This window comes from Flavobacterium sp. NRK1 (assembly GCF_024054175.1).
Lineage (GTDB): Bacteria > Bacteroidota > Bacteroidia > Flavobacteriales > Flavobacteriaceae > Flavobacterium.
The window spans coordinates 1021040-1136382 of the sequence record NZ_JAMXLA010000001.1; the positions used below are offsets into that span (position 1 = coordinate 1021040).

A 115343-nucleotide genomic window follows, 5' to 3' on the forward strand; every position below is an offset into this window, starting at 1 on the left:
ATGAACCGTTACAGGCTTTAATATTCGATTCTGTATATAACCCGTTCCGTGGTATTGAGGTTATATTCAGGGTTATAAACGGTGCAATTACCAAAGGCCAGAAAATTAAATTTATGGCTACAGGCAAAGAATATTTTGCCGACGAAATTGGTACGCTTAAACTAAATCAGGTACCTAAAACAACAGTTAGCGCAGGTGATGTTGGCTACCTTATATCGGGTATTAAAGAAGCACGTGAGGTAAAAGTGGGTGATACTATTACCGATGCCAAAACGCCTACCACAAACATGATTGCCGGTTTTGAAAACGTAAAACCAATGGTATTTGCAGGTATTTATCCTGTAGATACTGAAGATTACGAAGAACTGCGTAACTCTATGGAGAAATTACAGCTTAATGATGCTTCGCTTGTGTTTACGGCAGAAAGCTCTGCGGCACTTGGTTTTGGTTTCCGTTGCGGCTTCTTGGGAATGCTGCACATGGAAATTATTCAGGAGCGCCTTGAGCGCGAGTTTGACATGACAGTTATTACTACTGTACCCAACGTGTCTTACCTTGCCTACACCAAAAAAGAGCCTACAAAACCAATTGTAGTAAACAACCCGTCTGACTTACCGGAGCCTTCTAAACTTGATCACGTAGAAGAGCCTTATATTAAAGCTACCATAATTACAAAGTCTGACTTTGTTGGTAACGTAATGAGTCTTTGTATTGAAAAACGTGGTTTGATTACAAACCAGACGTATCTTACCACAGAACGTGTAGAGCTTAACTTTGATATGCCGCTTGCCGAGATCGTATTCGATTTTTATGACAGGCTTAAAACGGTATCTAAAGGATATGCTTCATTTGACTACACTCCTATCGGCATGCGCACATCAAAACTTGTTAGACTTGACGTTTTGCTTAACGGACAGCCCGTAGATGCATTGTCTGCGCTTATCCACGAAGACAACGCCTACAACATTGGTAAAAAAATGTGTGAGAAGCTGAAAGAACTTATACCACGCCAGCAGTTTGATATTCCTATTCAGGCAGCTATCGGGGTTAAAGTAATTTCGCGTGAAACTGTTAAGGCACTTCGTAAAGACGTTACCGCAAAATGTTACGGTGGGGATATTTCCCGTAAGCGTAAACTTCTTGAAAAACAGAAGAAAGGTAAAAAACGTATGCGTCAGGTAGGTAATGTAGAGATTCCGCAGGAAGCATTTATGGCGGTATTGAAACTGAATGACTAGATATCAGTATTGAGAATTGAGATAGTAGAACCCGGTACTTATGTGTCGGGTTTTTTTGTTATTTAAAATAAAGCAAGCCCCTCATAGTAAGCCCTCACAGAAATCCGATTAAGATTTTCTTAACTTTTAAATTAACAAATATATTTATATTTGTATTTTAAATAAATTCTTTATGAAGAAAGACGGACAGATTATTATAATCGAAGATGACAAGGAAGATGGGGAAATACTAAAAGAAGTAATTGACGATCTGGGATACAATAATGAGGTTATAATACTGCCTGACAGCACACTTGTAATGGAATTTTTGCAGAAACCTGAAATCACGCCCTTTCTTATATTTTCAGACATCAATATGCCAAAAATGAGCGGTTACGAATTGCGTGACCTGGTACTTGCAGACCCTAACCTGCATGATAAAACAGTTCCTTATATCTTTTTTAGCACGGCAAGCGACCCCGATACTATAAAAACTGCTTATAAAAAAGCGGCTCAGGGCTTCTTTACCAAAATTACCGATTATAACGAGTACAAAGACGTGATAAAAAAAATAATTGAATACTGGAAAGCTGCTAAAGTGCCTGATAAAGAATAATCAGTAACCAAATGTAACATGAATCCCTCACTTGAGGGATTTTTTATGTTATAGAAAGGCTAATATTCTCCCGTATAATCACGATTCGCAATACATTTGCAGTTGGAAAAACTGCTATCATGAAAAAGACCGGACAGATTATTATTATTGATGATGATGAAGACGACAGGCTGATATTTGAAGAGATACTTAAAAGCCTGAATCTGCCAAACGAAATTATACTTTTAAGCGACAGTACCGAAGTTATCCCCTTTTTGCAACAGGAACATATTAAGCCTTTTATGGTAATATCTGATATTAATATGCCTAAAATGAACGGTTTTGAACTTCGTGATGAAATACTGAAAGATGAAATGCTTACCGAAAAAACCCTTCCCTTTATATTTTTTACTACCGTGGGAAGCGGCTATACTGTAGAAGAAGCTTTTAAACGCTCCATACATGGGTACTTTCATAAAACAAGCGATATGCAGCGCCTCACGGAAACATTAAAGGAAATTGTAGATTACTGGTGTGATGCCGTAGTGCCTGAGATAGAGTAAGTATTGCTTACTGCTTTATAAACTTCTAAATCGTACCTTTGCAGCTTTGTAATTGAGCAATTAAGAATTTAGAAGAAATGATAGAAGATAAAAACCAGCAACGTACAAGTCTTTCCGCACTTGGCGAATTCGGACTTATAGGACACCTTACCAAAAATATTGAAACAAGTCAGCCTTCTACCCTGAAAGGGATAGGCGACGATGGCGCTGTACTTGATTTTAAAGATAAGAAAGTAGTAGTTTCTACCGACCTGCTTGTTGAAGGCGTACACTTTGACCTTGCCTACATGCCGCTTAAACACTTAGGCTATAAAGCAGTTGTTGTAAATGTAAGCGATATATGCGCCATGAATGCTACCCCAACCCAAATTACAATATCTATTGCGGTATCTAACCGGTTTCCGGTTGAAGCACTTGATGAACTGTATGACGGTATGAAACATGCTGCTAAAATTTATGGTGTAGATATTATAGGCGGCGATACTACCTCATCTCAAAAAGGAATGATTCTGAGCATTACAGCCATTGGTGAAGCAAATGCTGAAGAAATTACTTATCGTAATGGTGCATCAAATACCGACCTGCTTGTTGTTACCGGAGATGTTGGTGCAGCCTATATGGGCCTACAGGTTTTAGAACGTGAAAAGCAGGTATTTGAGGTAAACCCAAACAACCAGCCTGATTTAGACGCTTATAGCTACTTAATAGAACGCCAGCTTAAACCGGAAGCCCGTAAAGATGTAAAAGAGCTTTTAAAGGCCCTTGAAATACAGCCTACGGCTATGATCGATATTTCCGACGGATTATCTTCAGAGATTATACACCTTTGCAAAAATTCGGGAATTGGCTGTAACCTATATGAAGAGAAGATTCCGGTTGATCCTCAGCTTATAAATGTATGTGAAGAATTCAATATAGATATCACTACAGTAGCTCTTAATGGTGGCGAGGACTACGAACTGTTGTTCACCATTAAAATGGAAGACTTTGACAAGATAAAAGGCAATCCTAACTTTACTGTTATAGGCCACATGACACAGGAAAGCGAAGGCATACACCTTATTACCCGTGCCAATACTAAAATTCCGCTTAAAGCACGGGGATGGAACGCACTTAATGAAGAAGAATAAATATTTTAAAGTCCGGCATTAATTAAATAGCCGGATTTTTTTATAAATACAACCTGCTAATAATGAAAATATTATTTTTTATCTTAGATAAAACTTTAGCTCGTTATTAAAACTATGCAGATGAAAAAAATTACTTTATTATTAGTACTCATTCTCATTAATATATCCGCCTGTGCTCAGGAAGGGGAAATTGCAGATATACAGAAGAATTACGACGTATTTACTATAGAGCAAACACCCGATATACTGAAAACTAACGATTTTTCCTTTGCATCAGTACTTTTTAAGCCTGGCTACAATAAAAATTTCACAGATTTATATTTACAGGTATCTGAAAAATATCCACCTGGAAATTTTTCCCCGGGAAAATTTGAAAAACACCCTGTATCTTATCTTATAAACACATACAGTGATACTGCCAATGATTATATCAATGGATTTTCTTTGGGCAAATGGAATAATAATAAAGGCTTTGAACTGAATATAAGTTTAGGAGGCAAATGTGGTCTTTAGAAGTAAGCATATAAAACTAAAGGCTCCTAATAGGAGCCTTTAGTTTTTATTACATCTTCATTAACCAGTTCCTTACCGAAACTGCCTCATTTATTATATTTCTAAGTTCAGATATTTTAACCCTGTCCTGTTGCATTGTATCGCGGTGGCGAATGGTTACCGTCTGGTCTTCCAGTGTCTGATGATCTACGGTTATACAGAAAGGAGTACCAAGAGCATCCTGTCTTCTGTAACGGCGGCCTACAGCATCTTTTTCATCATAAGCTACATTGAAGTCCCATTTAAGCTCATCAATGATCTCTCTTGCAACATCAGGAAGTCCGTCTTTTTTAACCAATGGCAATACTGCAGCTTTAGTAGGTGCTAATACTGCCGGAAGGCTAAGTACTGTACGTACAGAACCGTCTTCAAGGGTTTCTTCTTTTAATGAATTAGAGAATACCGCCAGGAACATCCTGTCTAATCCCACAGAAGTTTCTACTACATATGGCGTGTAATTCTGGTTCAGTTCGGTATCAAAATACTGTAATTTTTTACCCGAAAACTGTTCATGCGCTTTAAGGTCAAAGTCAGTTCTTGAGTGAATTCCTTCAAGCTCTTTAAAGCCGAAAGGAAAGTTAAACTCAATATCGGCAGCAGCATTAGCATAATGTGCTAATTTTTCATGGTCATGGAAACGGTAGTTTTCTTTACCAAGCCCTAACGACAGGTGCCATTTCAGCCTTGTTTCTTTCCAGTACTCATAGTATTTCATTTCTTCGCCCGGGCGAACAAAGAATTGCATTTCCATCTGTTCAAACTCACGCATACGGAAGATGAACTGTCTTGCAACGATCTCATTACGGAAAGCCTTACCTGTTTGCGCAATACCAAAAGGTATCTTCATACGGCCTGTTTTCTGTACGTTAAGAAAGTTTACAAATATACCTTGTGCTGTTTCCGGACGCAGATATAAATCCATAGCATTGGCTGCTTCGGCACCAAGTTTGGTACCAAACATAAGGTTAAACTGGCGAACCTCTGTCCAGTTTTTAGAACCGGTTTCCGGATCGGCAATTTCAAGCTCTTCTATAAGGGCTTTTACGTCGGCAAGGTTTTCTGTTTCCAGCGAACGTGCCATACGCTCAAGTATTTCTTTTTTCTTAGCAAGGTATTCTACAACACGGGTGTTGGTAGTAATAAACTCCTGTTCGTTAAAAGCATCGCCAAAACGAACTCTTGCTTTTTCTATTTCTTTCTGGGCTTTCTGGTTTATCTTTTCAGCATAATCCTCAATAAGCACATCGGCCCTATATCTTTTTTTAGAATCTTTATTATCAATCAAAGGGTCATTAAAGGCATCTACGTGCCCCGATGCCTTCCATGTTGTAGGATGCATAAAAATTGCGGCATCTATACCCACAATATTTTCGTGCATCTGCACCATAGATTTCCACCAGTATTCCCTGATATTCTTTTTCAGCTCTGCACCATTTTGTGCATAATCGTAAACAGCGCTGAGTCCATCATATATTTCGCTCGACGGAAAAATAAATCCGTACTCCTTTGCATGCGAAATAACATTTTTAAATATATCTTCTTGTTTTGCCATAGTGGTGCAAAAATATAAAAAGCAGTTGTATATATAGACGCATTGCAATTAGAAAATAACCGAAAAACGTTTTTGTTAAAAAAAGTACGAAAATCGACACATTATTAATAAATATCATAACATTCTCTTAAAACACTTGCTCAATAGGAAAACAATTACAATTTTGTTATTTTAGCAATCCCTAAATTAACCACCTATATGTTTGTAGCTTTACTAAACCTGCTATTTCCGGCAGTATGTTCGGGCTGCAAAGGCACATTGCTTGAAAGCGAGCGCCTTATATGCACCCACTGCCGGCACGATATGCCTTTTACCCAGCACTATTTAAATGAAAATAACGAAACTGCACAAAAATTCAGAGGGCGTATTCCGGTTGAACATGCATCGTCAGTATTGTATTTTAATAAAGACGGTATAGTTCAGGAGCTTATACATAACCTTAAATACCGTGGAAAAGAAGAGATTGGCGCTATAATAGGAGAATGGTATGTGCATGACCTTAAAAATGTGGAAGCCCTGAAATCGGTGACTGACATAGTACCTGTGCCCCTGCATATAAAAAGATTTTATAAAAGGGGTTATAACCAAATTACAAGTTTTGGCTTAACCCTTGCCGACGGACTTGGGAAAACCTTTAACAATACCCTGCTTAAACGGTCTACTTTTGCAAAAACACAGACAAATAAAAACCGCGCGGACAGAGCTGAAATTATAGGTAATGCCTTTGAAATAAATGCTACACAAGCCGATAACGGAAAGCATTTTTTAATTGTTGACGATGTAATTACTACCGGAGCTACACTGGAGGCCTGCGCAAAGGCACTGCTTAAAATTCCCGATGCAAAAGTTAGTATAATTACTATAGCTTATGCACAGTAAAATAAGTGTTTCCTTCTTAGTTCGGCGTGCTTTAAACCGGGGATGCAACATTTTTTAAAAACATTTCGTTTACAGGGAATATAATTGTTATTTTGTGCAGTCAAACAATACAATATGCTGAAAAATAGAATTCTCCTGTATATACTGTTTACCACAGCTCTTTTTGCGTCCTGCGCAAAAAGAGGTGCTATTACCGGAGGGCCAAAAGATACTATTCCGCCCCATATTATTAGCAGTTCGCCCCAAAACATGAGCACGCAGTTTAAAGGCAGCGAAATTCGTATAAATTTTAATGAATACATTAAAATTAAAGACATTAATAAGCAGCTTATTATTTCGCCGCCAATGGACACGCAGCCCTATATAACACCTATGGGTAGTGCCAGCAAATTCATAAATATAAAAATTAAAGATACCCTTAAAGAAAACACTACTTACAGCTTTAATTTTGGACAAAGCATTACCGATAATAATGAGGGAAATCCGTATTCCCAGTTTAAATTTGTATTTTCTACAGGAACATATATTGACTCGCTTACGCTTAACGGCAGGATAAAAGATGCTTACTCTAACAAAACCGATAACTTTGTTACTGTTGCCCTATACGAAGCTGACGAAACCTTTAACGATTCTACTATCTACAAACAGCGCCCGCGCTATGTTACCAATACGCTGGACAGCATGGTACAGTTTTCGCTTCAAAACCTTAAAGAGGGCAAATACCACCTTATAGCACTTAAAGATGCCAATAACAATTATAAATTTGATCCTAAAAGTGATAAAATAGGCTTTCTTAACCAGACTATTGACGTGCCTAACGATACCATTTACCAACTGGAACTGTTTCAGGAAAAAAGGCCTTATAAACCCCGCAAACCTGTGCAGGTTAACTCCAACAGGCTATATGCAGGCTATGAGGGCGATTACCGCGGGATGAAAGTAGTAGTAAAAAACGGTGAAGGAACTGAAGTTATACCTACCCTTACAACAAAAGTAAAAGATAAGGACTCGCTGCAGGTATGGCTGCCAAGAAAAATAACTGCCGATTCGCTTAAAGTTACAGTTTCCAATAAAGATTCTATTAAAGATTTTACTGTGAAGTTCAAGGAAATGAAAACAGCCGACTCGCTTAAAATAGATGCGCTTCAAAAAGGAGGGCTGCATTTCAGGGAAAAATTTACACTTTCGTCACTAACGCCGCTGATTAGTATAGACAGCAGCAAAATAAGCCTTATAGATAAAGATTCGCTTGCTCTAAAATACACCCTGAAATATGATGATTTAAAGCAGGAACTGGTATTTGACTTTGAAAAGAAAGAAGAACAGAAATATACTTTTACCTTACTGCCCGGAGCCTTAAAAGACTTTTATGAGAAGGAAAATGATACGTTAAGTTATAAACTTGCTACAAAAACCTATATTGACTATGGCAACCTGAGGCTAACGCTGCAAAATGCAAAACGATTTCCTATTATGGTGGAGGTTATAGGGAGCGGTGGCAAAGTAGAAGCCTTTTATTATACCGAAGGTGAAACCAAAATAAATTTTGACAATTTAGTGCCCGACAAATATACGCTGCGTGTATATTATGATGATAATAAAAACAGGCAGTGGGACACCGGAAGCTATATGGATAAAATACAGCCTGAAGAGGTTATTTATATGCCTAAAACCATTGATGTAAGGGCAAACTGGGATCCTGAAGAAACTTTTGACATTAAAGGTGGAGGGTAAAACTATCCCTGTCATTTAAAAAGCCCAGTTTTTTACGGGTTTCCAGCATACTATCCTTATCAAGTTTTATAGTAAATACATCTTCATTAACTGATGGCATAACGGCATATGCCCCAAGGCAGTCAAACACTTGTGAATGTCCGGGATAAGCATGCCCGTTGTTATCGTTTCCAACACGGTTCACTCCGGCTACATAACACATATTTTCTATAGCGCGGGCTTTTAGTAAAGTATCCCACGCAGCCACACGAAGAGATGGCCAGTTGGCAACATAAAGCATTAAGTCGATATCTTCTGTATTACGCGAAAAAACCGGAAACCTGAGGTCATAACACACTAACGGACAAATTTTCCAGCCACGGTAGTTTATAATAAGCCTTTCGGTACCTGCCGTATAGGCTTTATCTTCTCCGGCAAGTGAAAACAAATGGCGTTTATTATAGGTCTTTATTTCGCCATCCGGCAGAATAAAAAACAGCCTGTTGTAATAGTTTCCATTTTCTTCTATTACCAGGCTTCCTGTAACAGCACAATCTTTTTTGGCAGCCATTTTCTTCATCCATTGTACTGTTTCGCCATTCTTAGTTTCGGCAACGCCTTCCGGTTTCATGGTAAAACCGGTAGCAAACATTTCAGGCAGCATTATAATATCTGTATCTTCTTCAATACTATTTATAAGTTTTTCAAAATTGTTACGATTAGCTTCCGGGTTTTCCCATTCAAGAGAAGTTTGTAAAAGTGATATTTTCATGAGAGATGGTTATATCTTAAAAGTACAAAAAAAGATTTCTTGCGATGTAACTACTTTTCCCTCATTTGGAATCGTTTGATGGTTAAATTTTAATAATACCGTAATTCTAACCAACCCGGCTTTCAGCCACCCCTCCAAAGGAGGGGAAATATCAAGTGTAAGATTTATTACTAAAGTATAAAAACACGAAAGCCGGGCACAACCCCGGCTTTCTAACTAACCTAAAACTCTAAACAATTTATATTGAAAATCTATTCAATTAACGTAAATGAGGCCTTTAAATGCTCTACCATAACTTCAAACTCCCCTGTTTCCAGTATCGTTTTTCCGTCACGGCCTATATAGCTAAGGTCGGCAGGAGTAATTTCAAACCATACGGTTTTACTTTCTCCCGGCTTAAGTTCAATTTTTTCAAATCGGCGCAGGCGTTTTACATCAGGTGTAACGCTGCTTGCATATACATCGCTTGTAAATAAATGCACTACTTCTTTTCCGGTTACTTTACCGGTATTGGTAACTGTCACACTAACTTTTAGGTTATTTCCCTTTTTAAGCTGCGTCTTATCTATAGTTAAATTACTATAGCCAAAAGTGGTATAACTAAGTCCGTCGCCAAACAAAAATTGCGGGTTATAGTCTGCCTCATAGTTATAAACACCTTCAGCTTTCTTTTGTTCTTCAGATGGTTTATGTATGTATGATATAGTAGCATTAGGAAAACGCGGATAGGTATAAGGCAGTTTACCCGATGGGTTTACATCTCCAAATAATATATCGGCAAGGGCATCCCCGCCAAAGTTACCCGGCAGGTATGTCTGCACTATTGCATTCATCTGCTGTTCAAAACGGCTTATTATTCTTGGCCTTCCCTCATTAAGAATAAGCACTATAGGCTTACCTGTAGCAGAAAGTTTTTTAGCAAGTTCTGTTTGTAGTTCAGAAAGGTACAGATCATTAAGATCTCCCGGTTTTTCGGTATAAGTATTTTCGCCAAGGCAGAGTAAAATAACATCGCTGTTTTTAGCAGCAACTATAGCCTCGTCCATTTTATCAGCAAACTCATCATAATAATGACCGTCCATTTTGTAGCTCACACCAGGCACATAGGTAACGTTAGCTTTTCCGATCTCGTTTTGTACCGCTTCAAGAATAGTGTTGTATTGTCCGGCAAACTCTTCTACCTTTTCGCCCTGCCAAGAGTACGTCCATGCACCGTTAAGCGTGCGCATACTGTTGGCATTTGGTCCGGTTATTAAAACTTTAGTCGTTTTTTTTAACGGAAGAATATTACCCTCATTTTTTAATAAAGTGATAGCTTCTGCCGCCATATCATACGATGCTTTTTCAAACTCTTTACTACCAAATTCAGGGTAGTCTTTAGGGTTTGTATTCGGTTTATCAAAAAGGTTCAGTGCATACTTTACTTTTAGTATCCTGCGAACGGCATCATCTATTCTTTCCTGCTTTACTTTGCCTTCTTTTACAAGCTGTATAAGGTTATCACAAAAAACTTCATACTTATATGGCACCATAGACATATCTATACCTGCATTAATGGCAAGCATTACAGCTTCTTTATCCGTAGCTGCTACCCTGTCGCGCCTGTGCAGATTTTCTATATCTGCCCAGTCTGTTACAACAAGTCCTTTAAAGCCTAACTCTTCTTTAAGCAGTTTGGTAAGAATAGTGTAATTGGCATGCACCGGAACCCCGTTGATTATGCCCGAATTTATCATTATAGTATGTGCTCCAGCATCTATCGCCGCCTTAAAAGCCGGTAGATGGTATTCGCGTAATGCGTCTTCAGATATATAAGAAGGCGTACGGTCTTTACCCGATGCTGTTGCATGGTAACCTAAAAAGTGTTTAAGGCTGGCAGCTACTTTTTCAGGGTTGCCTATATTATTGTCTTTACCTTCTAAACCGTTTATCATAGCAACGCCAAGTACCGAAGCCAAGTAAGGATCTTCTCCAAACGATTCCCACATACGTGAAAAACGCGGATCCATCCCTAAATCAAGCACCGGCCCAAAATTCCAAGGAATATTGCTTGCACGGGTTTCGTAGGCTGTTATGGCTGCCCCTTTTTCTACCAATTGCGGATTGCGGGCTGCTGCCTGCGCTATCTGCTGCGGAAACATTGTAGCTCCGGCAGTATAGGTAGCACCATGAATTTCATCCACGCCATAAATAACCGGGATTTTATGAGCATTAAGTTGGATAGATGTTTTTTGGATTTCGCTTATAATTTCAAACCATTTTTTAGTGGTAAGTGCCCGGTTATTGGCGGTATTTAATACCGACCCGATATGATAATCGCCAAGGGCTTTTTTCATTTCGGCCGGATCTAGTGTTAAGGGTTCAAAACTTGAGTACCTGTCTTTGCCTTTGCCTATTACGTCAAGCGTAATCTGTGTCATCTGCCCTACTTTTTCCTCAAGCGTCATTTTAGTTAAAAGCGTTTCAACTTTTTTATCAGTATCAGTCTGCTTTTGCTGTGCACTGGCAGTTGCAAATGTTACTCCAACAATTACTAAGGCAATATGTTTTAAAGTAATCCTCATTATAATACAAGGGTACTAACAGCACCTGCTTTTAGTGTTATTGTAACTGATTTGCTGCCATCATTTACATCTATGGTTTTATCGGCTTTAGATGTGTTCTGAATAATAGCCACCGTATTTCCGGCAGGTGTTTTGTAAGCCACATTCGGCAGGCCATCTATTATATTAGATTCTACTCTCACCGAACCAGGACGTACAAATTTTGAGGCATGTGCTATAATATAATAAGCAGGTTCACGTGTTACTTTATCACCGGTAATAGTCACAGCACCAAGACAACGATCACATCCACCTCTATCAGTATGCGGATCCTGATTTTCATCGGCAGCAAGATTCCATTCCAATACGGTTTTACACCAGTTACGCGGTGCCCCTATTATAAGATTTTCTATATGCCAGTTAAGCTCTTTTGCAAAATCACCAGGTGCACCAACCCATTGCTCTGTAAAATACAGGTTCTTATCAGGATGTGCTTCATGTACAGAGGAAACAGCATCTATTTGTCCGCCATAAAGGTGAAAAGCAGCACCGTCTATATATTTTGCAGCTTCTTTATCATTAAGAATAGTGATAGGATAATCCGGTCTGTCGGCATTATGATCGTAAACTATTATTTTAGTTTTTATACCATTCTTTTTAAACTCAGGCCCCAAATGATCGCGTACAAATACCTTTTGGTCTTCGGCAGGCATTAAAAGGCTTGGATTATTACCCGGGTGAAGCGGCTCATTTTGCACCGTAAGCGCATCTATAGTAATGCCGTTCTTTTTCATTTCCTGAATATACTTCACAAGGTACTTAGCATATGCAGTATAATATTCAGGTTTAAGACTGCCACCGCGCGTATCTCCGTTAGTTTTCATCCAAACAGGAGGCGACCAGGGCGATCCTAATATTTTTATTGATGGGTTTATTTTAAGTATTTCTTGCAATACAGGTATTAAATACAGCTTATCATAACCAAGATCAAACTTTTCCAGATTTACATCGGTTTGACCTTCAGGCATATCATCATACGAAAATACTTTCTCGTCAAGATCACTTGCACCTACACTTATCCTTATATAGCTTGAGCCCAGATCATTTACTCCCGTACCATATATTTCCTGTAAAAACTTAGCTCTTGCCGGAGCGCTCATTTTTGAAATGTGCATAGCGCTTCCCCCGCTAAGAGTATAGCCAAATCCATCCATTTCCTGATATGTTTTATCAGTATTAATGGTTAGCTGAATATTGTTATTGTTTTTTGATTGATTTGATGATGTAATGTCCTGTTTTTGCAATAAAACAGATTTATCTGGCATTGTAACCCACAATTCTGAGGCAGTATTGCTGATTGTTTTTGTAGTTCCGCAACCTGTTACCATAGCTGATAAAACTACAGACATTACAATTCCGCATAATAGATTTTTCTTTTTCTTAAGCATGGTAATCCTTTGATACAGTATAAACTGTACCCAAAATTTTTATTTATAATTCAATTTTTATTATGGCTTACTGCCATACAAAGGTTGCAACAGCATTAGGCTCTACAGTATAATTAAGCTTTGTAGTGCCCACTTTTACTGAGAATTTTCTCGATGTTTCTGATTCATTAAGCACAACAAGCACTTTAGAACCGTCTGTATTTATAAAGGCTACATTTCTAAGGCTAAGCGAATTATCAAAATTGGTAGAATTTACTCTTTTAGCCCCCGGCCTTACAAACTTTGAAAAATGTGCCAGTGTATAGTACTCCACATTCTTTGTTACTGCTCCCGATGCGTTTATAGTAACCACGCCACGGCAATCTGCGCACCCACCATTGGTAGGGCCGCTATTGCTGTTAAGCGCAAGGTTCCATAATAATACGTTTTTAGACCAGTTACGTGTAGTACCTATAAAAATAGTTCCTGTATTCCATTTAAGGTTACTGGCAAAATCCGGGCTCCACGCACCACCCGATACCTCTGTAAAATAAAGGTTCTTATTAGGGAAAGCGGCATGTACCTGATTCATAGCACTTACATCGCCTGCATAGGCATGAAAAGCAGAACCATCTACATATTGGGCCGCATCTGCATCATTTAATATTTCTATAGGGTATTGAGGCACATCAAAATTATGATCGTAAGCGATAATTTTAGTTGATAGCCCTGCTGCCTGTAATTTAGGCCCCAGACTAGTTTTTATGAATTCTGCCTGTTCTGCAGCCGTCATTTTCATAGTTGGGTAACCTGTGGTTTCATGCAGCGGTTCATTTTGCGGAGTAACAGCATTTATACTAATGCCATGTGCCGCATACGCATTAATGTACTTTACAAAATAGTTTCCGTAAGCATTATACCATTCCGGTTTAAGGCTTCCTCCGTTCATGCTTGCAGTTGTTTTCATCCATGCAGGAGCACTCCATGGGCTGCCAAGTATTTTTATACCCGGTGCATACGCCTGTATAGCCTGCAATACAGGTATAACATCCGTTTCGTCCGGTGCTATAGAAAAATTATCAAGGTTAGCATCGGTACTTCCGGAAGGAACATCATCATAGCTAAAATTGCCAAGCGAGAAATCTGAAGCACCAATAGTAAGGCGTAAATAACTAAGACCTATACCCGTTTCAGGACTAAAAAGGTCTTTTAGCAATGCTTCCTTTTGGGCAGGTGCCATAGCATTAATAACATTTGCCGAAGAACCTGTTAATGCAGCACCAAAGCCTTCAATTTCCTGATACTGCTGCGCAAAATCAACAGAAATTGAAGGATCGGTAGTTGCATCATTATCATATATAGACGCACCTGTATTTTGTTTGCTTAAAAGTTTGGTCATATCTCCGTTGGTAACCCAAACATCAGCAGTGCCTATAACATTGCCAACACCTGTTTCGGATGCAGGCGGAGCAGAATTGCCCGATCCGTCTTCACTTCCTGAGCAGGAAAAGAATAATGCAGCCAGACTTATATAAACAAACGTTTTTTTCATGGTGTGCCTTATATTTTATTAATTGTAACCCTGGTTTTGCACAAGATTAGGATTTCTGTTCAGCTCTCTTTGAGGGATAGGCAGGAATATTTCATATTCTTTCATATCATAGTTAACAGGGTTTCCTGTTCTAAGATCAATATCCTGAACGGCATTCATAGTTTCGACAGCCACGTTGTTTCTAACAAGGTCATCCCAACGATGTGCCTCCTGAGCAAGTTCAAGTCTTCTTTCTTTAAGTATAGCTGCTTTCATCAAATCCTGAGATCCTCTTACTTCAGCAGTTAAAACCGGAAGGTTAACCCTTGTCCTAATTCTATCCACTTCATCAGCAGCAGGTCCCGGCTGACCGGTTGCATTAAGCGCCTCAGCTTTAAGAAGGATAATATCTGCTAAACGAAGCAGGTAAATATGGTCAGAACTTTGCCACCCCATTGCATTTTTCCATTTGTATGCAAAAGGTATAGAGCTTCCTACTTCGTTACCCCAGTACTCATCCGCCCACGGTGCATTTTCAAAAAGGATGGTAGCGTTTTTACGAATATTATCACCTTCAGCATCATAAGCATTTACAAGATCGTGAGAAGGTGTAACAAATTTTCTCCACGTGTCACCACTTACAGATGGTGGCAAATGCATTTGCGGTCCCCAAGTACCTTCATTTCCACCAAGATATTGTACTTCCAATATAGATTCAATATTGTTATAATGAGATCCATCAAATAAATCTGAATAACTACCCATAAGATTATAACCAGCAGGACTGTTTAAAACAAGATTAGCGTAGTTTACAACTTCACCCCAGTTGGGTACAGGCTGCTGCGCGTAAGCCTTAGCAAGAAGTGCATAAGCAGCACCTTTAGTTGCCCGTGCTTTATTAACAGAGGCATCTCCTCCGTAATCATTAGGAAGTTCATCTACTGCTAATTTAAGTTCAGAGATTATCATATCATATGTTTCCTGCTCTGTACTACGAGGCACTCTTATTGTTGTCGGATCAACAGATTTAACTGACTCCATAACCAATGGTACACCGCCAAAAAGCCTTGCAAGTGTATAATAATGGTAAGCTCTTAAAAAGCGTGCTTCACCAAGTATTTGTGTACGTCTTTCTTCAGTAATAAGCCTTTCAACTTTAGGGGTATATTCCAGCACTACATTGGCTTTTGCTATTGCATTATAAATAGCAGACCAAGCATTGTAAATTCTATCATTTGTAGGCTCTACATTAATAGCATCTAATTGAAAAATCATTGGATTATCACCCCCTGCATAATGGTTGTCAGAACGAACATCTGAAAACAGTACATGATCCCATACATAGTAATCATTACCCTGAAAAGACTCATAAACACCTATAAGTGCCGCCTCAATCTGATCTCCTGTCTGGTAAGAGTTCTGAGCAATACCATCAGAAATAGGCTCAGCATCTAAATTATCATCACATGATGCAAGCATTAAAGATGCAAGCACCAAAGCTGATATCGTTTTTATATTTAAAATTTTCATAATCATTTTTTATTTATAATGAAGCTCTTATACCAAATATAATATTCCTTGTTTGAGGATATGTACCGTAGTCTATACCGCCTACGCGAGTATTATTACCATAAGAGTTAACCTCTGGATCAAAACCTGAATAATTGGTGATAGTAAACAGGTTTTCTCCTGTGGCATATAATTTAAGAGCACTTAAACCAATTCTGCTTAAGACGTCTTTAGAAAAATCATAACCAAGTGTTATAGCTTTTAACCTTATATAAGATCCATCTTCAACATAATGAGACGATATTCTTGAGTTAGCAATATTACCGTCCGTACTTACTCTTGGCACATCAGTAATATCACCCGGATTTTGCCATCTTCTAAGCACTGTAGTAGTTTGATTTCTTGAATCGATCATACTTTCAGTATCAAAACGGGTTGCGTTTAAGATGTCGTTACCCTGAGATCCCTGAAAAAATAAGTTCAAGCTTACATTTTTATAGCTAAAATTATTAGTTATACCGTAAATAAAGTCAGGGGTTGCATTACCAATGTTCTTCTTATCCTCTTCTGTAGGATTAAAAGTTGAAGAACCATCCTTTGCAATGTAAAATACATTACCTGTGTCAGGATCTACTCCACCCCATTGGTAACCATAAAACTGACCTAAAGGTTTACCTTCCTGTATTAGTACTGCATCACCACGGCCTGCAATACCTCCATCATTAATTTCTGTACCTACAAGATTAGTTACTTTATTTCTGTTGAACGAAATATTAAGGTCTGTATTCCATTTAAAATCTCCATCAAAGTTTACCGTACTTAACTGGAACTCCAAACCTTTATTTTCTATAGACCCTGCATTTTGTAAAGCAGAATCAAAACCTGAAGTTCTTGGAATTGGTACATTAAGTAATAAATCCTGACTTGTTTTTCTATAAGCATCCGCGCTAAAACGAATTCTGTTTTTGAAAAGTGCAATATCAATACCTATATTAGTTTGCTCTGAAGCTTCCCATTTCAAATCTCTATTTTCAATTCTTCCAGGGTAATTACCCGGCTGAATAGTTCCCCCAATTGGATAATTTGTACCTGGCACAACATTTTGAAGCCATCCGTATCTTGTAATATCGTCATTACCAACCAGACCCCATCCTGCTCTAATCTTTATTTCATTGATAGACTCAACACTTTTAAGAAACTCTTCATTTGAAATTCTCCATCCTGCAGAAACTGAAGGGAAATAACCCCACTTGTTGTTCGGACCAAAATTATTTGAACCATCTGCTCTAAAGTTTGCTGTTAAAAGGTATTTATCATCAAAAGAATAGTTAATTCTTGATATAAAAGAAGAATTATATTTCTCTGACTTTGAAGCATTAGCCGTCGCTATGGTAGAACCTGCATTAGGTGTAGTAACACCGTCACCAGCAAAGCCTCTTGTTTCAAGATTAGAATCTTCCCATAATGATTTTTGATAAACAGTACCTACAACTGCTTCTATAGAGTTCTTATCAGCATTAAGTTTATAATTCAATGTGTTTTCATACATATAGTAATTATATCGGTTAGTATTGTAACGGCTAATACCTTTCATAGCTCTACCATAACTTGTTCTGTAAGGATCAAGGAAATAATCAGTAGCAGCATCGCTATGATCTATAGAAAGGGCAGTTCTAAAAGTAAGTCCTTTTAAAAGCTTTAATTCACCATATACATTACCAAATACACGTTGATTTCTATATCCTCTTTGAGATCCGTCCGTATTAGATAATGGATTTTCCCAATTCTGGAATGGGTTACTTGTAAAGGTTCCATCTGCATTATAAACACCAATATTTTGTGGTGTGTTTAAAACACCTAAAATAACACCACCATTACCAACACCTGAATTATCAGTAACATCAACATCTTTATAATCAATATAATTAAGATTTGTACCTACTTTTAACCAGTCAGTTACTTCCTGAGAAAGGTTGACTTTAAATGTTTTTCTTCCCATATCAGAGCTTCTTACAGCACCTTCCTGATTAACAACACCACCACTTAAATAGTAAGATGTTTTGTTACTCTTTCCTGATAAGGAAACCTGGTGACTGTTAGAAAAACCGGTTCTGAAAACTTTATCCTGCCAGTTTGTATCATTGTTGTACTGATCCCAAAAACCAGGAGATGTACCAAGACCTCTTTCCATTTGCAGTTCTTTATACTGCTGTGCATTTAAAACGTCCAGTTTTTTCCAAAAAGACTGAAACCCTACATAAGTTTCGTAAGTAAGAATTGGCTTTTCTGATTTACCTTGCTTAGTTGTAATAATAACAACACCATTGCTACCCTGAGAACCATATATAGCTGCAGAAGAAGCATCTTTAAGTATTGAAATAGATTCGATGTCAGCAGGGTTAAGCGAACGGGTGTCCGATGTAATTACACCATCTATAACATAGATAGGATCACTGCCAGCTGTAATTGAACTTGTACCACGTACACGTACACTAAAACCACCTCCGGGCTTACCGCCATTAGATGTTACCTGTACACCGGCAGTCTGTCCCTGTAAAAGGCTGCTTACCTGGTTATTTACACGGTTTTCAAATTTCTTTCCATCTACAACTGCAACCGCACCTGTAATATCCTGTTTTTTTTGTGCACCATAACCTACTACTACAACTTCCTGAAGTAGTTGGGCATCTTCTTTAAGTTTAATTGTCATTGTGCCGGAAGTGGCAGTAACTTCCTGTGTGGCAAATCCTATATAGGAAAAAACCAAAACATCGCCTTCTTTAGCATTAATGGTAAAATTACCATCAATATCGGTAGAGGCATTGGCATTAGATCCCTTTACCAGGATATTTACGCCTGGTAAGGTCATACCTGTCCCTGCATCTGTAACAGTACCTTTTACCTGAGCAAAAGTGACTGCAGAAAAGCAGAGAAACATTAAAATTAAGTAGTTCTTAAATCGCATAAGATTTTGTTGGGTTAGGGTTAATTTTAAACTTTTGAAAACCATTAAGTTGTAGCAATTTCGCATTTCACAATGTGCCAAATTGAGAATAAGTTAAATTTTAAACAACCGAAATCGTTTTCGACTCAAAATTTAGTGTTGCCAAATTATAGATATGAATTCTAAGAAAAATAAATACCAGTACACTTTGCTTACTCCATTTAAAAAAAACGTACTCTCAAACTATTACTTTTTTTTTGCAATGTATTGTATAGCAAAAAATTATATAATAAAAAAATGAGTAGCTTTGTACGCCTGAAATGATAATTTACGGTATAAAAAGGTATAATTTACATCGTTTGAGTTAATTTTACGTCTTAACACGCACTTAATAAAGATTTAACAAACCGCATGAAAAAACGCTTTATCTATATTTTCTCACTTATTTTAATACATTCTTCTATTTTTGCCCAAAACGGCGTTACCGACAACTTAAAACTTTCAGGAAAAATAACACAGTACAGTAGAAATGATTTTAATGCCGATCCGCAATTCTGGGCTATTTGTGAAGATAATAACGGTACTATTTTTTTTGGCAATAATGATGGAGTAATCATTTTTGACGGTGAGCACTGGCAAAAACTCAACCTGCCCAATAATTCATCTGTCAGGAGTCTCGTAATTGATGATAAAGGAATTATATATGCCGGAGGATATAATGAGATTGGTACTATTCAAAAAAATGATTCCGGCAAATATTTCTATAAATCACTTATGGAGGAGTTGCAGCTAGAAGGTAAAAACATAGAAAACATATGGGCTATACATGCTTTAGGCAATAAAATATTATGCCGCTCTTTTAATGAGCTTATTATAATTACTAATAAAACGGCAACCCATATCCCTGCAAATACATCGTTTATCTACTCCAACTTAATTGGCAAAGATTATTATATACAGGATTCTAATTATGGTATTTTAAAACTTAATGCAGGCAGTGCCGAACCCTCAATGGTTTTTACGCGTGAAAAATATAATAATGAGGAAATAGTATCTATACTGCCCGGCAATGAGTCAGGCTCGGTAATGATAATTACTAAACAGGGTAATATATATGGCGGAAACGCTGCTTCGGGCACTTTACAACTATTAAATAATGTGTTTAATCACAGTCAGCGAGATTATGTTTCATCAGCTATAAAATACGCGAACGGAGATGTGTTTATTGGCACGTTAAGCTCAAAGATCATAATGGCTAACAGTAACGGTAAAATAATTGAAAGCCCCGCCATTTTTCAAAATCTTCAGGATGCTGTCATACACAGATTATATACCGCAAGCGATGGAAATATATGGGTATTGCAAAATAATGGCCTTGCCTATATAGATTTTATGTCCCCCTACACCTATCTCTTTAATAAAGCTTCAGTATATGATGTGCTGACTTATAATAATTACATTTATCTGGCTACTAACCAGGGTGTTTATTATTCTTATTTCAACGGTAAAAACCCTTCATCCATTCATGATTTTAAAAAAGTAGAAAATCTGCATGGCCAGGCATGGTCTGTTCAGCAGCTAAAAGGCGATATTATTGTGGGCCATGACAATGGTCTGTTCAGGATTGATAATGGCAATGCCGTTAAAATTGGCAATGTTACAGGCTTCTGGAAAGTTACTCCAATAAAAAATAAGCCCGATCTCTATCTTGCATCACATTATAACGGACTTTATTTACTGGAAAATAAAGAAGGAGAATGGATACTGCATGAAAAACTTAGTGGCTTTGACGAATCTGCGAGAGATATAATGCCGGCCGATGAGCCATACAGCTACTGGGTGTGCCATGGTTATAAGGGTGTATTCAGAATACGTATAAACCCATCTTACACACGTATCAGCTCTGTAGATCATTACACAAACAAAAACGGATTAGAATCGGCTTTTAATGTTAATGTAACCCGTTGGAACAACGAAATTGTTTTTACTACAAATACAGGTATATACCGCTATAGCCAGCAGCAAAACAAATTTTTACCGCATACACTGCTAAATAGTATACTGGATCCTGAAAAAAATACCCGTAAGCTTATACAGCGCAATGATAAAACATGGTTTGTTCAGGATGACGAGGCAGGCTATTTTTATACTGCCGAAAAAAAGCCTGAACTGCATAAAGACCTTTTTCTTAATTTAAAAGGTAGTTTTAACCGTGGTATGGAAAGTATAACCACACTATCGGGCAATAATGTACTTTTCGGCACTACAAACGGGTTATTTCTCTATACCATTGCCAAACCCGGCACCAGTGCGGGCGTTGCTACCGTATTAACACAAATATCATATTCCAAAGATCAGGAATCCAGCCTCCTGCCATTGATCAACAGAAAAGGCGATGCCGAAGTACTGCCCAATCAAACCGATATTCTGCGTTTTGAATTTGCAGCCCCTAAAATGACCCACGGTACAGAAGTGCAATACAGCTATATGTTAGAAAATGTAGACAACAACTGGTCTGCATGGCAAAACATACCTTATAAAGAATATACCCATTTAAGGCCCGGGAACTATACTTTCAAGGTAAGAAGCCGAAATACCGCAGGCCTTATAGGAAATGAAACATCTTATCAGTTTACTATTCTTCCAAAATGGTATCAAACAAACCTTGCGTTTGCATTATACATAATTATAGCCTTATTATTGATTATAGCCATCGTGCGGTACATTAAACGCAGAATTGAACGGGAGCATGAAAAGACAAAAACAGAGGCTTTAAAAGCAAAAAAACTGTTAGAGCTGGAATTGGAGCAGCTAAAATTGCAAAGAGATAAAGAGCAGATAAATAAAGACAGGATACATTTACAGGAAGAGGTACTTAATAACAGTAAAGAACTTGCCAACTATACCATGCTGCTTATAAAAAAGAAAGACATTTTTAATGAATTGACTTCCGACTTAAAAGAGCTTAAAGATTATGTAAAAAATGATGATTCACGCAAAAAACTGCTCCAGATTTTCCAGAAGCTGAACCAGCATAAAATAGGTGAAGAATATCTGGAGGTTTTTGATGTGAATTTTGAAAAAGTACACCACAACTTTTTTGAAGAACTTAAAAAACTAAACCCTTCTCTTACTAAAAGAGAATTAAGGCTGTGTGCCTTCGTAAAAATGAACCTTACCAATAAAGAAATATCGCCTCTCCTTAGCATTTCGCTGCGTGGTGTAGAAAACGCCCGTTACCGTATTCGTAAGAAGCTGGAGGTAGCCCATGAAGACAATTTTGTCTCCTTTTTAGAAGGCATTGCTAAAGAGGCAGATATGCAATTATAAAAAAGCCGGTAAAAACCGGCTCTGTATTATTCAATCATTACATAAGACTTTACAACTGCGTTTGTTCGGGCATCTGTAAAATCTACATAATAGTTAGCGTCCTGCGTACCATCACCTTTCATGTTATAAATTCCATTAAAAAAGCCATCCAGCAATTTAACATCCAAGTATTTACTAAAAAAAGTATAATTTGCTTTTACCCAGGGCATCTGGTCAGGTTCTACAGCACAACAACAACATGTTTTTGCCTTTTCAAAAGCAAGATGATCTTCAGGAGCAATTACTACAACAATACGGTCTCCCTCATTTGTAAAAGTCTTGTTTTCAGTAGAAAATGTTTTTTGGGTCTGGGGCGTATCAAAAGTCACCTCTTTGTAATCAGAAGTTAAAACTCCCGTTAGCATCACTGTTCCCAACACCGTAAAAAGCACAATTTTTGACATAAATAAGTATTTTAAGTTTGAATGCAATTATACATAAAATAAATTAAATGTAAATTAAAGGCTACAAAAAAGCCTCTGAAATTTCAGAGGCTTTCTATATAGATATCTATTATATTATTTCAGGCTTGCAAAAAGATATTCCCTGTTCATACGGGCAATGTTTTCGAGAGAAATGCCTTTAGGGCATTCTACTTCACAAGCACCTGTATTAGTACAGTTACCAAATCCTTCTTCATCCATCTGTCTTACCATGTTAAGCACACGTTCTGTCGCTTCAACTTTACCTTGCGGTAACAAAGCATATTGAGAAACTTTTGCACCAACAAACAACATAGCAGAACCATTTTTACAGCTTGCTACACAAGCACCACAGCCAATACACGCGGCAGCCTCAAAAGACCTGTCTGCATCATGCTTAGGCACAGGAATAGCGTTAGCATCCATAGTGCGCCCTGATGTATTTACAGAAACGAAACCACCTGCCTGCTGAATCCTGTCAAAAGCAGTACGGTCAACAATAAGGTCTTTAATTACGGGGAAAGCTTTACTTCTCCAAGGCTCAACATAAATAGTATCGCCATCTTTAAACATCCTCATGTGAAGCTGACATGTTGTTACCTTAGTATCAGGTCCGTGGGCACGCCCGTTAATATAAAGCGAGCACATACCGCAAATACCTTCACGGCAGTCGTGGTCAAATGCTACAGGCTCTTGTCGTTCGTTAATAAGCTGCTCATTTAACTGATCCAGCATCTCAAGGAATGAACTGTCAGTAGAAACGTTATCCAGCTTGTATGTTTCTATTTTACCTTTAGTTTTAGCATCTTTCTGACGCCATATTTTAAGGTTTATATTTATATTTTTATTAGAAGCCATTTCTGTTGAATTTTATTTGTAGTTCCTTGCGGCAATTTTAATGTACTCATAGTTAAGAACTTCTTTATGAAGTTTTTCAGCATTAATATCGTCTCCGCCATATTCCCAGGCACCTACGAAATTAAAGTTTACATCATCACGAAGCGTTTCACCTTCAGCATCCTGATACTCTTCCCTGAAGTGGCCTCCGGCAGATTCTTTACGTTGAAGCGCATCCATTGCCATAAGTTGTCCAAGTTCCATAAAGTCAGCAACACGAAGCGCTTTTTCAAGCTCTGTATTAAGTTCATTAGCAGAACCCGGTACAAATACATCCCTGTGGAATTCAGCTCTTAATGCATCAATTTCAGCGATAGCTTCAGTTAAGCCTTTCTCATCACGTGCCATACCAACTTTATTCCACATAATGTGGCCCAGTTTTTTATGGAAATGATCTACCGATTTCGTACCGTTGTTGTTTATGAAAGCATCAATTTGAGATCTCACATTATTTTCTGCTTCAACAAATTCAGGAAGGTCTGTAGAGATCTTACCTGTACGGATATCGTTGGCAAGATAATCAGATACTGTATAAGGCAGTACAAAGTAACCATCAGCAAGTCCCTGCATTAGTGCAGATGCTCCAAGACGGTTAGCACCGTGGTCAGAGAAGTTGGCTTCTCCTGCTACGAAACAGCCCGGTATGGTACTCTGTAAATTATAATCAACCCATACACCACCCATAGTATAGTGAACTGCAGGGTATATTTTCATTGGCGTTTCATACGGATTTTCATCTGTAATCTTTTGGTACATCTGGAAAAGGTTACCATATTTCTCCTCTATCCATGCTTTACCAAGTTTAATAACCTCTTCATCCGAAGGATTGTGATTACCCTGTGCAAAAGCCGTTTGTTTACCTTTACTTATGATCTCTGAAGAGAAATCAAGATAAACACCTTCGTTAGTTGCGTTAGCTTCTATACCAAAACCTGCATCACAACGCTCTTTTGCTGCCCTCGATGCCACGTCACGTGGTACAAGGTTACCAAAAGCAGGATATCTTCTTTCAAGGAAATAATCCCTGTCTTCTTCAGCAATTTGTGTAGGCTTTAATTTTCCTGCACGAATCGCTTCAGCATCTTCTATTTTTTTAGGAACCCAAATACGGCCTGAGTTACGCAGCGATTCAGACATCAGGGTAAGCTTAGACTGGTTTTCACCATGAACAGGAATACACGTTGGGTGTATCTGTACGAAACATGGGTTAGCAAAATAAGCTCCTTTTTTATGTATTTTCCATGCAGAAGTTACGTTACTGCCCATAGCATTTGTTGAAAGGAAATAAACGTTACCATAACCACCCGAAGCAATAATTACTGCGTGCGCAGAGTGTCTTTCAATCTCCCCTGTTATAAGGTTACGTGCAATAATTCCACGTGCTTTTCCATCTACTTTAACAATGTCAAGCATCTCGTGGCGGTTGTACATTTGTACACGGCCAAGGCCGATTTGTCTTGAAAGCGCAGAGTAAGCTCCTAATAAAAGCTGCTGGCCTGTTTGCCCCGCAGCATAAAAAGTACGCTGTACCTGTACACCACCAAATGAACGGTTATCAAGCATTCCGCCGTAATCCCGTGCAAAAGGAACACCCTGAGACACACACTGGTCAATAATATTTCCGGAAACTTCAGCAAGACGGTGAACATTAGCTTCACGCGCTCTGTAGTCACCACCTTTTATAGTATCATAAAACAGCCTGTAAACACTGTCACCATCATTCTGATAATTTTTTGCAGCATTAATACCACCCTGTGCAGCAATAGAGTGTGCACGGCGTGGAGAATCCTGAAAGCAAAATGCTTTTACATTGTATCCCATTTCGCCAAGGGATGCTGCAGCCGACGCTCCTGCAAGGCCGGTACCTACAACAATTACATCAATCTTAGGTCTGTTGTTTGGGGCAACCAGTTTTAAATGGTCTTTGTATTTAGTCCATTTTTCTGATATAGGCCCTTCTGGTATCTTAGAATCTAACATAGTTACTGATGTTGATTATTTTATAAAAAAGTGAATATATATAGGAATGATAGCAAACAATAGCGGAACTATAATTGCAAAAGCTTTCCCGAAATTTTTGATAAACCCGTTATATTTTGGATTGTTAACACCCAAAGACTGGAATGCACTGCCAAAACCATGGTAAAGGTGGAAACCAAGTACTATCATTGATATAGCATAAAGTATGGTATATACAAGGCCAAGTTTAGCATCTTTAAAGAAAGCTACTGTAATCTTGTAAAGGTCTTTATAACCTTCTTTTATCTTCACATTAGCGGTTGCATCATAAAACTCAGTTCTGTTTTTAATAACAGCTGCACCCTGAAGAACCTGTGCTTTTGGTAAGTATCCACCGTCTGTAGTAAGATAGAATTCCTGAGGCATGCCGCCGGCATTGATCATTACTGTCTGTAAAGGCATATTTTTATCAAAATGCATTCTGGCCCAAAAACTCACCATGTGCGTTACAATAAAAATAAGGATAATTGTTCCTAAAACAGCCATGTTTCTTGAAGCCCAGATAGTATTTTTCTCCGGCTTGTTCATAACATATTTTACAGGCCTTGCTTTTTGGTTTTGTATTGCCAGTAAAATACCATCTATTGCGTGAAACAGAATAGAAATGTAAGTAAGATAAGACAACACCTTGATAGCCGGGTTTGTTGTCATAAACAATGCATACTGGTTAAAGTGCAGTGCTGCATTTTCACCTGTTGAAAGCAATTGAAGGTTACCAAGTAAGTGCCCGATTAAAAACAGGCAGAGAAATAAACCTGTCAGAGCCATCCAGTATTTCTTAGCAAGGGACGACTTTAATAGTGCAGATTTTGCCATAGTATTTGATTAAAAGATAAGGTTTTTAAAAAATCAAACAAAAATAAGGCGAAAACCAATTAACTACAACCTTTGCGAGTAATTTATAATGAGTATAAAGTGTATTTTAGTGAATTATTTTTAGTGTAAAAAAACAATTAAAAAAGTTTTATACTAAAAAGCCTAAAAATGTGCAGAATAAATCAATTTTCGCTAACTAACCGCCGTACAAAATTTAATATGTTTTTGTTACGTCTTCATCTACAACCAGTATAAAATCGGCAAGATTAAGATACTCTTTTTCAGGTTTATCAATATCTTTTTGCGAAACTGTTGCTATACTAACAATTTTTATACCCGGTTTTGCCTTTTTAAGATACCAGTTTATACCCTCAAAATTCTCACTGTGATACGTACCGTTGTAATGTACAAAAACAATATCTGGTTTTAAATGCTGTGCGATAAAATAAGCCATAGTAGCATCTTTAAGGGCTTGTGCTTTTGGCAGGTTATCGCCGCCGTGGCCACCACTCATTTCCAGCATTTTTACATACCCCGGCAAAGCAGCATCATACGCTATAGGCAGTGGGGCAATCCATTTTTTTTCTTCAGCAGAAAGTCCATCTAATGATTCAAAACCACCTTTATAAACTTTGCTGGCATAACGTCTTGGCACATTGGTAGCTATAAAGTCAAAATGTTTTCCCTTAGCAAAATCTACTAATGGTTTATAGTCTGTCTTATAATTGTTCCACAGGCGGGCGGTACTATCAAAAGCTGTTTGGCTGATCTCCCCTTTCAGGTATTGATCGAGTTCTTTTTGGTTATCTGCTTCAATCATTTCTGCGCCAAGCACAAGGTCTTTCTTTTCAGCAAGGTCTTTTGTAAGTTCAAGCTCAAGCCAGTGCACAACCGAATTATCATGATGTTCTCCAAACAATACTACATCGGTTGCTGTGGCAGCCTTAACCAGTTTTTTGTATGATGTTGCCGTACCATATTTATCAAAAAGCTTATACGGCATCTTGTCCTGCGCGTGTATCCCTGCAAAAACTGCAAAAGCAGCTATAAAAGCATATAATTTCATTAAAAGTAAATTTGTGTATCCTCCAACAAAAATAGCCATTATAAACCGCCCTGTAATTACACATTTAAAAAAATTACGGCTTTAATTTTTACAAATTAGCAAAAATGAAACCTCAACTATTTTTATTGCTGTTTATATGCCCGTCTGTTAGTATTTTTAACCCATAAACAATGAATAATGACTACCGGAATTGACGCAATTGCCTTTGATATTGCAAAACTGCACTTACCTATAAAAACACTGGCCGAAGCCCGAAATATTGATCCCGAAAAACTTGAAAAAGGCCTCGGATTACTAAAAATGACACTGCCTGACGCACATCAGGATGCTGTGGTATTTGGCGCCAACGCCCTTACAAAACTAATTACCCAAAACAACATAAACCCCGCAGAAATTGCCCGCATATACGTAGGTACTGAAAGCGGTATTGACAGCAGCAAGCCTATAGGTTCTTTTTTAACGGCATTAATGGAGCAAAAGTTTGGCGAAGGCACTTTTAGCGAATGCGACACGGTAGATTTTACTTTTGCCTGCATAGGCGGAGTAGATGCACTACAAAACTGCCTTGATTACATAAAACTCAATCCAAATAAAAAAGCCATTGTTATAACTACCGATATTGCCAAATACGATCTTGAATCTACCGGAGAATATACTCAGGGCGCAGGTGCGCTTGCCATACTGGTAACGGCAAATCCGCGTATTATAGCCATTAGCAGCGAATGGACAGTAAGCACAAAGGGCGTGTTCGATTTCTTTAAACCTTACCGCACGCTATCTAAACAGTCAATTACGAACAATGAGGACAACGAACCATGGTTTGGCAACCTTGAAGCAGAAATAGAAATACATAAAGACCAGCCGGTGTTTGACGGGCAGTACTCTAACCAATGCTACACCGACCGTACCCGCGAAGCGTATTTCCGATTTAAAAAAGCAACTAACACTACCGGATCATTATACAATACATGGGAAAGTATTATTATGCACCTGCCCTATGCCTATCAGGGACGAAGGATGTTCTCTGAAATTTTTGCGCTGGATGCAGATACTCCACTACTAACAGGTAATGAAGATATAGCCGATTATCAAACGAAAGTGAAAGAAATAGCAAAGTCTGATGATTACCGCACTTTTGTAAATCAAAAAATGCAGCCTGCCGAACCAGCATCATCTTTAATCGGCAACCTATATACAGGCTCTGTATTTATGGGGCTGCTGTCGGCATTAAGCCATTTTGCAAAAGCCGATACCGACCTCAACGGTAAGAAATTCGGATTTCTTGCTTACGGAAGCGGATCGAAATCGAAAGTTTTTGAAGGCACATTGCAAACAGGCTGGAAAGAAGCAGCCATTAAAGCACAACTATTTGAAACCCTGGCCGAAAGTCAGGAAATAGGTTTTGACACCTACCTTAAACTACACAAAAAAGAACAGCGATATAGTCTTTTAGCGCCATCCGGCGAATGGGCACTGGACAGGATAGAGAAAGAAATTCCTAATTTAATGGGTGCAAGGCATTATAAGTGGGTGGAGTAGTTAGTCTTCAATAAAATCATCTTCATTAAATGGAGCAATAACTGCTTTGCCATCTTTTATTCTAACATCATAGTAGTCACAAATATCACTTTCCGTTTTACAAAGATAAATTATCAACGGAATGATTCCTTTTTTTGTCTGAACGTTAATCATGGCAGACTGAAGCAACATTCTTTTATACTCCTCAGGACGTGTAGAGACTTTAAACATTTCCTTTTTGAGTGTAATTGTATCTTTTGTTGATTGACTAATAAGATGAATTAACATTTCTCTATAATTATAAACACCTTTATTATCATAAATATCACTCGTCGGCTGCGCATAAGTTATATTATTAGTATACTCAAAAGCAACATCTATCGTGTCGATATCTATTACAGTCAATCCCACTTTAGTAAAGGTTGCTTTTTCTGGCTCAAAAACAACCTTTTGAAACACGTATTTTTCAGTAACCTCTTTTTTCTCAGATGTCTTAATTTTAACATCGCTTTTATCATTCTTTCCGACTTCCTTATTACACGAAATCATAAACATCAATAGCATAAACAAGCAAATGTTTTTCATTTTCTACTTATTATTTAAGTTTACAAATATAATTACATTTTCTTTCAAAATTATTCTCCGCATAAGTTGCAGAGAATAACCTTCTTTTTCTCCATATCTCAAATTTTAAGACGCTATTTCCCAATAATCTTAGTACTTTTGGTATCCTGAATAAAAACTTTATATCATGAAATACCATCAGATAGACCGTAACCTGTTCATTAAAAACCGTAAAAAGTTTATGGCAGAAATGAAACCTAAAAGCGTTGCGGTATTTAACTCTAACGACATTTACCCAATAAGCGCAGATAGTACAATACCTTTTCAGCAGCACCGCGATATATTTTACCTGAGCGGTGCCGATCAGGAAGAAACCATACTGCTGCTTTGCCCGGATGCTCCGTATGAGCACCTGCGCGAAATACTTTTTGTTCGCGAAACCAACGAGCATATTGCTATTTGGGAAGGCGAAAAACTGACTAAAGAACGTGCTACCGAAGTTTCGGGCATTAAAAATATACAGTGGCTTCAGGATTTTGAAAAAATACTTTTCGAAGTAATGACCTACTGCGACACTATATATATTAATACTAACGAACATTACCGTTCGTCGGTACAAACGCAAACGCGTGAAGACCGTTTTATTAAATGGTGGAAAGAAAAATACCCTGCACACCAGGTAGCAAAAAGCAACCCGATACTGCAAAGGCTCCGTTCTGTTAAGGAAAGTGAAGAAATTGACCTGATGCAAAAAGCCTGCGATATTACCGAGAAAGGTTTCCGCCGTATTCTTGGTTTTGTTAAACCGGGTGTTATGGAATATGAAATTGAGGCAGAACTGCTTCATGAGTTTGTGCGTAACCGTTCGAAAGGGTTTGCATACGGACCTATTATTGCTTCGGGTAACAATGCTAACGTATTACATTATGTAGAAAACAACCAGCAATGTAAAGATGGCGACCTTATTTTGTTTGACGTAGCAGCAGAATATGCTAACTACTCCAGCGACCTTAGCCGTACCATACCTGTAAACGGGCGTTATACAAAAAGACAAAAAGAAGTTTACAATGCAGTACTCCGCGTAAAAAATGAAGCTACCAAAATGCTTGTTCCGGGTACGCTTTGGAAACAATACCACGTTGAAGTAGGTAAACTAATGACATCGGAACTGCTTGGGCTTGGACTTATTGACAAAGCTGATGTTCAGAACGAAAACCCTGACTGGCCGGCATACAAAAAATATTTTATGCACGGTACGTCGCACCATTTAGGACTTGATACTCATGATTACGGGTTATTATCTGAACCTATGAAAGCCAACATGGTATTTACTGTAGAACCGGGAATTTATATTCCTGCCGAAGGTTTTGGTATCCGTCTTGAAGATGATGTTGTTATACAGGCATCGGGTGAGCCATTTAACCTTATGCGCAACATACCTATTGAAGCAGACGAGATAGAGAGCCTGATGAATCAATAGCTTCGTGTTATTGGATTTTGGGTTGCTTACTCATTCCTTACAAACGTTCTCGGTCATTGCGAACGCAGCGAGGCAATCTAGATCTCATTGACATACAAAACGGCTTACTATTGTGAGCCGTTTTTTGTTTTTGTTGGCATAATAATTAATAGGTATGCTGTATTTTTGCACCAAATAATCCCAATACGTCATTGCGAATGCAGCGCAGCGGAGTGTGGCAATCTTTTCTGATTGCTTCGTCGTTCCTCCCCGCAATGACTAAAAAAAACCGGACTTGAAAAACCTTAACTACAAAAATATCAATATCGCCTATTCCGATACCGGAAAAGGCACCGCAATAGTATTACTGCATGGCTTTTTAGAAAGTGCTGTAATGTGGGATTTTTTTGTTGCCGAATACAGCAAAAAGTACAGGGTTATAACTATAGACCTTTTAGGGCATGGGCAAACCGAATGCCTGGGCTATGTACACACTATGGAAGATATGGCAGATGCCGTACATGCCGTATTGCATGAACTTCGCATACGTAAAGCTATATTTATGGGGCATTCTATGGGTGGTTATGTGGCTTTGGCATTTGCCGAGCTATATCCTGATATGATTAAAGGTATTGTATTACAAAACTCTACCTCGCGTGCCGATAGCGACGAGCGCAAAAAGAATCGCGACCGCGCTATAAAAGCCGTAAAACAAAACTACACTGCTTTTGTACGCATGAGTATAGCCAATTTGTTTAGTGAAGAAAACCGCGACCGCCTTGCCGACGATATTGAAGCACTGCGCGAACAGGCTGTAAAAACTCCGCTTCAGGGTATCGTTGCTGCATTGGAAGGCATGAAGGTACGCAACGATCGTGAGGTGATATTGCATTTTTCGCCCTACCCTATTATGCTTGTTTTAGGCAGGCACGACCAAAGCCTTATATACAGCGAACAAGCAGACCAGGTAGAAAACACCGATGTTAAGCTTGTAAGCTATCCGTACGGGCACATGAGCCATATTGAAAACCGCGATGAGCTTTTAGCGGAAACACTTGCGTTTTTTAAGACGTGTTAATTTAATTTACAGTTTACAATAAGGCGGCTATCATGCAAAATTTCGCACCTCATCATCTCACTGCATATCTTATGACAAATAAAAAAAGGGCACCTATTATTGGTACCCGTTCCTATATATAATCAAACAATTATATCTTATTTTTCAAGAGCATAGCGTCTTGCTACTTCTTCCCAGTTTATAACACTAAAGAAAGCCTCAATATAATCAGGCCTTCTGTTTTGGTAGTTTAGGTAGTAGGCATGTTCCCAAACGTCAAGTCCAAGAATCGGTGTACCACCGCATCCAACTTCCGGCATTAGCGGGTTGTCCTGGTTAGGTGTAGCGCAAATTTCAAGCTTACCGCCTTTTTGCACACAAAGCCAGGCCCATCCTGAACCGAACTGAGTTGCAGCAGCTTTAGCAAATTTCGCTTTAAATTCAGCAAAAGAACCAAAAGCTTTATCTATAGCTTCTTCAAGCTCACCTGTAGGCTCGCCTCCTCCTTTAGGAGAAAGTATAGTCCAGAAAAGGTTATGGTTATAAAAACCTCCACCATTATTTCTAACAGCAGCGTTAGACATATCAAGGTTAATAAGTATGTTTTCTATAGTTTTGCCTTCAAGGTCTGTACCGTCAATGGCAGCATTTAGGTTGGTAGTATATGCATTATGATGCTTTGTATGGTGTATTTCCATAGTTTTAGCATCAATATGTGGTTCTAGAGCGTCATATGCATAAGGAAGTTTTGGTAATTCAAAAGCCATAATATCCGTAATTTAAAAGATTAATATTAATTTTAAATCCAAATTTACAGATTTTAAGGTTTATAATAAATAAGATTTTGTTATAATTTCCCTTATTAAAATTTAAAACATTCATTATAAGTGCATAAAACTGCTTTTTCTATTTATAACGCATCGGCCGGTTCGGGCAAAACCTACACTCTTGTAAAAGAATACCTGCGCATACTGCTACAAAGTACTACCGATGATGCCTACCGAAAAATACTTGCCATAACTTTTACCAACAAAGCAGTGCAGGAAATGAAGGGCCGTATTATAATGAACCTTTCCGATTTTTCTAAAGACGATCCCGGTGACAGGGCGTTAAGCCTCATGAAAGTGCTTTCTGCTGAAACGGGCTTATCCATCGCTACCATACAGGACAAGTCTAAGGCTATTATTAAAAACATCATTCATAACTATGCTTCGTTCGATATTTCTACCATAGACCGTTTTACCCATAAAGTTATCCGTGCTTTTGCACACGATCTTAACCTTTCGGTATCTTTTGATGTTTCTCTGGAAACCGACAGCCTGTTGCAGGAAGCTGTAGATGCCATTATTGCCAAAGCAGGGGAAAATGATGTGCTTACCGCATTACTGGTAGATTTTTCGTTAGATAAAACCGACAACGACAAAAGCTGGGATGTTACCTATGAACTTTTTGAAACCGGAAAGTTACTTATTGATGAAAATAATCGTAACGAACTGCATCAGTTTAAGGACAAAACCATAGAAGAGTTTTTGTTTATAAAGGAGAAGCTAAAAGAATCTGTTGCAAGCCTGGAAGCCGAAAGTGTAGCACTTGCTAACGAAATGCTTACCATAATAGAAAACAAAGGCATAGATACTAAGTCGTTTTCACGGGGTACTTTCCCTAACCATATAGGTTACATTCGAGACGGGGCACTTTTAAGCAGCCATAAAAAATTTTATGAACCGGATGATGTACAGATAAACAAAACCGCAAAAGACCGAGAACTTATAGAAAGCGTTTTACCGGAGTTACTGGCACTGCTGCAAAAAGCATATAAGACCTACGAAAAGAAAAACTTTTATCAGGCTTTCTTAAAAAACATAACTCCGCTTTCATTGCTCAACTCTATTGGGCAGGAACTGGAGCGCATTCAAAAAGAGCAAAACGTGCTCTCTATATCAGAGTTTAATGCTATTATCCATAAAGAGATTCAAAACCAGCCTGCACCTTTTATATATGAGCGGCTTGGCGAACGCTACCGCCACTTTTTTATAGATGAGTTTCAGGACACATCGCAAATGCAGTGGAACAATCTTATTCCATTAATTGACAATGCACTGTCTTCGGAAGATTTGCTGGGCGACAGAGGTACACTAATGGTGGTAGGCGACCCAAAACAATCTATTTACCGTTGGCGGGGTGGTAAAGCAGAACAATTTATTGCATTAGGCAAAGAACATAATCCGTTCTCTAACCCCGACAAAGAAATATTAAATCTTGTTACTAACTACAGGAGCTATTCTCAGGTAATAGATTTTAATAACGAATTTTTCAATGTGCTTTCGCAGGAGTTTTTAAATGAAGATTACCGCGATATGTATGCTGCCAGCAATCAGGAAACCAATAATAAACAGGGTGGCTATGTAAACATATCTTTTTTACCTGAAATTGCTGCCGATACCGAAGAAGAAACCGACAAGGACACACTGTACCTTGAAGCTACACTATCAGCTATTAATAAAGCAGTAGCTAACGGCTTTCACTACAGGGATATCGTTTTGCTTACCCGAAAACGTAATCCAGGCGTACTGTTGGCAAATTATCTTACCGAACAGGATATACCCATACTATCGTCTGAAACACTGCTTATAGAAAACGCTACCGAGGTAAAGCTTATAATTAACCTACTGCGCTACCTGAAAAGCAATGAGAATATAGAAGCAAAGGCGCACTTTTTATATTTTGCAGCCACAACCCAAAGTAATATTGCTATTCACGACTTTATTGCCGAAGGCATGGCACAGCCAACCGAAGAGCATCTTGAAAACTGGCTGGCATTGCACAATATAAATATATCGTTCAAAAATTGCCGTAAACGCTCTTTATATGAAGCCGTTGAAACTATAATTGATGCTTTTATAAAAGAAAAGTCCAATCAGAGTTATGTGCAGTACTTTCTTGACCTTGTGCTGGAACGCGATATGAGAACGCAATCGGGTATTGCAGATTTTCTGGAATACTGGGACAAGAATGGCTCCCGCTTCAGCATACCATCACCGGAAGGCAATGATGCTGTAAGGATAATGACCATCCATAAATCTAAAGGACTTGAATTTCCGGTAGTTATATTTCCATTTGCCGAAGAAGACTACAGCCGGTCACCACGCAGCAAAATGTGGCTGGAGCTTGACGACACAACATTTGAATTTCAAAAAGCACTTGTTGACAGTAACAAAGAGGTATCACAATATGGCGAAAAAGCTTCAGAACTGTATTTAATAAAATCGCAGGAAGAATTGCTGGATAATATTAATATATTATATGTAGCTCTTACCCGTGCCGAAGAACAGCTATACATTATATCTAACAGGAATTTTACAAGCAAAGGTGAACTAACTAATAATATGTCGTCTTACTTTATAAAATACCTAATGCAAAAACAACTGTTTGACAACAGAATTAACCAGTATGAGTTTGGCGATCCTAAAAAAGTATCACCGGAGGATGATTACCAGGATAAACAACAAAGTATAAAAGTAGTAGGCGAAAGATTCAGCCCGCGTGGAGTTAAAATCGCACAGCGTGAATCACTCATGTGGGGTACAACCCGTTTAAAGGCTATAGAGTTTGGTAATGTAATGCACGAAATACTGTCGTTTATAAAAACAGAGCACGATATACCTTTAGCTTTGGTGAAAGCCATAGAAGACGGACTTATTGTACGAAGCCAGCAGCATGAAGTAGAAAAGACATTAAAAGACATTATATTTCACCCTGAACTCCGAATCTTTTTTGAAGAAGGCAACATCATATATAATGAACAGAGTATTATTCGGCATGAGATGCAAACCATTAAGCCTGATAGGGTAGCTGTAAAAAACAACACGGCACTATTACTTGATTACAAAACAGGAATACATCAGCAAAAATATGCTGCCCAGCTTACCTCCTACCAGACAGCTTTGGAAGAAATGGGATTAATGGTGCTTAAAAAAACACTCGTATATATAGGTGATAATATAAATGTGGTAAATTTGCCATGATTTTAGATCGCTACAATAACGATTTCGCAATTATCAGTAAAACAACAAACCCATAATAAAAATGTACGGAAAGATAAAAGAACACCTGACCGCTGAACTGGAAACCATAAAAGAAAATGGCCTCTATAAAAAAGAACGTATTATAGCTTCGCCACAAGGTGCAGAGATAACTCTTGATTCAGGCCAGAAAGTATTAAACTTCTGCGCTAACAATTACCTGGGGCTATCATCGCACCCGGAAGTAATACAGGCTGCTAAAGATGCGCTTGACACACATGGCTTTGGTATGTCGTCTGTTCGTTTCATTTGCGGAACTCAGGATATACACAAAGAACTTGAAAAAGCCGTTGCCGATTTTTACGGTACAGAAGACACTATATTATATGCAGCCGCTTTTGATGCTAATGGCGGAGTATTTGAACCATTGCTTGGCGAAGAAGACTGTATTATATCAGATAGCCTTAACCATGCCTCAATTATAGATGGTGTGCGACTTTGTAAAGCAGCACGCTACCGATACACTAACAATAACATGGCAGAACTTGAAGAGCAGCTTATAAAAGCTACCGAAGCAGGGCACCGCTTTAAGCTTATTGTTACAGATGGTGTTTTCTCTATGGACGGACTTGTAGCTCCTCTTGATAAAATATGTGACCTTGCCGACAAGTACGATGCTATGGTTATGGTTGATGAATGCCACGCAGCAGGTTTTATAGGCGCAAACGGTAAAGGTACGCTGGAAGCAAAAGGCGTTATGGGCAGAGTGGATATTATTACAGGTACATTCGGTAAAGCGCTTGGCGGAGCTATGGGCGGCTATACAACTGCAAAAAAAGAAATAATAGAAATACTTAGACAACGTTCAAGACCATACCTTTTTTCTAACTCACTTGCACCATCAATTGTAGGAGCATCATTAAAAGTTTTTGAGCTTCTTAAAAAGGATACTTCACTTAGAGATAAACTAGAGTGGAATACAAATTATTTTAAAGAAGGAATGAAAAAAGCAGGTTTCGACATTATAGACGGCGATTCAGCTATAGTTCCTGTTATGCTTTATGATGCCAAATTATCGCAAATTATGGCAGATGAATTACTTAAAAAGGGTATATATGTTATCGGATTCTTCTTCCCAGTGGTGCCAAAAGACAAGGCAAGGATAAGAGTACAGCTTTCTGCAGCCCATACCAAGGAACATTTAGATCACGCAATTGCCTCATTTTCAGAGGTTGGCAAGTCGTTAACTATAATTTAACGACATTTTAGCCATTAACGTAAGATAAATTTTAATAAAACGTTTTGCTGTTCAATTTTAACAGAGTAAATTTGTCTTCATATAACCTTTGTAATTAAATAAAGTATGAAACATCTTAACAAATTATTCGTTGCTGCACTTATGGCTCTGAGCTTGAACGCGCAGGCGCAGGACGAAGACAATCCATGGGCCATCGGCTTTGGTGTGAATGCAGTACATACTCGTTTTGGAGCTGCTTCTACATTTGAAGACAAATTCACGAAATTTTTCGCTACAGACGAGTGGAATGTTTTACCATCTGTATCTTACATTAACGTGTCAAGATATGTAGGAAGCAATTTCTCAATTGGTTTAACAGGATCGGTTAACAAAATCGATAAAATAATTTACAACAACCCTCAGGCAGAAGGTGTTTTGTTGAGAAATGCTGATGACCTTACTTATTACGGAGCAGACGCTGTTATTAAATACAGCATTATGCCAAAGAGCTGGTTTAACCCATTTGTTCACATAGGTGGAGGTTACACTTGGTTAGATGATAAAGGTAACGGAACTGTAAATGGTGGTATCGGCTTTAACTTCTGGTTTACTGAAAATGTTGGTCTTACAGTACAATCTACTTACAAACATACATTTGAAGATCAGACTGAAGCTAATGTTCCTAGACATATGCAGCACTTTGCAGGTCTTACTTTCAAATTTGGAGGAAAAGATACTGACAAAGATGGTATATATGACAAAGATGATGCTTGTCCTGAAATTCCAGGTTTAGAGCAATTCCAGGGATGTCCTGACACTGACGGTGACGGTATTCCTGATAAAGATGATGCTTGTCCTGAAACAGCAGGTCTTGCTCAGTTCCAGGGATGTCCTGATACTGACGGTGACGGTATAGCTGATAAAGATGATGCTTGTCCTGAAATTGCTGGTCCTGCTAGCCTACAAGGCTGTCCTGATACAGATGGTGACGGTATCGCTGACAAAAATGATAAATGTCCGGATGTTAAAGGTCCTAAAGAAAATGGCGGTTGTCCATGGCCTGATACTGACGGAGACGGTGTACTAGATAAAGACGATCTTTGTCCGGATGTTAAAGGTACTTCTGCTAACCGTGGATGTCCTGAAGTAACTGAAGAAGTTATCAAAAAATTAAATGAGTATGCAAGAACAATCCTGTTCAACAGCGGTAAATCTACATTTAAAGAAGAAACTTACCCGGTACTTCAAAACATGAATGCAATATTTAAAGAGTATCCAAATTCAAGATTCATCATTGAAGGACACACTGACAGTGATGGTAGCAACGCTCTTAACCAAACGCTTTCTGAAAACAGAGCAGCTGCAGTTAAAGCTTACTTAGTTGAAAATGGTATTTCTGCTGACAGACTTATGTCTAAAGGTTTTGGTGAAACTATGCCAATAGCTTCTAACAAAACTGCTAAAGGTAAAGCTCAAAACAGAAGGGTTGAAGTTAAACTTATCAAAGACTAAGTAAACTTCCCAAAATAAATAAGTAACGCCTCCGAAAAATCGGAGGCGTTTTTTTATTTTTATACCATGGCAAACCAAACCTTTCTTGACAAATTAAGCTCGCAATTAATAAAAGATTATGGCACTGCACTTGCTGATGCCACAGTTGTATTACCTAATAAAAGAGCCCGCATATTTTTACTTGAAGCCCTTAAAAAGCAACTTAGTGAAACAGTATTTGCTCCTAAAATAATAAGCATTGAAGATTTTGTTCAAAATGTAGCCGGCATTCGTTCTATAGATACCATAGAGCTGCTTTTTGAATTCTATAACATTTATATTGACCTCACACCTAAGGAAAAACAGCAGCCCTTTGAAACATTTGCCAACTGGGCTAAAACATTATTACAGGATTTTAATGAAATAGACCGTTATTTGCTTAACCCCGGATATGTACTTAATTATCTTGAAAACATACAGGAAATTGAACATTGGGCGGTGGATGCAGATAAGCGCACTACCATGATAGAAAACTATCTGGAATTCTGGAAGCTGCTGCCGCAATATTATACTACACTTTATACTCATTTATTAAATAAAGGAGCGGGTTATCAGGGATTAATTTATCGTGAGGCAGTAAATAACATTAATCATTTCTCTAATTCTTTTACAAAAGGGCAAATGGTTTTTGCCGGATTTAACGCCCTTAATGCTGCAGAAGAGAAAATAATACAGCACCTGCTTTCTCTAGGTCAGGCAAAAATATACTGGGATATTGATTATGCTTTTTTAAATGACCCTTACCACGACGCCGGCCTCTTTATAAGACGTTTTAAAAAAGAATGGAAACAATACTCGCATCAGCCTTTTGAATGGATTACAGATGAGTTTAGCCTCCCGAAGAATATCAACATTATTGGCACACCAAAAACTGTTGGACAGGCAAAAACTGCAGGGAGGCTTATTGAACAATTCACTACAGAAGACCATAGCCTTGATAAAACCGCATTGGTACTGGGAGAAGAAAGTATGCTTATTCCGCTGCTTTACAGCCTGCCTAAAAGCGTTGGGGCGCTTAATATAACAATGGGGTACAGCAGCCGGAATAATCCGGCACAGCTATTAATACAAAAGCTTTTTAAGCTGCATACTAATGCTATTAACCGAAACGAAAAAAGCTATACCCTTTACTATAAAGAAGTGCTGGATATATTAACACATCCGTTAGTAGAGCCCTATGCTGGTGCCAATGAACTTATAGAAGCTATCAACAAAAATAACTTTACTTTCTTTTCACACAGCAGGTTATATGATCTTCATACCAATGCATCTGCGTTTTTCAGGCTGCTTTTTGATAAATGGGATGAGAATGCCGGTAGTATTTTACTGCGCCTATCAGATATACTTATTGTACTGAAAGAATTTATGAATAATGACGATGAGGAAGATAAGATAACCAAAGCATTTTTATACTCTATTTTTAAAGTAATAAATAAGCTTATAAATTATTATGAGTCGCATCCGCAAATGGATAGTATTGCCGTGCTTTACACCATTTATAAACAGGTTATAGATCTTGCGGAAGTATCATTTGAAGGTGAACCTCTTTCCGGTTTGCAAATAATGGGCGTACTTGAAAGCCGTGTGCTGGACTTTGAAAATGTGATTATCACGTCTATGAACGAAGGTAAATTTCCTGCGGGCAAAACACAAAATTCATTTATACCTTACGATGTTAAACGCGAACTTGGGCTACCTACTTATAAGGAAAAAGATGCTATATACAGCTATCACTTTTATCATTTGCTGATGCGCGCTAAAAATGTGTATTTATTATACAACACTGAAAGTGAAGGGCTTGATGCCGGCGAACGCAGCCGCTTTTTAACCCAGCTCGAAATTGAAAAAAAACCACTCCATACATTAAAAACTGAAGTCTACAATGCTGTTCTTCCACCTAAGGCTTATGAACCGATGGCAGTACCCAAAACTGAAAAAGTTATGGAAAGGCTAAAAGAAATAGCCACTATAAAAGGTTTTTCGCCTTCAGCATTAACAGGATACATACGCAATCCAATACAATTCTATTACCAAAGGGTACTGCGCATAAGTGAAACAGACGAAGTAGAAGAAAGCATTGCACTTAATACATTAGGTACAATTATACACGGGGCGCTTGAAAACCTGTATAAACCCTATATTAATAAATTTCTTGCCGTACATAATATAGACAGCATGACAACTATGGCTGATGATGAAGTTATGCTGCAGTTTAAAGAAGTATATAAAGAGGGTGAAATTAAAAAAGGCCGTAATCTGCTTGCTTTTGAAGTTGCCAAACGTAATGTACACAACTTCTTAAAACAGGAAAAATTAAGGCTGAACGAGGGAGATACTGTAAAAATACTTGCACTTGAAGAAAAATTTACCCGCATACTGGAAGATGAAAGACTGCCCTATCCGGTAGTTATCTCAGGGAATATAGACCGTGTTGAGCTTCGTAATGACACTATACGGATTATAGATTATAAAACAGGCAAAGTAGAAAAGAGCAATCTTATTTTAAAAACATGGGATGGACTTACAGCAGATGTAAAAAATGAAAAGATAATTCAGCTGCTTACTTATGCTTTTATGTATGAGCCGCACAACAACGCCCAAAAAATACATGCAGGTATAATATCATTCAAGAATATGAAAAATGGTTTTATGAACTTTAATTTTAAAGATGCCATAGACAAAACAGTCCCAATGCTTGATCATATAGATGCGGAAATGCTTGAAAACTTTAAAACAGAACTTATCAGCCTAATTAACGAGATATTGAATCCTGAAACAGCTTTTGAAGAAAAATAAGGTGCTCTTATAAGTTATTTAATTTTTAAATATCGGAATAAACAGAACTTTTAAAATAAAAAAGGGAAAACATGAATGTTTTCCCTTTTTTTGCCCCCAAAAATACCGTAAAAATTAATTTACTAATGCTATTTTCTTATGGTAAACTTATGGTCTTATTGAGTACTATACAATAGTTTTAGACCAAATGCATACATTATCGATAAAAGGCAATCTTTATCGATGAAGTGCATTTTTTAACATTTAATATATAAATAAATTATAATTTTTGTAAGAGATATAATATTGTATGAGGAAGATATAAAATAAGAAAGGGAAAACGTTTCCGTTTTCCCTTTCTCTGCCCCCAAAAATACTGTAAAAATTAATTTTACTAATGCTATTTTCTGGTGCGAATATATAACGTTTACTGCGGTTTTACAAAATTTTCCGACAAACTGCACCAAAACCCGTTAATACGCTTATTTAGTAAGCTCTTGCATCATTACCCTCATAAAAATTAATAAAAGCACGGTTTACTACGCGGTTACCGCCCGGTGTAGGATAATCTCCTGTAAAATACCAGTCGCCAAGGTTTTTAGGACATGCTTTATGTAAATTTTCCACGCTCTGGAAAATAATCTTAACCTCAGCATTAATACCTTCAGAACTTAACATCTGGGCAATCTTATCTGATATTTCCTGATCTGTAAACTGAGCATAAAATTCAGTTACATAATTAACAACCTCTGCATCCGGAAGGTTTTCCTGAGCTTTACATTTTTTATAAACATCTTCTACTATGTGCTCCAAACCTCTTTCTTTAAGCAGTTCGTGTGCTGCTTGAAAAGCAATTAGCCCTTCAAGTTTTGCCATATCGATACCATAACAGTCAGGATATCTGATTTGAGGAGCAGATGATACTACTACAATACGTTTAGGGCTAAGCCTGTCCATCATTTTAAGAATGCTCTTTTTAAGGGTAGTACCCCTTACAATAGAGTCATCTATAATAACAAGGTTATCTTCGGGCTTAATAACGCCATAGGTAACATCATACACATGGGCCACAAGATCATCACGGCTGCTGTCTTCAGTAATAAAGGTACGCAGCTTAGCATCTTTAATAGCAATCTTCTCGGTACGTATTTTTACTTTAAGAAGCTCTTCAAGCGTAGCCTCGGTAAGTGTATTTCTGTGTTCAAGAATATGTTTGTTCTTGCGCTGGTTAAGAAAATCCTGTGCTGCCTCGACCATACCAAAGAATGAAGTTTCGGCAGTATTAGGTATATATGAAAAAACAGCGTTATCAGTATCATTTTCAATAGCTTCAAGCACCTGAGGCAATACTAATCTGCCCAGTTCTTTACGCTCTTCATATATTTCAGCATCGCTGCCTCTTGAAAAATAGATCCTTTCAAAAGAACATGCTTTTTTAGGCAGTGCAGGAATGATCTCTTCTACAGCTACTTTACCACTTTTTTTAATGATAATAGCATGGCCTGGGTCAAGTTCTTTTACATCTTCAAAAGGAACATTGAAAACAGTTTGTATTACCGGCCTTTCAGATGCTACAACAGCAATTTCATCATCCTGATAATAGTATGCCGGGCGAATACCTGCCGGATCGCGGAAAACAAAACTGTCTCCGTGTCCAATAAGGCCTGCCATTGCATAACCGCCATCCCATTGTTTAGACGCGCGTTTCAGTATTTTGGCAATGTTTAGCCTTTCAGATATTATTGCCGATGCTTCCTGTTTTGAATAACCTTCAGTTTTGCACTCCTGGTATAAGTCTGCCACTTCCCCATCAAGAAAATGACCTATTTTTTCCATAACCGTTACCGTATCTGCAAGTTCTTTAGGATGCTGTCCAAGCTCTACAAGACTGTCAAAAAGCTGCTTAACATTAGTCATGTTAAAGTTACCCGCTACAATAAGGTTGCGGTGCATCCAGTTATTCTGGCGAAGAAACGGGTGAACACTTTCTATACTATTTTTACCAAATGTTCCATAACGCACGTGCCCAAGATACACTTCTCCCAGATAAGGAAGATGTTCTTTTTGCAATGCAACGCTCTGGTTGTATTCAGGATGTTCTGTAAGCTCTTCATTAATCCTTTCATTAATCTGCTTGAACACATCCTGTATAGGCTGCTGCTGATTAGAGCGCACCCTGCTGATGTATCTTTGCCCGGGCTCAACATCAAGTTTAATACTTGCAAAACCTGCACCATCCTGCCCGCGGTTGTGCTGCTTTTCCATAAGCAGGTACATTTTCTGAATACCGTAAAAAGCAGTACCGTATTTTTCTTTGTAGTATTCTAATGGCTTTAATAATCTTAACAGCGCAATACCGCATTCATGTTTTAAAGCGTCACTCATAATAGTGTGTTGTGTGTAGTTGTTTTTTGTATTCCTATTAAAAAAAGCCCGCAATTGGGCTTAGAGTTCTGTTATTCGTTTTCAAGCGCAATATCAAACTGCGTTAAAGCCTTAAATTGTTGCAGGCGATCCAGCACCTCTTGTTTTTCGAGACGCAGCATTCGGTTAGGGCCAAACTCCTCTACGCAAAATGATGCCATGTTAGAGCCGTATATAATTGCATTTTTAAGGTTTTTAAAAGATATGTTTTCACTTTGTGCAATATATCCTGCAAAGCCGCCTGCAAAAGTATCGCCTGCCCCCGTAGGGTCAAACACCTCTTCCAGTGGAAGGGCAGGTGCAAAAAATACCTGTTTATCGTGAAACAGCAATGCACCGTGTTCTCCTTTTTTAATAACCACAAACTCAGGGCCCATTGCCTGTATTTTTGCAGCTGCTTTTACCAGCGAATATTCGCCTGTAAGCTGTCTTGCCTCTTCATCATTAACTGTAATAACATCTACCCTTTTAATTACCTCCATCAATTCGGGTAAAGCACAGTCCATCCAAAAGTTCATAGTGTCAAGCACCACAAGCTTAGGAGTAGCCGTTAGCTGATCAAGCACGCTTATCTGCACCAGTGGGTGCAGGTTGCCCAGCATAACCACATCGGCATCTTTAAAATTATCCGGAACCTTTGGCTGAAAATCTGCCAGGGTATTAAGTTCTGTAACAAGAGTATCGCGGGAATTCAGATCGTTATGGTAGCGTCCGCTCCAAAAAAAAGTTTTACCTCCTTTTACAACTTCAAGGGCAGAGATATCTATGTTTCTTTCTGTAAAAAGATCAAGATACTCCTGAGGAAAATCATCGCCAACTACCGATACAATGGCCGACCTGACTTTAAAGAATGATGCCGAAAAACCTATGTACATGGCAGCCCCACCAAGAATTTTACCGGTTTTGCCAAAAGGTGTTTCTATGGCATCAAAAGCCACTGTTCCTACAATCAGTAATTTGTTCATAAATGCAATGAAATTTAAAGGTGCAAAGATACTCTATATCTTCAATACATACAAAAAATTGGTTATCAAATTCACTTATGCTATTATATACAAAATCAATGCTTTACAAACCATATATTACTATAACGTTATTAATTTACAGGTGTAAATTATATTTTTATTAGCAATAATTCAACACCTATTAAAAAATATTAAAATATTGCTAACAAATTATAAATTGCATGGAAATATTTATACATTTACCCTGTAATAACCCTATGACTTACCCCCATATGTCTGTAAAATGCCCCTTTTACATGAAAATATTCCCATCAGAAAAATTAATGCTAAAAACATCTTTATCAAGAGCTAAAGTTTTAGAAAGGCTGCACCGCCGCACAATATCACCAGACGGACTGAGTGCTGATTTTGAAAACAGCCTTTTTGAAGGCCATGTTTCGCAGGACTCTTTTTTAATAAGAAGCTCTGTAACCGAAAATAAAATGTTTCTGCCTGAAATTCAGGGAAAGCTAAATGAAAGCCCTAATGGTACAGAGATTACAGTTATGATGAAACATACAGACAGCATATCTAAATTTATGATGCTCTGGATGGCGGGCGTTACCCTGGGCATAATTGTAATTGTAATGGCAGGCTTTTTTGCCGGAGGGTCTAAAACAGCAATACTAATACCCAGCATTATACTGGGCACAGGTATAGGCTTTATAAATGCGGGTTTTAACAGTGAAAGCAAAAAAGCAAAAGAAAAACTTACCAGAATTTTAGACGCCGAAATAAAGTGGTAAATAAAATTTAAGGCATATAGTTATTGCATTGCTATAACAGCTTTTGCCCTTCTGCTTCATAATAAGCATCTACATTTAAATTGGGCTGTGCTGATGCCATAACTGCCAATTGGTCGCAGCGTTCGTTTTGCGGGTGGTTGTTATGCCCCTTTATCCATTTAAAATCTACTTTATGTTTGCGATACACAACAAGAAAACGTTTCCATAGGTCGGAATTTTTCTTGTCTTTGTAGCCTTTCTTTTCCCAGCCGAAAACCCATCCTTTTACAACCGAGTCGACCACATATTTAGAATCGCTTACCACAAGCACGGCAGTATTGGGTTTAGAAAGTTTTTCCAGGCCTACAATTACCGCCAGCAGCTCCATACGATTATTAGTTGTAAGTCGGAAACCTTCATAAAATTCTTTACGGTAGCCGGTGCCTACCTGTTCCATTACAACACCGTAACCTCCCGGGCCCGGATTTCCTTTGGCAGCGCCATCTGTATATATATGTACGGTGTGCATGTTTATTGGTAGATTTGGTTATTTAGTGCTTTAAAGGTCAGAATGTTTAAACAAATCAACCATTAAGTATCTCCTCAATCACCCTCGGAAAATGTTCATGTTCTAGCGCTAGTACTTTTAGCGCCACTTCTTCGGCACTAAGGCATTCCTCTACTGCTACAGCATGCTGATAAATAATATTACCCTCGTCATAATTATCATTTACATAATGTATGGTTATACCGCTTTTTTTGTCTTTATTTTCAAGCACGGCACGGTGCACATGCATGCCATACATACCTTTTCCGCCATACTTAGGCAGTAGTGCCGGATGTATATTTATTACTTTATGAGGGTAGGCAGCAATAATATCTGAAGGGAATTTTAATAAAAATCCTGCCAGCACAATAATATCAGGGGCAATCTGATTAATACTTTGAAGTACTTTTCCTTCATTTAGCTCTTCACGTTTAAAAATAAATACAGGAATATCATAGTTTTTTGCGCGCTCTATTACACCCGCAGTTTTGTTATTTGTAAACACCCCAGCTACAGTATAACCCTGCTTCTCGTCGAAATACTGCATTATCTGCTCTGCATTAGAGCCCCCACCCGAAGCAAAAAGCACTATTTTTTTCATTTTTTGGAAAGTATTTTACGGTATTGAAAAAAGAATAATATCCTGCAAAATAACGGCCTTTTAGCAACATTCTAAAATTAATTTTTTAAATTAGTGCTACATTTTTTGGCGAAAATGCTGTTTTAAAATAAAGTTTTTTATTTTTGCCATTCAATTTAAATTCTAAAATTAAAGATTATGTCAGACATTGCATCAAGAGTAAAAGCGATTATCGTAGACAAATTAGGTGTTGACGAAAACGAAGTTGTAACAGAAGCTAGCTTCACAAATGATCTAGGAGCGGATTCATTAGACACTGTTGAGCTTATTATGGAGTTTGAAAAAGAATTTGACATTCAGATTCCGGACGATCAGGCAGAAAATATTTCTACTGTTGGTCAGGCGATTTCTTACATCGAAGAGGCAAAAAAATAATAAATATTCAACATCCATGTAGTTACTCATTACATGGATGTTATTATTTATTGGGACAATTAAGGCCAAAATACCTAAAAAAATGAGAACCTCTTAAAGACAGGGCGTTTTCATAAAAAAATATCACCAATGCCCATGTTTTCTTATTATTTTTATAGAGACGCATGGGTATTGTTCTATAAATTTGAAACTATAAAATTGACCTTATGAAATTAAGAAGAGTTGTAGTAACAGGACTGGGTGCACTTACACCGATAGGAAACAACGTTGAGGAATACTGGAACGGACTTGTTAACGGTGTTAGCGGAGCAGCCCCTATTACTTATTTTGACACGACTAACTTCAAGACCAAGTTTGCCTGTGAGGTAAAAAATTTCAACGTTGAAGATTTTATAGACCGTAAAGAAGCAAGGAAAATGGACAAATATGCCCAGTATGCCCTTGTTGCTACGGATGAAGCAGTAAAAGATGCTAATTTTGACTTTGACGCTTTAGATAAAGACAGGGCAGGTGTTATTTGGGGATCAGGTATTGGCGGACTTGAAACTTTCCAGGAGGAAGTTATCAACTGGGCTAAAGGACCTGGCGTACCTAAATTTAATCCTTTCTTTATACCTAAAATGATTGCCGATATTGCAGGCGGCCATATTTCTATTAAATATGGTTTAAGAGGCCCTAACTTTACAACGGTTTCTGCCTGTGCATCATCTACAAATGCATTAATAGATGCCTTTAACTACATTCGCCTGGGCCATGCAGATGTCATGGTAACCGGTGGTAGCGAGGCAGCGGTAACCATTGCCGGTATGGGCGGGTTTAACGCTATGCATGCGCTTTCTACAAGAAACGACGACCCTAAAACCGCTTCAAGGCCTATGGATAAAGACCGTGAGGGCTTTGTACTGGGTGAAGGCGCAGGTGCGCTTATACTGGAAGAGTATGACCACGCTGTGGCTAGAGGCGCAAAAATATACTGCGAAATAGGCGGCGGCGGTATGAGTGCCGATGCACACCATATTACTGCTCCTCACCCTGAAGGGCTGGGCGCGCGCAACGTTATGATTAACTGCCTTAGGGATGCAGGCTTAAAACCTGAAGATGTAGATGGTGTAAATATGCACGGTACATCTACCCCTCTGGGAGATATTGCAGAATCTAAAGCTATCATGGAAGTTTTTGGTGAGCATGCCTACACGCTTAACCTTAACTCTACAAAATCTATGACCGGACACCTTCTTGGTGCTGCAGGAGCCATAGAAACCATAGCTTCTATATTATCTATCAAATACGGCATAGTACCGCCAACCATCAATCATTTTACTGATGATGAAAATATAGACCCTAAGCTTAACTTTACTTTTAATAAGGCCCAGAAAAGGGATATGAAAGTTGTTATGAGCAATACATTTGGGTTTGGCGGACACAACGCATGTGTGCTGGTTAAAAAACTAGAACTTTAATATACCACTATGGGTATCATTAAAAAAATATTTTCAAAGAATACCCGTCTTTCTCCGGAAGACGGGATTTTTTTTGATGAACTCAACAAGATACTTGGCTTTCAGCCTATAGATATTACCCACTATCGCAGGGCATTTACACACAGGTCATCTAACAAGACCGACGAAAACGGGCATCCTGTAAATTATGAAAGGCTTGAATTTCTGGGCGATGCTATGCTGGGCTCTGTAATTGCCGCCCATCTTTTTAATGAAGTACCTACCGGAGACGAAGGGTACCTTACCAAAATGCGCTCTAAAATAGTGAGCCGGGAGCATCTTAATGAGCTTGGCCGCGACCTTAACCTTATAAAATGGGTAGAGAGCAAAGTATCTACACAGCATTTTGGCGAAAATATACACGGTAATCTTTTTGAGGCACTTATTGGCGCTATATACCTGGATCGCGGCTTTATTTGGTGCGAAAAGTTTATACATAAAAAAGTAATAATTCCTTATGTAGATATTGCCAAGCTTGAAGGCAAGGTAATAAGCTACAAAAGCCTGGTTATAGAGTGGTGCCAAAAGGAAAAAAAGACTTTTCAGTATGAAATTTATGAAGATAACGGAACCGAAGGCCAGAAACATTTTGCAGTAAAGCTAAAGATAGACGGCAGGATAGTTGCACGTGCCCGGGCCACTTCTAAAAAGAAAGCAGAAGAAAAAGCATCGCAACGTGCGTTTTTTGCATTTCAGGAAAAAATTAACAAAAAATAAGGCAACTTATCAGTAAACTAAAACGTTTTCGTAGATAAAATAGCAGAAACTTAATCATATACGCTATTTTTTCTTAACATTAAATAGTATATTTACAGGCTTATTTTTGAGTTTAATATGGCTATTCACAAATTATTGATTGACGATTTTGTAACGATCGATTATGGATTGATTGCCATACATTCTTCCCTTGAAGACCACAGGCTTGCCTATTTTATGAACAGGGAATTATCTATACTGCTTGAAAAAAGCCCAAACGACATATGGGTTACCATTAACGAAGGGGAAAGCTGTTTTTCGAGATTTATTTTTGAAGACCCCGGCAACGACTGTGCATGGAACCTGATACAAAACAGGAACAGGATAACAACCATGCAGAGCAATACCATCACTTCTTTATTTGAAGACACAGGCCTGTCAATTGAGACAAGCGTTTTTTTAATGCCCGAACTTAAGACCGTGGATTATGTTCTTAAAATAGAAAACATGCCCGCTCTTTTTGATAAAGATGAAGTTGTTGAAAAATTGCTTACCATTAAACAGGTTGCAACAGCATATAGTATTGACCACAAAAAACTGAAATCTAAGAACAATTTAATTTTTTAAAAGAATGCCGACAAGAAAAAAAACTAAAATTGTAGCCACATTAGGACCTGCATGCAGTACAAGGGAAGTGCTGAAAGATATGATTGATGCAGGTGTAAACGTATTCAGGATCAATTTTTCTCATGCCGATTATACCGATGTTAAAGAACGTATAGACATGATTAGAAGCCTGAATAAAGAGTTTGGCTACAACACTTCTATATTAGCCGACTTACAAGGCCCTAAACTGCGTGTTGGAGTAATGAAGGAGGATGTTATTGTAAACACAGGTGATATTATTACTTTTCAGACTGCTGAGGATGTACCAGGCTCTGCAGAGAGAGTTTACATGAACTACAAAGAATTTCCAAATGATGTAAACCCGGGCGAAAGAATACTTCTTGACGATGGCAAACTGATGTTTGAAGTTCTTGAAACAAACCGCAGGGATGAAGTTAAAACTATAGTTATACAGGGCGGCCCTTTAAAATCTAAAAAAGGTGTAAACCTTCCAAATACCAAAGTATCACTTCCTGCCCTTACACAAAAAGATATAAGAGATGCTATTTTTGCGTGTAAAGAAAAGGTTGACTGGATTGCACTTTCTTTTGTTCGTACACCAAAAGACCTTGAAGAACTTCAGGACCTTATCAGCGAGCATTCTGAACATAAAATTCCTATCATAGCTAAAATAGAAAAGCCTGAAGGCGTTGAGAACATAGATAAGATTGTTGCTTTTTGTGACGGACTTATGGTTGCCCGTGGCGACCTTGGAGTGGAAATTCCTGCACAGGAAGTGCCGCTTATACAGAAGAAACTTATAAACCGTGCTAAAACGGCACGTATTCCTGTAATTGTTGCTACCCAGATGATGGAAACTATGATTACAAGCCTTACCCCTACACGTGCCGAAGTAAACGACGTGGCAAACTCTGTAATGGACGGTGCCGATGCCGTAATGCTTTCCGGAGAAACATCTGTAGGTAACTACCCTGTTCAGGTTATTGAGAAAATGACACAGATTATTGAAGCTGTTGAAGATTCTCCGCTTATTCAGGTTCCGCAAAATACCCCGCAGGTGCGCACAAAACGTTTTATAACTAAAACCATATGCCACCATGCCGCACAAATGGCAAATGTAATTAAGGCAAAAGGTATCTGTACGCTAACAAACAGTGGTTATACTGCTTTCCAGATCTCTGCATGGAGGCCAAGTGCACATATATTGGTGTTTACATCAAATAAAACAATACTTACCCAGCTTAACCTTCTTTGGGGTGTTAATGCATTTTACTACGATAAATTTACAAGTACAGATGAAACCGTAGAAGATGTTAACCAAATGGCTAAAGACAAAGGCTTTGTTGAAAAAGGTGATTTTCTTATCAATCTTGCTGCAATGCCTGTTGTAGATAAAGGTATGGTAAACACGCTGAGGGTATCTGAAATTGAATAACAGCTTTCTTTCCAAAAAAGAATATCCAAAAAAAGCCGTCCTGTAAAGGATGGCTTTTTTAGTTATCAGTAATACTTCCCCCCTCCTCTGGAGGGGTGGCTGAAAGCCGGGGTGGTCAGTTTTTTAAATCTAAGCAAACAACAACATTTTTAAAACTAAAAAAGGCTAAGCTGTTCTCCTTTTGTACCATCAAAGTAATGGGTTGCCAACTCCGGCAAAGGCTCTTTGTCTGCAAAAAACTTCTGCCTCGCAATTTTAAAAGTAGTATGAATCATATCGGCAATATTGCCCTCGCCGATACGACGCTTAAACACCTGTTTTTCGCCAAGCTTACCGCCGTGCATAGAACTTATCTGGTGCAGTACTTTATCTTTACGGTCAGGGTAATGTTCTTCAAGCCATTCTTTAAAAACAGGCTCTACCGTATCATTAAGGCGCACTAAGGTATAACCAAAACCCCTTGCTCCCATTTCGGCAATAGTTTTAACTGTAGGCAATATTTCGGGTGTATTAAGCCCCGGTATCATAGGAGCAACCATTACATGTGTAGGTATGCCTTCATTAGAAAGCGTTTGCAGCGCTTTTAACTTTGTATTGACAGATGATGTCCTGGGCTCGAGTTTACGCCTTAGATCTTCATTTATGGTAGGGATACTTAAAGATACCGTTACAAGATTTTTTTCGGCAAGTTTTACCAGTATATCCAGATCGCGGGTTATAAGTGCATTTTTGGTAAGCACATGCACAGGATGCCTGTAGTCAAGGCAGGTTTGCAGCAATGCCCTTGTAATTTTAAGTTTGCGTTCTACCGGCTGGTAACAATCGGTATTGCCCGACATAAGTATCGGTTCAGGCTTGTAGCCCCTTTTCTGAAAGAATTTTTCCAGCAGTTGCGGCGCATTTTTTTTAGCCATTATAATACGCTCAAAATCTACCCCTGCACTATATCCCCAATACTCGTGTGTTGGGCGTGCAAAACAGTATGCACAGCCATGCTCACAACCCTGATAGGGATTCATAGAATAGGCCATTGAAAGATCGGGGCTTTTTACAGTATTAACTATAGTTTTAGGAAATACCTCGAGTACTTTGGTTTTGGCAATTTCCTCCTCATAATCATCCTGATATATAGACGTTTCGTAACGGTTTTTAATAAAATGATTATGAATATTAGCAACTGCGCCCTGCCCTTTTATGTTTTCCTTTTCCATGTTTACCTCCTCTTTTAACCTGTAGCAAATTAGGAAAACGGCATGTGTTTTTGTGTTAAACTGCTTTAAAGGTTATCAACAAAAATGCTATGCCCACAAAATAAAGGGGCTGGCGTATATAAAAAAAATAATGCGCACTTCCCGTTAGTCGATTAACAGGAATTACGCATTAAATCCAATAGTAAATTTTAAGATGCGGTAGCTATGCCCTGCATACCAAAATTTCTTCTCTGGTAATCAAGATCGGCCTGAAGTGCCAGCATGGCTTCTTCCTGATCTTTAATTCTTTCAATATAGTCATAAAGCTGTTCTTTGAGCAATTTTTTGCTTTTCAGCTTTTCAAATTCAGAATCGGCATATTCAATACTTGCTTTTTCTTTAAGCAGTTCAATATATTCTGCGTAAGTTATATCGCTATCAGGAAAAGCTGCATAAGACCATGCATGATTTTCATTTACCAGGTCTTCAAACTCTGCCTGCAACTGCATTTCCTTTTTTTTGTTTTTTTCAAGCTGAGAGATAATGGTTTTCCTCGCAACTAAAGCTCCCGGCAGCATATTTTTGTCAATAAGAAAGAAAAAAACCGCCATAAGAAGCCCGATAGTCAATAATAGTGCATTCATTTTCAGGGGGAGTAAATTAAATTATTAAAACAAAATTATTCTTTATGAGTTTGATTTATTGCTCTAAACTATTCAATTTTTTTATAATTAAATCAAACTTCCTTATACTGTACGAAAAAATCGTTGAACAGCATGTTTTATCGAAAATATGCCGTTTATAAGTTATATTTATAACGTACAAATTCGCAAAATATTGATTTACAGTATTGTATAATTTTACTTTTAACATATTTAACGTTTTATTTGTAATCAATTATAAAATACAGCCGTTTTATTTTTTATGTTTTATGTTAATAATGCAACCAAAATAAACGTTTTATACTGTTGATAAAAACGGAAAGGCCGCACATTGCTGTACGACCCCTTCCCCAAATCTTTATGAAAATTTATTTTATCGCATCATTGCGAAATGACCTTTATATTCTTTACCATTTTTACGTGTTATAACAAACCAGTAGTCTGTTGCAGGCTGTTGTATGCCATTATAAGTACCGTCCCATCCGGAAGAGCTGCCTTTAAAAGAAGCCATTATTCTTCCATACCTGTCTATAATAGTAATAACCATATCCTGGGTAAACCATGCATTTTCTATCTGCCACTTATCATGAACCCCATCACCATTAGGCGTAAAATATCTTGGATACATTAATAACAATACTTCATCCTGAGCCATGCCGCATCCGGCTTTATCATTTACGGTTACTGTATATTGCCCCGGTTTCAGATCTTCAAACAATGGGCTGTCCTGATATTCCGTACCATTTATTGAATATTCGTAATCTCCTGCCGAATCAGTGATTACTTCTATGGAGTTATTATTATCTGTCCAGTCTTTTATGTCTATCTTTTTTATGACCGGCTTTTGCGACTGGTTTACTATGATGGTTTTAACAGCATCGCAAGTAATAGATCCTGTAACTTTAGTAACTCTTAAACTATATTCACCCGGTTTGTTTACACTTTTAAGATTGCCGCCTGCTTCTGTTTTACCATTATAAGTCCATTCATAGCTGTCAAATCCTTCAGGTGCCTCAATAACAATGTAGCTGTCTTCACAAAAACTATAGTTATCGTCCATATCTAAAACCGGTGCAGGCACTATTATAATAGTAAACGATGTTACTGCGTAGCAGTCACTATTATTGCGCGATACCCTTGCATAAATAATATCACCATTTGCCGCAGGATAATTTATGGGCAATGCATTGGTGCCAGCCTCTGCATCCTCCTGTGTAGTATGATAACTTACCGAAAACAATGCGGCAGACTGTGTGCCTAAAACAGCAGGGCTTTGGGCTGCAACATCAATAATAGCCGTACCATCAGAATCCCCACATGTTAATATATCTTCAGGCTTATTTGCAACAGGTGCTTTTACTACGGTAATCTGTTTAGAAAAAAAGCGGGTTTCTTTGCCATTTTTTGCCTTCGCTTTTACGGTATAAATTCCCGTAGCCGCATAGGTATGCACTGCAATTGCGCTGGCAGACTGATTGCCATCACCAAAATCCCATATAATGCTATCTGCATCAAGGGTACCTAAAGCCATAAAAGAAACTTCGGTATCCTTACAATCATTTTCTGCATCAATATCTAAAAGGTAAAAAGGCGAAACAACAAAGTTAGGCAGCCCTACAAATGTTTTTTTTCCGCCAAGATCAATTGTATCAAGGGCAAAGTTACATCCTGCACCTTCAATATTAGGATTGTTGATAACAGACAGCGCGCCTGTAAGATACTTGTTTACAAGGTAAATTTTTGAATCGGGCCCAAGTTTTATTGAGCTTGCAACATTTATTGTACCTACCGATGTTTGCGTAGCAGCAATATCTGCAGCTGTTATATTATACTGAAAAACATTATCATTGCTTGTTGCATACAGCAGTTTGCTGTTTGGCGAAAATTCTACCCCATAACACTTTGCAGGCGATTTTATAACAACAGCATTGCTTACAATACCAGTCTGGTTATTAAACTCAAAAAGTTCTACATTAAGCATACCGTTTGCCGATGCCAGATGTTTACCATTGGGTGAAATACTCATCCAGCCTGCATAATGCCCAGAATTATCGGCTCCTTCTATGCTGCTGCCTGCATTGCTTATTACCGGTGTAGCACTAACGCCAAATGCTGTTACCAGATAGCTGTAAAAAGCATCATTACCCCATCCATGAGTTGTAACCCATATATCTTTACCGTTTGAATGATAAACAGCAGTAATTTTTTCTGTAACCGGTGTTATAAGCGGAATGTTTGCCGCTACTACATCTCCTTTACCATTATCTGCGGTCATATCTACTTCAGAGTATGTTAAGCCATTAGGCCCTCCCGCATCATCTGCCGCAAAAATATAATACGTTGTTGATGAGCCGGGCTTAGGAACTATTATTGCCGACTGTGTGGTACTCTGATCTCCTAACAGACCCGTTCCGTGCGGCATTTTCAAATTATTCCTGTTCCATACATCAACACCGTTTGTATAAAAAAGCAGCACACCGTTTTCATCCGATATTGCCGAGCTGCCTTCCATAGTATTCATTGTACTGCTTGTTACAGCAACAGGCCTGCCCGTGCTAAAGTTTAAAGCAGCCGTTCGGCCAAAGTACCAGTTGTTGTCCTGCTGTGCGCTTACAGTAATAGCCAAAAGGCTTATAAAGCAGCACAGCCATTGTGCTTGTTTCATTATTAAATTTGGAGCAGTTGTTAAAAACGGTATTTAAAGGTGCTTTAGCTATTAAAGTCTTATTACCCTGTTACCGCCGTCAACTGCCGGATGCTTACATACAATCTCTCCCCATCCGGATCAAATCGGCATGCCTTATCACACCGATACCAGATTAAATTATCTGCTTATAATATTCTCTTATAGCTGCATTATATGCTGTTTATACCGGGGAATAATACAAAACGCGCAGCACACATACGTGTTAATAATGCTGTCAGTTTTAAAAATAATATGCATGCCTAATTTTTATTAGCTGAAAAGATGCCATGCATATAGATCATTCAATAGCTCTAACGACTTGAAAGTCACGCTTTAAATAAACCAGAGGCAAAATTATTTATTTTTTAAATAATAACCGTAATAATTTGAAAGATATTTTTAAATATTTTTGCATTACGCCGATTTAATGTGCTTTTAATCGATTAAATACGGAAATATTAGGCTGATTTTTACAAAAAGGAACAAATGTTGTAGTAAAATATTTAATTTTTAAATATTAGTAAGATAAAGTTTACGGTTAACAATTTTAGCAGAGAATTGTAAGGCTGATGTTAAGGAGATTTATCCTGTTAATAAAAATAACCGCCCGGACAGAAGCCCAAACGGTTACCAGAAATATAATTATAGTACACAAAACTAAACGGAACACAATTATATATTGTCGCTAAACCATAAATTATGTGAATAGTTTTTAGATTAGATGACAAATAATGTGTAAGGTTGCGTTAAACATTTGAAAGAAAAGTAGTATTTAGAATTTGATGGATTTTGTCGAGAATTTGTAAGATTTCAATAAAAAAATATTGCTTTTTACTTAAAAACCAAACTGCATTTTTAAGCTGCTGCTAAAAACAGGATGATCAAGTGTATCCTGAATTGTAATATCAATTTCCATAGCGTCGGGATTACCGGAAGGAGAAACCTTAACTTCCTCATAATTAAACCTGCTTTTGCCTTTTACGTTTTTTGTGAGTTCAGTATCATTCACAAAACAAAATACATAGGTACTGTCTACCGTATATTTGTCTAATGCTTCTCCTGTACCCACATAGGTATAAATACCACCATTAGCAGACACATGCTCTATTTCACCGCTCTCCTTCAGACTGTATAACTTTTCAGCGTTAATGTGATCTGCAGTATGCTTATCCATAATATAAAATGCAGATGATGAATTGTTGGAAATAGTTAGTTTTTGAGATTTACTACAGCTAACTGTTACAATCAGCAGTAATCCCAACATAATTTTAGTTGTTTTTTGCATTGGTTTTTTATGTTTCAGTAAAAATAAAAAAAACGCCCGATACAAAATTGTACCGGGCAATTTTACTCAAAAAGAAACTCCACACATACTTTAAACAGTTTGGTTTAAAATTTCCCTACCCTGTAATAAAAGAAAGCTCCCCGATGCAAAAAACACCGGGGAGCAAACATAAAACAAACAATTAATCTAAAATAATCTGGAAAGATTTCCCAAACTATGCTGTTAGCGCCATCCGCCGCCTAATGCTTTATATAAATTTATTACGGCAAGATATTGCCTGTAATGATTATCAACTAAATTCAGCTGGCTATTTAGCGCATTATCTTTTGCTGTAAGTACTTCAAGATAGTTAACCAGGCCATAATCTAACAATTCATCTGAATAGTCAGCAGCTTTGGTAAGCGCATCTACCTGTTTTTCCCTTATGGTAAGCTTTTTTGTTTCGTTGTTATAATTTGCAAGAGCATCGCTTACCTCTTTACTTGCAGTTATAAGTGCCTGTTCAAATTTTACAAGCGCCTGTTCATTCTGGGCTTTGGCAATTTCATAACGGGTACGAATCTGCCTTCCGTTAAACAAAGGCTGTGTAAGCCCCGTAACAATATTAGCAAACAATGAGTTGGTATTTATCCAGTCGCTAAGCTCAATACTCTGTAAACCACCTGTAGCAGTTATTCTAAACTGAGGATAAAAATTGCTTCGTGCTACATTAGTAAGCTCAAAAGCATTTACAAAACCATACTCAGCCGCCACAACATCCGGGCGGTTTCTAAGCAGCTGCGTAGAAACTCCAAGGCTGATATTTGGGTTAAGCGTTTGCTGTGCAAGTGTGCCGCGCTCTAATTTTTTAGCAGGTTCGCCAAGTAATATGCTAAGTGAATTTTCAACCAGTATAATATTGTTTTTAAGATCTTCAATTATAAGCTCAGTTGCATACTTTTGAGCTTCGGTTTGCTTTACACCCACTTCATTAACGCTTCCCGCGTCTTTAAGTGCAATAATTGCCTCAACGCTTTCACCACGGTTAACAAGTGTCTTCTCGGCAATTTCCAGCTGTGCATCCAGCGATAATAATTGATAATAATTACTGGCAATACCTGTTATAACCTGCGTTTTTACCGCCTGGTTAGCGGCAAGCGTTTGCATATATGATGCGGCATAAGCACGCTTGTTACTGCGTATTTTGCCCCATATATCGGCTTCCCAGGCAAAAGAACCTGTTAACTGATACTGGTCTAAGTTAGTAGAACCGCCAGTCTGGCTTACAATTCGCCCTATCTGGCTGTTTTTACTCTGTTCAATATGTGTCCAGTCGGCACCAAGGCTAAGCGTAGGAAAATATCCTGCCTTGCCCTGTTTAAGGCTGGCTTCGGCAGCAACAATATTCTGCATTGCTACCCTTATATCAAAATTATTCTGAAGCCCTTTGTTTATGTATTCCTGTAATTTCGGATCGGTAAACATATTCTGCCATGATATATCTGCCATAGAAATCGTATCCTGCGATACAATTTCTGTTCTGTACAGGTTCTCGGCTTTTATGTCGGGCCTTTTATATTCTTTTGCGGCAAAGCATCCCTGCAGCAAAACACCTGCTGCCACCGCTATTGCCAGTCTATATGTTATCTTTATAAGTTTCATGGTTTTCCCGGTTTTTATGCTTCGTTATTTTCTTGGTTTTCTACCGGTAATGGTTTAGATGATATTCTTTCCTGCAGTCCCTGGAATATTACAAATAATATAGGAATAACAAATACACCGAATACTGTACCTATAAGCATACCACCTACAGCACCCATACCAATAGACCTGTTACCTACAGCACCTACACCGCTTGCAAGCGCTAACGGCATTAAACCGAACACAAATGCAAACGAGGTCATTAATATTGGTCTTAAACGTGCTTTGGCTCCTTCTTTAGCCGATTCTATCAGGCTCATGCCATGTCGGCGACGCTGTATTGCAAACTCTACAATAAGAATGGCATTTTTGGCGAGGAGGCCTATAAGCATGATCAGGGCTACCTGAAAGTAAATGTTATTTTCCAGCCCGGCAAGTTTAACAAAACCAATAGCCCCTGCAATACCTACCGGTAACGATAACAGTACTGCCAATGGCACTATGTAGCTTTCGTACTGGGCACTTAGCAGGAAGTAAACAAATATTAAGCTTAAAAGGAAAACTCCCGCCGCCTGGCTGCCCGCTATAATTTCCTCACGTGTCATACCCGAAAATTCGTAGCTATAGGTTTTAGGCAGGTGCTGTGCGGCAACTTCCTGAATAGCTTTAATAGCATCTCCTGAGCTGTATCCCGGATTTGCCTTACCGTTAACGTTTACCGCTTTCAGCATGTTAAAACGCGCTACAGCTTCAGGCCCGTATATCTTTTTAAAATCTACAAACTGGCTTATGGCAACCATTTGGTTGTTGGCATTTCTAACGTATATTTTATCTATAGATCGTTCGTCGGCACGTTCATCCGGCTCAGCCTGTATCATTACACGAAACTGTTTACCAAATCGATTAAAATCGGTAGTATATAAACCACCATAATAACCCTGCATGGTATTAAAAATATCGCTTACAGACACACCTGCATCTTTAGCCCTTTCCACATTAATATCCATTTGATACTGCGGGAATCCCGGGTTAAAATTGGTCATGGCATACTGTACTTCCGGCCTTTTAGAAAGCTCTGCAAGAAACTCATTGCTCACTTTACTTACGGTAGCCCAGTCGTCATCGCCCTTATCCTGTATCTTAAATTCAAAACCATCTGCAGAACCAAATCCCTGTACACTTGGCGGGGTAAAGAATAACATTCTTGCATCTTTAAAGGCTGCTGTGCGTCCAAATAATTCACCTACAATAGCATCTACGCTCTGGTTGGCTTCTTTTCTTTCTTTCCAGTCTTTAAGCTTAATAACGGTAAATGCATATGATGCTCCGTTAATCCTGTTTAAAAGGCTGAAACCTACAATGTTCATCCTTGCTTCTACCATTGGCATAGTTTGCAGCAATGAGTCAAGCTGTTTTACGGCAGCATCGGTTTTTTCAAGGGTTGTACCCGGCGGCATGGTAATATCTGCCATAATAATTCCCCTGTCTTCGTTAGGTATAAACCCGGAAGGTGTGGTAGTGAAAAGTAAATAGGTGATTCCGCAGAAAATCAAAAGCCCTAATACTGTTATCCATTTTTTTCGGGCAAGGAAGCCTAACGACTTAACATATTTCCTGTTCATAGCATCAAAGCCGCTATTAAATGCTATAAAGAAACGGTCTTTAATGTTTTTCTTTTTGTGTTCGTGCTCTTCATCATGCGGTTTAAGCAACAGCGCACAAAGTGCAGGACTCAGCGTTAAGGCATTTACTGCCGAAATTAAGATAGCTACTGCAAGTGTAATGGCAAACTGCTGATAAAATACCCCCGATGGTCCTTTAAGGAATGATACCGGAATAAATACCGCCGCCATTACAAGCGTAATAGATACAATGGCTCCTGTAATTTCGCTCATGGCAGAAAGTGTGGCATTTTTGGCCGATTTTTCCCCTTCATCCAGTTTGGCGTGCACGGCTTCTACTACCACAATGGCATCATCTACCACAATACCAATAGCAAGCACAAGTGCAAACAGGGTTAAAAGGTTAATAGAGAATCCGAATATCTGCAGGAAGAAAAACGTACCAATAATAGCAACCGGAACCGCAATGGCAGGTACCAGTGTAGAACGTACATCCTGAAGGAAAAGGAATACTACTATAAATACCAGTATAAAAGCTTCTACCAGTGTAGATATTACTTTGTGGATAGAGGCATCAAGGAACGTTTTAGTATTAAACGGTACAACATAATCTATACCTTCAGGAAAGTCAGCTTTGCTTTCCTGTAAGATAGCCATTACCTCATCAATAATATCATTTGCGTTTGAGCCTGACGTCTGGAATATACCAATAGCCACACCTTCATTACCCATACCATAGTTGTTAGAACCATAGTTAAAGGCTCCAAGTTCTACTTTGGCTACATCCTTAAGGTGTAAAAAGTTTCCGTTTCCGGTAGCTTTTACTACTATATCTTCATAATCTTCTACTTTACTAAGGCGCCCTTTATATTTAATTACATATTCATAAACGCCCGAAGCATTTTCACCAAATTTACCCGGCGCAGCCTCAACATTCTGCTCCTGTAATGCTGCCTGTATATCTTTCGGCGAAAGGTTATATGCTGCCATTTTCTCAGGGTCTATCCATATACGCATTGAGTAATCTTTGGCACCAAATACGTTTACCTGCCCTACTCCTTTTACACGCTGAAGCCTTGGCACAAGGTTAATTTTGGCAAAGTTTTGCACATATGTACCATTATATTCTTTGTTTGTACTGAAAAGCGAAACAAACATAAGGGCACTGGTCTGGCTTTTAAGGGTGGTAACCCCTGTTTGAATAACAGCCTGCGGTAATTTGCTTGTAGCACGCGATACCCTGTTCTGCACGTTTACCGCAGCAATATCGGGGTTTACACCAAGTTCAAAAAACACGCTTATGTTGGCAGTACCATCATTAGCCGCGCTGGATGTCATATAGGTCATACCTTCAACACCGTTTATTTCTTCCTCAAGCGGAATAACAACGCTGTTAAGTACAGTTTCGGCATTAGCCCCTGTATAGGTAGCTGTTACCTGAACCGTAGGCGGGGCAATTTCCGGGTACTGCTCCACAGGCAATGAAAGCAAACCCAGAATCCCCAAAATGGTTAATAGTATCGAAATTACAGTACTCAGTACCGGCCTTTCTATAAAAGTTTTTAGCATTTGTGTTATTTTTTGGTAACGGTTGTTGTAGTTGTTTTAGCAGCACTTACGCTATCTGCAGCAGCTGGGGCAGCTTCTTCTTTTTTAGGCTGGGGCACTATAGCCATACCGTCTTTAAGTTTGGTAACGCCCTCTACCACTATAACTTCACCTTCTTCAAGGCCGCTCTCTACAATAAAGTTAAGCCCTGATGTGGTTTTAACGTTTATAATTTTAGATTTTACAGTGTTGTCTTTATTAACAACATATACCATTTGTTTGCCCTGCATATCAAACACAGCATTTTGAGGTACTACTAATGCATCTTCAAAAGTTATAGGCAGCCTTACAGTACCTTTGCTTCCGCTTCTAAGTATTGCTTCAGGGTTTTTAAACTCTGCCCTGAACTGGCTTGTACCGGTAGTTTCGTTAACAAGTCCTGTTACCGTTACCAGTCGCCCTTTCTCTTCATAAACACTGCCATCAGCAAGCAATAAACTTACATCGGGTGTGTTTTTTAGTTTTTCCTGTAGTGTAGCACCTTTAAATTCGCGGCTAAAGCTTATCATCTGCTTATCATTCATAGAAAAGTAAGCACGCATAACGCGTGTGTCAGACACTGTGGTAAGCGGCATTTCGCTGGTAGCGCTGGCAAGGGCACCTTCTTTATAAGGAAGGCTTCCTATAACACCATCTACCGGAGATGTAATAGTTCCGTAATTTATATTGGCAGCTACAGCACTATATGATGCTTTTGCCTGGGCAAGTTTTGCTTTTGCAGTTTCAAGCTGTACGTTAGATATAATCTTACGGTCTACAAGCGGTTTAAGCCTGTCTACCTCTACCTGCGCTGCACTAACATTGGCTTTTGCAGCAGCAGCATCCTGATTAAGGGTTTGGGTTTCCAGTTTAAAAAGCAGCTGGCCTTTGCGCACCATCTGGCCTTCGTCAACATATATTTTCTGGATAAAACCATTAACTTTTGGACGGATCTCTACATTTTGCTGGCCTTCAAGGTTAGCAGTGTATTCTTCATAAATAGTTGCATCCTGCCTGGCAATGGTCTGCACAGCAAAAGGCATTGGTCCCGGGGCAGGAGCCTGCTCTTGTTTTTTACCGCATGAAGCAACTATAAGCAAGGCAGCTATGGCTCCTATAAAAGACTTGTTTTTCATTTGTGTCTGGATTTACTGTTCGTTTTATTGTGGATGATTTATATTGGATCGTTGTTTTCTATCTGCTTAAAATCGGCTATACTTTTTAGTATCAAAGCTTCCATATCAAACATATGCTGTTTGTATATTTTTATTTTATCAAGATCAGATTTACCCATTGGGCAGGAAATTGTTTTCTCCCTGTAGGCATGCATCTTATCAATAATCTTCTTCTCAGCATCGATCATTTTAAGGTAATTGTCAAATCTTTCGCTAAAAGGTGTGCATTTATAATATTTTTTTCGGTCTCCCGGAAGGGTATAATAACTAATCTTACCTATTTTAAGTAACAGGTTAAGGTTTGTAGAAACCGAACTTTTACTGGCACCCATACGTTCCACAAGGTCCTCAAAAGAGATTTTATTTCCGCATGAATCCAGTATAAGGGTTGCTAATATTCGCGACCCCAGGGGTGGAAGATGATGTGCATCCTGAAAATAAACGCCAAACAGCTCCACCAATTCATCCCGCTCTTTCCTGATATCTGACATTTGATTTACAAATTTTGCGCAAATGTACAACTTAGTTCGGTAATTACCGAACTAAACGAACTCAATTTTTACCGGGAATAAAAATACCTCCCTGATAAACGATGAAAAAATGAATGATTAGTAACTGATAAACAACAAATTAAAATTACCTCAATTACTTAATAAATTGTAATCCGGGCAACTGAAATTAACAATATTTTAATATTTAAAAGGCAGAAATAATGTGGTCAGTTATCAATTTTGCGTGTACACGGCTGTTTTCTATAAACCATTTATGGGTTTCCATTCCGCCGCAAACCACCCCTGCAAGATAAAGGCCCGGCACATTGGTTTCCATAGTTTCTGGGTTATAGGCAGGTGTACAGTTAATTCCATCGTTTATATGTACTCCGCTTTTCTTTAAAAACTCAATATCGGGCCTGTAACCGGTAAGTGCCAGTACAAAATCGGCCTCAATAAGAATTTCACCATCAGAGGTATTAAGTACAACCTCATTTTCGGTGATCTGGGTAATTTCCGAATAAAAATAAGCCTTTATACTGCCTTCGGCAATACGGTTCTCAATATCGGGCTTAACCCAGTATTTTACGCGGTTGTTTATTTCACCTTTTCTAATAACCATAGTAACATCTGCACCTTTGCGGTAGCACTCCAAAGCAGCATCTACCGATGAATTATTAGCACCTATAACCACAATTTTGCGGAAGGCATATTCATGGGCTTCTTTATAATAATGCCGAACATGCGGCAGGTTTTCACCCGGAACATCCATATATACCGGAATGTCATAAAACCCTGTAGCAATAACTACATTTTTAGACACATACTCTCCCTTAGAACTGGTAAGCACAAACAAGCCGTTATCTTTTTTGTTTACAGCCTCTACCCTTTCAAACAATTTTATATTGAGGTTAAAATGCTTATGAATATTGCGGTAATATTCCAGCGCTTCCTGCCTGCCCGGTTTAGGTGCAATGCAGCTAAAAGGCACACCGCCTATCTCTAAACGTTCGGCAGTAGAAAAAAACGTCATATATAAAGGATAGTTAAACAGGCTGTTAACCAATGAGCCTTTTTCAATTATCAGGTACTTAAGCCCCTTATTTTGCGCTTCAATAGCACAGGCCATACCTATAGGTCCGCCGCCAATAATTATAAGGTCGTAGGTTATTTGTTCCATAAGGTATAAGGGTTATTGCTAAGGTAAGCGTTATAGTAGCGTTCATCTCCTGTAACTTCTTCGCCCAGCCAAAGTGGTTTTTCAAAAACTTCATTTTCATCGGCAAGCTCTACTTCGGCTATTATAAGCCCGGCATTATCACCAAAAAATTCATCTACTTCAAAAATATGGCTGCCCACTTTTACTTCATACCTAATTTTATCTATACTGCCTTTTTCACAAATCGCAAGCAGCTTTTCGGCATCGGCAAGCGTAATTTCTTTTTCCCATTCCATACGGCTGGTACCACTGTCATTGCTCCTGCCCTTTACCGTAATAAAGCCCTGGTTACCTTTTGTGCGGACACGAACAGTTCTGTCCGGATTAGAGTTCAGGTAGCCCTGTGCAATACGTTTTTGTGTAACCGCCTCATTTTTATAGGCATCGGTAAGCACAAGGAATTTACGTTCGATCTCGATCATGTTTTTTGGAAATAACAGCCAAGTTAAGGAATTAAAGGCAGAGATTTACTATATATTTTAGTTTAAGAATGCACTTATACCATCGCTATCACAATCAAATACTAAATTTTTTGCCCTATGATAATTATAGGGCAATGATTTGTATTTTTACATCTCATTTTCCCCGGCACACCACATGAAGTTTAAGAAAAATAAAGCCCGTATTACCATTACAGAGTTTTTTGCCATCAATTTTGATGAGAAGAACCTGTGGGAATATAAAGCGCAGGATACCGACCTGCTTGCCGAGCTTGTAAACATTATCCGCCCGCGAAATCTTAAAACAATACTGTCTATAGATCTGGGCGAACTTTTAAAAGAGCTTAAAGAAAATGAACAGTACCGCATAGGGCTTGCAAAATACCTGAAAGGACTGCTTAAAAACAAAAAATTCAGTAAAATACTTACTGATGCCGGTATTCTTACTGATGCCGACTTTATTTTTGAGGTGAAAAAACGGCTGTTTGCAAAGCTGATACCCGATCAGCCTGAAAAAGATACTTTGGAGTATCTGCTTAATCAGGTGTTTTATGTAAAAACCGATCCGGTATGGATTGCCAAAATACCTCCGCAGCAAATAGAGCAGTTGTTTGAACTGCTTACCTTCAGCCCTATTTATACTACTACCAAAAACGGAAGCCCGCTTGCCGAACTGCTTTTTGCGCTTGAAGTTATTATTCACCGTATTGCAGGCCGTGCGCTGGAAACCGAAGTGATACAAATGGTACCCGAGTATGAAAACCTTGAGAGCCCATTTTTGGCTTACCAGAAAGAATTTGCGCTTATTGCCGAAAAACTGCTTGAAGAACGCCGCAATTTTATAACACCTGATGACCTGGGCTATAAACAGCTTATAATTTTGCACCGCCAGTGTACCGATTATGTAAAAACCGCATTTAAAAACAGTGAAAAATACGGTATATCGCTTAGGGTAAACCAAAGCCTGCTGCGCATAAGGCAGCAGCTTGAGCGCCTAAACACACTTTTACCGCTACTTATTATAAACTCTCCCGAAGAGGCTAAAAAAAATACTATTACACTTGCTAAAGACCTTATTGCTTATAATTGTGATAAGAATAACGTGCGCAAACTTATAAATGAAAGTACCGAACTGATATCATACGAAGTAACCCAGCATACTGCACGCACCGGAGAGCATTATATTACCCGCGACCGTAAAGAATATTTTAAAATGTTCTGGACAGCTTCGGGAGGTGGTTTTATAGTAGCAATATTATGTATTATAAAGGTATTTTTATCTAAAATGGATACCAGCGCCTTTGGCCATGCCTTTTTTTACAGCCTTAATTACTCGCTGGGCTTTATTGCCATTTATGTACTGGGCTTTACGCTTGCTACCAAACAGCCCGCCATGACAGCGTCGGCACTGGTTAGCGCACTGGAGGCCGATAAAAAGAAAACCAATGTGCCTGACGGCGAAAAACACAAAACATTTGCCGAACTCTTTGCAAGGGTATTCCGCTCGCAGTTTATAGCGTTTGTGGGTAACGTAGTAGTTGCCTTCCCCGTTGCTTTGCTTGGTATATGGCTTATAGATATTACTTTTGATTATAACCTGGCGCTTACTAAATGGTACCATCTTATACGCGATCTTAGCCCTATTCACTCGCTGGCTATAGTGCATGCTGCCATTGCTGGCGTATTTTTATTTCTTTCAGGTATTATAGCGGGTGCAGTAGCCAACCGCGATAAGCATCAGCACATTTATTACCGCATACAGGAACATCCTTTGTTAAAACTCAGCTTAGGGCGTGTGCGCACAAAAAAACTGGCTGAATTGTATGAAAAAAAATGGGCAGGCATAATGTCTAACCTTTGGTTTGGTGTATTTATGGGCAGTACGGCATCTATAGGTATATTTTTAGGGCTTGATATAGATATACGCCACATTACGTTTGCCAGCGGCAACCTTGCACTTGGTCTTTATGGTGCCAACTGGAACGTATCAGAAAGTATGCTGTTCTGGGGAATTTTTGGTGTAGGTATTATAGGGCTGGTAAACTTTTCTGTAAGTTTCGGGCTTTCTACAGCACTGGCATTCCGTTCACGCAACATTCCGCTTTCAGAAATGAGGCTTATAGCCCGCTCTATCTGGAAGCATTTTAAGCGCAAACCCATGTCGTTCTTCTTTCCTAATTTCAGGCAGTCCTCACGCTCGTTAAAAAACAATTAGCAGTTATTTGCTAATTTGAGCCAATTCATCTCCTGTTACCATAATATTTTTATACGGATTGTTGGCAAGCCAAAGCATTGCCTTAGCTATACGCTCTGCCTTAATACTTTTAAACTTAGCAGCATTGCCAAACAATAAAGGATTGATCAGCCACATAAATCCTTGTGCCATTTTTTCCATAACGTGGCTTTCCTTTCTGGCTGCAACAATTAATGAAGGCTGCAAAATATGGGTTTTTGCAATACCCTTGCTTAACACTGCATTTTGCATTTCGCCTTTGGTCTTACTGTAAAATATACCGCTCTTTGCATCTGCACCAATGGCAGATATTACTATAAAAGTTTTTATATCACTAGCTTTGGCAAGCTTTGCTGCAGCTACAGGAATGCCATAATCAATTTTATGGTAGGTTTCTTTATCGGGCGTTTTGGCCTTGGTGGTTCCTATACAGCAAAAAACCTCATTGGCAATAAAAGCCTCATTATAGTTTTCAAGCTCAAACAGGTCTATAATATATTCCTTTATTTTAGGGTGTGTTACCTTACTTTTATGCCTGGAGAATAGTATTACGGTGTCATATCGCTCATCGGCAAGCAGTAGTTTAAGCAACTCGCTGCCCACAGCCCCGCTTGCGCCTAAAAGTATTGCAGATTTTTTCATGGTAGTTGGATTTGCTATGGAAGGTACTTAAAAAAACCATTGCAACCATGCTCATTAACAATCTGTTATAGATATTTAAAAAAGATTACAATTAACATATAACACCCTATAAATCGCAATATACTTTTAAGCCTTTTATTTAATTTTACAGCATGGAACTCACTGCCCCATTCCGCAAAATAATTCATGTAGATATGGATGCCTTTTATGCATCTGTAGAACAGCTTGATAACCCCGAACTGCGGGGCAGGGCCGTTGCTGTGGGTGGCGGCGAAAGCAGGGGTGTTGTAGCTGCTGCAAGCTATGAAGCGCGCAAATTTGGAGTGCGGAGTGCTATGAGCGGATTTTTAGCTAAGAAAAAATGTCCGCATCTTATTTTTGTACGCCCAAGGTTTGACCGTTACCGTGAGGTATCCAACAAAATACGCGAAATATTTCTGGATTATACCGACCTGGTAGAACCGCTTTCTCTGGATGAAGCCTACCTTGATGTTACCAATAACAAAAAAGGCAACCCTAGTGCTACCATGATTGCCCGCGAAATACGCCAGCGCATACTGGAAACTACAGGGCTTACTGCTTCGGCAGGCATTTCTATAAATAAATTTATTGCCAAAGTAGCGAGCGACTACAATAAGCCTAACGGACAGAAAACTGTAAACCCTGACGAGGTTTTGGAGTTTTTGGAAAATCTGGCGATTGGCAAATTTTATGGTGTAGGTAAGGTTACCGAAGAAAAAATGTATCAGCTTGGTATTTTTACGGGGGCCGACTTAAAGCAGAAATCGGAAGAATACCTTACAGAACATTTTGGCAAATCGGGAGCCTATTATTATCATGTGGTGCGTGGCATACACAATGGGCAGGTAAAGCCCGACAGGCTTATAAAATCGGTAGGTACAGAGCATACTTTTTTTGAAAACCTGGTATCGGAAGTTTTTATGCTCGAAAAACTGGAAGATATTGCCAACGAACTGGAACGCCGCCTTAAAAAGAAAAAAATAGCCGGTAAAACCGTTACCCTGAAAATTAAATACAGTGATTTTACTGTGCAGACACGGAGTAAGACACTCCCCTATTTTATATCGGACAAAAGCCTGATAATGGAAACCGTAAAAGAACTTTTATATCAGGAAAAACCCAAAGACTCGGTAAGGCTGCTGGGTATTACACTGGGTAACCTAAACACCGAGGAATCAGGTGTTAAAAAGCCTGTGGTAGTACAGCTAAAGTTTGATTTTTAAATATCCCTATTTTCATTCTGCTGCAAATAAAAAAGGCCATCCTGTGCGGATAGCCTTAGTATTATATAGTGCAGGAAATTAATCTCTGCTTGATAGTTTAGCAAACAGCCTTAAAAACTCTACATAAAGCCATACAAGGGTAACCATTAGTCCCATTGCACCAAACCACTCCATGTATTTAGGCAAGCGGCGTTGCGCGCCTTTTTCGATCATATCAAAATCAAGGAAAAGGTTAAGCGCAGCAATTACAATTACAAATACGCTAATACCTATACTTGTCCATGATGAATTGGTTATAGAATCTGCAGGCACAAAACTTGTAAACATAGACAATAGCCATGTTATAACGTAATATGTAGCAAAAGCAAGCGTAGCTGCAATTACTACCGATCTGAATTGTTCTGTAACTTTTACAATTCTAAACCTGTATAATACAAAACATACTACAAAGGTTACAAACGTAGCAGATACAGCCTGTAAAGCTACACCCGGATACATAGTATTAATCACTAACGATATACCACCAATAAATAAACCCTCAAAAAGCGCATAAGCAGGTGCAAGGTAACGCGAAAGCTCCGGTTTAAATGCAGATACAAGTACCGAGATAAAGCCCAGTATTGCTCCTGTTATCATTAACGGGTATGGGTTAGAACCCTGTACTGTCATATACCAAACGGTAAATGCTCCGGTTAACAGCAGCAGTAAAAGTATAAAGCTCTTGTTTACAGCACCGTTAATTGTCATGGTACTGTTATAATCAACAAGCACATTACCTTCGGCATCATGCACCGAAGTACCTTTAGCAAAAGATTTACTGTTTAAAAAAGGATTTTTAGATTTAAATTCCATTACGGTTATGTTTTTTAGTAGTCCAAATATATAAAAATTATTATTGTTCATGCAAAGCACGTGCCATAGTACAGCCAATAAATAATATTGATTACGTGAGTTATTTTGCTATTTCAAGCAAAACTTTTAATTCGCCGTGATGCTTATTGTCGGTTATCTGCATAAAGGCTTTTTTAGAAAGGTCTATATCTTTACCTGCCGAAAACGGCCCTCTGTCGTTTATTACAACTACTACCGATTTGTTGTTTGCAAGATTAGTTACCTTAACCTTAGTACCAAATGGCAGTTTTTTGTGGGCAGCGGTTAGTTTATTGTTGCTGAATTTTTCACCGCTTGCGGTGCGTTTCCCATTAAATTTATCGGCATAATAACAGGCTGTGGCCTTTTTATCGTAAGATGTAAAAGCCCCTTTAGACGACGAACAGCCCACAAGGGCTGTAAGTAGTAATAATAGTATAATGCGTTTCATTATTCTGCCGGATCTATAATTTCTATCTTAACCTTAAAACTGCCTGAGCCTTTTTTAGAAGCAATTTCCATAAATGCCGTTTTGGTAAGGTCTATTTCGAGTTTTTTGCTAAATGGACCGCGATCATTTACTTTAACATCAACAAATTTTCCGTTTTTCTCGTTTGTTACCCTTACCATAGTACCAAAAGGCAGTTTCATGTGGGCAGCAGTATATTTAGAATTATGAAAACGCTCGCCACTGGTTGTTTTTCTGCCGTTAAATTTATCGGCATAATAGGTAGCAAGCACATTTTGTTTGTACAGCGTTAGCTTAGGTTCTGTAGTATTTGCAGAATCTGTAACAGCAACCGCCGCAATTTTTTCAGTTTTTTTAGCAACGGGAACAGTAACTGTAGTACCCGATGTAAAGCCCGTTATTATTAGTAACACTAACGAAACACTAAAAACAATAATACTATTCTTCATAATATATAATTTTCTGTTGTTTAACAAATAACATGCCGTAAGACACCAAAAGCCCAAAAGGGCTTTATTTTGAGGTTAGCTTAACCACTGGCTCCACGGAATTCTGCTTAAAAGCAATATGAGGCCTATGATATAAAAAATGCCTATTTTTTTAAACTTTACACTGCTGTCTGCTGCCCTTTTGTGGGAAGACCAGCCTACTGTAATAAGTATAATGGCTATAAGGTTAATGGTTGGATGTTCAACCACCATTTTACGTAACTCTGCATTCTTCATTACTCCGCCCATACCCAATTGTTTGGCTGTTTCCATATAAGGCGAAACAAAAAGCAGTATTAAACCAAATACAAACTGAAGATGCGTAAAAATAAGTGCAATTAAGGCTATCTGCCTGTCTTTAGACAAAAAAGCTCTTTTAGCCGAAAGGCCTAAAAATGCGTTAGCCGCTGCAAGCAGCAATAATACTAATACGGCAAATGCCCAGTATGAATGCAGGTCAAGTATACCTCTATACATAATTAAGTTTTATTTAGGAAACGCAAATATAACCAATTACCCTATAAATTCTACATTAAAAAATTGGTTAATTATTTGTTAACCCTTTTTTAGAACCTGTCTAAGAAGCAATTACTGCGTTAAACCGCAAAAAGTAAAGCTGTTGCACAGGAAATAGCAGTAATAAAAAAACCTCCTGAAAATTACTCTCCGGAGGCTTTGAAATATAGTAACTCTCTAATTAATTAAACGACACATCATCTATACCTACAACTGTAGAATATATATCATCAGACACATCTGTTGCTATAAAAATTACATAAACCGGCCCGCTTATGCTGCCAAAGTTAATCTGTTTATTAGTCCAGCCTGTAAAGCCGGCGTAGTCATCACCCTGGTCAGGCATTCCCGGAAAGCCGTTACATTGCGTAACATTTTCGCCTATTATGTTTACACTGGTTACAAATTCGGCATGGGCTCCGTTTTGACCTACCACTACAGCCATAAATGAATCGTCAAACTCGCTGCCTACATATTCAAGAAACTCGGCAGAAAGGAAGTTATAATTAAATGTCAGTGATGATACAGTGCTGTCAAACGGCCCCATTATCATTGCACTCGACGTTCCTCCAATAGCATCACCCGAAGAGATTAGCTGGTTGCCCGAAGTAATTGCTGCAAAAGAAGATCCTGCAAAAGGGGACATACAGCCCTGTTCTCCTGTAAGCACATTACCATCTCCTATAAATACAAGTCCGTTAGTCCCGTCTTCAAAACCGCCGTTACCATCAACATCACCTCCCGGTTCCGAGAAAGTTGTATATTGGTATTCAGCCTCATTTACAAGTGGCTGTCCGCCATCATCCTGAATACCGCCCGTAAGTGTTACAATTACTTCTGCATTGTTTTTAAATACTTTTTCCGGTGTAAAAGTAAGTATAGCATACCCGTTAGCTGCCTCATTAACAGAAATCGTTCCTTTAACCTGGCTGCCGTTTACCTTAACTATAAAAGTATCTTCGTTGATTGACGACAGCAGCAGCTTATCGTTAAAAAAGAAAAGTACCGGAGTATAAGCCGGGTATTGCTGCCCTGACACTGAAGGAATTGCCTGCGCTATTTCCAGAGGTTCGGCATCTTCAAAATCGGTAACTGTTGTTACACCTGCGTTTCCGTTATTTACAACAGTATAAAAATCGGTGCTTTCTACAGGTTTGCTGTCATCGTTGTTAGAACAGCCTGCAAATATAAATGCAGCCATAAGGCCCGAAGCATAAATAATTTTTTTCATTGTTTAGATTTTGGTTGGTTATAATGTTTACGTTTAAGTTATCTCTGTACAGATAACTCAATAACAGATAAACTTGTCATTACCCTACCCCGATAATGAATGTATTAAACAAAATTAATTATTCAGAAACCATGAAACCATACCTAACAATGGGGATTTTTACGTTACAAAACTTTCAGCGACTTATCAGACAAGACGAAAGTGACTGTAAAAACAAAACCCCGAAGATTGCTCTTCGGGGCTGTATAAGTTAACCATAAATTAACGACTATTTGCCTAAAAACTTCTCTAATAAGAAGGTGGTAGAGCTATCGTGTGTTTTTATTGTTCCTGTGTTTATTTCGTCAAGAATAGAGTTTGCCAGTTGTTTGCCAAGTTCTACTCCCCATTGGTCATAACTAAAAATATTCCAGATAACACCCTGAACAAATATTTTGTGCTCATATAGAGCTACAAGAGAACCTAAGGTTTCCGGAGTAAGCTTATTTATCAATAAAGTATTGGTTGGCTTATTACCGTTAAATATTTTAAACGGACGCAGGTAATCAGCCTTATCTGCCTTTACACCCTGCTTGTCAAACTCTGCCTGTACCTGTTCTGCCGTTTTACCGTTAAGTAAAGCTTCGGTCTGGGCAAAAAAGTTAGACATCAGCTTATCATGATGATCTTTATTACCATGAAGCGGATGTATATAACCAATAAAATCGGTAGGAATAAGTTTTGTACCCTGATGTATCAACTGGAAGAAAGCATGCTGCGAGTTAGTACCCGGCTCACCCCAAATAATAGTGCCCGTTTGGTAATTTACAGGTTTTCCGTCACGGCCTACACTTTTACCATTACTCTCCATAATACCCTGCTGCAGGTAAGGCGCAAGTTTTTGAAGGTATTGTGTATAAGGTATAAGCGCTTCACTTTCGGCGCCAAAAAAGTTATTGTACCAAATGCTAAGCAATGCCAGTACTACCGGAATATTTTTCTCATGCGGCGCAGTACGGAAATGTTCGTCCATTTCGTGTGCACCTTTCAGCAATTTGTCAAAATTTTCAAAGCCTACAGCCAGTGCAATGGTTAGGCCTACCGCACTCCATAAAGAAAAACGTCCGCCAACCCAGTCCCACATCGGGAAAATATTATCTTCGGCAATACCAAACGCTGTTACTTTTTGTATGTTTGTAGAAACCGCCACAAAATGCTTGGCTACATCTTCCTGTTTAGCATGTTTAAGAAACCATTCCCTAACCGTTTCGGCATTGGTAAGAGTTTCCTGTGTTGTAAAAGTTTTAGATGCAATTACAAACAAAGTAGTTTCAGGATTTAGCCCTTTAAGGCTTTCCATTACATGGTCTCCATCTACATTTGAAATGAAACGCACGTTAAGCTGGTTCTTGTAAAATTTAAGCGATTCTACAACCATAGCAGGGCCAAGGTCGCTGCCGCCAATACCTATATTTACTACATCGGTAAAAGCCTTACCTGTATATCCTTTTTTGTTTTCGCTTATTATGGCATCACAAAACTGCTTCATTTTGTTTTTAACCGAATAGATCTCTGGCATTACATTAACGCCGTCTGCTTTAATATCGGCATTTTGCGGTGCACGAAGTGCAGTATGAAGCACAGCCCTGCCTTCGGTACGGTTTATAGCTTCTCCGCCAAAGTAAGCATCAACTGCACCCTTAAGGTTTACCTGAGTTGCAAGATCCTGCAGCAGCTGTAATGTTTTTTCGTTTATTATATTCTTAGAATAATCTACTGTAAAGTCATTCCACTGAATATTAAATTTTGCTGTCCTGCCTTTATCGGCAGCAAACATATCCTTCATAGATGCGTTTTGCATCTCCGAAAAATGCTGTGTCAGCTCCTGCCAGGCGGCAGTACCGGACGGATTAATGTTTTCTAGTGCCATTGGTAATGTGAATTTATTTTGAGAATTTGATGTTCGATATACTGTCCAGCTCTTTTTTAAGCGGAGCTATATAAGCCATGTAACGCGGCTTGTCTTTTGAATTCATAGGTTCAGAACTTGGCAGTTTTTGCTTTAGGGCATCTACCTGTACACCGTTTTTCCAGAAACGGTAGCACACATGAGGCCCAGTTGCCAGACCAGTACTGCCTACTTTTCCTATAATATCACCTTGAGACACTCTTTGCCCTTTTCTTACCAGTATTTTAGACATGTGCAGGTACTGAGTGCTGTAGGTGCTGTTATGCCTTATTTTAACGTAGTTACCATTACCGGCAGTATATCCGGCGCGCTCTACAACACCATTTGCGGTGCTCATAATAGGTGTTCCGGTAGGTGCGGCATAATCTGTACCGTTATGTGCCTTCCAGCGTCCCTGCACAGGGTGAAAACGCCTTGGGGAAAAACGTGAGCTTATACGGCTAAACTTAAGGGGTGCTTTAAGAAACATGCTTTTAAGCACTTTCCCTTCTTCATCATAATAATCTACCCTGCGGGCGTTAGGATCTTTTTTAAACGGAAAGGCATAAATACGGTTTCCTTTATATTCAAAGTAAGATGATTCTATACTTTCAAGCCCGGCATATTTAGTGCCGTCTATATATTTTTCATTTACGGCAACGGCAAACTTGTCGCCTTTTTGAATTTTAAAGAAGTCAATAGACCATGCATACACCTCGCTCAGCTCATGTGCAAGTGCAGGAGAAGCCCCTGCCTCAGATAAAGTTTCCGATAATGAACCTTCAATTTCAGCACAAATAAGCCTTCGCTTAATGGTTATAGGCCTGGTTTTTTTATACGCCTTTGCTATAGAGTCACGCAGATCTACTACATAGTAGCTGGTAGCATCGGGCTGATAAACAAATAACTGTAGTTTGTTAAGGCTGTCTTTTTGTTTTAGTAAAGTATAGGGCTTGCCTATTCTTATATCCCTAAGCGCAAAAGAATCCCTTATTTTTTCTGTAATTGCATGAATTTGTGCAGCATCATACCCTTCTTTACCTAATATTCCGCCAAAGGTGTCGCCACGCTGTATAGTATCGTGCACTACTTTAAAATTATTCAGCACAAAGCCAAATTCTTTTACAATAGATTCTTTTTTTACAACAGCTTTGTCAGTCTCTCCGGTTTTTTCGTCTTTTTTACACCCAATTAAGGTAAATAATAGTAGTATGAAGCTTAGGTATTTCAAAATTGTGTAGTGTTCTTTTATCGGTTATACATTTTCACCCCAGGTTCTTAACTCTTCTTCAGACCATAACTCAGGGAAAAATATCCTGCGCTGGTACTTAGGGTGCATGTATTTTTTCCAGTCGCTGCCCCCGGTTGCTTCCTGTGGGCCGTCCTGGCTTTCAATGTATTTTTTTGCCGCGTTAAGGTGCCCCATAACCCACGTAACGTTTACCGTATAGTCATAATGGCGCATTGCTTTAACCAGCATTGGGTCTGCCTGGCTTTCGGCAGGCAGTTGTTTAAATTTCTGCCAGATGTTAATAGTATTATACTCTTCCATCCAGCGAAGGAATTCACCTTTATATTTGGCTTCAAATGCTTTTAGCAGATATGATTTTTCACCCGTTTTATGATCTTTCCCCGCTGCCTGCCAATACAGGTGCTCAAGTGCATGCTCATATGGCGTGTTACGGTCGATTGTAGCGCGAAAACGGTAATCTATAAGATTAATAAGATCTGTAGAAGCAAACTCTATAAGCCTGTATTGCGCACTCTGAAATCCGCTTGCAGGAGTAAGCGTATTACGGAATTTCATGTACTGCTCTACTTCCATACCATCGCCCATAATATCAAACGAAGTGGTAAGCATATCAAAGTAGCGGCTTATGCGCATCAGCCTTTCTGTAAAAAACGGCGTAGTTGGTGCTTCATTATGGCAAAGCTGTTCAATTTCCCACAATATCATTTTAAACAACAGCTCGTTAACCTGGTGGTACATAATAAATACCATTTCGTCGGGCAGCGTTGTTCTTTGTATTTGCAGGTTAAGCAGTGCATCTGTTTGTATATAGTCCCAATACGTTATTGGCTTAGACCAAAGCAGGCCTTCAAGATGGGTTTCTGTTTTTTGGTTTATAGCTTTGAACTTCTCTTCAAGCTGTTCAATTTTTTCCTGTATCGGGGTTGTAATCTCCATTGTTACTATTTTGCTTTTACTTTAAGCGTATGTGCTAATCCTTTAAATTCATCAAGGTCTGCCTTAAGCGAACCTACCGCCAGGCTTGCTTTAATTCTGAGCGGAATTTTGTTATCATCATCTGATATCCAAACCGTTAAGCTTTCTTCTTCTTTAAATACACGGCCTGCCAGCACCAGCGGCCTGAATACCATTGCAGAAACGGTTCCAAATTTAGTTCTTAAATCTTCCCTGCCAATAAATTTCAGCTTAAATTTTATTACCTCATCATCAAAAAACATATCCGCGCTTATAGATTCGCCTATATTCATCTTATCTACCTTTGGGTGGTTCCTCAGGTAATAAAATATAGACACCACATCCTGCACATCTTCTGTTACCGATATTGTTTTCTGGCTTTTACGTTTATAGTCTTTTACCAGAACTGTATTGTTGTTCTGGTTAAAAAATCCTTCCTGGTTTTTGGTATATCCGCCTTCGTCTATTTTCCTGACATATTGATAAGGCTTGCCTGTAATTTTGTCAAAATAGCTTTCATAAGTATCATCTACTTTAAAAAAGAACTTCGTCATTCCGGTTGTATAACCGTTTCCTATCACATGATATACTTTTTTGCCCTCTTTTACCGCATCTTTAATCTCCAGGGTTGCATATCCGGCATTTACCACGCCATAATGTATCCTGAATTTAAAATATTCGCCCACATTAAATGAGCTTTGGGAAAAAACATTAAAAGCACTAAAAAACATTAAAAACGCAATCATTTTCTTCATATTAGTTTTTCTTTTTTGGTGTTTAGAGCCAATAAATGCAATTTCTGTTCCAAAAATAAGAAAACAAAAAAACCCAGTCAAACAATGACCGGGTTTTTATGCTATTAACCAACCAAAAAACTATAAATTATGAAAAATTTACCTTGCTAAATCAGAGGTCTATGAATACCTCCTTTTTTGCGAGTGCAAAGGTATATAGTTTCATTGCAAATTTGTTTGTTAAAATTTCACTTTAACACTAATTCTTCAAAAAACAAGCTTTTATGTGGTGTAAAATTATATTATCTGTAAAATTGAGACGTTTTTATAATGTACCTCTCAACTCCTGTTCTCTTTCAATAGACTCAAACAGTGCTTTAAAGTTACCTGCGCCAAAGCCTCTTGCACCCATTCGCTGAATTATCTCATAAAAAAGTGTCGGCCTGTCTTCAACCGGCTTGGTAAATATCTGTAGTAAATACCCCTCTTCGTCGGCATCTACCATTATACCTAATTTCTGTATTTGTTTAATATCTTCCTTAAAGGCATCTTTGTGCACACCAAGCCTGCTTGGCACTGCATCATAATATGCCTGCGGTGGTGCTGAAAGGAATTCTACCCCGCGTGATTTAAGGTCAGATACTGTTTTAATAATATCATCTGTAGCAATAGCAATGTGCTGAACGCCCGGACCTCCGTAAAAATCTAAATATTCCTCGATCTGCGATTTCTTTTTACCTTCAGCCGGCTCGTTGATAGGAAATTTAATTCTACCATTACCGTTGCTCATTACTTTACTCATAAGTGCAGAGTACTCTGTAGTAATCTGCTTATCGTCAAACGAAAGGAAGTTTACAAAGCCCATTACCTCTTCATACCACTTTACCCACGTGTTCATTTCGTTCCAACCTACGTTACCCACCATGTGGTCAACATATTTTAAACCTGTAGGTGCCGGGTTGTAATCGCTTTTCCACTCTTTATAGCCCGGTAAAAACACACCATTGTAGTTTTTACGCTCTACAAACATATGTACAGTTTCACCATAAGTATAAATACCTGCGCGCACTACTTCACCAAACTCATCTGTTTCAATAGTTGGCTCCATAAATACTTTAGCACCACGCTTTGTAGTTTCTTCAAAAGATTTTCTTGCATCTTCTACCCATAGCGCTACTACCTTAACGCCATCACCATGTTTAACAAGGTGGTCGTTAAGCGGAGAATCTGCCGTTAGTGGTGTTGTAAGCACAATTCGTATCTTATCCTGAACCAGCACATAAGACGCTCTGTCTTTTAGTCCTGTTTCAAGTCCGGCATACGCCAGTGACTGGTATCCGAAAGCCGTTTTATAGTAATGAGCCGCCTGTTTAGCGTTACCCACAATAAATTCTACATAATCAGTACCCATTAACGGAAGGAAATCCTGTGCACCTTCAAATATTTTTTCAAGCCCGTATTCTACGCTCTTTATTTCGTTACTCATAGTATTCTGTATTTTGATTCTGTCTTAGCAGAATGATATTAGTTTTTGTTTATTCTTTAAAGAAAATATTTCTTAAACCACCCCGCCTTTCAGGCACCCCTCCAAAAGAGGGGAATCCCAAACCGCAGGGTGCAGGGATTTACTCAACCCACGATTTATAATACTTACCATCGTCTAAGCCCATAGCTGTTTCTGTAACCATAAGCGGACGGAAAGTATCTACCATCACAGCAAGCTCTTCGGTAATGGTCTTACCTATGCTTCGCTCCATAGCACCCGGTGCAGGCCCGTGCGGAATACCCTTAGGGTGTAACGTTATATGGCCCTGTTCTATGTTGTTACGGCTCATAAAGTCGCCATCTACATAATACAGTACCTCATCACTATCTATATTACTGTGATTGTATGGTGCAGGAATTGCCTTAGGGTGATAATCATACAGCCTCGGGCAGAAAGAACATACTACAAATGTAGATGTTTCAAACGTCTGGTGTACCGGAGGCGGTTGGTGTACCCTGCCCGTAATAGGCTCAAAGTTATGAATGCTAAAGCCATACGGAAAGTTATACCCATCCCAGCCCACAACATCAAACGGGTGCGTAGCATATACAAACTCATGCATCATACCCTCTTTTTTGATCTTGATAAGAAAATCGCCTTTCTCATCATGTGTTTCCAGTTCGGTAGGCAGTTTAAAGTCCCTTTCGCAAAACGGCGAATGCTCTAAATGCTGGCCGCTTTGGTTTTTGTAGCGTTTTGGCGTGTAAAACGGCGCTATAGACTCTACATAAAACAAACGGTTATCTTCAGTTTCAAAATCTATCTGGTAGATCATACCACGCGGAATGATAAGGTAATCGCCATATTCAAAAGGTATATTACCCATAAATGTGCGAAGCGTACCTTTTCCTTTATGGATGAAAAGCATTTCGTCGGCATCGGCATTTTTATAAAAATACCCGCGTAACGATTTTTTAGGTGCTGCAAGACCAATAATACAGTCGCGGTTTACCAGCATAGCCTTACGGCTGTCAAGAAAATCGTCTTCAGGCTTTAATTCAAAGCCTTTAAAAAGCAGCGACTTAATATTTTTTTCTATAGCAATTTTAGGCTCAACAGAATAAGAACGTAAAATTTCTTTTACCTGTGTAGGCCTGTGTACATGGTACAGTAATGACGAATGCCCGTGAAAACCCTCTGTACCGAACAATTGTTCGTAATAAAGGCCACCATCCGGCTTCTCAAACTGAGTATGTCGTTTTTGCGGGATGTTACCCACTTTATGATATATAGGCATAATAGAAATGTATTAATTTTTGAATGATTTTACTCCAATGCAAAGCAGCCTCATTCAGGATTTCTCTTGATGAGGAATTTTAAATAGCTAAGCAATCCCTGCCATTGTACATTCATTACACAAATATCGGAAAAATTTAATTTTTAGGCAGTGTTTTTGCGAAAAAATGAATTTTAAGGCATAAGTGTTCAGCATTCAGTCGCAGTAAGCGGCTAAAATGTATCATTTCAATCCTGAGGAACGAAGGATCTAAATCTTATACCAACTTCTTAAGGCGTAACACCATCCCTAAGTGAATACCCTCGTGGTAATTATTAAAAGCAATAGCATCTTCTATAGTGTCGAGCGCAAAGCCAAGTTCGCTTTTACGGGCATTATAAGTTGTAAAAATACCGTTTCGGTAATCTTCCTCCGTTTTTTGAATTGTAGAAAAAATCAGGCTTTTCATTTCCTCAACCTCTGCCTGGGTAGCATCGCGTTCCGGCTTAGTACCACGCATATACAGTTGTGCCATATCCTCGCTTATCTGCAACGGAACACCCCCACCACGATAAACCAGCATTTGCTGTGATACTATTATATGTCCTACATGCCATATAAGGTTATTATTCCACCCATCGGGAATTTTATTAAGCTGATCCAGTGTATAATTCTCCAGTATTTTAGCGTAAAGCGCTCTGCTAGTTTGTGTTATTTTAAATTCTGTTTCCAAAGTAGTTTGTTGTTTTTGTTGGATGCTAAAGTAGAAAATTATTGAATGTACAAGGTTTATTTTAAAATCAAAGTTAATGTAACCACCCCGCCCTGCGGGCACCCCTCCGTAGGAGGGGAATGGCAGACTCTTTACCCGCAGACTTTGAGGTATCTTGTTTACTATTTTCTCACTAAATAAATATACTTACACATTATACTCCATTTCAGCACTAAATTCTAAATTTGCAGCATGAAAGCAATATTTTACCTAAAAACCTGCGATACGTGCAGACGCATAATAAAATCATTACCTAATATAGAGGGGTTTACGCTTCGCGAAATAAAATCGGAACCTATAACCGTAGCCGAATTGGAAGAAATGCACCGCCTTGCCGGAAGCTATGAGGCGCTTTTTAGCCGAAAAGCAACCCTTTATAAAGAACGCGGCATGAAAGATATGACCCTTACCGAAGCCGACTATAAAAACCTTATACTGGAGCATTATACCTTTTTAAGCCGCCCGGTTATTGTAGATGGCAACACTATATTTGTTGGCAACAGCAAAGCCGTAACCGAAGCTGCCATAGCATACCTTAGCTAATGAGCAAACGCACACTGGCTCTTATCGCTGCTACAGTAGTATCTGTAATTTATGGTATAACCTTTACCATTGCCAAAGATGTTATGCCCGCCTACATTAAGCCTTTTGGGTTTATTGTTTTGCGCGTGGGCGGTTCTGCAGCCCTGTTCTGGCTGTGCTCTCTGTTTGTTGGCAAAGAAAAAATTGCCCTTAACGATTTTCCGCGCATAGCAGCCGCAGCTTTTTTTGGCGTGGCTTTTAATATGCTTACTTTTTTTGAAGGGCTTAGCCTTACTTCGCCTATAATGGCATCGGTGCTTATGGTTACTACCCCAATGATAGTATTGGTGCTTTCGGCCATTATCATGAAAGAAAAAATAGTGGGTAAAAAAGCCATAGGCATCCTGTTAGGACTTATAGGTACTATACTCCTTATACTTTACGGCAAAGCCGTTGGCAGTGGCGAAAATGCCCTGTGGGGAAACTTTTTGGTATTTGTAAACGCTGTGTCTTACGGACTTTACCTTATCATTGTAAAAAAGCTTATGGACAAATACAATGCCTTTGCTTTTGTAAAATGGATTTACCTTTTCGGATTTATAATGGTACTGCCATTCGGTTGGCAGCAGCTTAGCGAGGCAATATTGCCTGCCATGCCTGTATCCATCATAGTAAAAGTGGCGTTTGTGGTTTTGTTTTCTACTTTTCTTACCTATTTGCTTAACCTGCTTTCTATGAAACAACTTAAGCCCACAACCGTGGCAGTATTTATATACCTGCAACCGTTTTTTGCAACGGTATTTGCCATAGGATTGGGTAAAGATGAGTTAAGTATAGTAAAAGGTCTTTCGGCACTGCTTATATTTGGCGGTGTGTACCTTGTTACTATGACAAAACCCGGTAAACAATTAAAATAGGTATTTGAAGCAAAAGCGTTCCCGGTAGGGCAAAAATTAAAGGACTTTTATCTTTAGTTTGAAGAAGAAACTACAGCATCCAGTACTAATTTTTTAATATTGTTATAGCTTATATTAGTACCAAAAGTTGCATTTGCATGAAGGTATAAATATGTACCGTCTTTCATTTCTTTTATGCGAATGATATTATCTACGTTTACCAAAGAAAGAATACCTTCTTTATTTGGAATTTCAATAAATCTGCTCATTTTTTATGTATTTATATTAAAGTTGAAATGCTAATATAGTGAAAAAACACCCGTTTTTGACACTTTAAAACCATCTATTTCAATAACAACACTTCAAAATCAGACTGATTTTTATGATAAATCACTTAGTTATAAGGCGAAAGCACTTACCTGTTTTTATCAAAAAAATTATCCAAAAACTTTATTTACAAAAGTCGTAGTCGGCATATTTAGCACATTCTTTACCAGTGGCTATAATACTATGCGACTGCTGTTTTTCACCTTTAAGCACGTCTTTCATAAAGTTTACAACCTGTTGTGGATCTTTATTAAAAAGTTCACCGCTGTATTCATGTCCGCCACCGCAAAAGGTAACCAGCTTCACGCTGCCTTTTAACTTTATTATATGTTCATATATAGAGTGAGAGCCAAACAGCATAAGCCACCCCGGCGTGCCCGGGTCGCAGTAATGGTGTGCCGCAGTGCCGTAAGGCACAGTAACATCGCAACTGCCGTGAAACATCATAACCGGCACAAGGTTTTTAGCAGTAATAAGATTAATATCCATAATAGCACCCGAGCCCGATATTATTCCGGCATACTTAAATCCGGCAGGCAATTTATCGGGGTACATAGACATCATTTCAGGTTTCCAGAAAGCGGCATGCAAAATGGTTTCGGCACCTGCACTGCTGCCCGATATAAATACCTTTTCAGGATCGATGTTATAAACATTCTGATTTTTTAAAAAGTAAATTACAGCCTGCTGCATTTGGTTGGCAGCAATTTGTATGGCTTTAATTTTTTCGGGCAATACTCCGCCACAGCTAAAGTTTTTATCCTTCATGTACAGCGTGTAGCTTATAGATGCTGCTACAAACCCCTCTTCTGACGCTTTTTTTACAACTGCATGATCCCATTTACGATCGCCGCCAGAAAATCCTCCGCCATGCACATGCACCAGCAAAGGCAGTTTTTGGCTGCTTTTGGTTTTTGGTATAAAAACATCCATTTGCAGCTTGAGGCTGTCGTTGGCAAAATAGGTTACGGTTTTAAATTCCTGCGCATGCCCAACTATAAAAGTAATGAGTGCAAGCAGTAGTAATAGCTGTTTTTTCATTTGTAAAGAATAGTGTTTTTACAAACTTAGCAATTTCAGGCAAGTTATACTATCTGTATAAGCGGCAGGAATATGTTAAACTCTGCCCCTTTCCCGGGTTCGCTTTTTGCGGTAATATTGCCCTTGTGGTTTTCAGCTATTCTTTTGCATAGCGCAAGGCCAATACCTGTACCCGGTGTATTATCTAAACGCTTAAACATTTTAAAAACCTGTTCGGCATACTCCTGTTCAAAGCCATAACCATCATCTTTTACAACAATTTTTATAAAAGGAATATCTGTACTAAGCAACGGATTAGCCGCTAGATCATCTTCTGTTGGGTTTTGGGCTATAATACTTATCATGGCATCCATATCGGTAAATTTAATGGCGTTGCTCAACAGGTTAGAAAACAACTGTTGCAACTGAATAGGAATGCCTTTTAAAACAGGCATGGGACTTACAGTGAGATTTACTCTTTTCTGTTCGATAAGGAGTTCAAAATCTTCAATTACATTTTGCAGTAAAATGTTCAGGTTTACCTCTTCAAAAAGCTCGTCTGTTGCAGAAAGCTGCGAATATTTAAGCACATCTTTAATAAGGCTGGTCATTCGTTCGGCACTGGCACTAATTTTATTTATGTATTTTACCAGATATTCTTTATCATCAAGGTCATCCATAAGCATCTCGCTGAAAACCTGTATTTTCCTGAGTGGTTCCTGCAGGTCATGAGAAGCTATATATGCATATTCTTCAAGCTGTTTGTTTCTAAACTCAATATCGTGGCTGTAGCTGCGCAACCTGTCTTCATTAAGTTTTTTTTCGGTAAGGTCGCGGGTAACTTTAGAAAAGCCTATTATTTCGTTATCGCTCCCATGAAGTGCTGTTATAACTATAGAACCCCAAAAGGCAGTGCCATCGCGGCGCATACGCCATCCTTCATGCTCCGCACGCCCGTTAGCTATAGCTTCTTCAATTAATTTTTCGGGCAGTTTTTTTATGCGGTCTTCATGCAGGTAGAACAGCCTGAAATTTTTACCTACTATTTCAGACTCGGTATAGCCTTTTATTTTTTGAGCGCCCCTGTTCCAGTTAAGTATAACGCCCTCTTTATCTAACAGAATTATAGCATAATCCTGTACCTCATCTATCATTTTATGGTAGCGTTCTTCACTTTTTGCAAAAGCACTGCGGCTCTCTTCTATTTTTTTTACAAGTGCCTGCTGCATAGTGGTATCATCAATACGTTTTTGCGTAACATCTATAAGCATGTTCATAACACCTGTATTATTACCATCGGCATCATAAATAAGCGACAAGTGTGGCAATACCTGTGTAATGGTGCCATCGGGCCGTTCAATAATAATTTCATCCAGTATTGGCAGGCTGCCATCTTTAAGTATCTGTTCCAGCGGATTATAGCCCTCAGGGTGCGGATCGCCTGTTTTTGTATATGATTTATAAGCACCGCACCATTTATCTGTACCTGCTTTGGGTTCTCTTCCCCAAAGCTGTGTTGCGGCTTTATTATAAAAAGTAATTGTACCGTTGGTATTACAAACATATAATGCAACCGGTATTGTTTCAATAACAGTTGTATCTAACCCTGTATAACAATAATTATTGTAAACAGGCAGGCCTGCAGGGGCAGGAGTTGTAGTGCGCATGTTTCCTTTTTTGTGGTAAGGTATGGATAATATAAAGGTAATCAAATTATTACACCCGAAAAGAATGTGTTAAAAAAATAATGAAGTATGTTTTATAATTCAGAAGTAAGAAGAAAAGGCAGTTCCTTTTTAGTAAATAAGGTTTTAAGTATAGTGGCAAGAGCCGAAAAGCTACGCGGTTTTACAAGATAATGATTTACCCCCATTTTTTTAAGGTCCTCAATATCCTTATCAAAAGATGATGTTGTATATACAATTACAGGAACGTCTGCCAGGCGGTCAATTTTTTTAAGCTCGGCTACACATTCCCTGCCCGATATCATAGGCATATTAAGATCTACAAAAATATAACCAGGTACAAAATCGCCCTTGCTGGCATGCAAAAGGGCTTCTTTACCGTTTTTTGCCATAGTGCACACAAATTCTGCTTTGGCTTTTTTAAGTGCCAGTGCAAAAATTTCACGATCGTCTTCATCATCATCAATAAGAAAGCAGGAGCGTAAGCTCATAATTTCGGGGGATTTACTGTTTTGATCTACTAAAATCAAGTTGTTACTGACACTAAATTAAAGTAAACAGTATTAACAAGTAAATAAAACAATAATTAATTGAAAAATATCGACGAACGACATCTTTGCAAGGTAAAAATATAAGATAATTTGTACAATCTTCAAATTAAACCGCCTTTGTAAACAGCAGGGCTTCTCCTCTTTTTCCGGTTTCTTTAAATCCGGTATTTTTATAGGCGTCTATCACGGCAGCATCGGTCTTTACAACTTCAGCCCAAATAATATCATGCCTGCGTTGTGCAGCAATTTCCAAAGCGCGCTCAAGTACTTTCTGTGTACCTTCAGGCATTGTAGAAGGAATTGTCTTTTCTATATATAGCGGTTTGCTGCCTGTTGCTTCCGCAGGTATATTGGCAGAAACCAATACAATTAAGGCCAGAGGTTCTTCCTGTCTTTCATCATCTTCACCTGTTATCTTAAAGCTCATCAGCCACTCACGCGTAAAAGAATTGGCTTTGTTTAAAAAGGCAGTAACAGAATGTTCTTTATCTATTTCCTTTTGTTTGGAAACAGTATAATGCTGCTTTGCCATTTCAGACACTTTGTAAGCGTTCTCTTCGTTTGCTACTATAAATTTTGCAATTAAGGTCATGTAGTTGGTTTTGAGATGTTAGTATTGAACTTGCAGTATTGAGAAGTGAGATTTTAGTAATGAGACAACAAATAATAGGCGGTAAACCTTAAACATACTCTCATATCTAAAATCTCAATATTCACTATTCTCACAAAAGTACTAAATTAAAGCAACCATGCCTTGTAGTTTAAGGTTCAAAATTTGCACAGAGGGAACATTAATTCACAATAATGTTATATTTTTTAAGTATTTCATTATACCAACCATCCCTTTCCTTCAGCCATTGATTTTCGCGAAGTTTCGCAACAGCAACAGTTTTATAATCAGCCCTTCCACTTTCCAGAAGAATTTCTATAAAATTGCAAAGAAAGACACCATCATTATTATTTTCCTCATCCTTTACAAATTTTTGTTTTGGAAAAACATTTAAAAGATAATCATCAATCCTGCTTCCATATCGACCGTAGTTATTTTTAAGATACATAAAAGCAAAACTGTTTTTCTTTTCAAAAGCAAGCTCTTCTATTCGGGGTAAAAAATTTTCATCTAAATTATTCTCAAAAACCCAATCGTACATTAACCACCATACAAAGCTATTAGTGTTAAGAATAATATTATTGAGCTGGCTTTCAGGCTGCTCCTCTTCGCTATAAATTTGGAATTTATAAACAATAAAGGCAGTAAAATCAGTACCCATGTTACATCCCATCATGGTCTCCACTGTATCTCCTGATTCAAGTTCTTTTTTAAATAAAGCTGGGATATCACCTATTTTGCGTTGTATAAGTCCCTGTATGGCATACATGCGAAGTGCTGCGTTTTTATTTTTTGCCAAATCAAGCAATTCATTATTGGTAACCAGCTTAATGAGCTTTTCATAACTGATATAAATGGGGCTTTGAATTCCACCAGAACTTATATGTTTACTGTCCACACGGTTCTCTTTTATTATATAATCAATAAGCTGTTCTTTTGTTTGCGCAGATGATATTAGTCCCGTGAATAGTGTTATAATAAGTAATATTGTTTTCATACTAAGAGGGTTGATTACTTTAAAACGCAATACCGAATAATATATTTTCAATAGTCTATCAAAGCAATATTCGCTTTTCAAATTTCCCTACCTTTGATTTTCGCAAATACCCGGCTATGGAAAATAAAACCTTAGAAGATTTTTACGAAAGCACCCCTTATAAAGACACAGGTGCAGGAGGCCCTTTACTACCGGAAGGCATAAGCAAAGAGATAGGCCATTTTAATGTTTTTAAGTCGAGCGAGGTCATTACCCGGTTCAAGCTTAATCAGGCAATGCCCTATAACAGGCGCATGTACTACAAAATAAGCTTTTTAAGCGGGAAGAACCGTGCCGAATATGCTGATAAGGTTATTAATATAGACAAATACGGACTACTGTTTGCTTCGCCAAAAGTACCTTATAATTATGTGCCTCTGGATGAAAAACAGGATGGTATTTTCTGCATTTTTACACCCGAGTTCCTTGCACATACTAAAAGCGCCATTGTGTCCGATGAACTGCCAATTTTTGCACCGGGAGGCTACCCCGTTTTTACGCTTACTGATACTCAGGCAGAGGAGATTAAAATTTTGTTTGAAAAAATGCATAATGAACTGGAAGGCAGCTATACCTACAAGTATGATCTGTTACGGAATTATTTACTGGAACTTATTCATTACGGACAAAAACTACAACCGGAAACAGGGCTGTATGTATCTAACACTTCAGCGTCACGCACAACTTCGTTATTTATAGAACTGCTTGAACGCCAGTACCCTATTACATCTCCTGTTCACAAACCCATGCTAAGAACGGCTAAAGATTATGCAGAACGACTCTCAGTACACGTTAACCATTTAAACAAGGTACTAAAAGAACAAACCGGCAAAACTACCACAGAGCTGATACAGAGCAGAATAGTGCAGGAAGCTAAGATACTTCTTAAACAAACGGACTGGAATATAAGCGAAATAGCGTATTCGCTTGGTTTTGAAGAGGTAGCACATTTTTCCAACTTCTTTAAAAAGAATACAACATTGTCTCCTATCCATTTCAGAAATTAAAGGACAATTTGATTTTTGCAAACTATAGATTGTTTTTTGCAAACCTCATCATGCTTTTGTGAAGGAACTTTGTACCAATAAAAAAGTATATAAAATGAAACTTACAAACAGCAAAATTTTAATAACCGGCGGTGCAAGCGGTATCGGACTCGGACTTGCAAAACGATTTTTACAGGAAGGCAATATAGTTATTATTTGCGGAAGGCGCGAAGCCCTGCTTAATGAAGTGGCTGCAGAAAATCAGGGTATTATTACCAAAGTAACCGACCTGAGTACAGAACAAGGGCGCACGGAGTTATACAACTGGATTTCAGAAAACCATGCCGACCTTGATGCTTTGGTAAATAATGCCGGTATTCAAAACTGGATGGATTTGGAAGACCCGCAGTTTTTAGAGCGTGCACGTATGGAAATTGTTACTAATATAGAGGCTCCTCTTCATCTTACAGCACTATTTTCGCAACTGCCATCGTTAAAAGCCATTATAAATGTTACATCGGGGCTGGCTTTTGTACCTGCTGTAAAAATTCCGGTGTATAGTGCCACTAAGGCGTTCTTCCATTCATTTACACAATCTTCACGTCATTTGCTTAAAGCAAAAGGGATAGAAGTAATAGAGCTTATACCACCCGCATTAAACACCGATCTGGGCGGAGCAGGCATACACGATTTTGCACCTCCCGTAAGCGGATTTATAGACAGCGTTTTTGAACAGCTTAAAGAAGGTAAAACCGAAATTGCTTACGACAAGAGTGTTGCCATGATGACTTCGGGACCGGATGGGCTAAAAACTATTTTTGATATGCTTAATCCTTCTGAATAAACAAACGAAAATCCCCGCCAATGGCGGGGATTTTCGTTTTATAATTTAATGAAGCTCTGAAAGCTTTGCTTTGTAGTCTCATAGTAAGACTTATTAAAATCCGGTTCAAGATATTTATCAAATGACTGGGCAATAAAGCGTACTTTATCTTTATATAATTTTATATACACTACTAATTCTTCCATACCAAATTTATCATCCTTACTTATAAATTTAGACAAATCCTGAGCTATTGTTTTTATGCTTGAGTTAGCGCTAAGATAAGGCATGGTATTACTGTAAATAGTTTTTATTTTTATTACATGGTTTTTATCTGCCTCAAGGTTTTTTAGTTTTTCAAGTTCACTTGTATTAAAAACATAATAGATAAGGCTGTTTTGAGGAATCCATCCTTTATTTATAGATTCATACTTATAATATCCGTCTTTATATTTTTTTATAAGCATTGTGTAGGTAGAATCGTTGATTTTTACATCACGTAGTTCAAGATAGATAAAATTTTCATTATTCTCACCAAGCCCATAATGTTCATGATCTATTAATATTTTTTCACTTCCTGAAAAATTTACAGGTATCCTGTTTTTTCTTGAAAGCCATTCACCGGAATCATTCTGAAGCCACCCTGTAGCTTCTGCTATACGGCCTTTAGCTGTAGGACTTATCACAGGCAATGCAGCATTTACACGCTCTTGTGCTGAAATAAAATTAACCATTAAGGCAATTGCTGTAACAAATAATACTTTTTTCATATTTGGTTTTTTGATTTTTTGCGCAAATATATAATTTTACAGTTAACGAAAAAGACTACAACAAAGAATCCCCGCCATAGGCGGGGATTTCTTATATATAAGTTACAATTTACTCTTTTATAAACTTAAGATTAGTACTGTTATTACCGGTAGTAATAGTTAAAAAGTACATACCCTGTGGCAGATGCTGTACATCTATCTTCGTAGTATTCCCTTTTTGGTTAAATACCGTTTTACCGGACATATCTGTTATTGTAATATTTTCAACATTCAAAGTATCGGCATTTGCAAGGTTTAAAATACCCGATGTTGGGTTAGGATAAACGGAAAGTGCTGTTAAGGTATTGTCATTAAGGCTTGCTGTAACAGCGCATGTATCAACAACTGTTGGATTTACAACTGTATCTTCCTCAATATTGAAACCTAATTGATCATACCAGTTTGAACCCCATGTTAATAAAGTCCCGTCTGCTTTAAGTGCAACTGAAAATGAACCTCCGCCAACATATTCGCTCCAAAGTGTTTCCGAAGCTATAATAGTGGGTGTACCAAGATATTCCGTTTCAACATGCCCATTAGCACCATCTATATTAGATCCCCATGTCCATAAAGATCCGTCTTCTTTTATAGCACCACAAAAATAATTCATTCCCAAATCAATATATTCCCAATCTGCATCGCTTCCAACCTGAACAGGAATATTTGTCTGATAAGCAGTTGTTACACCACTACCCAAAGAGCCTCCGGTATTTTCGCCCCAGGTCCATAATGTTCCATCCTCTTTTATAGCGGCTGTCATTACGTTATTTGCTCTAACTATTTTCCAGTCACTATCTGTTCCGGCCTGTACCGGTGTATAAACGTCTATAGTATTACCCTGACCTAACTCTCCATGATAGTTAAGACCCCATGTCCATAAAGTACCATCGGTTTTTATTGCTGCTGTATGATTGTGACCTACATCTACATATTTCCAGTTTGTATCAGTACCCATTTGTGTTGGTACAGTTATAAAAAGAGTAGTAACATCGCCACCCTCTTCTTCTATTATCAAACTTTCACCTGTATTAACAAAGCCCCAGGTCCATAAAGTCCCGTCAGCTTTAATTGCCGCACTGCCAAGGCCGGCTCCTGCACAAATAAAAGTCCAGTCATTATCAGTACCTATCTGCAATGGTTCTGTAACAGGGTTTATAGAATATTCACCATTACCCACCTGTCCCGAATCATTTCTTCCCCATGCCCATAATGTTCCGTCAGTTTTAAGTGCTACCGTGTGAGAGTTCCCCACACTTATTGCTGCCCAGTTATTATCTGTACCTATCTGAACAGGAGCATCAACAACCTCCGGTTGATTACCTAAAGGATTGCTCATATTGCTTCCCCATCCCCAAAGTGTTCCGTCTTCTTTTATTGCAACGGTACAAAATCCTCCTGAAGCAATTGTTTTCCAGCATTGTCCATCTGTCCTTACAGGATCATCTCCTCTTTTTTGTCCCTGCGCCTGCCACATAAAGCCCGTAGCAAGCAATAATAGTAGAATTTTTTTCATATAGTTGGTGGTTTTAGTTTTATGATAACGATTTATAGTAATGAAAATTGTTTAAATGTAAGATTTTTACTAATTATAAACTTTCCTTACATGGCACTTCAATCAACTAATTATTAATTCATACTGCATCCCCCTTCAACCGTAAAGTCAGGTTGGTAAAGGTTATTTGTTATATTAAAAAGGTACCCTTCATAATTGCCGTTATCAATTATATTTTGAATTGCGCAAAAGTTGGCAAGTACTTCATTACCAGATATATTTATAAAGCCTTCAAAACTTATAACATTCTGTAAACCATCAAGTGTTTCAAGCATTTTATTGTTGCTAATTCCAAGCCCGCTGGGAAAATCGTTACTATTTTTATTGTCAATTTCAGTTAGCCCGCTCAATCCATTTAATGATATAAGCTTAGGATTATCAGTTATAGTAATATTATTCATAACAGTAAAATTGGCAAGCCCATCAATATTGGTAAGCTCCAGATTGTTCATAAAGACTATATTTTCGAGTCCGGTAACCTGCAGCATTGGAGTAAGGGAATTAAAAAAAGAAGTTCCCTTTATTGTAAGCGATTTTAATGTTATGCCTTCTACACCGGCAATTGACTCAAGGGAGGAATTATCTTCCAGTCTCAGGTCATCAATATTTTCTATTGCATCCAGGCCGTTAAGAGACTGAAATTGTTCATTTTCTTGTATTCTTAACAATGAAACTGACTTGAGTCCCGATAAGCCATTAAGGTTTTTAAGCGATGCATTGTCCCAAATGTAAAGTTCATTTAAGCTGGTAATGCCTTCTAACCCTAAAACTTCCAAACCTTCATTAAAACTTATACCTATATTGGCACCTGTATGTATTGTAGCATTTTTTAATATCGCTATACTTTTAAGGTTGTTGTTCCGCACAATACCCAACCCGTTGCCAAGTGTTTTTATTCCTTCAAGCCCTTCCAAGTCTTCAAGCAGATTATTATTAGAAATCAGCAGATTGCCACCAATGTTTATAATATTATGAAGCCCTTTTAGATTCTGAAGATAAGGGTTATTGATGATTTTCAATGAACTCTCCACATTTAGCAGGCTTTTAAGCGGAGTAAGATCTGTTATGTTACTCATACCATCTTCAGAACCGATGGTTAAATTAAGTACAGAACAATAATCAGTATCTTTAAAGGCATTTATATCAGCCTGAGTTAATAAAACAACAGATTCTTTACTTGCACATGGCAGTGTAATAATCTCGTCGGGATCTGTATGGGTTACAGTTTTATCATCATCATTACTGCAGCTAAAAGTTAGTGCAGCTACAAAAAGGTAAGGCAGAATTTTTTTCATTGGTTTTATAATGATTGGTTTATACAAATATATAATTTTACCGTTAACGAAAAATACTACAAAACAGAATGTATCCTAATATTAATCCATACTGCAACCACCTTCAACAGTAAAGTCAGGTTGGTATAGATTACCACTAATAAAACTTGAAGGATAATTATATACACCATGATCTATGATATATTGGATCGCACAAAAATCTGAAAGTGCAGGATTCCCGGAAACATTTAGCACTCCATTAAATTCAGTAATACCCTGAAGTCCTTCAAGAGTTTGCAATGCATTATTATCTGAAATGAAAAGTGTTGCATATGCAGGCGATATATCTTTCACAACCTTAAGATTGCCAAGAGCTGTAAGTGAAGTAAGCCCCGGATTATTTGTTAGCAACAGATAGTTTACTTCGGTAACACTATTAAGGCCATCAAGAGAGGTTAACCCTTCATTTGAAAACAGCCGTATATTATGTATTGAAGTATTATGCAAAGGAGTAAGCGCATTCAAAGAAACCGTTTCTGAAATCTCCAGCCTATCCAGCTCCGCAATATCCTCTAATCCTGATATAGATTGCAATACCGGACATGCCTTAATAATTAATTCATCCAGGTTTGTTAAAGAATTTAATTCCAAAGCCTCCAAAGCATTACTATTTGCAATATTTATAGAATAAGCCGTTTTTAAATCAGAAAATCCCGTAAGATTTTTCAATCCCGTATTACCTATCACAATATTATATGCAGCAGTTACCCCCTCAAACGACATTGCGTTTAACAGCGGATTATCTGTTATTGTTATATTAACATCGTCATCCGGCACAACATTTTTTAGTCCTGTAGCATCAGTTAGTGCAGCATTGCCGGAAACAAATATGTTACCCTTTGTCGTTTTAAGGTTTGACAAGGCATCAAGCGATACAAGCGCGGGGTTGTTTACTATGCTTAGATTTCCTCCAGCATTTATAATATTGTGAAGCCCATATAGGTTTGTAAGCTGCACATTATAACTTATTGATATCTCTCTTTGTACATTAAGAATGCTCGATAATGGGGTAAGATCAGTAATATCGCTTGGCCAGTCAGGCGATCCTATTTTTAAGTCACCGACAGAGCAATAACCCAATGCAGCAAAATTGTTTACTTCTTCCTGAGTATTTAGAATAAGCGTTATACTATTTGCACAAGGCAAAAGATTAATATCATCCGGATCTGAAGGTGTAGTTGTTGTTTTATCATCATCATTACTGCAGCTAAAAGTTAGTGCAGCTACAAACAGGTAAGGCAGAATTTTTTTCATTATTTTTAGGTTGGTTATTCACAAATTTAGGAAAAGCTTAATTACAAAATTAATTTATAAAATTGCAATATCAGGAAAGTTCCTGAAAACAAAATTCCATCTTTAATAGTAAACATTCTTTAATAATGATGCAACAAACTCTATAAGGTTGCGTAATTTTAACAAAAAAAATAATATTAATATAGTAAAAATCTCTGAGGGACTTCTATTAATTATACCATCCTATTCTCATTTTTCCTGATTTTTCCTTTCGCAAAGAAAAAATCCTTACTTTCGCAAATCAATTTTTTTGCACGCATTATAATGAGTAATAAGTTTACTGAATATAAAGCACTTGACCTCCCTACAGTGGCTACTGAAGTGCTTGATTTCTGGAAGAAAGAGAATATTTTTGACAAGAGCGTTACTACCCGCGAGGGCAAACCGCAATATGTGTTTTTTGAAGGCCCGCCTTCGGCAAACGGCCTACCCGGCATTCACCACGTTATGGCGCGTGCCATTAAAGATATTTTTTGCCGTTACCAAACCCAGAAAGGATACCAGGTTAAACGTAAGGCAGGATGGGATACGCACGGACTTCCGGTTGAACTTGGAACCGAAAAAGAACTCGGAATTACAAAAGAAGATATTGGCAAAACCATATCTATAGAAGAATATAACGAGGCGTGTAAACGCACCGTAATGCGCTACACTGATGTGTGGAACGATCTAACCGAAAAAATGGGCTACTGGGTAGATATGGAAGACCCGTATGTTACCTACAAACCAAAATACATGGAATCGGTTTGGTGGCTGCTAAAACAAATTTATGACAAAGGCCTTTTATACAAAGGTTATACCATACAGCCGTATTCGCCTAAAGCAGGTACAGGATTAAGCTCGCACGAAGTAAACCAGCCCGGCGCATACCGCGACGTGACAGATACTACTATTGTAGCGCAGTTTAAAACCATTGCCAATACATTACCGGAAGCTCTTAAAGGTTTTGGGCCTGTTGACATCATGGCATGGACAACTACACCGTGGACACTGCCAAGCAACACAGCACTTACTGTTGGGCCAAACATTGACTATGTTTTGGTGCAGACTTTTAACCAGTACACATTTGAACCTATCAATGTAGTATTGGCGAAAAACCTTGTAGGTAAACAGTTTGGCAAAGGCTATTCAGAAGCATCTGAACATAAAGATTTTTTAAATTTTGCATTAAAATGGTTGTATTCTGTAGAACAGAATTCTAATGCAGATAAATATCCAAAACTTGAAAAATGGTTCAAAAGCCTATCAAATGATGACAAGGGTTATCTTAGAGGGGAAAACAATGGAGCTACTGACGTTGATTCTATTAGAAAACACATTAAATCACTTATAGCTGACACAAAGAATACCATTCCCTATACTATTTTAGCTGAAGCTAAAGGAAAAGACCTTGTAGGTATTCGTTATGAGCAGTTACTACCCTTTGTACTGCCATACCAAAATCCTGAAAATGCTTTCCGCGTTATATCGGGTGACTTTGTTACTACCGAAGACGGTACAGGTATAGTACACACAGCTCCTACTTTTGGTGCAGATGATGCCAAGGTAGCAAAAGAAGCTAAGCCGGAAGTTCCGCCAATGCTTGTGCTGGATGCAAACGGAAACCCAATTCCGCTGGTTGACCTTCAGGGTAAGTTTACACACCATGTAGATACGCTTGAAAACCCTAACGGACAGCCATTACAACTGGCAGGCAAATATGTTAAGAACGAATATTATGATGCAGGTACTGCACCGGAAAGATCTGCCGATGTGGAAATCTCTATTTACCTGAAAGAAAATAATAAAGCATTTAAGGTAGAAAAATATGTTCACAGCTACCCACACTCATGGAGAACTGACGAACCTTTACTATACTACCCTCTTGACAGCTGGTTCATTAAAATGACCGACGTTAAAGAGCGCATGTTTGACCTTAACGACACTATAAACTGGAAACCTAAAGCTACCGGAGAGGGACGTTTTGGCAACTGGCTTAAAAATGCTAACGACTGGAACCTGTCGCGTTCGCGCTACTGGGGTATTCCGTTACCGATATGGAGAACTGAGGATAAAACCGAAGAAGTACTTATTGGCTCTGCCGAAGAGCTTTACAATGAAATAGAAAAAGCTATTGCAGCAGGCGTTCAGGATAAAAACCCGTTTGCAGGCTTTAAGCCGGGCGACATGAGCGATGCCAACTATGACCTTATCGACCTGCATAAAAATGTTGTTGACAGCATTACACTGGTTTCGCCATCAGGCAAACCTATGAAACGCGAAAGCGACCTTATAGACGTTTGGTTTGATAGCGGTGCAATGCCGTATGCTCAATGGCACTATCCGTTTGAAAATAAAGAACTTATTGACAACAATATTGCCTTCCCTGCCGATTTTATTGCCGAAGGGGTAGATCAGACACGCGGATGGTTCTATACACTTCACGCTATCGGAACATTAGTATTCGATCAGGTGGCATATAAAAATGTAGTTTCAAACGGACTTGTATTAGACAAAAACGGACAAAAAATGAGCAAGCGCCTTGGCAATGCTGTAGATCCGTTTACTACTCTTGCCGAATATGGCCCCGATGCTACCCGTTGGTATATGATCAGCAACGCTAACCCTTGGGACAACCTTAAATTTGACATTGAGGGAGTGGCCGAAGTACGACGTAAGTTCTTTGGTACTCTATATAATACCTATTCATTCTTTGCTCTTTATGCCAATATTGACGGCTTTAACTATAGTGAGCCGGAAGTACCAATAAATGAAAGGCCGGAAATAGACCGTTGGATTTTATCGGAACTAAATACACTTATAAAAGATGTGGATAGTTTTTATGCCGATTATGAGCCTACTAAAGCTGCCCGTGCAATATCAGACTTCGTTCAGGAAAACCTGAGCAACTGGTATGTGCGCCTTTGCCGCCGCCGTTTCTGGAAAGGTGAATATGCACAGGACAAAATTGCTGCTTACCAGACACTTTACACCTGCCTTGTTACCGTAGCAAAACTAAGTGCGCCAATAGCACCTTTCTTTATGGACAGATTGTACAAAGATTTAACACAAGCTTCACAGTCAGAAAGATTTGAGAGCGTACATTTGGCCGATTTTCCTGCATATGCTGATAACTTTGTTGATAAATCGCTTGAAAGCAGGATGCAGAAAGCACAGACAATATCATCACTGGTACTTTCATTAAGGAAAAAAGAGATGATAAAAGTGCGCCAGCCACTGCAAAGGGTAATGATTCCGGTACTTGACGAAAGTCAGAAAGCCGAGATAGAAGCCGTTGCAGAGCTTATAAAGGCTGAGGTTAACGTGAAGGAGATACAGCTTATGGATGATGCAAGCGGAGTGCTTGTTAAGCAGGTTAAACCTAATTTTAAAGCATTAGGCCCACGCTTCGGCAAAGATATGGGACTGATTTCTAAAGAGATACAAAATTTCTCTCAGGAACAGATCAATGAGATAGACAAGAATGGCAGTCTGGATATTGTAATATCAGGAAAAAGTATTACTTTAACAACTGAAGATGTAGAAATTACTTCGCAGGATATTCCAGGCTGGTTAGTAGCAAATGCCGGCGGTATAACCGTAGCGCTGGATATAACAATTACCGACGAACTGAAAAAAGAAGGTATTGCCCGCGAACTGGTTAACAGGATACAGAATATTAGAAAAGACAGCGGTTTTGAAGTAACCGACAGGATAAGGGTATACCTTAAAGACAATAATATCTTACAGGATGCCGTTATTGCGAATGAAGAATACATTAAGAGTGAAACACTTACCGATGAGCTCATCTTTAAAAACGAAATAGCTAACGGTACCGAAATAGAATTTGACGAAATAAAAACCTTATTATTAATTTCAAAATAAGTTGACAATGGTAGATGAGCAAATACGATACTCTGATGCTGACCTTGCAGAGTTTAGGGAATTAATTACCAAAAAAATTGAGAAAGCCAAAGCTGACTTAGATTTAATACGTAGTGCCTATATGAATGACCTTAACAACGGAACCGATGATACATCGCCTACGTTTAAGGCTTTTGAAGAAGGCAGCGAAACAATGTCTAAAGAGGCAAACTCTCAGCTGGCAATACGTCAGGAAAAGTTTATTCGCGACCTTAAAAATGCCCTTATCAGGATTGAAAACAAAACCTACGGCATTTGCAAAGTAACCGGTAAGCTTATCAACAAGGAAAGACTAAAGCTGGTGCCACATGCTACAATGAGCATCGAGGCAAAAAATATGCAGCGATAATATAAAAAGCCGTCCCAAAAGGACGGCTTTTTGCTTTTATAATATTCACAGATGATGACCTAAGTCATTCTGAATGCAGCGCAGTGGAGTGAAGAATCTCAAATTTAATTCGAGTTACTTGGAATTGAAAAAGATCCTTCGTACCTCAGGATGAAAAGCCATATATCATTCTGAACGAAGTGCAGTGGAGTGAAGAATCTATTCAATATCATCATTCAAAAACTTCCATTCAGGATTAAATCCATTAATGAGAGCTTCTTTTTTAGCTCTAACCCAGCCCTTAATTTCTTTTTCGCGGGCAATTCCTGTTTCTGCATCTTGATAATGTTCCCAATAAACAAGATACCAACATTTGTATTTAGTTGTAAATGCCTTTGAATTTGCTTCAGGATTCTGATGGTAATATAATCGGGCTTTTAACTCATTAGTAAATCCGGTATATAAAACAGTTTTCTTCTTATTTGTAAGTATATAAACGTAGTAGTTATGAGTACCTAAAGTTTTTTGCATTGAATTAGTATTAGGATATAAATTTATAAAAATTTAGATTCTTCCTTCGTCAGAATGACAAAACCCCCGATGTCATTCTGAACGAAACGCAGTGGAGTGAAGAATCTCACATTTTAATTCGAGTTACTTGGAATTGAAAAAGATCCTTCATACCTCAGGATGACAAAACCCCAATGTCATTCTGAATGCAGCGTAGCGTAGTGAAGAATCTCAAATTTAATTCAAGTTACTTGAAATTGAAAAATATCCTTCGTACCTCAGGACGCAACGCATGCCATTCTGAATGCAGCGCAACGGAATAAAGAATCTAAAAAGAATACTTTAAAATAATTGCAATATTTTAAAAGTAAAATTGCGTCAAATAAAAATAATTAACACTTTATTTAACAATCATTTTTTTATGTATTATTGTATATAACTTAATATATTATAATACATGAAAAAACTGTTGCTGCTTATACTCTTGCTGCCCTTTGCAGCAATGGCAGATTATTATCCGGGAACTGTAACCTTTAATAACGGATCTACAAAAGATGGCTTAATTGAAATTCCTGCAAAACACAATCAGAAAGAATTGTTTTTCAAGACAGATGAAAAAGCAAAAAAGACCAAATTTATGGTAGATGATGTTAAGGAATTCACCATTCAGGGTGAAGACATGAGCACCATAAAATATGTAACACGAAAACTGGCCAACCTTAAAATTTTAAGTACCAAATATAAGATAGAAGACAAAAAATCGTGGGTAAGAATTGTAAGGGAAGGAGAAGTAAGTATTATGACGGCTTTTATAAAAACATATAATACAAGCGGTCCTGTATATTATGTGCAAAAACCGGACGAAGATTATTGCAGGTATCTGGCAGCATTTTATGGCGGGCTTAGTATAAATGAGTTTAAAATGTTTAAAGCAATGGTTAAACTGATATTTAATGACGATTGCCCTAAACTTGAAGAATCACTTGAAAAAGAAGATTTCAAAGCAAAGGGCCCGGCCATTGTAAGCATATTATATGAACAGGTTTGCGATAACTAAATCATAACATAAAAACGGTTCGAAAGGATCGTTTTTCCTTTTTATAATTGTGAAAATTAATGTAATTAGTAGCTACAAAAAACGTTTCTATAATAAATTCCATTATTTTTGCGGGTAAAATTTTTAAAAATGTCCTTAAAGAAAGCCTATCTTATTGTTATCCTTGTTCTGATAATAGACCAGATATCTAAAATATACGTAAAAACCCACTTTATGCTTCGCGAAGAAGTAAAGGTTTTTGACTGGTTTAGGATACAATTTATAGAAAACGAGGGCATGGCATGGGGTGCAGAAATACCGGGCATGTATGGCAAACTTATTTTAACCCTTTTCAGAATTGTAGCAGTGGGCGGTATAGGCTGGTGGCTGTACGATTCGGTAAAAAAGAAACAATCTCCGTACCTTATTGTTTCTATTGCTTTAATTTTAGCAGGAGCATTTGGAAACATTGTAGATTCTGTTTTTTACGGACTTATTTTCGACTACAGCCTGCCAAATCATGTAGCTACTCTATTTTCAGACAATCCATACGGAACCGTTTTTCATGGTAAAGTGGTAGATATGTTTTACTTTCCTATTATTACCGGAGCACATTTCCCTAAATGGTTTCCGTTTATAGGCGGTGACGAGTTTAACTTTTTTAATGCCATTTTTAATGTAGCCGATGCAGCAATATCTGTAGGTGTGGGTATTTTAATTGTATTCAACAAAAAGGCATTCGCTAAATCGTAATTGATATTTGGTAATAGGTAAATTCGGTTATTTGCTGCAACTACAATGGAACAAATTACCAATTACACTATAAACGAATACACTTTCTCAGGTGTTACACAGTAATCCAGGGGCATATCGGTAGCATTAACTTCAATAGGTTCATTTTCGGCTTCAAAAAAAGATAATCCTATCTTTATAACATTGGGTTTACATTCATTAAGAAAGCGGTCGTAAAAACCTTTGCCATAGCCTACACGGTGTCCTTTAGCATCAAAAGCCAGCAGTGGCACAAACACCACATCTATTTTATTAGAAGGTACTTCTATACCATCTACAGGCTCAGGAATGCCATATTGGTTTTTTACCAATTTTGTATTATCAGTAAGCAGGTAATGTATCATAGTGCAGGTTTCAAAATCAGATCTTGACACAATTACTTCTTTATCTTTTCCGGCAAGAATGTTCAGTATAAAGTCGGTATGCACTTCGCGCTGTTCTTCCATAGTAAGAAACAGGTGAAAATAAATATTCTGCCAGATATCAAGCGAAAGCAGCCTGTTGGCAATGGCAAGGCTTTTATGTTCAATCTCTTCTAAAGATAATGCCTGGCGTAAATTTTTATAATGAAGCCTCAGCTCTTTTTTGTTCATGATGTGCTAGTCTGTTTGCATGCAGTTATTCAGCGATAGAAGTTTTCGATTATTGATTACCAAATCCACCCATCACCAAACCACTCTTAAAATTTATAACTCTGCGAAATATGAAAGATCGCATCGCCCTGATATACTATTGGTCCGTCGTTAGCATTTATAATATATCCGCTGTTGGGTGCTTTAATTTTATGTTCTACTTTACCAAACGGGTCGGTTATCATAGCAATTACATCGCCTTTATGCACAAAATCGCCTGCAGCAACCCTGTGCTGAAATAACCCCGAGTATCGCGCGCGTATCCATGCCGACTTGTCTATGTAAATAGTAACGGCATTAGCAACGGGAGCTTTACGGCGCGGATTGAGCATATCAAAATGTTCCAGAAAACGTTTTGCACCCTGCACGCCTTCCTGCGTAACATCATTATTAATATCTAACGATTTACCGCCTTCAAACAACAGCATCTTTACGCCAAGCCTGCCACAGGCACTACGAAAAGAACCCGCAATATTTTTAGAGTAAAGTGTAAACGGCGCATTAAAAATATCAGATAACTGTTTCAGTTCTTCGTTATTTGGTACAATGCGTATTTGCGGGGCATTGAAACGGCTGGCACCTCCGGCATGAAAATCAACACAATAATCTACATTCGGAATCACCTCTTTAAGCAGGTAATATGCAAATCGGCTGGCAAGCGATCCGTTTTTGCTGCCCGGAAACACGCGGTTAAGGTCGCGTCCATCAGGAAACTCACGGCTTTGATTTACAAATCCAAACATATTAATAACCGGAATACAAATAATAGTACCCCGCTTGGGTTTATTAATTTTACGCACAATGATCTGACGAACAATTTCAATACCGTTAATTTCGTCACCATGCAGTCCTGCACTAAAAAGCACTGTAGGGCCTGGTAGTTTGGCACGCTCTACAATAATGGGAATTTTAAGTTTTGTCATGGTATGCAGGCGTGCAATTTCCATAGTAATGGTTTTACTTTCGCCAGGTAAAACTTCTTCGCCAAGTATTGTGATCGTATTATTTATAGCCATAGGTTTTGCAAAGCTATAAAAATAGGAAATTTTAACTTATCGTGAATTACAACCTCAACAATCAACACTCTGCATCCTTAGCACCGAGTGATGGTTAATTCTAAGATATAAGACCCTCTATAAACCACCCCGCCCTGCGGGCACCCCTCCAAAGGAGGGGAAGTATAAAACGTCAACAATCAATATGCTGCATTCCTTCTTTGGAGGGATGGCTAAAAGCCAAGATAGTTAAATTATAAAACTGCCAATACAAACGAACTCACCCTACGGACACCCGCCAAAGAAGAGGAAATATAAAATCCGATAATCAACACTCTGCATTCCCCTCCTTTGGAGGGGTGGCTGAAAGCCGGGGTGGTTAAATTATCAATCCCCCGCTTTAATCAACAATTAACATAATACTTCCTTTTCTCCCGCGTTAAACATTGGTTATTTGTTTTTAACTTTGCAATATGCGTACTCCTCTTGAACTTCAGATACAAACCCTGCCCGACAATCCGGGTGTTTACCAGTATTTTGATAAAGATGACAAACTGCTGTATGTAGGCAAGGCAAAAAACCTTAAAAAAAGGGTGACATCTTACTTTAATAAGGTGCATGATACAGGGCGCACAAATGTGATGGTTAAAAAAATAGCCTCTGTTAAACACATTGTTGTACCCACCGAAAGTGAAGCTTTACTGCTGGAGAATAACCTTATAAAAAAACTCCAGCCGCGTTATAACATAATGCTTAAGGACGACAAGACCTATCCGTGGATATGCATTAAAAAAGAACCGTTTGCACGTGTATTTTCTACCCGTAAGGTTATAAAAGACGGATCGGAATATTTTGGGCCATATACCAGCTTTAAAACAGTACATACGCTGTTAGACCTTATAAAAGAGCTATATCCGCTGCGTACCTGCAATTACGACCTCAGCCCGGCAAACATACGCTCGGGCAAATATAAAGTCTGCCTTGAATATCATCTTGGCAACTGCAAAGGCCCATGTGAAGGCCATGAACCACTAAATGTATATCAGGATCACGTAAATGCAATCCGCGAAATATTAAAAGGCAACTTTAAAGAAAGCCTTAAAGATTTTCGCACGCACATGCAGCAACTGGCTGCTGATATGCATTTTGAAGAAGCCCAGAAAATAAAAGAAAAAATAGAGGTACTTGAAAATTATCAGGCACGCAGTACGGTTTTTAATCCTAAAATATCTAACCTCGATGTGTTTACAATAGTATCTGATGAAACAATGGCCTATGTAAACTTTATTCAGGTATCGCATGGCGCAATCATTCGCAGCCATACTATGGAGATAAAGAAAAAACTTGACGAGCCTGATGAAGAATTACTGGAACTGGCTGTGGTAGAACTGCGCGAGCGTTTTCATTTACAGTCTAAAGAAATACTTGTTCCGTTCCCTATAAGTATGGGCGACAACATCACTGTTACCGTACCTAAAATGGGCGACAAAAAACAAATACTGGATCTGAGCGAGCGTAATGCACGTTTCTTCCGTATGGATCAGCTTAAACAAATTAAAATTGTAGATCCTGACCGCCATACTAACCGCATTATGGCGCAAATGAAAAAAGACCTTCGCCTGCCGGTAGAACCACGCCATATAGAGTGCTTTGACAACTCTAACATACAGGGAACCAATCCTGTTTCGGCATGTGTTGTGTTTAAAGACGGCAAGCCAAGCAAAAAAGATTACCGCCATTTTAATATAAAAACCGTAGAAGGCCCCAACGATTTTGCCTCTATGGAAGAAGTTGTTTTCAGGCGTTACCGCAGGCTTTTAGACGAAAACGAGCCATTGCCGCAGCTTATTATTATAGATGGCGGCAAAGGACAGCTTTCTTCGGCATTAAAAAGCCTAGATATCTTGGGGTTACGTGGTAAAATTACTATCTTGGGCATTGCAAAAAGACTGGAAGAAATTTTTTATCCGGGCGACTCGGTTCCGCTGTATCTCGACAAAAAATCAGAGACTTTAAAAATAATACAGCAGCTGCGTAACGAGGCGCACCGCTTTGGTATAACCTTTCACCGGGACAAGCGCAGCAAGAGTGCATTGCAGACATCGGTAGAAACCATACCCGGCATAGGCGAAAAAACAATGGTAACGCTGTTAAAGCATTTTAAGTCGGTAAAACGAATGGTTGCAGCACCCGAAGATGAGATTGCAAAAGTAGTAGGCCCGTCTAAAGCAAAAAAGATTACAGAATTTTATAAAGAACAGAACAAATAAAATGAAAAAACTGGTTCTCCTGCTGATGGCATTGTCCGTTTTTAGTTCCGTTACGGGGCAGGAGAAAAAGCATAAACCTAAAGTTGGGGTTGTGCTTAGTGGCGGCGGTGCAAAAGGGCTTGCCCACATAGGTGTACTTAAAGCTCTTGAAGAAGCCGGAATTGAAGTATCTTATATTGGCGGTACCAGCATGGGTGCCATAGTAGGCGGTTTGTATGCCGCTGGCTACTCGGCAAAGGAACTCGATTCTATATTCAGCGCTCTTGATGCCGATGCTATTTTACGTGATTATACCCCCAGGGCATCCAAAAACTTTTTTGAAAAACGCAATGACGAGGTCTATGCCATTTCGCTGCCGTTTAAAGGCTATAAAATAGGTTTCCCTACAGCACTCTCAAAAGGATTATACAATTACAACACTATAAACCGGCTTACAGACCATGTACGCTACATTCGTGATTTTGACAGCCTCCCCATTCCGTTTGTGTGCATTGCTACCGATATTGAAACCGGTAAGGAAGTTGTACTGCGCAAAGGTGTTCTCCCCGATGCTATACTGGCAAGCGGGGCTTTTCCCTCATTATATTCACCCGTAGAAATAGATAACCGCCTGCTTATTGACGGAGGCGTAACAAATAACTATCCTATAGAGCAGGTAAGGGCTATGGGAGCCGATATTATTATTGGTGTAGATGTTCAGGATCCTTTACGCACGCGCGATGAGATAAAAGGCGCAACAGGGCTTCTGCTTCAGATCAATAATTACCAGATGATCCAGAAAATGGAGGATAAACGAAAGAAGACCGATATTTATATCAGGCCCGATATTTCGGGTTATACGGTTATTTCTTTTGATGAAGGCCGCCAGATAATCGACAAAGGTGAAGAAGCTGCTAACAAAATAATGGATACGCTAAAAGCATTAGGAGTTGGGCATCCTATAGAAAAGCCACACATAACACCTAAAGATTCTATTTGTATTGCCCAGGTTAAAATAAGCGGTCTGCGTAAGTTTACGCGGTCTTATGTAATAGGTAAGCTTAACTTTAAACCCGGTACAAAAATAAGTTACAGTAAGCTAAACCAGGGTATTACTAATCTTGATGCTACACAAAACTTTACATCGCTGTCTTATAATTTTACAGACGATAAGGACGGCGAAGCGCTTAGACTTCATGTGACCGAAAACCCTATTGACCGTTATATAAAATTCGGCCTGCATTATGACGGGTTATACAAAAGCGCCATTTTAATTAATTATACCCATAAAAATCTTATCCGCCGTAATGATGTAGCACTTATAGATGCTATACTGGGCGATAACTTCAGGTATAATTTTGATTATTATATAGACAATGGCTTTCACCTCAGCTACGGGCTTCACTCCTATTTTAGCAGCTTTAACCGGAATATATCCGGAGAATATGGCGCCCAAAGCAGTTTCAGTAATTTATTTGGCACTAAATCTGTAAACATAGATTTTACTGACTGGACCAATCAGGCATATGTTCAAACCATTTTTGCCCGCACCTTTTTGCTTGGCGGCGGTATTGAATATAAGCATATTAAAATAAAATCGGAAACCGCAGATGCCAGGCCTGTTTTTGATAACAGCGATTATGTATCGGCATACGGCTACCTTAAATTCGATTCTTATGATGATAAATACTTCCCATCTGAAGGCTACTTCTTTTCAGGCGAGGCAAAATCATATCTGCTATCATCAGATTATACCGGAGGATTTAACCGCTTTACCATTATAAAAGGTGAGTTAGCCACTGCACAAACCCTGTTTAAAGGAGCTACCATCAAGCTTCAGAGTGAAATGGGATTTTCGGCAGGTAAAGAGAGTATTTCTACTTTCGATTTTATACTTGGCGGCTATGGCTACTATCCAACTAATAACTTCCGCCATTTTTATGGTTATGACTTTTTAACCCTTTCGGGCAACAGCTACATAAAAAGTGCCATAACGCTTGATTATGAGTTTTTGCGGAAAAACCACCTTAATTTTACGGCAAACTATGCCAATGTAGGACATAACCTGTTGAACGAAGGCAGTATGTTCTCTATACCTACTTACAGCGGCTATGCCTTTGGCTACGGCATGGAAACCATACTGGGTCCGCTGGAGTTAAAGCATAGCTGGAGCCCAGATACCCACCAGCACTATACATGGGTAAGTGTAGGCTTTTGGTTTTAACAATAAGGTTTTTGCTAAAAAAGACATTATATTCGTTAAAAACATCATAATTTTTATAAAAACCCTATATTTGGGACTTCTAAATCAAAATATACTATATGTCTATCTGGAAAAGAAAACCATTAAACGTACTGCTTGAAGAAGCTAATGAGTCTGAAAAAGGGCTTAAAAAAACTTTAACAGCGGGCGGTCTTACAGCATTAGGAGTAGGAGCTATTATTGGGGCGGGTCTGTTTTCAATAACAGGAATTGCCGCAGCACAAAATGCAGGCCCCGCAATTACTATTTCATTTCTTGTAGCAGCCCTGGGCTGTATTTTTGCCGGCCTTTGCTATGCGGAATTTTCATCAATGATTCCTGTGGCAGGTAGTGCATACACCTATTCGTTTGCTACCATGGGCGAATTTGTAGCCTGGATAATAGGATGGGATTTAGTACTTGAATATGCAGTGGGGGCTGCAACGGTTTCCATAAGCTGGTCGCGGTATCTGGGTAAGTTCCTCGAAAGTTATGGTATTTATATAGATAAAGATTTCATGCTTTCCCCTTTTGAAGGCGGTATTATAAACATACCTGCAGTACTTATTGTTATGATAATGTCGTTAGTACTTATGAGGGGTACAAAAGAATCGGCACTAATTAATGGCGTTATTGTTATGCTGAAGGTTAGTGTAGTTTTAGTGTTTATCGCTCTTGGGTGGCAATATATAAGACCGGAAAACTTAACACCATATATTCCTGAAAACACCGGAACTTTTGGAGAGTTTGGTTTTAGCGGAATTATTCGTGCGGCAGCTATAGTGTTTTTTGCATACATTGGTTTTGATGCCGTTTCTACTGCTGCACAGGAAGCTAAAAACCCTAAAAGGGATATGCCAATTGGTATTCTTCTTTCATTAGGTATATGTACATTATTATATATTTTATTTGCCCACGTTATGACGGGTGTTGTAAACTACAGCGCTTTTTCTGGAGCTGATGGTATAGCGCCCGTAGCAATTGCTATTGACGCCATGGGCCCTATGGGTCCTTCAGGTATGATTACACCTGCCTATCCGTGGTTAAATAGTGCTATATTATTAGCAATTCTTGGCGGATATTCATCTGTTATACTTGTAATGCTTATGGGCCAGAGCCGTGTATTCTTCTCTATGAGTAAAGACGGACTTATGCCAAAGGTCTTTTCAGAAGTTCATCCAAAATTCCGTACACCAGCCAAGAACAACCTGTTATTTATGGTACTTGTTAGTATATTTGCCGCTTTTGTACCGGCAAGGGTAGTAGGAGAAATGACCAGTATAGGTACTCTTTTTGCTTTTATTCTTGTATGTATAGGCGTATTAATAATGCGAAAAAAAATGCCTGAAGCACCAAGAGCCTTCAGAACACCTTTAGTGCCACTTGTACCAATATTAGGCGTAGGTGTGTGTCTTTTTATGATGATATTCCTTCCACTTGATACATGGATTCGTCTTATAGTTTGGATGATGATAGGTTTTGACCTTTATCTTTTCTATGGAATGAAAAACAGTTTCCTTAATAAAGGAAATTTTACGGACCAGAGTTTCAAATTTGTTGCTACTTCAGGCTTTGCTATGGTACTTGCACTTGTAGTAATTGCCTTTATTCATCACGAGGGTGGCAATGATGCAGGTATATTTTATTTTTCTCTTATTTTTGCGGCAATACATGCATTAATTTTTGCATTTGGCTATAAGAAAACTATAGCTTAATACGAACACTATAAACAACCAAATTATATTTGCTAAAAGTCCCAACGGTATTTGTTGGGACTTTTTTTGTTTAAATTGTGAGCGATTGAGGTATGAGCATGATGCTCCCCATAAAGAAAGAAGACATATGGAGTCGCGCGAGAATAAAATACTAATTTTAGGCACGAGCGTGACGCTCGCGCCAGCGATGCTTACCGCCCATTAAATACTGATAATTAACTAAATGAAAAAATTAATAGAAAAGTACTCTACCAAGCCCATAGGTCTTTTTAAAACATTATTTATTACTTTTTTTGCCGGATATATTCCATTTGCTCTTATTCATATAGCTTTAAATCTTTCAGGAGTTATTCCTGTAAATTTTAACGATAAACCAATATATGGATTTCAAGGAGCCTTATTTATTCTTTTATATACTCCTTTGGTTGCCTTACTCTTTACCATTACCATTTGGATTTACTTCATGATAGGAAACCTGTTTTTGCGTCTTTTAAAAAAACTATTCCTCTGAAAATATAAAGCTCAATGTTAGCGCGAGCGTCACATTAGTGTCTATAAGAAAATTATATTTGCAAAAGTAAACCCAAGCAACCCCTCCGCTGGCGCGAGCGTCACGCTCGTGCCCCATAAAGAAATTTCCTATATTTGATTAATGAGTAGAAAATATAAATTTGGCGAAAAACAAGGAGCTTATTTTGTAAGCTTTGCAACAGTATATTGGATAGATATTTTTACAAGAGATGAATATTTTTCTGCAATAACCGACTCTTTAGATTACTGTAGAAAGAATAAAGGAATGCAAATATACGCGTATTGCATTATGCCAAGTCATGTACATTTAATATTTCGTTCTTCATTAAACGACCCTTCAGGGCTTATAAGAGACTTTAAAGGGTTTACTGCAAGGAAAATGCTGAAGTTAATTTCGGAAAATCCTCAGGAAAGCAGAAAAGAATGGCTGCTTTGGATGTTTAAACATGCAGGAAAATCAAATAGTAACGTACAAAACATGCAGTTTTGGCAGCAAAACAATCAGCCTGTTGAAATTTGGTCTTTAAAAGTTTTTGAACAAAAGCTTAATTATATCCATGACAATCCTGTAGAAACAGGCTTTGTAACCGATGCTATTGACTGGAAATATAGCAGTGCTAGAAATTATGGAAATGATGATAATACAATTCTAGAAATTGATATAAATTAATGTTGGGCACGAGCGTGACGCTCGCGCCAGCGAGGAGAAACACAACCATTAAAATCAAATATTATGACTAGAAAGCTACAAAAAACCCTTGATTACAGAGTATTGAAGTTTATGAGTCAAAAAGGGGCTAATTTTCAAAGCACCGACCTTCAAAAAATACTAATTAAGATATTCCCAGATAGAACAAATATAATAGGCCAAAAATAAAAAGGCTTCTTACAGACATGGAAAATGATGGATTAATAAAGATTACAGATAGAGCAGATATATCTTTTCAAAATGACAACTTTCAAGTTGATTTTAAATGGGATGACATTCACGTTAAAGCAATTATGACACAAAAAGGCATTGATAAAATACGCAATTATAAGAATGTAGGTTTTGAAAAAACAATGTCAATAATAAATGTAATTGTCGCATTAATCGCTTTGATTTTAACGCTTTATACAATCTATATGGATTCAAAGGTTAATGATCTTGAGAAACGTGTCGAGAATCTTGAATCGCATCAACTTCATCCTTCAATGCGTTGATTTTAATATCACATGCTGGCGCGAGCGTCTCGCTCGTGTCCATGAAAAATACAAATTACCCTGCAATCAATACTAATTAATAGTATGACTATAACAATAAAAACACAACCTATTTACAACAAAAATCTATTGTTGTTACACTTAAAAAATCACCTTATTAAACAAGGAATTAGCACTGTCTCTATAACAGACGATAAGCTCGTATTGGAAAACAGATTCTTTAACGGGCAAAGCAGAATGAACCGCTTTACCTATCTTAAAAAAGGTGAGATTTCTATACAGTCATCACAGGAAGATTCTCAACTCCATTTTGAATATCATAATTATAAGTTCTCTTTATATTTATGTTTGTTATCAGCTATTATAGCTTATTTCTGGAGTCCCATGCTATTTATGTTTTATCTGCTTTCCTTTCAGTTTATTGTCAATATTTTTATAGTTCATATAAGGCAAAAACTATTTTTCAGTAAGGCAGTAAAAGATTTTATAAATAATCATCAAACTACAATGATATAAAGCATTTGCCGGAGCGGAAGAGAAAAACCAATTTACTGATACGAGACTGTATCAATTTTCGATTCTACAATTTTATCTTTTATAATTTTCTGATATTTCCTCTCAGTCAACTGCATGGTATCTTTAGGTTCCAGCACCCTTTCAGCTATTTTCTCAATAAATGTAATGGTGCCATTTTTATTGAAGTGATAACTTGTTTCATAGGTTGATTCCATATCAAAATTACTTACCACTAATATTCTTCTAATACTATCCCTACTTTCAATAATATGGCTGTCAGGATCTATTTGGGGATTAATTTCAAATGTGGTAGTTTGAGGATTAAAAATAAAAATATGGGTTTGGCTGGTCATCGGCATGCTTCCGTAACTATAAATTACAAAATCTTTATATCCGTCAAAATTCACATCTATTAAATGTGTTTTGTTGATTTCATTAAAATAAGCTTCTGAATTATAGTTATATTCTTCAGGATATTTTGTTACATGATCATAGTTAAAAATTGTACTGTCGGTTTCAGTATTTTTTAGTTCCATTATAATTTCACCAATAAATCCGTTGGAGCTTATCAAACTATGTTTCCAATAACATTTTATACGGTTAATAGCAAATGGCCTGCTCTCTTTTACTAGTGTATCGATCACACTAACCGGGCTTTCTGTAGACAGCGTATCTACAACAACAAGATTATCTTCAGGAAGATTAGTCTTGTCTGAATTCCTGCAATTAGTAAAGAATAAAACGAGAAATAAGTAAAGCAGATACCTCATTCCTATTTAAGCCTCATATATTGGTCAATATCAGCATAAGGGAGCAGTAATTCTTTAGGGCCATCGGCAAATGAGCCTACCTCAACACTGTTATAATAAAGTAACAATCCGTCTTCTTTAAAGAATATATTTAACGGCAGTACAAATTTATCGTTCTCAAAAAACAGCCCTGTCGCGTTTATCGATTTGTTTGCCGGAATTTTAAACTTCTCCCTGAATTTCTTTTCGGCATATGCCGTAAAAGCCTTTTCATCTTTAAAAATATCGCTGTAAGCAAGGCTTCTGCCCGTAACAGCATTAAACAATAGTGAGCGGTTGCCCTCATAGCCGTGTGCACCACCGGTATAAACATAGTTGTTAAGTTTGATACCAATAATGCTGTCGGTTTTATAATCTACGGTAGCTTTTATTTTTGCCTCCCACGGAATGGCATCACTCGGAAATTTTTTTGCAAGTTCTTCATACGATTTTATGAACGAAGCCATAAGCTCTTCATAATTGGTACTGTTAGATGGCTGTTCGCCAAAATACACTATACTGCGCGTTACATTAAACACCTTGCGGTTAATACTGTCTCCCACTACCCCTTCGGTTGCCACCGGAACGCTTATATTTACTGTGGTACAGTTTTCGCCCCTGCATGGCAGGTTAGATTTTTGCGAATACTCCTTATTCTCAAAAGTAAGTGCAGGAGTGGTTTCGGCAGTAATTTCAGTGTCTTCGGTTTTTTCGGTGTCTTTTTTACAGGCTGTAAGCAGCAGGCAGGCAAGTCCTAAGGTAAGCAATTGTTTCATAGTAGTAAGTGTTATTGTTATGCAAAACACAACAATCCCCATGCGGGGAAAATTAAATTACAGTAAATTTGCCTAAAATTAATGACAACGAACATACGATTATATGAAATTTAACACAAAAACCATTCACGGAGGCCAGCATCATGAAGAACATACAGGAGCCGTTATGCCTCCGGTATTTCAAACCTCTACGTATGCACAAAAAACTCCGGGTGTGCCTTTAAACGGTTATGAATACAGCCGCGCAGCAAATCCTACACGTACTGCGCTTGAGGATGCATTGGCAAGCATTGAGAACGGTGCGCGCGGACTTGCTTTTTCTTCAGGGCTTGCAGCAACCGACTGTGTTATGAAACTGCTGAAACCTAATGACGAGGTAATTGCTATGGACGACCTGTATGGCGGAACATACAGAATGTTTACCCGCATTTATCAGGAACTTGGCATTAAGTTTCATTTTGTAGATATGAACGACCTTGACAAGTTTAAGTCGCTCATAAACGAGAACACCAAACTGGTTTGGGTAGAAACACCTACAAACCCGCTTATGAAAGTGGTAGATATTGAAGCTATTGCTAAAATAACAAATGAGAAAAAAATTCTTTTTGCTGTAGATAATACTTTTGCAACACCTTACCTGCAACGCCCTTTAGATATGGGTGCAGATATTGTGATGCATTCGGCTACCAAATACCTTGGCGGACACAGCGATGTTATTGCCGGGGCACTTATTATTAAAGATGCCGAACTGGGCGAAAAAATGCACTTTTTACAGTTTGCAACCGGTGCAACCCTTGGTCCGCAGGATGCTTACCTTGTGCTTAGGGGCATAAAAACGCTTCATCTGCGCGTACAGCGCCATAGCGAAAACGGACAGAAAGTTGCCGATTATCTTGTTGCCCACCCTAAAGTAGCTAAGGTATATTATCCGGGACTGAAAGACCATCCTAACCACGAAATTGCCAAGAAGCAAATGAGCGGAAGTTTTGGCGGAATGGTATCGTTTACTTTTAAATCGGGAGCAAAAGCAGATTCTATCAAGTTTCTGGAAGACCTGAAGGTATTTACGCTTGCCGAGTCATTAGGTGGTGTAGAATCGTTGGCCAATCATCCGGCTTTAATGACGCATGCCTCTATACCCGAACCAAAACGTAAAGAGATTGGTATTACCGACGATCTTGTTCGCCTCAGCGTTGGTATAGAAGATGCAGAAGATCTTATAAAAGATATTGAGCAGGCACTGGGATAGTGTGCTGTTAACCGATACAGAAATACCGAAAACCGCTTTCAATGTTAAGTTTTTGCCCTTGTTGCAATCCTTAACATTGGGAGTGGTTTTTTTCTGTTTTTTCATGTTAATTTTGCGTTACGTAATTGTAAAATTAATACACACATGAACAGGACAGATTTAAGACTCGTACAGTATTCGGTAACAACAAAGGTTAAAGGTAAAAAAAGCAAAAAATCTACATCTAAAAAAGTAAAAGCTATAGGTTACTTTCATATTTGGGGTGCTAACGCCGACAAAAAAGGTAACGAAAAATTTTATGCTCTTGTAGAAGACGCTAACAATGGCAGCCTTGTAGAAGTAGCGCACAAAGACGTTCGTTTTTTAACGGATGATGAAATTGAAATGCTTTACAACCAGGCAGAAGAAGTACTTATTGAAGAAGAAGAAGAAGCTGCCGAAGCAATAGCTGAAACCTCTGCTGAATAAATACACACGCGTCCTGAAAAAATAAAAAACACACGAAACGTAAATGCCACCCATTAAGGTGGCATTTTTTTATACCTGGTATCGGCATAATGGCCTTCCTCTTTGGAGGGAAAGTTAGAACCAACTTTAAATTTGTAAATTTGCGGTATCAATAAATAATTATAATGAAGATAGAAATATGGAGCGACATTATGTGTCCGTTCTGCTACATAGGTAAAAAGCGT

General features: G+C 38.3%; 97 protein-coding genes (2 of these 97 running past the window's edge). 41 read left to right on the plus strand and 56 right to left on the minus strand.

The features are described from left to right. The 5 genes from lepA to NHE85_RS04905 all read left to right on the plus strand — a co-directional run. On the plus strand, positions 1-1238 hold the 3' portion of the coding sequence (gene lepA, locus NHE85_RS04885) for a translation elongation factor 4 (protein ID WP_252810215.1). The gene continues 559 nt to the left of window position 1, outside the view; the window shows 1238 of its 1797 coding nt (coding positions 560-1797); the start codon falls outside the window, past its left edge; the stop codon is at positions 1236-1238. 172 nt (positions 1239-1410) lie between these two features. Continuing rightward, a complete protein-coding gene (locus NHE85_RS04890; RefSeq protein ID WP_252810217.1) occupies positions 1411-1833 on the plus strand; it encodes a response regulator in 423 nt (140 codons plus the stop codon). A gap of 119 nt (positions 1834-1952) precedes the next feature. After that, positions 1953-2375, plus strand: a complete 423-nt coding sequence (locus tag NHE85_RS04895) for a response regulator (protein ID WP_252810219.1) — start codon at positions 1953-1955, stop codon at positions 2373-2375. Positions 2376-2452: 77 nt separating this feature from the next. Continuing rightward, positions 2453-3505 (plus strand): thiamine-phosphate kinase, encoded by a 1053-nt coding sequence (thiL, locus tag NHE85_RS04900; protein ID WP_252810221.1) that lies wholly within the window; start codon positions 2453-2455, stop codon positions 3503-3505. 120 nt (positions 3506-3625) lie between these two features. Further along, entirely contained in the window at positions 3626-4018 is a 393-nt protein-coding gene (locus tag NHE85_RS04905) for a hypothetical protein (protein WP_252810223.1), read from the plus strand. 49 nt (positions 4019-4067) lie between these two features. Here NHE85_RS04905 and NHE85_RS04910 read toward each other — a convergent pair whose 3' ends face one another. Beyond that, positions 4068-5609 (minus strand): glycine--tRNA ligase, encoded by a 1542-nt coding sequence (locus NHE85_RS04910; RefSeq protein ID WP_252810225.1) that lies wholly within the window; start codon positions 5607-5609, stop codon positions 4068-4070. 198 nt (positions 5610-5807) lie between these two features. Here NHE85_RS04910 and NHE85_RS04915 point away from each other — a divergent pair, with 198 nt between their 5' ends. Both NHE85_RS04915 and NHE85_RS04920 read left to right on the plus strand, forming a co-directional pair. Continuing rightward, on the plus strand, positions 5808-6488 hold the full coding sequence (locus NHE85_RS04915; protein WP_252810227.1) for a ComF family protein: 681 nt from the start codon (positions 5808-5810) through the stop codon (positions 6486-6488). Between the two features lie 114 nt (positions 6489-6602). Then, positions 6603-8222: an Ig-like domain-containing protein gene (locus NHE85_RS04920; RefSeq protein WP_252810229.1), complete on the plus strand. Its 1620-nt coding sequence runs from the start codon at positions 6603-6605 to the stop codon at positions 8220-8222. On the opposite strand, the gene NHE85_RS04925 is transcribed toward NHE85_RS04920, so the two are convergent. The 6 genes from NHE85_RS04925 to NHE85_RS04950 form a co-directional block, all read right to left on the minus strand. Beyond that, the gene (locus tag NHE85_RS04925) at positions 8206-8973 is read right to left on the minus strand and encodes an amidohydrolase (RefSeq protein WP_252810230.1); all 768 of its coding nucleotides are present in this window, start codon (positions 8971-8973) and stop codon (positions 8206-8208) included. The two genes, NHE85_RS04920 and NHE85_RS04925, sit on opposite strands and share 17 nt — an antisense overlap. Before the next feature lie 251 nt (positions 8974-9224). Then, positions 9225-11537, minus strand: a complete 2313-nt coding sequence (locus tag NHE85_RS04930; protein ID WP_252810232.1) for a glycoside hydrolase family 3 N-terminal domain-containing protein — start codon at positions 11535-11537, stop codon at positions 9225-9227. Further along, positions 11537-12964: a glycoside hydrolase family 30 beta sandwich domain-containing protein gene (locus tag NHE85_RS04935; RefSeq protein WP_252810234.1), complete on the minus strand. Its 1428-nt coding sequence runs from the start codon at positions 12962-12964 to the stop codon at positions 11537-11539. Before NHE85_RS04935 ends, NHE85_RS04930 begins: the two co-directional genes overlap by 1 nt. A 67-nt stretch (positions 12965-13031) precedes the next feature. Then, complete coding sequence (locus tag NHE85_RS04940) at positions 13032-14495, minus strand: glycoside hydrolase family 30 beta sandwich domain-containing protein (protein WP_252810235.1); 1464 nt, start codon at positions 14493-14495, stop codon at positions 13032-13034. An 18-nt stretch (positions 14496-14513) separates the two neighbouring features. Further along, positions 14514-16004, minus strand: a complete 1491-nt coding sequence (locus NHE85_RS04945) for a RagB/SusD family nutrient uptake outer membrane protein (RefSeq protein WP_252810236.1) — start codon at positions 16002-16004, stop codon at positions 14514-14516. Between the two features lie 13 nt (positions 16005-16017). Beyond that, a complete protein-coding gene (locus tag NHE85_RS04950) occupies positions 16018-18948 on the minus strand; it encodes a TonB-dependent receptor (RefSeq protein WP_252810237.1) in 2931 nt (976 codons plus the stop codon). Positions 18949-19338: 390 nt separating this feature from the next. Here NHE85_RS04950 and NHE85_RS04955 point away from each other — a divergent pair, with 390 nt between their 5' ends. Beyond that, complete coding sequence (locus NHE85_RS04955; RefSeq protein WP_252810238.1) at positions 19339-22257, plus strand: triple tyrosine motif-containing protein; 2919 nt, start codon at positions 19339-19341, stop codon at positions 22255-22257. A gap of 26 nt (positions 22258-22283) precedes the next feature. Here NHE85_RS04955 and NHE85_RS04960 read toward each other — a convergent pair whose 3' ends face one another. From NHE85_RS04960 to NHE85_RS04980, 5 genes are all read right to left on the minus strand, one after another. Next, positions 22284-22700 (minus strand): hypothetical protein, encoded by a 417-nt coding sequence (locus NHE85_RS04960; protein ID WP_252810239.1) that lies wholly within the window; start codon positions 22698-22700, stop codon positions 22284-22286. A 114-nt stretch (positions 22701-22814) separates the two neighbouring features. Then, positions 22815-23576, minus strand: a complete 762-nt coding sequence (locus tag NHE85_RS04965; RefSeq protein ID WP_252810240.1) for a succinate dehydrogenase/fumarate reductase iron-sulfur subunit — start codon at positions 23574-23576, stop codon at positions 22815-22817. 12 nt (positions 23577-23588) lie between these two features. Then, entirely contained in the window at positions 23589-25595 is a 2007-nt protein-coding gene (locus NHE85_RS04970) for a fumarate reductase/succinate dehydrogenase flavoprotein subunit (protein ID WP_252810241.1), read from the minus strand. A gap of 15 nt (positions 25596-25610) precedes the next feature. After that, positions 25611-26450, minus strand: a complete 840-nt coding sequence (locus NHE85_RS04975; RefSeq protein ID WP_252810242.1) for a succinate dehydrogenase cytochrome b subunit — start codon at positions 26448-26450, stop codon at positions 25611-25613. Positions 26451-26664: 214 nt separating this feature from the next. After that, a complete protein-coding gene (locus tag NHE85_RS04980) occupies positions 26665-27516 on the minus strand; it encodes a ChaN family lipoprotein (protein ID WP_252810244.1) in 852 nt (283 codons plus the stop codon). A 177-nt stretch (positions 27517-27693) separates the two neighbouring features. Here NHE85_RS04980 and NHE85_RS04985 point away from each other — a divergent pair, with 177 nt between their 5' ends. Then, positions 27694-29055, plus strand: coding sequence for a hydroxymethylglutaryl-CoA synthase family protein (locus NHE85_RS04985; RefSeq protein ID WP_252810246.1), 1362 nt, complete (start codon positions 27694-27696; stop codon positions 29053-29055). Here the strand turns inward: NHE85_RS04985 and NHE85_RS04990 are convergent, their stop codons facing one another. After that, positions 29056-29619: a hypothetical protein gene (locus NHE85_RS04990; protein WP_252810248.1), complete on the minus strand. Its 564-nt coding sequence runs from the start codon at positions 29617-29619 to the stop codon at positions 29056-29058. Between the two features lie 166 nt (positions 29620-29785). Between NHE85_RS04990 and NHE85_RS04995 the strand changes: the two genes are divergently transcribed. Further along, positions 29786-31078, plus strand: coding sequence for an aminopeptidase P family protein (locus NHE85_RS04995; protein ID WP_252810250.1), 1293 nt, complete (start codon positions 29786-29788; stop codon positions 31076-31078). Between the two features lie 274 nt (positions 31079-31352). Beyond that, positions 31353-32135 carry an alpha/beta fold hydrolase gene (locus NHE85_RS05000; RefSeq protein WP_252810252.1) on the plus strand — a complete coding sequence of 261 codons (783 nt, stop codon included), beginning with the start codon at positions 31353-31355 and terminating at the stop codon, positions 32133-32135. A gap of 137 nt (positions 32136-32272) precedes the next feature. Here NHE85_RS05000 and NHE85_RS05005 read toward each other — a convergent pair whose 3' ends face one another. Then, entirely contained in the window at positions 32273-32881 is a 609-nt protein-coding gene (locus tag NHE85_RS05005) for a superoxide dismutase (RefSeq protein ID WP_252810255.1), read from the minus strand. A gap of 120 nt (positions 32882-33001) precedes the next feature. Between NHE85_RS05005 and NHE85_RS05010 the strand changes: the two genes are divergently transcribed. The 4 genes from NHE85_RS05010 to NHE85_RS05025 all read left to right on the plus strand — a co-directional run bounded on the left by NHE85_RS05010 (position 33002) and on the right by NHE85_RS05025 (position 41720). Then, a complete protein-coding gene (locus NHE85_RS05010; RefSeq protein ID WP_252810257.1) occupies positions 33002-36139 on the plus strand; it encodes an exodeoxyribonuclease V subunit beta in 3138 nt (1045 codons plus the stop codon). Positions 36140-36200: 61 nt separating this feature from the next. Further along, positions 36201-37394 carry a glycine C-acetyltransferase gene (kbl, locus tag NHE85_RS05015; RefSeq protein ID WP_252810260.1) on the plus strand — a complete coding sequence of 398 codons (1194 nt, stop codon included), beginning with the start codon at positions 36201-36203 and terminating at the stop codon, positions 37392-37394. A 105-nt stretch (positions 37395-37499) separates the two neighbouring features. Further along, entirely contained in the window at positions 37500-38885 is a 1386-nt protein-coding gene (locus NHE85_RS05020; RefSeq protein WP_252810262.1) for an OmpA family protein, read from the plus strand. A 66-nt stretch (positions 38886-38951) separates the two neighbouring features. After that, the gene (locus tag NHE85_RS05025; RefSeq protein ID WP_252810263.1) at positions 38952-41720 is read left to right on the plus strand and encodes a PD-(D/E)XK nuclease family protein; all 2769 of its coding nucleotides are present in this window, start codon (positions 38952-38954) and stop codon (positions 41718-41720) included. Positions 41721-42185: 465 nt separating this feature from the next. Here the strand turns inward: NHE85_RS05025 and NHE85_RS05030 are convergent, their stop codons facing one another. After that, positions 42186-44084 (minus strand): amidophosphoribosyltransferase, encoded by a 1899-nt coding sequence (locus NHE85_RS05030; protein WP_252810264.1) that lies wholly within the window; start codon positions 44082-44084, stop codon positions 42186-42188. Positions 44085-44155: 71 nt separating this feature from the next. After that, positions 44156-45088, minus strand: a complete 933-nt coding sequence (locus NHE85_RS05035; protein ID WP_252810265.1) for a PfkB family carbohydrate kinase — start codon at positions 45086-45088, stop codon at positions 44156-44158. A gap of 296 nt (positions 45089-45384) precedes the next feature. Between NHE85_RS05035 and NHE85_RS05040 the strand changes: the two genes are divergently transcribed. Further along, entirely contained in the window at positions 45385-45873 is a 489-nt protein-coding gene (locus NHE85_RS05040) for a hypothetical protein (RefSeq protein WP_252810267.1), read from the plus strand. 31 nt (positions 45874-45904) lie between these two features. Here NHE85_RS05040 and rnhA read toward each other — a convergent pair whose 3' ends face one another. After that, positions 45905-46381, minus strand: a complete 477-nt coding sequence (rnhA, locus tag NHE85_RS05045) for a ribonuclease HI (RefSeq protein WP_252810269.1) — start codon at positions 46379-46381, stop codon at positions 45905-45907. Positions 46382-46436: 55 nt separating this feature from the next. Next, positions 46437-47000 (minus strand): phosphoribosylglycinamide formyltransferase, encoded by a 564-nt coding sequence (locus tag NHE85_RS05050; protein WP_252810271.1) that lies wholly within the window; start codon positions 46998-47000, stop codon positions 46437-46439. Between the two features lie 177 nt (positions 47001-47177). Here NHE85_RS05050 and NHE85_RS05055 point away from each other — a divergent pair, with 177 nt between their 5' ends. The 5 genes from NHE85_RS05055 to pyk all read left to right on the plus strand — a co-directional run bounded on the left by NHE85_RS05055 (position 47178) and on the right by pyk (position 51671). Further along, the gene (locus tag NHE85_RS05055) at positions 47178-47414 is read left to right on the plus strand and encodes an acyl carrier protein (protein ID WP_019037482.1); all 237 of its coding nucleotides are present in this window, start codon (positions 47178-47180) and stop codon (positions 47412-47414) included. 206 nt (positions 47415-47620) lie between these two features. After that, positions 47621-48874: a beta-ketoacyl-ACP synthase II gene (fabF, locus tag NHE85_RS05060; RefSeq protein ID WP_252810273.1), complete on the plus strand. Its 1254-nt coding sequence runs from the start codon at positions 47621-47623 to the stop codon at positions 48872-48874. A gap of 9 nt (positions 48875-48883) precedes the next feature. Next, positions 48884-49630, plus strand: coding sequence for a ribonuclease III (gene rnc, locus NHE85_RS05065; protein ID WP_252810275.1), 747 nt, complete (start codon positions 48884-48886; stop codon positions 49628-49630). A gap of 117 nt (positions 49631-49747) precedes the next feature. Beyond that, complete coding sequence (locus tag NHE85_RS05070) at positions 49748-50236, plus strand: IPExxxVDY family protein (RefSeq protein ID WP_252810277.1); 489 nt, start codon at positions 49748-49750, stop codon at positions 50234-50236. Between the two features lie 4 nt (positions 50237-50240). Further along, positions 50241-51671: a pyruvate kinase gene (pyk, locus tag NHE85_RS05075; protein WP_252810278.1), complete on the plus strand. Its 1431-nt coding sequence runs from the start codon at positions 50241-50243 to the stop codon at positions 51669-51671. Positions 51672-51826: 155 nt separating this feature from the next. On the opposite strand, the gene NHE85_RS05080 is transcribed toward pyk, so the two are convergent. The 10 genes from NHE85_RS05080 to NHE85_RS05125 form a co-directional block, all read right to left on the minus strand. Further along, positions 51827-52882, minus strand: coding sequence for a PA0069 family radical SAM protein (locus NHE85_RS05080; protein ID WP_252810280.1), 1056 nt, complete (start codon positions 52880-52882; stop codon positions 51827-51829). Positions 52883-53070: 188 nt separating this feature from the next. After that, on the minus strand, positions 53071-53505 hold the full coding sequence (locus tag NHE85_RS05085; protein WP_252810282.1) for a hypothetical protein: 435 nt from the start codon (positions 53503-53505) through the stop codon (positions 53071-53073). A 391-nt stretch (positions 53506-53896) separates the two neighbouring features. After that, positions 53897-56188, minus strand: coding sequence for a T9SS type B sorting domain-containing protein (locus NHE85_RS05090; protein ID WP_252810285.1), 2292 nt, complete (start codon positions 56186-56188; stop codon positions 53897-53899). Positions 56189-57044: 856 nt separating this feature from the next. Beyond that, on the minus strand, positions 57045-57473 hold the full coding sequence (locus tag NHE85_RS05095; RefSeq protein WP_252810287.1) for a hypothetical protein: 429 nt from the start codon (positions 57471-57473) through the stop codon (positions 57045-57047). 243 nt (positions 57474-57716) lie between these two features. After that, a complete protein-coding gene (locus tag NHE85_RS05100) occupies positions 57717-59135 on the minus strand; it encodes an efflux transporter outer membrane subunit (RefSeq protein WP_252810289.1) in 1419 nt (472 codons plus the stop codon). Positions 59136-59149: 14 nt separating this feature from the next. After that, entirely contained in the window at positions 59150-62305 is a 3156-nt protein-coding gene (locus tag NHE85_RS05105) for an efflux RND transporter permease subunit (RefSeq protein ID WP_252810291.1), read from the minus strand. 5 nt (positions 62306-62310) lie between these two features. After that, positions 62311-63459 (minus strand): efflux RND transporter periplasmic adaptor subunit, encoded by a 1149-nt coding sequence (locus tag NHE85_RS05110; protein ID WP_252810293.1) that lies wholly within the window; start codon positions 63457-63459, stop codon positions 62311-62313. Between the two features lie 38 nt (positions 63460-63497). Continuing rightward, complete coding sequence (locus NHE85_RS05115) at positions 63498-63989, minus strand: GbsR/MarR family transcriptional regulator (protein ID WP_252810295.1); 492 nt, start codon at positions 63987-63989, stop codon at positions 63498-63500. A gap of 205 nt (positions 63990-64194) precedes the next feature. After that, a complete protein-coding gene (locus tag NHE85_RS05120; protein WP_252810297.1) occupies positions 64195-65169 on the minus strand; it encodes a YpdA family putative bacillithiol disulfide reductase in 975 nt (324 codons plus the stop codon). After that, positions 65157-65630 (minus strand): CYTH domain-containing protein, encoded by a 474-nt coding sequence (locus tag NHE85_RS05125; protein ID WP_252810298.1) that lies wholly within the window; start codon positions 65628-65630, stop codon positions 65157-65159. Before NHE85_RS05125 ends, NHE85_RS05120 begins: the two co-directional genes overlap by 13 nt. A 175-nt stretch (positions 65631-65805) precedes the next feature. Here NHE85_RS05125 and NHE85_RS05130 point away from each other — a divergent pair, with 175 nt between their 5' ends. Continuing rightward, positions 65806-67863 (plus strand): site-specific recombinase, encoded by a 2058-nt coding sequence (locus tag NHE85_RS05130; protein WP_252810300.1) that lies wholly within the window; start codon positions 65806-65808, stop codon positions 67861-67863. Positions 67864-67866: 3 nt separating this feature from the next. Here NHE85_RS05130 and NHE85_RS05135 read toward each other — a convergent pair whose 3' ends face one another. After that, positions 67867-68523 (minus strand): NAD(P)H-binding protein, encoded by a 657-nt coding sequence (locus NHE85_RS05135; protein ID WP_252810302.1) that lies wholly within the window; start codon positions 68521-68523, stop codon positions 67867-67869. 152 nt (positions 68524-68675) lie between these two features. Between NHE85_RS05135 and dinB the strand changes: the two genes are divergently transcribed. After that, positions 68676-69767: a DNA polymerase IV gene (gene dinB / locus NHE85_RS05140; RefSeq protein ID WP_252810303.1), complete on the plus strand. Its 1092-nt coding sequence runs from the start codon at positions 68676-68678 to the stop codon at positions 69765-69767. A 78-nt stretch (positions 69768-69845) separates the two neighbouring features. Here dinB and NHE85_RS05145 read toward each other — a convergent pair whose 3' ends face one another. The 12 genes from NHE85_RS05145 to NHE85_RS05200 form a co-directional block, all read right to left on the minus strand. Continuing rightward, positions 69846-70619: a Bax inhibitor-1/YccA family protein gene (locus NHE85_RS05145; protein WP_252810305.1), complete on the minus strand. Its 774-nt coding sequence runs from the start codon at positions 70617-70619 to the stop codon at positions 69846-69848. A 100-nt stretch (positions 70620-70719) separates the two neighbouring features. After that, on the minus strand, positions 70720-71088 hold the full coding sequence (locus NHE85_RS05150) for a septal ring lytic transglycosylase RlpA family protein (protein WP_252810307.1): 369 nt from the start codon (positions 71086-71088) through the stop codon (positions 70720-70722). Further along, positions 71088-71555, minus strand: coding sequence for a septal ring lytic transglycosylase RlpA family protein (locus tag NHE85_RS05155; RefSeq protein WP_252810309.1), 468 nt, complete (start codon positions 71553-71555; stop codon positions 71088-71090). Before NHE85_RS05155 ends, NHE85_RS05150 begins: the two co-directional genes overlap by 1 nt. A gap of 75 nt (positions 71556-71630) precedes the next feature. Next, positions 71631-72071, minus strand: coding sequence for a hypothetical protein (locus NHE85_RS05160; protein ID WP_252810311.1), 441 nt, complete (start codon positions 72069-72071; stop codon positions 71631-71633). A 220-nt stretch (positions 72072-72291) separates the two neighbouring features. Then, positions 72292-73341, minus strand: coding sequence for an Ig-like domain-containing protein (locus NHE85_RS05165; protein WP_252810313.1), 1050 nt, complete (start codon positions 73339-73341; stop codon positions 72292-72294). A gap of 268 nt (positions 73342-73609) precedes the next feature. Continuing rightward, the gene (gene pgi / locus NHE85_RS05170) at positions 73610-75250 is read right to left on the minus strand and encodes a glucose-6-phosphate isomerase (RefSeq protein ID WP_252810315.1); all 1641 of its coding nucleotides are present in this window, start codon (positions 75248-75250) and stop codon (positions 73610-73612) included. Between the two features lie 13 nt (positions 75251-75263). Then, positions 75264-76499 carry a peptidoglycan DD-metalloendopeptidase family protein gene (locus NHE85_RS05175; protein ID WP_252810317.1) on the minus strand — a complete coding sequence of 412 codons (1236 nt, stop codon included), beginning with the start codon at positions 76497-76499 and terminating at the stop codon, positions 75264-75266. Positions 76500-76523: 24 nt separating this feature from the next. Beyond that, positions 76524-77456, minus strand: a complete 933-nt coding sequence (locus NHE85_RS05180) for a tryptophan 2,3-dioxygenase family protein (protein WP_252810318.1) — start codon at positions 77454-77456, stop codon at positions 76524-76526. Between the two features lie 5 nt (positions 77457-77461). After that, positions 77462-78229, minus strand: a complete 768-nt coding sequence (locus tag NHE85_RS05185; RefSeq protein ID WP_252810320.1) for a DUF3108 domain-containing protein — start codon at positions 78227-78229, stop codon at positions 77462-77464. Between the two features lie 304 nt (positions 78230-78533). Continuing rightward, positions 78534-79694, minus strand: coding sequence for a 4-hydroxyphenylpyruvate dioxygenase (gene hppD, locus NHE85_RS05190; protein WP_252810322.1), 1161 nt, complete (start codon positions 79692-79694; stop codon positions 78534-78536). A gap of 139 nt (positions 79695-79833) precedes the next feature. Beyond that, a complete protein-coding gene (locus tag NHE85_RS05195; protein ID WP_252810324.1) occupies positions 79834-80991 on the minus strand; it encodes a homogentisate 1,2-dioxygenase in 1158 nt (385 codons plus the stop codon). 256 nt (positions 80992-81247) lie between these two features. Continuing rightward, on the minus strand, positions 81248-81703 hold the full coding sequence (locus tag NHE85_RS05200; RefSeq protein WP_252810327.1) for a DinB family protein: 456 nt from the start codon (positions 81701-81703) through the stop codon (positions 81248-81250). A 231-nt stretch (positions 81704-81934) separates the two neighbouring features. On the opposite strand from NHE85_RS05200, the gene NHE85_RS05205 reads away from it, so the two are divergent. Then, positions 81935-82285 carry an arsenate reductase family protein gene (locus NHE85_RS05205; RefSeq protein ID WP_252810329.1) on the plus strand — a complete coding sequence of 117 codons (351 nt, stop codon included), beginning with the start codon at positions 81935-81937 and terminating at the stop codon, positions 82283-82285. Further along, complete coding sequence (locus tag NHE85_RS05210; RefSeq protein ID WP_252810331.1) at positions 82285-83181, plus strand: DMT family transporter; 897 nt, start codon at positions 82285-82287, stop codon at positions 83179-83181. The genes NHE85_RS05205 and NHE85_RS05210 overlap by 1 nt, the downstream gene beginning before the upstream one ends. Positions 83182-83234: 53 nt before the next feature. Here NHE85_RS05210 and NHE85_RS05215 read toward each other — a convergent pair whose 3' ends face one another. The 6 genes from NHE85_RS05215 to NHE85_RS05240 all read right to left on the minus strand — a co-directional run bounded on the left by NHE85_RS05215 (position 83235) and on the right by NHE85_RS05240 (position 88350). Further along, complete coding sequence (locus tag NHE85_RS05215) at positions 83235-83429, minus strand: hypothetical protein (protein WP_252810333.1); 195 nt, start codon at positions 83427-83429, stop codon at positions 83235-83237. A gap of 181 nt (positions 83430-83610) precedes the next feature. After that, entirely contained in the window at positions 83611-84528 is a 918-nt protein-coding gene (locus NHE85_RS05220; protein WP_252810334.1) for an alpha/beta hydrolase, read from the minus strand. Positions 84529-84572: 44 nt separating this feature from the next. Next, entirely contained in the window at positions 84573-86174 is a 1602-nt protein-coding gene (locus NHE85_RS05225; RefSeq protein ID WP_252810336.1) for a PAS domain-containing sensor histidine kinase, read from the minus strand. A gap of 92 nt (positions 86175-86266) precedes the next feature. Continuing rightward, entirely contained in the window at positions 86267-86683 is a 417-nt protein-coding gene (locus NHE85_RS05230; RefSeq protein ID WP_252810338.1) for a response regulator, read from the minus strand. Between the two features lie 166 nt (positions 86684-86849). Next, positions 86850-87335, minus strand: a complete 486-nt coding sequence (locus tag NHE85_RS05235) for a hypothetical protein (RefSeq protein WP_252810340.1) — start codon at positions 87333-87335, stop codon at positions 86850-86852. 199 nt (positions 87336-87534) lie between these two features. After that, positions 87535-88350 carry a hypothetical protein gene (locus NHE85_RS05240; RefSeq protein WP_252810342.1) on the minus strand — a complete coding sequence of 272 codons (816 nt, stop codon included), beginning with the start codon at positions 88348-88350 and terminating at the stop codon, positions 87535-87537. A gap of 116 nt (positions 88351-88466) precedes the next feature. On the opposite strand from NHE85_RS05240, the gene NHE85_RS05245 reads away from it, so the two are divergent. Both NHE85_RS05245 and NHE85_RS05250 read left to right on the plus strand, forming a co-directional pair. After that, positions 88467-89396 carry an AraC family transcriptional regulator gene (locus NHE85_RS05245; RefSeq protein ID WP_252810344.1) on the plus strand — a complete coding sequence of 310 codons (930 nt, stop codon included), beginning with the start codon at positions 88467-88469 and terminating at the stop codon, positions 89394-89396. A gap of 94 nt (positions 89397-89490) precedes the next feature. After that, positions 89491-90219, plus strand: coding sequence for an SDR family oxidoreductase (locus tag NHE85_RS05250; protein WP_252810346.1), 729 nt, complete (start codon positions 89491-89493; stop codon positions 90217-90219). A gap of 38 nt (positions 90220-90257) precedes the next feature. Here NHE85_RS05250 and NHE85_RS05255 read toward each other — a convergent pair whose 3' ends face one another. From NHE85_RS05255 to NHE85_RS05270, 4 genes are all read right to left on the minus strand, one after another. Continuing rightward, the gene (locus NHE85_RS05255) at positions 90258-90968 is read right to left on the minus strand and encodes a hypothetical protein (protein ID WP_252810348.1); all 711 of its coding nucleotides are present in this window, start codon (positions 90966-90968) and stop codon (positions 90258-90260) included. A 109-nt stretch (positions 90969-91077) separates the two neighbouring features. Beyond that, positions 91078-92520: a T9SS type A sorting domain-containing protein gene (locus NHE85_RS05260; protein ID WP_252810350.1), complete on the minus strand. Its 1443-nt coding sequence runs from the start codon at positions 92518-92520 to the stop codon at positions 91078-91080. Between the two features lie 113 nt (positions 92521-92633). After that, on the minus strand, positions 92634-93854 hold the full coding sequence (locus NHE85_RS05265) for a hypothetical protein (protein ID WP_252810352.1): 1221 nt from the start codon (positions 93852-93854) through the stop codon (positions 92634-92636). A gap of 81 nt (positions 93855-93935) precedes the next feature. Continuing rightward, complete coding sequence (locus NHE85_RS05270; protein ID WP_252810354.1) at positions 93936-95147, minus strand: hypothetical protein; 1212 nt, start codon at positions 95145-95147, stop codon at positions 93936-93938. A gap of 303 nt (positions 95148-95450) precedes the next feature. On the opposite strand from NHE85_RS05270, the gene ileS reads away from it, so the two are divergent. Continuing rightward, positions 95451-99050, plus strand: a complete 3600-nt coding sequence (gene ileS, locus NHE85_RS05275; RefSeq protein ID WP_252810356.1) for an isoleucine--tRNA ligase — start codon at positions 95451-95453, stop codon at positions 99048-99050. A 7-nt stretch (positions 99051-99057) separates the two neighbouring features. Beyond that, positions 99058-99438 carry a TraR/DksA C4-type zinc finger protein gene (locus NHE85_RS05280; RefSeq protein WP_252810358.1) on the plus strand — a complete coding sequence of 127 codons (381 nt, stop codon included), beginning with the start codon at positions 99058-99060 and terminating at the stop codon, positions 99436-99438. A 198-nt stretch (positions 99439-99636) separates the two neighbouring features. On the opposite strand, the gene NHE85_RS05285 is transcribed toward NHE85_RS05280, so the two are convergent. Then, positions 99637-99948 carry a GIY-YIG nuclease family protein gene (locus NHE85_RS05285; protein WP_252810359.1) on the minus strand — a complete coding sequence of 104 codons (312 nt, stop codon included), beginning with the start codon at positions 99946-99948 and terminating at the stop codon, positions 99637-99639. A gap of 436 nt (positions 99949-100384) precedes the next feature. Here NHE85_RS05285 and NHE85_RS05290 point away from each other — a divergent pair, with 436 nt between their 5' ends. Next, complete coding sequence (locus tag NHE85_RS05290; RefSeq protein WP_252810360.1) at positions 100385-100984, plus strand: hypothetical protein; 600 nt, start codon at positions 100385-100387, stop codon at positions 100982-100984. A gap of 129 nt (positions 100985-101113) precedes the next feature. Continuing rightward, positions 101114-101716, plus strand: a complete 603-nt coding sequence (locus NHE85_RS05295; RefSeq protein ID WP_252810361.1) for a lipoprotein signal peptidase — start codon at positions 101114-101116, stop codon at positions 101714-101716. Between the two features lie 62 nt (positions 101717-101778). Here the strand turns inward: NHE85_RS05295 and NHE85_RS05300 are convergent, their stop codons facing one another. Then, entirely contained in the window at positions 101779-102348 is a 570-nt protein-coding gene (locus NHE85_RS05300; RefSeq protein ID WP_252810362.1) for a 5-formyltetrahydrofolate cyclo-ligase, read from the minus strand. Between the two features lie 86 nt (positions 102349-102434). Beyond that, on the minus strand, positions 102435-103403 hold the full coding sequence (locus NHE85_RS05305; RefSeq protein WP_252810364.1) for a succinylglutamate desuccinylase/aspartoacylase family protein: 969 nt from the start codon (positions 103401-103403) through the stop codon (positions 102435-102437). A 452-nt stretch (positions 103404-103855) separates the two neighbouring features. Between NHE85_RS05305 and uvrC the strand changes: the two genes are divergently transcribed. From uvrC to NHE85_RS05340, 7 genes are all read left to right on the plus strand, one after another. After that, positions 103856-105652 (plus strand): excinuclease ABC subunit UvrC, encoded by a 1797-nt coding sequence (gene uvrC, locus NHE85_RS05310; protein WP_252810366.1) that lies wholly within the window; start codon positions 103856-103858, stop codon positions 105650-105652. 1 nt (position 105653) lies between these two features. Further along, positions 105654-107855 carry a patatin-like phospholipase family protein gene (locus NHE85_RS05315; protein ID WP_252810367.1) on the plus strand — a complete coding sequence of 734 codons (2202 nt, stop codon included), beginning with the start codon at positions 105654-105656 and terminating at the stop codon, positions 107853-107855. A gap of 98 nt (positions 107856-107953) precedes the next feature. Further along, the gene (locus NHE85_RS05320; RefSeq protein WP_252810368.1) at positions 107954-109588 is read left to right on the plus strand and encodes an amino acid permease; all 1635 of its coding nucleotides are present in this window, start codon (positions 107954-107956) and stop codon (positions 109586-109588) included. 223 nt (positions 109589-109811) lie between these two features. Next, positions 109812-110099, plus strand: a complete 288-nt coding sequence (locus NHE85_RS05325; RefSeq protein WP_252810370.1) for a hypothetical protein — start codon at positions 109812-109814, stop codon at positions 110097-110099. Between the two features lie 141 nt (positions 110100-110240). Continuing rightward, a complete protein-coding gene (locus NHE85_RS05330; protein ID WP_252810373.1) occupies positions 110241-110789 on the plus strand; it encodes a transposase in 549 nt (182 codons plus the stop codon). 224 nt (positions 110790-111013) lie between these two features. After that, positions 111014-111322, plus strand: coding sequence for a hypothetical protein (locus NHE85_RS05335; protein ID WP_252810381.1), 309 nt, complete (start codon positions 111014-111016; stop codon positions 111320-111322). A gap of 84 nt (positions 111323-111406) precedes the next feature. Beyond that, complete coding sequence (locus NHE85_RS05340; RefSeq protein WP_252810383.1) at positions 111407-111838, plus strand: hypothetical protein; 432 nt, start codon at positions 111407-111409, stop codon at positions 111836-111838. A 32-nt stretch (positions 111839-111870) separates the two neighbouring features. Here NHE85_RS05340 and NHE85_RS05345 read toward each other — a convergent pair whose 3' ends face one another. Both NHE85_RS05345 and NHE85_RS05350 read right to left on the minus strand, forming a co-directional pair. Beyond that, entirely contained in the window at positions 111871-112608 is a 738-nt protein-coding gene (locus NHE85_RS05345) for a hypothetical protein (RefSeq protein WP_252810385.1), read from the minus strand. Between the two features lie 2 nt (positions 112609-112610). Next, on the minus strand, positions 112611-113402 hold the full coding sequence (locus tag NHE85_RS05350) for a DUF3298 and DUF4163 domain-containing protein (RefSeq protein WP_252810387.1): 792 nt from the start codon (positions 113400-113402) through the stop codon (positions 112611-112613). A 103-nt stretch (positions 113403-113505) separates the two neighbouring features. Between NHE85_RS05350 and NHE85_RS05355 the strand changes: the two genes are divergently transcribed. From NHE85_RS05355 to NHE85_RS05365, 3 genes are all read left to right on the plus strand, one after another. Continuing rightward, positions 113506-114651 carry a cystathionine gamma-synthase gene (locus tag NHE85_RS05355; protein WP_252810389.1) on the plus strand — a complete coding sequence of 382 codons (1146 nt, stop codon included), beginning with the start codon at positions 113506-113508 and terminating at the stop codon, positions 114649-114651. A gap of 144 nt (positions 114652-114795) precedes the next feature. Next, positions 114796-115119, plus strand: a complete 324-nt coding sequence (locus NHE85_RS05360; RefSeq protein ID WP_252810392.1) for a hypothetical protein — start codon at positions 114796-114798, stop codon at positions 115117-115119. A 164-nt stretch (positions 115120-115283) separates the two neighbouring features. Next, on the plus strand, positions 115284-115343 hold the beginning of the coding sequence (locus NHE85_RS05365) for a DsbA family protein (protein ID WP_252810393.1). It continues 576 nt past the right edge of the window; the window shows 60 of its 636 coding nt (coding positions 1-60); its start codon is at positions 115284-115286; its stop codon lies beyond the right edge, outside the window.

Excerpts from the sequence above, each read along its gene's own strand:
- NHE85_RS05335 (WP_252810381.1), top strand. The coding sequence starts at position 111,014 with ATGGAAAATGATGGATTAATAAAGATTACAGATAGAGCAGATATATCT.
- NHE85_RS04925 (WP_252810230.1), bottom strand. The coding sequence starts at position 8,973 with ATGAAAATATCACTTTTACAAACTTCTCTTGAATGGGAAAACCCGGAA.
- NHE85_RS04950 (WP_252810237.1), bottom strand. The coding sequence starts at position 18,948 with ATGCGATTTAAGAACTACTTAATTTTAATGTTTCTCTGCTTTTCTGCA.
- NHE85_RS05215 (WP_252810333.1), bottom strand. The coding sequence starts at position 83,429 with ATGAGCAGATTTATTGAAATTCCAAATAAAGAAGGTATTCTTTCTTTG.
- NHE85_RS05290 (WP_252810360.1), top strand. The coding sequence starts at position 100,385 with ATGAAAAAACTGTTGCTGCTTATACTCTTGCTGCCCTTTGCAGCAATG.
- NHE85_RS04890 (WP_252810217.1), top strand. The coding sequence starts at position 1,411 with ATGAAGAAAGACGGACAGATTATTATAATCGAAGATGACAAGGAAGAT.
- NHE85_RS05095 (WP_252810287.1), bottom strand. The coding sequence starts at position 57,473 with ATGTTGGGATTACTGCTGATTGTAACAGTTAGCTGTAGTAAATCTCAA.
- hppD (WP_252810322.1), bottom strand. The coding sequence starts at position 79,694 with ATGAGTAACGAAATAAAGAGCGTAGAATACGGGCTTGAAAAAATATTT.
- NHE85_RS05100 (WP_252810289.1), bottom strand. The coding sequence starts at position 59,135 with ATGAAACTTATAAAGATAACATATAGACTGGCAATAGCGGTGGCAGCA.
- NHE85_RS04935 (WP_252810234.1), bottom strand. The coding sequence starts at position 12,964 with ATGCTTAAGAAAAAGAAAAATCTATTATGCGGAATTGTAATGTCTGTA.
- rnhA (WP_252810269.1), bottom strand. The coding sequence starts at position 46,381 with ATGCACACCGTACATATATATACAGATGGCGCTGCCAAAGGAAATCCG.
- NHE85_RS05230 (WP_252810338.1), bottom strand. The coding sequence starts at position 86,683 with ATGAGCTTACGCTCCTGCTTTCTTATTGATGATGATGAAGACGATCGT.
- NHE85_RS04975 (WP_252810242.1), bottom strand. The coding sequence starts at position 26,450 with ATGGCAAAATCTGCACTATTAAAGTCGTCCCTTGCTAAGAAATACTGG.
- NHE85_RS05145 (WP_252810305.1), bottom strand. The coding sequence starts at position 70,619 with ATGGAATTTAAATCTAAAAATCCTTTTTTAAACAGTAAATCTTTTGCT.
- NHE85_RS05070 (WP_252810277.1), top strand. The coding sequence starts at position 49,748 with ATGGCTATTCACAAATTATTGATTGACGATTTTGTAACGATCGATTAT.
- NHE85_RS05305 (WP_252810364.1), bottom strand. The coding sequence starts at position 103,403 with ATGGCTATAAATAATACGATCACAATACTTGGCGAAGAAGTTTTACCT.
- NHE85_RS05220 (WP_252810334.1), bottom strand. The coding sequence starts at position 84,528 with ATGAAAAAACAGCTATTACTACTGCTTGCACTCATTACTTTTATAGTT.
- NHE85_RS05255 (WP_252810348.1), bottom strand. The coding sequence starts at position 90,968 with ATGAAAAAAGTATTATTTGTTACAGCAATTGCCTTAATGGTTAATTTT.
- NHE85_RS04940 (WP_252810235.1), bottom strand. The coding sequence starts at position 14,495 with ATGAAAAAAACGTTTGTTTATATAAGTCTGGCTGCATTATTCTTTTCC.
- NHE85_RS04895 (WP_252810219.1), top strand. The coding sequence starts at position 1,953 with ATGAAAAAGACCGGACAGATTATTATTATTGATGATGATGAAGACGAC.
- uvrC (WP_252810366.1), top strand. The coding sequence starts at position 103,856 with ATGCGTACTCCTCTTGAACTTCAGATACAAACCCTGCCCGACAATCCG.
- NHE85_RS05040 (WP_252810267.1), top strand. The coding sequence starts at position 45,385 with ATGAAAATATTCCCATCAGAAAAATTAATGCTAAAAACATCTTTATCA.
- NHE85_RS05300 (WP_252810362.1), bottom strand. The coding sequence starts at position 102,348 with ATGAACAAAAAAGAGCTGAGGCTTCATTATAAAAATTTACGCCAGGCA.
- NHE85_RS05360 (WP_252810392.1), top strand. The coding sequence starts at position 114,796 with ATGAACAGGACAGATTTAAGACTCGTACAGTATTCGGTAACAACAAAG.
- NHE85_RS05295 (WP_252810361.1), top strand. The coding sequence starts at position 101,114 with ATGTCCTTAAAGAAAGCCTATCTTATTGTTATCCTTGTTCTGATAATA.
- NHE85_RS04980 (WP_252810244.1), bottom strand. The coding sequence starts at position 27,516 with ATGAAATTATATGCTTTTATAGCTGCTTTTGCAGTTTTTGCAGGGATA.
- NHE85_RS04965 (WP_252810240.1), bottom strand. The coding sequence starts at position 23,576 with ATGGCTTCTAATAAAAATATAAATATAAACCTTAAAATATGGCGTCAG.
- NHE85_RS05210 (WP_252810331.1), top strand. The coding sequence starts at position 82,285 with ATGAGCAAACGCACACTGGCTCTTATCGCTGCTACAGTAGTATCTGTA.
- NHE85_RS04955 (WP_252810238.1), top strand. The coding sequence starts at position 19,339 with ATGAAAAAACGCTTTATCTATATTTTCTCACTTATTTTAATACATTCT.
- NHE85_RS05120 (WP_252810297.1), bottom strand. The coding sequence starts at position 65,169 with ATGGAACAAATAACCTACGACCTTATAATTATTGGCGGCGGACCTATA.
- NHE85_RS05320 (WP_252810368.1), top strand. The coding sequence starts at position 107,954 with ATGTCTATCTGGAAAAGAAAACCATTAAACGTACTGCTTGAAGAAGCT.
- NHE85_RS05340 (WP_252810383.1), top strand. The coding sequence starts at position 111,407 with ATGACTATAACAATAAAAACACAACCTATTTACAACAAAAATCTATTG.
- NHE85_RS05090 (WP_252810285.1), bottom strand. The coding sequence starts at position 56,188 with ATGAAACAAGCACAATGGCTGTGCTGCTTTATAAGCCTTTTGGCTATT.
- ileS (WP_252810356.1), top strand. The coding sequence starts at position 95,451 with ATGAGTAATAAGTTTACTGAATATAAAGCACTTGACCTCCCTACAGTG.
- NHE85_RS05195 (WP_252810324.1), bottom strand. The coding sequence starts at position 80,991 with ATGCCTATATATCATAAAGTGGGTAACATCCCGCAAAAACGACATACT.
- NHE85_RS04990 (WP_252810248.1), bottom strand. The coding sequence starts at position 29,619 with ATGAAAAACATTTGCTTGTTTATGCTATTGATGTTTATGATTTCGTGT.
- NHE85_RS04930 (WP_252810232.1), bottom strand. The coding sequence starts at position 11,537 with ATGAGGATTACTTTAAAACATATTGCCTTAGTAATTGTTGGAGTAACA.
- NHE85_RS04960 (WP_252810239.1), bottom strand. The coding sequence starts at position 22,700 with ATGTCAAAAATTGTGCTTTTTACGGTGTTGGGAACAGTGATGCTAACG.
- rnc (WP_252810275.1), top strand. The coding sequence starts at position 48,884 with ATGGGTATCATTAAAAAAATATTTTCAAAGAATACCCGTCTTTCTCCG.
- NHE85_RS05155 (WP_252810309.1), bottom strand. The coding sequence starts at position 71,555 with ATGAAGAATAGTATTATTGTTTTTAGTGTTTCGTTAGTGTTACTAATA.
- NHE85_RS05130 (WP_252810300.1), top strand. The coding sequence starts at position 65,806 with ATGAAGTTTAAGAAAAATAAAGCCCGTATTACCATTACAGAGTTTTTT.
- NHE85_RS05115 (WP_252810295.1), bottom strand. The coding sequence starts at position 63,989 with ATGTCAGATATCAGGAAAGAGCGGGATGAATTGGTGGAGCTGTTTGGC.
- NHE85_RS05135 (WP_252810302.1), bottom strand. The coding sequence starts at position 68,523 with ATGAAAAAATCTGCAATACTTTTAGGCGCAAGCGGGGCTGTGGGCAGC.
- NHE85_RS05345 (WP_252810385.1), bottom strand. The coding sequence starts at position 112,608 with ATGAGGTATCTGCTTTACTTATTTCTCGTTTTATTCTTTACTAATTGC.
- NHE85_RS05110 (WP_252810293.1), bottom strand. The coding sequence starts at position 63,459 with ATGAAAAACAAGTCTTTTATAGGAGCCATAGCTGCCTTGCTTATAGTT.
- NHE85_RS05285 (WP_252810359.1), bottom strand. The coding sequence starts at position 99,948 with ATGCAAAAAACTTTAGGTACTCATAACTACTACGTTTATATACTTACA.
- NHE85_RS04905 (WP_252810223.1), top strand. The coding sequence starts at position 3,626 with ATGAAAAAAATTACTTTATTATTAGTACTCATTCTCATTAATATATCC.
- NHE85_RS05150 (WP_252810307.1), bottom strand. The coding sequence starts at position 71,088 with ATGAAACGCATTATACTATTATTACTACTTACAGCCCTTGTGGGCTGT.
- NHE85_RS05035 (WP_252810265.1), bottom strand. The coding sequence starts at position 45,088 with ATGAACAAATTACTGATTGTAGGAACAGTGGCTTTTGATGCCATAGAA.
- NHE85_RS05180 (WP_252810318.1), bottom strand. The coding sequence starts at position 77,456 with ATGGAGATTACAACCCCGATACAGGAAAAAATTGAACAGCTTGAAGAG.
- NHE85_RS05105 (WP_252810291.1), bottom strand. The coding sequence starts at position 62,305 with ATGCTAAAAACTTTTATAGAAAGGCCGGTACTGAGTACTGTAATTTCG.
- NHE85_RS05025 (WP_252810263.1), top strand. The coding sequence starts at position 38,952 with ATGGCAAACCAAACCTTTCTTGACAAATTAAGCTCGCAATTAATAAAA.
- NHE85_RS05235 (WP_252810340.1), bottom strand. The coding sequence starts at position 87,335 with ATGACCTTAATTGCAAAATTTATAGTAGCAAACGAAGAGAACGCTTAC.
- kbl (WP_252810260.1), top strand. The coding sequence starts at position 36,201 with ATGTACGGAAAGATAAAAGAACACCTGACCGCTGAACTGGAAACCATA.
- pyk (WP_252810278.1), top strand. The coding sequence starts at position 50,241 with ATGCCGACAAGAAAAAAAACTAAAATTGTAGCCACATTAGGACCTGCA.
- NHE85_RS05225 (WP_252810336.1), bottom strand. The coding sequence starts at position 86,174 with ATGCGCACTACAACTCCTGCCCCTGCAGGCCTGCCTGTTTACAATAAT.
- NHE85_RS05050 (WP_252810271.1), bottom strand. The coding sequence starts at position 47,000 with ATGAAAAAAATAGTGCTTTTTGCTTCGGGTGGGGGCTCTAATGCAGAG.
- dinB (WP_252810303.1), top strand. The coding sequence starts at position 68,676 with ATGGAACTCACTGCCCCATTCCGCAAAATAATTCATGTAGATATGGAT.
- NHE85_RS05055 (WP_019037482.1), top strand. The coding sequence starts at position 47,178 with ATGTCAGACATTGCATCAAGAGTAAAAGCGATTATCGTAGACAAATTA.
- thiL (WP_252810221.1), top strand. The coding sequence starts at position 2,453 with ATGATAGAAGATAAAAACCAGCAACGTACAAGTCTTTCCGCACTTGGC.
- NHE85_RS05280 (WP_252810358.1), top strand. The coding sequence starts at position 99,058 with ATGGTAGATGAGCAAATACGATACTCTGATGCTGACCTTGCAGAGTTT.
- NHE85_RS05125 (WP_252810298.1), bottom strand. The coding sequence starts at position 65,630 with ATGATCGAGATCGAACGTAAATTCCTTGTGCTTACCGATGCCTATAAA.
- NHE85_RS05185 (WP_252810320.1), bottom strand. The coding sequence starts at position 78,229 with ATGAAGAAAATGATTGCGTTTTTAATGTTTTTTAGTGCTTTTAATGTT.
- NHE85_RS05165 (WP_252810313.1), bottom strand. The coding sequence starts at position 73,341 with ATGAAAAAAATTATTTATGCTTCGGGCCTTATGGCTGCATTTATATTT.
- pgi (WP_252810315.1), bottom strand. The coding sequence starts at position 75,250 with ATGGCACTAGAAAACATTAATCCGTCCGGTACTGCCGCCTGGCAGGAG.
- fabF (WP_252810273.1), top strand. The coding sequence starts at position 47,621 with ATGAAATTAAGAAGAGTTGTAGTAACAGGACTGGGTGCACTTACACCG.
- NHE85_RS04920 (WP_252810229.1), top strand. The coding sequence starts at position 6,603 with ATGCTGAAAAATAGAATTCTCCTGTATATACTGTTTACCACAGCTCTT.
- NHE85_RS05085 (WP_252810282.1), bottom strand. The coding sequence starts at position 53,505 with ATGAATGCACTATTATTGACTATCGGGCTTCTTATGGCGGTTTTTTTC.
- NHE85_RS05250 (WP_252810346.1), top strand. The coding sequence starts at position 89,491 with ATGAAACTTACAAACAGCAAAATTTTAATAACCGGCGGTGCAAGCGGT.
- NHE85_RS05205 (WP_252810329.1), top strand. The coding sequence starts at position 81,935 with ATGAAAGCAATATTTTACCTAAAAACCTGCGATACGTGCAGACGCATA.
- NHE85_RS05265 (WP_252810352.1), bottom strand. The coding sequence starts at position 93,854 with ATGAAAAAAATTCTGCCTTACCTTTTTGTAGCTGCACTAACTTTTAGC.
- NHE85_RS04910 (WP_252810225.1), bottom strand. The coding sequence starts at position 5,609 with ATGGCAAAACAAGAAGATATATTTAAAAATGTTATTTCGCATGCAAAG.
- NHE85_RS05325 (WP_252810370.1), top strand. The coding sequence starts at position 109,812 with ATGAAAAAATTAATAGAAAAGTACTCTACCAAGCCCATAGGTCTTTTT.
- NHE85_RS05245 (WP_252810344.1), top strand. The coding sequence starts at position 88,467 with ATGGAAAATAAAACCTTAGAAGATTTTTACGAAAGCACCCCTTATAAA.
- NHE85_RS05350 (WP_252810387.1), bottom strand. The coding sequence starts at position 113,402 with ATGAAACAATTGCTTACCTTAGGACTTGCCTGCCTGCTGCTTACAGCC.
- NHE85_RS04985 (WP_252810246.1), top strand. The coding sequence starts at position 27,694 with ATGACTACCGGAATTGACGCAATTGCCTTTGATATTGCAAAACTGCAC.
- NHE85_RS05020 (WP_252810262.1), top strand. The coding sequence starts at position 37,500 with ATGAAACATCTTAACAAATTATTCGTTGCTGCACTTATGGCTCTGAGC.
- NHE85_RS04915 (WP_252810227.1), top strand. The coding sequence starts at position 5,808 with ATGTTTGTAGCTTTACTAAACCTGCTATTTCCGGCAGTATGTTCGGGC.
- NHE85_RS05080 (WP_252810280.1), bottom strand. The coding sequence starts at position 52,882 with ATGGAAAAGGAAAACATAAAAGGGCAGGGCGCAGTTGCTAATATTCAT.
- NHE85_RS05260 (WP_252810350.1), bottom strand. The coding sequence starts at position 92,520 with ATGAAAAAAATTCTACTATTATTGCTTGCTACGGGCTTTATGTGGCAG.
- NHE85_RS04970 (WP_252810241.1), bottom strand. The coding sequence starts at position 25,595 with ATGTTAGATTCTAAGATACCAGAAGGGCCTATATCAGAAAAATGGACT.
- NHE85_RS05315 (WP_252810367.1), top strand. The coding sequence starts at position 105,654 with ATGAAAAAACTGGTTCTCCTGCTGATGGCATTGTCCGTTTTTAGTTCC.
- NHE85_RS05005 (WP_252810255.1), bottom strand. The coding sequence starts at position 32,881 with ATGGCTTTTGAATTACCAAAACTTCCTTATGCATATGACGCTCTAGAA.
- NHE85_RS05355 (WP_252810389.1), top strand. The coding sequence starts at position 113,506 with ATGAAATTTAACACAAAAACCATTCACGGAGGCCAGCATCATGAAGAA.
- NHE85_RS05330 (WP_252810373.1), top strand. The coding sequence starts at position 110,241 with ATGAGTAGAAAATATAAATTTGGCGAAAAACAAGGAGCTTATTTTGTA.
- NHE85_RS05270 (WP_252810354.1), bottom strand. The coding sequence starts at position 95,147 with ATGAAAAAAATTCTGCCTTACCTGTTTGTAGCTGCACTAACTTTTAGC.
- NHE85_RS04995 (WP_252810250.1), top strand. The coding sequence starts at position 29,786 with ATGAAATACCATCAGATAGACCGTAACCTGTTCATTAAAAACCGTAAA.
- NHE85_RS05160 (WP_252810311.1), bottom strand. The coding sequence starts at position 72,071 with ATGTATAGAGGTATACTTGACCTGCATTCATACTGGGCATTTGCCGTA.
- NHE85_RS05030 (WP_252810264.1), bottom strand. The coding sequence starts at position 44,084 with ATGAGTGACGCTTTAAAACATGAATGCGGTATTGCGCTGTTAAGATTA.
- NHE85_RS04945 (WP_252810236.1), bottom strand. The coding sequence starts at position 16,004 with ATGAAAATTTTAAATATAAAAACGATATCAGCTTTGGTGCTTGCATCT.
- NHE85_RS05240 (WP_252810342.1), bottom strand. The coding sequence starts at position 88,350 with ATGAAAACAATATTACTTATTATAACACTATTCACGGGACTAATATCA.